At 70.8% G+C, this 109,555-nt stretch carries 119 protein-coding genes and 1 pseudogene (2 of these 120 cut by a window edge); 72 read left to right on the top strand and 48 right to left on the bottom strand.

Going from position 1 to position 109,555, the window contains the following annotated elements; all coding sequences use genetic code 11:
• On the top strand, nt 1–639 hold the 3' portion of the coding sequence (locus tag D7193_RS25275; protein ID WP_120782039.1) for an alpha/beta fold hydrolase. The gene continues 78 nt to the left of window position 1, outside the view; the window shows 639 of its 717 coding nt (coding positions 79–717); the start codon falls outside the window, past its left edge; the stop codon is at nt 637–639.
• 226 nt (nt 640–865) lie between these two features.
• Nucleotides 866–1,459 carry a TetR/AcrR family transcriptional regulator gene (locus D7193_RS25270; protein WP_120782038.1) on the top strand — a complete coding sequence of 198 codons (594 nt, stop codon included), beginning with the start codon at nt 866–868 and terminating at the stop codon, nt 1,457–1,459.
• A 25-nt stretch (nt 1,460–1,484) separates the two neighbouring features.
• Here the strand turns inward: D7193_RS25270 and D7193_RS25265 are convergent, their stop codons facing one another.
• Nucleotides 1,485–2,546 (bottom strand): GlxA family transcriptional regulator, encoded by a 1,062-nt coding sequence (locus tag D7193_RS25265; RefSeq protein ID WP_277749920.1) that lies wholly within the window; start codon nt 2,544–2,546, stop codon nt 1,485–1,487.
• Nucleotides 2,547–3,094: 548 nt separating this feature from the next.
• On the opposite strand from D7193_RS25265, the gene D7193_RS25260 reads away from it, so the two are divergent.
• The 3 genes from D7193_RS25260 (at nt 3,095) to D7193_RS25250 (ending at nt 6,160) form a co-directional block, all read left to right on the top strand.
• Nucleotides 3,095–3,658 carry an HD domain-containing protein gene (locus D7193_RS25260; RefSeq protein WP_241563391.1) on the top strand — a complete coding sequence of 188 codons (564 nt, stop codon included), beginning with the start codon at nt 3,095–3,097 and terminating at the stop codon, nt 3,656–3,658.
• An 83-nt stretch (nt 3,659–3,741) separates the two neighbouring features.
• The gene (locus tag D7193_RS25255; RefSeq protein ID WP_241563389.1) at nt 3,742–4,743 is read left to right on the top strand and encodes an NADP-dependent oxidoreductase; all 1,002 of its coding nucleotides are present in this window, start codon (nt 3,742–3,744) and stop codon (nt 4,741–4,743) included.
• Between the two features lie 118 nt (nt 4,744–4,861).
• Complete coding sequence (locus D7193_RS25250) at nt 4,862–6,160, top strand: glycosyltransferase (protein WP_158674858.1); 1,299 nt, start codon at nt 4,862–4,864, stop codon at nt 6,158–6,160.
• Between the two features lie 35 nt (nt 6,161–6,195).
• Here the strand turns inward: D7193_RS25250 and D7193_RS25245 are convergent, their stop codons facing one another.
• Nucleotides 6,196–7,167, bottom strand: coding sequence for a S66 peptidase family protein (locus D7193_RS25245; protein WP_120782217.1), 972 nt, complete (start codon nt 7,165–7,167; stop codon nt 6,196–6,198).
• A gap of 325 nt (nt 7,168–7,492) precedes the next feature.
• On the opposite strand from D7193_RS25245, the gene D7193_RS25240 reads away from it, so the two are divergent.
• The 3 genes from D7193_RS25240 to D7193_RS25230 all read left to right on the top strand — a co-directional run bounded on the left by D7193_RS25240 (nt 7,493) and on the right by D7193_RS25230 (nt 11,525).
• Entirely contained in the window at nt 7,493–9,322 is a 1,830-nt protein-coding gene (locus D7193_RS25240) for a CocE/NonD family hydrolase (RefSeq protein ID WP_120782033.1), read from the top strand.
• A 527-nt stretch (nt 9,323–9,849) separates the two neighbouring features.
• The gene (locus D7193_RS25235; RefSeq protein ID WP_120782032.1) at nt 9,850–10,365 is read left to right on the top strand and encodes a SigE family RNA polymerase sigma factor; all 516 of its coding nucleotides are present in this window, start codon (nt 9,850–9,852) and stop codon (nt 10,363–10,365) included.
• Nucleotides 10,362–11,525 carry a hypothetical protein gene (locus D7193_RS25230; protein ID WP_120782031.1) on the top strand — a complete coding sequence of 388 codons (1,164 nt, stop codon included), beginning with the start codon at nt 10,362–10,364 and terminating at the stop codon, nt 11,523–11,525. The genes D7193_RS25235 and D7193_RS25230 overlap by 4 nt, the downstream gene beginning before the upstream one ends.
• Before the next feature lie 280 nt (nt 11,526–11,805).
• Here D7193_RS25230 and D7193_RS25225 read toward each other — a convergent pair whose 3' ends face one another.
• A complete protein-coding gene (locus D7193_RS25225; protein ID WP_147434448.1) occupies nt 11,806–12,075 on the bottom strand; it encodes a hypothetical protein in 270 nt (89 codons plus the stop codon).
• A 79-nt stretch (nt 12,076–12,154) separates the two neighbouring features.
• On the opposite strand from D7193_RS25225, the gene D7193_RS25220 reads away from it, so the two are divergent.
• Entirely contained in the window at nt 12,155–12,649 is a 495-nt protein-coding gene (locus tag D7193_RS25220; protein WP_147434447.1) for a L,D-transpeptidase family protein, read from the top strand.
• Nucleotides 12,650–12,689: 40 nt separating this feature from the next.
• On the opposite strand, the gene D7193_RS25215 is transcribed toward D7193_RS25220, so the two are convergent.
• The 3 genes from D7193_RS25215 to D7193_RS25205 all read right to left on the bottom strand — a co-directional run bounded on the left by D7193_RS25215 (nt 12,690) and on the right by D7193_RS25205 (nt 15,342).
• Nucleotides 12,690–13,910, bottom strand: coding sequence for an RNA polymerase sigma factor (locus D7193_RS25215; protein WP_120782028.1), 1,221 nt, complete (start codon nt 13,908–13,910; stop codon nt 12,690–12,692).
• A 212-nt stretch (nt 13,911–14,122) separates the two neighbouring features.
• Nucleotides 14,123–14,557, bottom strand: coding sequence for a nucleoside deaminase (locus tag D7193_RS25210; protein ID WP_120782027.1), 435 nt, complete (start codon nt 14,555–14,557; stop codon nt 14,123–14,125).
• A complete protein-coding gene (locus D7193_RS25205; RefSeq protein WP_120782026.1) occupies nt 14,554–15,342 on the bottom strand; it encodes an LLM class flavin-dependent oxidoreductase in 789 nt (262 codons plus the stop codon). Before D7193_RS25205 ends, D7193_RS25210 begins: the two co-directional genes overlap by 4 nt.
• 93 nt (nt 15,343–15,435) lie before the next feature.
• Here D7193_RS25205 and D7193_RS25200 point away from each other — a divergent pair, with 93 nt between their 5' ends.
• The 3 genes from D7193_RS25200 to coaD all read left to right on the top strand — a co-directional run bounded on the left by D7193_RS25200 (nt 15,436) and on the right by coaD (nt 18,044).
• A complete protein-coding gene (locus tag D7193_RS25200; protein WP_120782025.1) occupies nt 15,436–15,882 on the top strand; it encodes an Lrp/AsnC family transcriptional regulator in 447 nt (148 codons plus the stop codon).
• A 196-nt stretch (nt 15,883–16,078) separates the two neighbouring features.
• Nucleotides 16,079–17,371: an IPT/TIG domain-containing protein gene (locus D7193_RS25195; protein WP_120782024.1), complete on the top strand. Its 1,293-nt coding sequence runs from the start codon at nt 16,079–16,081 to the stop codon at nt 17,369–17,371.
• A 232-nt stretch (nt 17,372–17,603) separates the two neighbouring features.
• On the top strand, nt 17,604–18,044 hold the full coding sequence (gene coaD / locus D7193_RS25190) for a pantetheine-phosphate adenylyltransferase (protein ID WP_120782216.1): 441 nt from the start codon (nt 17,604–17,606) through the stop codon (nt 18,042–18,044).
• 67 nt (nt 18,045–18,111) lie between these two features.
• Here coaD and D7193_RS25185 read toward each other — a convergent pair whose 3' ends face one another.
• Nucleotides 18,112–18,522: an SRPBCC family protein gene (locus D7193_RS25185; RefSeq protein ID WP_120782023.1), complete on the bottom strand. Its 411-nt coding sequence runs from the start codon at nt 18,520–18,522 to the stop codon at nt 18,112–18,114.
• Nucleotides 18,523–18,836: 314 nt separating this feature from the next.
• Between D7193_RS25185 and rph the strand changes: the two genes are divergently transcribed.
• Nucleotides 18,837–21,434, top strand: coding sequence for a rifamycin-inactivating phosphotransferase (gene rph / locus D7193_RS25180; protein WP_120782022.1), 2,598 nt, complete (start codon nt 18,837–18,839; stop codon nt 21,432–21,434).
• Between the two features lie 111 nt (nt 21,435–21,545).
• Here rph and D7193_RS25175 read toward each other — a convergent pair whose 3' ends face one another.
• Nucleotides 21,546–22,184 (bottom strand): dihydrofolate reductase family protein, encoded by a 639-nt coding sequence (locus tag D7193_RS25175; protein ID WP_120782021.1) that lies wholly within the window; start codon nt 22,182–22,184, stop codon nt 21,546–21,548.
• Between the two features lie 156 nt (nt 22,185–22,340).
• On the opposite strand from D7193_RS25175, the gene D7193_RS34930 reads away from it, so the two are divergent.
• Nucleotides 22,341–23,081 (top strand): MerR family transcriptional regulator, encoded by a 741-nt coding sequence (locus tag D7193_RS34930; protein WP_120782020.1) that lies wholly within the window; start codon nt 22,341–22,343, stop codon nt 23,079–23,081.
• On the opposite strand, the gene D7193_RS25165 is transcribed toward D7193_RS34930, so the two are convergent.
• On the bottom strand, nt 23,065–23,862 hold the full coding sequence (locus tag D7193_RS25165; protein ID WP_120782019.1) for an SDR family NAD(P)-dependent oxidoreductase: 798 nt from the start codon (nt 23,860–23,862) through the stop codon (nt 23,065–23,067). The two genes, D7193_RS34930 and D7193_RS25165, sit on opposite strands and share 17 nt — an antisense overlap.
• Nucleotides 23,863–24,018: 156 nt before the next feature.
• Between D7193_RS25165 and D7193_RS25160 the strand changes: the two genes are divergently transcribed.
• Both D7193_RS25160 and gap read left to right on the top strand, forming a co-directional pair.
• Entirely contained in the window at nt 24,019–24,621 is a 603-nt protein-coding gene (locus D7193_RS25160) for a TetR/AcrR family transcriptional regulator (RefSeq protein WP_120782215.1), read from the top strand.
• Nucleotides 24,618–25,628 (top strand): type I glyceraldehyde-3-phosphate dehydrogenase, encoded by a 1,011-nt coding sequence (gap, locus tag D7193_RS25155; RefSeq protein WP_120782018.1) that lies wholly within the window; start codon nt 24,618–24,620, stop codon nt 25,626–25,628. Before D7193_RS25160 ends, gap begins: the two co-directional genes overlap by 4 nt.
• Before the next feature lie 159 nt (nt 25,629–25,787).
• On the opposite strand, the gene D7193_RS25150 is transcribed toward gap, so the two are convergent.
• The gene (locus D7193_RS25150) at nt 25,788–26,162 is read right to left on the bottom strand and encodes a YciI family protein (protein ID WP_120782017.1); all 375 of its coding nucleotides are present in this window, start codon (nt 26,160–26,162) and stop codon (nt 25,788–25,790) included.
• Nucleotides 26,163–26,383: 221 nt separating this feature from the next.
• Here D7193_RS25150 and D7193_RS25145 point away from each other — a divergent pair, with 221 nt between their 5' ends.
• Nucleotides 26,384–26,875, top strand: a complete 492-nt coding sequence (locus D7193_RS25145; RefSeq protein WP_120782214.1) for a tetratricopeptide repeat protein — start codon at nt 26,384–26,386, stop codon at nt 26,873–26,875.
• 95 nt (nt 26,876–26,970) lie between these two features.
• Here the strand turns inward: D7193_RS25145 and D7193_RS25140 are convergent, their stop codons facing one another.
• On the bottom strand, nt 26,971–27,759 hold the full coding sequence (locus D7193_RS25140) for an SDR family NAD(P)-dependent oxidoreductase (protein ID WP_120782016.1): 789 nt from the start codon (nt 27,757–27,759) through the stop codon (nt 26,971–26,973).
• Between the two features lie 51 nt (nt 27,760–27,810).
• The gene (locus D7193_RS25135) at nt 27,811–28,386 is read right to left on the bottom strand and encodes a TetR/AcrR family transcriptional regulator (protein ID WP_120782015.1); all 576 of its coding nucleotides are present in this window, start codon (nt 28,384–28,386) and stop codon (nt 27,811–27,813) included.
• 98 nt (nt 28,387–28,484) lie between these two features.
• Here D7193_RS25135 and D7193_RS25130 point away from each other — a divergent pair, with 98 nt between their 5' ends.
• Nucleotides 28,485–28,862, top strand: coding sequence for a PPOX class F420-dependent oxidoreductase (locus tag D7193_RS25130; protein ID WP_120782014.1), 378 nt, complete (start codon nt 28,485–28,487; stop codon nt 28,860–28,862).
• A gap of 40 nt (nt 28,863–28,902) precedes the next feature.
• Here the strand turns inward: D7193_RS25130 and D7193_RS25125 are convergent, their stop codons facing one another.
• Both D7193_RS25125 and D7193_RS25120 read right to left on the bottom strand, forming a co-directional pair.
• The gene (locus tag D7193_RS25125) at nt 28,903–29,310 is read right to left on the bottom strand and encodes a DUF6069 family protein (protein WP_120782013.1); all 408 of its coding nucleotides are present in this window, start codon (nt 29,308–29,310) and stop codon (nt 28,903–28,905) included.
• An 11-nt stretch (nt 29,311–29,321) separates the two neighbouring features.
• A complete protein-coding gene (locus D7193_RS25120) occupies nt 29,322–30,230 on the bottom strand; it encodes an NADP-dependent oxidoreductase (protein ID WP_174242742.1) in 909 nt (302 codons plus the stop codon).
• Between the two features lie 99 nt (nt 30,231–30,329).
• Here D7193_RS25120 and D7193_RS25115 point away from each other — a divergent pair, with 99 nt between their 5' ends.
• Nucleotides 30,330–31,349 (top strand): AraC family transcriptional regulator, encoded by a 1,020-nt coding sequence (locus D7193_RS25115; protein WP_120782011.1) that lies wholly within the window; start codon nt 30,330–30,332, stop codon nt 31,347–31,349.
• A 73-nt stretch (nt 31,350–31,422) separates the two neighbouring features.
• On the opposite strand, the gene D7193_RS25110 is transcribed toward D7193_RS25115, so the two are convergent.
• Nucleotides 31,423–31,836, bottom strand: coding sequence for a cupin domain-containing protein (locus D7193_RS25110; RefSeq protein WP_120782010.1), 414 nt, complete (start codon nt 31,834–31,836; stop codon nt 31,423–31,425).
• A gap of 191 nt (nt 31,837–32,027) precedes the next feature.
• On the opposite strand from D7193_RS25110, the gene D7193_RS25105 reads away from it, so the two are divergent.
• The 3 genes from D7193_RS25105 (at nt 32,028) to D7193_RS25090 (ending at nt 35,509) form a co-directional block, all read left to right on the top strand.
• On the top strand, nt 32,028–33,215 hold the full coding sequence (locus D7193_RS25105; protein ID WP_120782009.1) for a class I SAM-dependent methyltransferase: 1,188 nt from the start codon (nt 32,028–32,030) through the stop codon (nt 33,213–33,215).
• A 246-nt stretch (nt 33,216–33,461) separates the two neighbouring features.
• The gene (locus D7193_RS25095) at nt 33,462–34,022 is read left to right on the top strand and encodes a QsdR family transcriptional regulator (protein WP_120782008.1); all 561 of its coding nucleotides are present in this window, start codon (nt 33,462–33,464) and stop codon (nt 34,020–34,022) included.
• A gap of 104 nt (nt 34,023–34,126) precedes the next feature.
• A complete protein-coding gene (locus D7193_RS25090) occupies nt 34,127–35,509 on the top strand; it encodes an alpha/beta hydrolase domain-containing protein (protein ID WP_206611970.1) in 1,383 nt (460 codons plus the stop codon).
• A 129-nt stretch (nt 35,510–35,638) separates the two neighbouring features.
• Here D7193_RS25090 and D7193_RS25085 read toward each other — a convergent pair whose 3' ends face one another.
• Nucleotides 35,639–36,640, bottom strand: coding sequence for a HEAT repeat domain-containing protein (locus tag D7193_RS25085; RefSeq protein WP_120782007.1), 1,002 nt, complete (start codon nt 36,638–36,640; stop codon nt 35,639–35,641).
• A gap of 6 nt (nt 36,641–36,646) precedes the next feature.
• Entirely contained in the window at nt 36,647–37,309 is a 663-nt protein-coding gene (locus D7193_RS25080) for a HEAT repeat domain-containing protein (protein ID WP_241563443.1), read from the bottom strand.
• 78 nt (nt 37,310–37,387) lie between these two features.
• On the opposite strand from D7193_RS25080, the gene D7193_RS25075 reads away from it, so the two are divergent.
• Together D7193_RS25075 and D7193_RS25070 are read left to right on the top strand one after the other, a co-directional pair.
• A complete protein-coding gene (locus D7193_RS25075) occupies nt 37,388–38,125 on the top strand; it encodes a class I SAM-dependent methyltransferase (protein ID WP_120782005.1) in 738 nt (245 codons plus the stop codon).
• Between the two features lie 80 nt (nt 38,126–38,205).
• A complete protein-coding gene (locus tag D7193_RS25070) occupies nt 38,206–38,667 on the top strand; it encodes a GNAT family N-acetyltransferase (RefSeq protein WP_174242741.1) in 462 nt (153 codons plus the stop codon).
• 6 nt (nt 38,668–38,673) lie between these two features.
• Here D7193_RS25070 and D7193_RS25065 read toward each other — a convergent pair whose 3' ends face one another.
• Nucleotides 38,674–39,333, bottom strand: coding sequence for a DNA alkylation repair protein (locus D7193_RS25065; RefSeq protein ID WP_206611989.1), 660 nt, complete (start codon nt 39,331–39,333; stop codon nt 38,674–38,676).
• 518 nt (nt 39,334–39,851) lie between these two features.
• Here D7193_RS25065 and D7193_RS25060 point away from each other — a divergent pair.
• Complete coding sequence (locus D7193_RS25060; RefSeq protein ID WP_120782002.1) at nt 39,852–40,085, top strand: hypothetical protein; 234 nt, start codon at nt 39,852–39,854, stop codon at nt 40,083–40,085.
• Nucleotides 40,086–40,229: 144 nt separating this feature from the next.
• Here D7193_RS25060 and D7193_RS25055 read toward each other — a convergent pair whose 3' ends face one another.
• The 3 genes from D7193_RS25055 to D7193_RS25045 all read right to left on the bottom strand — a co-directional run bounded on the left by D7193_RS25055 (nt 40,230) and on the right by D7193_RS25045 (nt 43,097).
• Nucleotides 40,230–40,949 (bottom strand): alpha/beta hydrolase, encoded by a 720-nt coding sequence (locus D7193_RS25055; RefSeq protein ID WP_158674857.1) that lies wholly within the window; start codon nt 40,947–40,949, stop codon nt 40,230–40,232.
• Nucleotides 40,950–41,365: 416 nt separating this feature from the next.
• Nucleotides 41,366–41,791: a DUF6069 family protein gene (locus D7193_RS25050; protein ID WP_120782000.1), complete on the bottom strand. Its 426-nt coding sequence runs from the start codon at nt 41,789–41,791 to the stop codon at nt 41,366–41,368.
• 82 nt (nt 41,792–41,873) lie between these two features.
• On the bottom strand, nt 41,874–43,097 hold the full coding sequence (locus tag D7193_RS25045; RefSeq protein WP_174242719.1) for an MFS transporter: 1,224 nt from the start codon (nt 43,095–43,097) through the stop codon (nt 41,874–41,876).
• A 134-nt stretch (nt 43,098–43,231) separates the two neighbouring features.
• Between D7193_RS25045 and D7193_RS25040 the strand changes: the two genes are divergently transcribed.
• From D7193_RS25040 to D7193_RS25020, 5 genes are all read left to right on the top strand, one after another.
• Nucleotides 43,232–43,987 carry a DeoR/GlpR family DNA-binding transcription regulator gene (locus D7193_RS25040; protein ID WP_120781998.1) on the top strand — a complete coding sequence of 252 codons (756 nt, stop codon included), beginning with the start codon at nt 43,232–43,234 and terminating at the stop codon, nt 43,985–43,987.
• 75 nt (nt 43,988–44,062) lie between these two features.
• Nucleotides 44,063–44,521, top strand: coding sequence for a hypothetical protein (locus D7193_RS25035; protein ID WP_120781997.1), 459 nt, complete (start codon nt 44,063–44,065; stop codon nt 44,519–44,521).
• A gap of 217 nt (nt 44,522–44,738) precedes the next feature.
• Nucleotides 44,739–45,233, top strand: coding sequence for a hypothetical protein (locus D7193_RS25030; RefSeq protein WP_120781996.1), 495 nt, complete (start codon nt 44,739–44,741; stop codon nt 45,231–45,233).
• A 129-nt stretch (nt 45,234–45,362) separates the two neighbouring features.
• The gene (locus tag D7193_RS25025; protein WP_120781994.1) at nt 45,363–45,686 is read left to right on the top strand and encodes a plasmid stabilization protein; all 324 of its coding nucleotides are present in this window, start codon (nt 45,363–45,365) and stop codon (nt 45,684–45,686) included.
• A gap of 99 nt (nt 45,687–45,785) precedes the next feature.
• Nucleotides 45,786–47,000, top strand: coding sequence for a low temperature requirement protein A (locus D7193_RS25020; protein WP_120781993.1), 1,215 nt, complete (start codon nt 45,786–45,788; stop codon nt 46,998–47,000).
• 238 nt (nt 47,001–47,238) lie between these two features.
• Here the strand turns inward: D7193_RS25020 and D7193_RS25010 are convergent, their stop codons facing one another.
• The 4 genes from D7193_RS25010 to D7193_RS25000 all read right to left on the bottom strand — a co-directional run bounded on the left by D7193_RS25010 (nt 47,239) and on the right by D7193_RS25000 (nt 49,931).
• Nucleotides 47,239–47,775, bottom strand: a complete 537-nt coding sequence (locus tag D7193_RS25010; RefSeq protein WP_158674856.1) for a DUF1963 domain-containing protein — start codon at nt 47,773–47,775, stop codon at nt 47,239–47,241.
• 9 nt (nt 47,776–47,784) lie between these two features.
• The gene (locus tag D7193_RS33295) at nt 47,785–47,973 is read right to left on the bottom strand and encodes a hypothetical protein (protein WP_147434446.1); all 189 of its coding nucleotides are present in this window, start codon (nt 47,971–47,973) and stop codon (nt 47,785–47,787) included.
• Between the two features lie 206 nt (nt 47,974–48,179).
• Entirely contained in the window at nt 48,180–48,653 is a 474-nt protein-coding gene (locus D7193_RS25005) for a heme-degrading domain-containing protein (protein WP_120781989.1), read from the bottom strand.
• Between the two features lie 90 nt (nt 48,654–48,743).
• Nucleotides 48,744–49,931 carry a low temperature requirement protein A gene (locus tag D7193_RS25000; RefSeq protein ID WP_120781988.1) on the bottom strand — a complete coding sequence of 396 codons (1,188 nt, stop codon included), beginning with the start codon at nt 49,929–49,931 and terminating at the stop codon, nt 48,744–48,746.
• Nucleotides 49,932–50,084: 153 nt separating this feature from the next.
• Here D7193_RS25000 and D7193_RS24995 point away from each other — a divergent pair, with 153 nt between their 5' ends.
• From D7193_RS24995 to D7193_RS24985, 3 genes are all read left to right on the top strand, one after another.
• Nucleotides 50,085–50,555 (top strand): DUF2690 domain-containing protein, encoded by a 471-nt coding sequence (locus tag D7193_RS24995; protein ID WP_120781986.1) that lies wholly within the window; start codon nt 50,085–50,087, stop codon nt 50,553–50,555.
• Nucleotides 50,556–50,665: 110 nt separating this feature from the next.
• The gene (locus D7193_RS34330) at nt 50,666–50,980 is read left to right on the top strand and encodes an AfsR/SARP family transcriptional regulator (protein WP_158674855.1); all 315 of its coding nucleotides are present in this window, start codon (nt 50,666–50,668) and stop codon (nt 50,978–50,980) included.
• Nucleotides 50,977–53,472, top strand: coding sequence for an ATP-binding protein (locus D7193_RS24985; RefSeq protein ID WP_241563441.1), 2,496 nt, complete (start codon nt 50,977–50,979; stop codon nt 53,470–53,472). Before D7193_RS34330 ends, D7193_RS24985 begins: the two co-directional genes overlap by 4 nt.
• Before the next feature lie 73 nt (nt 53,473–53,545).
• Here D7193_RS24985 and D7193_RS24980 read toward each other — a convergent pair whose 3' ends face one another.
• Nucleotides 53,546–54,112: a nucleotidyltransferase family protein gene (locus D7193_RS24980; RefSeq protein ID WP_120781983.1), complete on the bottom strand. Its 567-nt coding sequence runs from the start codon at nt 54,110–54,112 to the stop codon at nt 53,546–53,548.
• A 142-nt stretch (nt 54,113–54,254) separates the two neighbouring features.
• Here D7193_RS24980 and D7193_RS24975 point away from each other — a divergent pair, with 142 nt between their 5' ends.
• On the top strand, nt 54,255–55,160 hold the full coding sequence (locus tag D7193_RS24975; RefSeq protein WP_120781981.1) for an AraC family transcriptional regulator: 906 nt from the start codon (nt 54,255–54,257) through the stop codon (nt 55,158–55,160).
• A 62-nt stretch (nt 55,161–55,222) separates the two neighbouring features.
• Here the strand turns inward: D7193_RS24975 and D7193_RS24970 are convergent, their stop codons facing one another.
• Both D7193_RS24970 and D7193_RS24965 read right to left on the bottom strand, forming a co-directional pair.
• The gene (locus D7193_RS24970) at nt 55,223–56,185 is read right to left on the bottom strand and encodes an alpha/beta hydrolase (protein ID WP_120781980.1); all 963 of its coding nucleotides are present in this window, start codon (nt 56,183–56,185) and stop codon (nt 55,223–55,225) included.
• Between the two features lie 35 nt (nt 56,186–56,220).
• Nucleotides 56,221–56,526 (bottom strand): putative quinol monooxygenase, encoded by a 306-nt coding sequence (locus D7193_RS24965; protein ID WP_120781978.1) that lies wholly within the window; start codon nt 56,524–56,526, stop codon nt 56,221–56,223.
• Between the two features lie 341 nt (nt 56,527–56,867).
• Between D7193_RS24965 and D7193_RS24960 the strand changes: the two genes are divergently transcribed.
• From D7193_RS24960 to D7193_RS24950, 3 genes are all read left to right on the top strand, one after another.
• On the top strand, nt 56,868–57,287 hold the full coding sequence (locus D7193_RS24960; protein ID WP_120781976.1) for an STAS domain-containing protein: 420 nt from the start codon (nt 56,868–56,870) through the stop codon (nt 57,285–57,287).
• Nucleotides 57,288–57,367: 80 nt separating this feature from the next.
• Nucleotides 57,368–58,366 (top strand): RNA polymerase subunit sigma-70, encoded by a 999-nt coding sequence (locus D7193_RS24955; protein WP_120781975.1) that lies wholly within the window; start codon nt 57,368–57,370, stop codon nt 58,364–58,366.
• A 122-nt stretch (nt 58,367–58,488) separates the two neighbouring features.
• The gene (locus tag D7193_RS24950; protein ID WP_120781973.1) at nt 58,489–58,944 is read left to right on the top strand and encodes a DUF6069 family protein; all 456 of its coding nucleotides are present in this window, start codon (nt 58,489–58,491) and stop codon (nt 58,942–58,944) included.
• Nucleotides 58,945–58,972: 28 nt separating this feature from the next.
• On the opposite strand, the gene D7193_RS24945 is transcribed toward D7193_RS24950, so the two are convergent.
• Together D7193_RS24945 and D7193_RS24940 are read right to left on the bottom strand one after the other, a co-directional pair.
• Nucleotides 58,973–59,404, bottom strand: a complete 432-nt coding sequence (locus D7193_RS24945) for a DUF4260 domain-containing protein (RefSeq protein ID WP_120781971.1) — start codon at nt 59,402–59,404, stop codon at nt 58,973–58,975.
• Between the two features lie 42 nt (nt 59,405–59,446).
• A complete protein-coding gene (locus tag D7193_RS24940) occupies nt 59,447–60,289 on the bottom strand; it encodes an alpha/beta fold hydrolase (protein WP_120781970.1) in 843 nt (280 codons plus the stop codon).
• A 537-nt stretch (nt 60,290–60,826) separates the two neighbouring features.
• Between D7193_RS24940 and D7193_RS24935 the strand changes: the two genes are divergently transcribed.
• Nucleotides 60,827–63,358: a M14 family zinc carboxypeptidase gene (locus tag D7193_RS24935; RefSeq protein WP_158674854.1), complete on the top strand. Its 2,532-nt coding sequence runs from the start codon at nt 60,827–60,829 to the stop codon at nt 63,356–63,358.
• Between the two features lie 102 nt (nt 63,359–63,460).
• On the opposite strand, the gene D7193_RS24930 is transcribed toward D7193_RS24935, so the two are convergent.
• Together D7193_RS24930 and D7193_RS24925 are read right to left on the bottom strand one after the other, a co-directional pair.
• The gene (locus D7193_RS24930; protein ID WP_120781966.1) at nt 63,461–64,663 is read right to left on the bottom strand and encodes an alpha/beta hydrolase family protein; all 1,203 of its coding nucleotides are present in this window, start codon (nt 64,661–64,663) and stop codon (nt 63,461–63,463) included.
• 90 nt (nt 64,664–64,753) lie between these two features.
• Nucleotides 64,754–65,344, bottom strand: coding sequence for a TetR/AcrR family transcriptional regulator (locus tag D7193_RS24925; RefSeq protein ID WP_174242718.1), 591 nt, complete (start codon nt 65,342–65,344; stop codon nt 64,754–64,756).
• Nucleotides 65,345–65,393: 49 nt separating this feature from the next.
• Here D7193_RS24925 and D7193_RS24920 point away from each other — a divergent pair, with 49 nt between their 5' ends.
• Nucleotides 65,394–65,957, top strand: coding sequence for a GNAT family N-acetyltransferase (locus D7193_RS24920; protein ID WP_120781963.1), 564 nt, complete (start codon nt 65,394–65,396; stop codon nt 65,955–65,957).
• Nucleotides 65,958–66,022: 65 nt separating this feature from the next.
• Here the strand turns inward: D7193_RS24920 and D7193_RS24915 are convergent, their stop codons facing one another.
• Nucleotides 66,023–66,907: a helix-turn-helix transcriptional regulator gene (locus D7193_RS24915; RefSeq protein WP_120781961.1), complete on the bottom strand. Its 885-nt coding sequence runs from the start codon at nt 66,905–66,907 to the stop codon at nt 66,023–66,025.
• Nucleotides 66,908–67,086: 179 nt separating this feature from the next.
• On the opposite strand from D7193_RS24915, the gene D7193_RS24910 reads away from it, so the two are divergent.
• The 6 genes from D7193_RS24910 to D7193_RS24885 all read left to right on the top strand — a co-directional run bounded on the left by D7193_RS24910 (nt 67,087) and on the right by D7193_RS24885 (nt 70,661).
• Nucleotides 67,087–68,109: a zinc-dependent alcohol dehydrogenase family protein gene (locus D7193_RS24910; RefSeq protein WP_120781960.1), complete on the top strand. Its 1,023-nt coding sequence runs from the start codon at nt 67,087–67,089 to the stop codon at nt 68,107–68,109.
• A gap of 372 nt (nt 68,110–68,481) precedes the next feature.
• The gene (locus tag D7193_RS24905; RefSeq protein ID WP_120781958.1) at nt 68,482–68,844 is read left to right on the top strand and encodes a DUF2089 domain-containing protein; all 363 of its coding nucleotides are present in this window, start codon (nt 68,482–68,484) and stop codon (nt 68,842–68,844) included.
• Nucleotides 68,841–69,101 (top strand): hypothetical protein, encoded by a 261-nt coding sequence (locus D7193_RS24900; RefSeq protein WP_120781956.1) that lies wholly within the window; start codon nt 68,841–68,843, stop codon nt 69,099–69,101. The genes D7193_RS24905 and D7193_RS24900 overlap by 4 nt, the downstream gene beginning before the upstream one ends.
• Before the next feature lie 21 nt (nt 69,102–69,122).
• Nucleotides 69,123–69,548, top strand: a complete 426-nt coding sequence (locus D7193_RS24895; protein ID WP_120781954.1) for an SHOCT-like domain-containing protein — start codon at nt 69,123–69,125, stop codon at nt 69,546–69,548.
• A gap of 193 nt (nt 69,549–69,741) precedes the next feature.
• The gene (locus D7193_RS24890) at nt 69,742–70,176 is read left to right on the top strand and encodes a hypothetical protein (RefSeq protein WP_206611968.1); all 435 of its coding nucleotides are present in this window, start codon (nt 69,742–69,744) and stop codon (nt 70,174–70,176) included.
• A gap of 92 nt (nt 70,177–70,268) precedes the next feature.
• Nucleotides 70,269–70,661 carry a YybH family protein gene (locus tag D7193_RS24885; RefSeq protein WP_120781951.1) on the top strand — a complete coding sequence of 131 codons (393 nt, stop codon included), beginning with the start codon at nt 70,269–70,271 and terminating at the stop codon, nt 70,659–70,661.
• Between the two features lie 28 nt (nt 70,662–70,689).
• Here D7193_RS24885 and D7193_RS24880 read toward each other — a convergent pair whose 3' ends face one another.
• Entirely contained in the window at nt 70,690–71,307 is a 618-nt protein-coding gene (locus tag D7193_RS24880) for a TetR/AcrR family transcriptional regulator (protein WP_377456336.1), read from the bottom strand.
• Nucleotides 71,308–71,434: 127 nt separating this feature from the next.
• Between D7193_RS24880 and D7193_RS24875 the strand changes: the two genes are divergently transcribed.
• The 3 genes from D7193_RS24875 to D7193_RS24870 all read left to right on the top strand — a co-directional run bounded on the left by D7193_RS24875 (nt 71,435) and on the right by D7193_RS24870 (nt 73,107).
• The gene (locus D7193_RS24875) at nt 71,435–72,469 is read left to right on the top strand and encodes an aldo/keto reductase (protein WP_120781947.1); all 1,035 of its coding nucleotides are present in this window, start codon (nt 71,435–71,437) and stop codon (nt 72,467–72,469) included.
• A gap of 71 nt (nt 72,470–72,540) precedes the next feature.
• On the top strand, nt 72,541–72,705 hold the full coding sequence (locus tag D7193_RS34325) for a hypothetical protein (RefSeq protein ID WP_241563386.1): 165 nt from the start codon (nt 72,541–72,543) through the stop codon (nt 72,703–72,705).
• Nucleotides 72,706–72,726: 21 nt separating this feature from the next.
• Nucleotides 72,727–73,107, top strand: coding sequence for an alpha/beta fold hydrolase (locus D7193_RS24870; protein WP_241563384.1), 381 nt, complete (start codon nt 72,727–72,729; stop codon nt 73,105–73,107).
• Here the strand turns inward: D7193_RS24870 and D7193_RS24865 are convergent.
• The 4 genes from D7193_RS24865 to D7193_RS24850 all read right to left on the bottom strand — a co-directional run bounded on the left by D7193_RS24865 (nt 73,104) and on the right by D7193_RS24850 (nt 76,747).
• Nucleotides 73,104–73,961 carry a patatin-like phospholipase family protein gene (locus D7193_RS24865; protein ID WP_120781945.1) on the bottom strand — a complete coding sequence of 286 codons (858 nt, stop codon included), beginning with the start codon at nt 73,959–73,961 and terminating at the stop codon, nt 73,104–73,106. The genes D7193_RS24870 and D7193_RS24865 overlap by 4 nt on opposite strands.
• 53 nt (nt 73,962–74,014) lie before the next feature.
• Nucleotides 74,015–74,914: an alpha/beta hydrolase gene (locus tag D7193_RS24860; RefSeq protein ID WP_120782212.1), complete on the bottom strand. Its 900-nt coding sequence runs from the start codon at nt 74,912–74,914 to the stop codon at nt 74,015–74,017.
• 240 nt (nt 74,915–75,154) lie between these two features.
• Entirely contained in the window at nt 75,155–75,901 is a 747-nt protein-coding gene (locus tag D7193_RS24855; RefSeq protein WP_120782211.1) for a helix-turn-helix domain-containing protein, read from the bottom strand.
• 129 nt (nt 75,902–76,030) lie between these two features.
• Nucleotides 76,031–76,747 (bottom strand): hypothetical protein, encoded by a 717-nt coding sequence (locus D7193_RS24850; RefSeq protein WP_120781943.1) that lies wholly within the window; start codon nt 76,745–76,747, stop codon nt 76,031–76,033.
• A 173-nt stretch (nt 76,748–76,920) separates the two neighbouring features.
• Between D7193_RS24850 and D7193_RS24845 the strand changes: the two genes are divergently transcribed.
• Nucleotides 76,921–77,499: a dihydrofolate reductase family protein gene (locus D7193_RS24845; RefSeq protein WP_120781942.1), complete on the top strand. Its 579-nt coding sequence runs from the start codon at nt 76,921–76,923 to the stop codon at nt 77,497–77,499.
• Here D7193_RS24845 and D7193_RS24840 read toward each other — a convergent pair.
• Complete coding sequence (locus tag D7193_RS24840; RefSeq protein ID WP_120781940.1) at nt 77,481–78,191, bottom strand: helix-turn-helix domain-containing protein; 711 nt, start codon at nt 78,189–78,191, stop codon at nt 77,481–77,483. The two genes, D7193_RS24845 and D7193_RS24840, sit on opposite strands and share 19 nt — an antisense overlap.
• A gap of 70 nt (nt 78,192–78,261) precedes the next feature.
• Nucleotides 78,262–78,711, bottom strand: coding sequence for an iron chaperone (locus tag D7193_RS24835; protein ID WP_120781938.1), 450 nt, complete (start codon nt 78,709–78,711; stop codon nt 78,262–78,264).
• 281 nt (nt 78,712–78,992) lie between these two features.
• Between D7193_RS24835 and D7193_RS24830 the strand changes: the two genes are divergently transcribed.
• Both D7193_RS24830 and D7193_RS24825 read left to right on the top strand, forming a co-directional pair.
• Nucleotides 78,993–79,388, top strand: a complete 396-nt coding sequence (locus D7193_RS24830; RefSeq protein WP_120781937.1) for an Imm1 family immunity protein — start codon at nt 78,993–78,995, stop codon at nt 79,386–79,388.
• Nucleotides 79,389–79,460: 72 nt separating this feature from the next.
• The gene (locus tag D7193_RS24825) at nt 79,461–79,991 is read left to right on the top strand and encodes a GNAT family N-acetyltransferase (RefSeq protein ID WP_120781936.1); all 531 of its coding nucleotides are present in this window, start codon (nt 79,461–79,463) and stop codon (nt 79,989–79,991) included.
• A 172-nt stretch (nt 79,992–80,163) separates the two neighbouring features.
• Here D7193_RS24825 and D7193_RS24820 read toward each other — a convergent pair whose 3' ends face one another.
• Complete coding sequence (locus tag D7193_RS24820) at nt 80,164–81,555, bottom strand: MFS transporter (protein ID WP_120781934.1); 1,392 nt, start codon at nt 81,553–81,555, stop codon at nt 80,164–80,166.
• A gap of 93 nt (nt 81,556–81,648) precedes the next feature.
• Between D7193_RS24820 and D7193_RS24815 the strand changes: the two genes are divergently transcribed.
• The 13 genes from D7193_RS24815 (at nt 81,649) to D7193_RS24755 (ending at nt 95,563) form a co-directional block, all read left to right on the top strand.
• Nucleotides 81,649–82,236 carry a TetR/AcrR family transcriptional regulator gene (locus D7193_RS24815; RefSeq protein ID WP_120781933.1) on the top strand — a complete coding sequence of 196 codons (588 nt, stop codon included), beginning with the start codon at nt 81,649–81,651 and terminating at the stop codon, nt 82,234–82,236.
• A gap of 183 nt (nt 82,237–82,419) precedes the next feature.
• Entirely contained in the window at nt 82,420–83,595 is a 1,176-nt protein-coding gene (locus D7193_RS24810; protein WP_241563380.1) for a glycoside hydrolase family 3 N-terminal domain-containing protein, read from the top strand.
• A gap of 108 nt (nt 83,596–83,703) precedes the next feature.
• Nucleotides 83,704–84,027, top strand: a complete 324-nt coding sequence (locus tag D7193_RS24805; RefSeq protein WP_206611966.1) for an NADH-quinone oxidoreductase subunit A — start codon at nt 83,704–83,706, stop codon at nt 84,025–84,027.
• Nucleotides 84,018–85,181 carry a hypothetical protein gene (locus D7193_RS24800; RefSeq protein WP_120782210.1) on the top strand — a complete coding sequence of 388 codons (1,164 nt, stop codon included), beginning with the start codon at nt 84,018–84,020 and terminating at the stop codon, nt 85,179–85,181. The genes D7193_RS24805 and D7193_RS24800 overlap by 10 nt, the downstream gene beginning before the upstream one ends.
• Nucleotides 85,174–86,115, top strand: coding sequence for a complex I subunit 1 family protein (locus D7193_RS24795; RefSeq protein ID WP_120781927.1), 942 nt, complete (start codon nt 85,174–85,176; stop codon nt 86,113–86,115). The genes D7193_RS24800 and D7193_RS24795 overlap by 8 nt, the downstream gene beginning before the upstream one ends.
• Nucleotides 86,116–86,117: 2 nt before the next feature.
• Nucleotides 86,118–86,681, top strand: coding sequence for an NADH-quinone oxidoreductase subunit J (locus D7193_RS24790; RefSeq protein WP_120781925.1), 564 nt, complete (start codon nt 86,118–86,120; stop codon nt 86,679–86,681).
• Nucleotides 86,678–86,980, top strand: coding sequence for an NADH-quinone oxidoreductase subunit NuoK (locus D7193_RS24785; protein WP_120781923.1), 303 nt, complete (start codon nt 86,678–86,680; stop codon nt 86,978–86,980). Before D7193_RS24790 ends, D7193_RS24785 begins: the two co-directional genes overlap by 4 nt.
• Complete coding sequence (locus D7193_RS24780; protein ID WP_120781921.1) at nt 86,977–88,818, top strand: proton-conducting transporter transmembrane domain-containing protein; 1,842 nt, start codon at nt 86,977–86,979, stop codon at nt 88,816–88,818. Before D7193_RS24785 ends, D7193_RS24780 begins: the two co-directional genes overlap by 4 nt.
• Nucleotides 88,819–88,821: 3 nt before the next feature.
• Nucleotides 88,822–90,309 carry a complex I subunit 4 family protein gene (locus tag D7193_RS24775; protein WP_120781919.1) on the top strand — a complete coding sequence of 496 codons (1,488 nt, stop codon included), beginning with the start codon at nt 88,822–88,824 and terminating at the stop codon, nt 90,307–90,309.
• A gap of 3 nt (nt 90,310–90,312) precedes the next feature.
• Nucleotides 90,313–91,743, top strand: coding sequence for an NADH-quinone oxidoreductase subunit N (locus tag D7193_RS24770; RefSeq protein ID WP_174242717.1), 1,431 nt, complete (start codon nt 90,313–90,315; stop codon nt 91,741–91,743).
• A gap of 453 nt (nt 91,744–92,196) precedes the next feature.
• Nucleotides 92,197–94,116, top strand: coding sequence for a copper-translocating P-type ATPase (locus tag D7193_RS24765; RefSeq protein ID WP_277749919.1), 1,920 nt, complete (start codon nt 92,197–92,199; stop codon nt 94,114–94,116).
• Between the two features lie 249 nt (nt 94,117–94,365).
• Nucleotides 94,366–94,809, top strand: coding sequence for a DUF6153 family protein (locus D7193_RS24760; protein WP_120781916.1), 444 nt, complete (start codon nt 94,366–94,368; stop codon nt 94,807–94,809).
• An 82-nt stretch (nt 94,810–94,891) separates the two neighbouring features.
• Complete coding sequence (locus tag D7193_RS24755) at nt 94,892–95,563, top strand: DUF305 domain-containing protein (protein WP_120781915.1); 672 nt, start codon at nt 94,892–94,894, stop codon at nt 95,561–95,563.
• A 528-nt stretch (nt 95,564–96,091) separates the two neighbouring features.
• Here the strand turns inward: D7193_RS24755 and D7193_RS34320 are convergent.
• Nucleotides 96,092–96,376 carry a heavy-metal-associated domain-containing protein gene (locus D7193_RS34320; RefSeq protein WP_120781914.1) on the bottom strand — a complete coding sequence of 95 codons (285 nt, stop codon included), beginning with the start codon at nt 96,374–96,376 and terminating at the stop codon, nt 96,092–96,094.
• Nucleotides 96,377–96,622: 246 nt separating this feature from the next.
• On the opposite strand from D7193_RS34320, the gene D7193_RS24745 reads away from it, so the two are divergent.
• Nucleotides 96,623–98,050, top strand: coding sequence for an MFS transporter (locus D7193_RS24745; protein WP_120782208.1), 1,428 nt, complete (start codon nt 96,623–96,625; stop codon nt 98,048–98,050).
• 187 nt (nt 98,051–98,237) lie between these two features.
• On the opposite strand, the gene D7193_RS24740 is transcribed toward D7193_RS24745, so the two are convergent.
• Nucleotides 98,238–98,534: a metal-sensitive transcriptional regulator gene (locus tag D7193_RS24740; protein ID WP_074311710.1), complete on the bottom strand. Its 297-nt coding sequence runs from the start codon at nt 98,532–98,534 to the stop codon at nt 98,238–98,240.
• A gap of 148 nt (nt 98,535–98,682) precedes the next feature.
• Between D7193_RS24740 and D7193_RS24735 the strand changes: the two genes are divergently transcribed.
• Together D7193_RS24735 and D7193_RS24725 are read left to right on the top strand one after the other, a co-directional pair.
• Nucleotides 98,683–98,892, top strand: a complete 210-nt coding sequence (locus D7193_RS24735; RefSeq protein ID WP_120781913.1) for a heavy-metal-associated domain-containing protein — start codon at nt 98,683–98,685, stop codon at nt 98,890–98,892.
• Nucleotides 98,893–99,160: 268 nt separating this feature from the next.
• Nucleotides 99,161–99,565, top strand: a complete 405-nt coding sequence (locus D7193_RS24725) for a GNAT family N-acetyltransferase (RefSeq protein ID WP_120781910.1) — start codon at nt 99,161–99,163, stop codon at nt 99,563–99,565.
• A 90-nt stretch (nt 99,566–99,655) separates the two neighbouring features.
• On the opposite strand, the gene D7193_RS24720 is transcribed toward D7193_RS24725, so the two are convergent.
• Complete coding sequence (locus D7193_RS24720) at nt 99,656–100,876, bottom strand: APC family permease (RefSeq protein WP_241563437.1); 1,221 nt, start codon at nt 100,874–100,876, stop codon at nt 99,656–99,658.
• 310 nt (nt 100,877–101,186) lie between these two features.
• Here D7193_RS24720 and D7193_RS24715 point away from each other — a divergent pair, with 310 nt between their 5' ends.
• Both D7193_RS24715 and D7193_RS24710 read left to right on the top strand, forming a co-directional pair.
• Complete coding sequence (locus D7193_RS24715; RefSeq protein WP_120781907.1) at nt 101,187–101,672, top strand: YkgB family protein; 486 nt, start codon at nt 101,187–101,189, stop codon at nt 101,670–101,672.
• Nucleotides 101,669–102,415 (top strand): DUF4396 domain-containing protein, encoded by a 747-nt coding sequence (locus D7193_RS24710; RefSeq protein ID WP_120781905.1) that lies wholly within the window; start codon nt 101,669–101,671, stop codon nt 102,413–102,415. Before D7193_RS24715 ends, D7193_RS24710 begins: the two co-directional genes overlap by 4 nt.
• 147 nt (nt 102,416–102,562) lie before the next feature.
• Here D7193_RS24710 and D7193_RS24705 read toward each other — a convergent pair.
• Nucleotides 102,563–102,728 (bottom strand): annotated as a pseudogene (locus D7193_RS24705) (response regulator transcription factor); the annotation flags it as partial.
• A 138-nt stretch (nt 102,729–102,866) separates the two neighbouring features.
• Nucleotides 102,867–103,463, bottom strand: coding sequence for a helix-turn-helix domain-containing protein (locus tag D7193_RS24700; RefSeq protein ID WP_120781903.1), 597 nt, complete (start codon nt 103,461–103,463; stop codon nt 102,867–102,869).
• 94 nt (nt 103,464–103,557) lie between these two features.
• Here D7193_RS24700 and D7193_RS24695 point away from each other — a divergent pair, with 94 nt between their 5' ends.
• Together D7193_RS24695 and D7193_RS24685 are read left to right on the top strand one after the other, a co-directional pair.
• A complete protein-coding gene (locus tag D7193_RS24695; protein WP_120781902.1) occupies nt 103,558–104,517 on the top strand; it encodes an NAD(P)/FAD-dependent oxidoreductase in 960 nt (319 codons plus the stop codon).
• Between the two features lie 416 nt (nt 104,518–104,933).
• Complete coding sequence (locus D7193_RS24685; protein WP_120781900.1) at nt 104,934–106,526, top strand: MFS transporter; 1,593 nt, start codon at nt 104,934–104,936, stop codon at nt 106,524–106,526.
• Between the two features lie 288 nt (nt 106,527–106,814).
• Here D7193_RS24685 and D7193_RS24680 read toward each other — a convergent pair whose 3' ends face one another.
• Nucleotides 106,815–107,291 (bottom strand): hypothetical protein, encoded by a 477-nt coding sequence (locus D7193_RS24680; RefSeq protein ID WP_147434444.1) that lies wholly within the window; start codon nt 107,289–107,291, stop codon nt 106,815–106,817.
• A 445-nt stretch (nt 107,292–107,736) separates the two neighbouring features.
• Here D7193_RS24680 and D7193_RS24675 point away from each other — a divergent pair, with 445 nt between their 5' ends.
• Nucleotides 107,737–108,204 carry a hypothetical protein gene (locus D7193_RS24675; RefSeq protein WP_120781898.1) on the top strand — a complete coding sequence of 156 codons (468 nt, stop codon included), beginning with the start codon at nt 107,737–107,739 and terminating at the stop codon, nt 108,202–108,204.
• Between the two features lie 230 nt (nt 108,205–108,434).
• On the opposite strand, the gene D7193_RS24670 is transcribed toward D7193_RS24675, so the two are convergent.
• Nucleotides 108,435–109,555: the 3' portion of a heavy metal translocating P-type ATPase gene (locus D7193_RS24670; RefSeq protein ID WP_120781897.1), read on the bottom strand. It continues 862 nt past the right edge of the window; 1,121 of the gene's 1,983 nt are visible here — the last part of the coding sequence; its start codon lies beyond the right edge, outside the window; it ends in the stop codon at nt 108,435–108,437.

Below are 109,555 nucleotides of genomic sequence, written 5' to 3'. Positions count from 1 at the left end.
TGGATCTGGGACGACGTCCACCAGCGGATGGGCTGGCCTCACGAGGTCCAGGTCGCTGCGCGACCGAGCCGCGGCGTCGAGGGTTCCTTGCGCGACTATGCCGAGGCGGCCATCGGTTCCGCGCCCACGGGCAGGTTCGCGATCGTCGCGCATTCGGCCGGTGGCGTGATCGGCGCCGAGGTCGCCCGGCTCGCGCCCGAACGTGTCAGCGCGTTCCTGGCGGTGACGGCCGTGATCCCCAAGGCCGCAGGGTCGTTCATCTCGGCGATGCCGGTGCCGAACCGGTGGCTGCTGAACGTGGCGATGCGGGTCGCCGGGACTCGCCCACCGGCCTCGGCTATCCGCGGCCGCCTCGCGCACCGTCTCGACGACCAGGCCGCTGGCCGCCTCATCGCAGAGTTCACTCCCGAGTCACCCGGTCTGTATCGCGACAGGACCGGCCATCGCTCGTGGAGCGGCCGGCGGGGATACGTGCTCGCCGCTCAGGACCGCGAGCTGCCGGTCGCGCTACAGCGACGCTGCGCCCAGCGGCTCGGTCACGCCTGGGCGGACACCCTCGACACCGGCCACCTACCCATGCTTGAGGCCCCCCGGGCGCTGGCCAGCTCGATCACGCGATTCCTCGGTGCACGACCCTGACCTTAGATCCTGGTCCAGGTCGATGGCAGTGGCGCCGAGAGTCCGCAGTCTTGCCGCGCGGAGTCGTCCCGAGCCTTCATGTTGATTGAACGAGCCGTGTTGCCATGCCGGCGATGCTAGAGCCTCTGTCGACTCGGGGGTGAAGCCCACCACTCGCGGGCGCTAGCTGTCCTAGCGTTGCTAGTCCTATCCTCGGCAGGATCTCTAGCGTTGCTACGATGAGGTCATGTCCGCCATCTCCGAGCGCCGCGAACGTGAACGCGCTCGACGCCATCAGCTGATCATCACGGCCGCCCGCGAACTGGCCGAGGCGGAAGGATGGGAGGCCGTCACCACCCGGAGGCTGGCCGAGCGCGTCGAATACAGCCAGCCCGTGCTCTACAGCCACTTCAACGGCAAGGACGCGATCATGCGCGCCGTCGCCATCGAGGGCTTCGGTGAACTCGCGGCCCGCCTGCGCCGTGCCCGGCTGGCCACCTCCGAGCCGCCCGAGGCACTGCACGCCGTCTGCCGCGCCTACCTGGAGTTCGCGACCGAGCAGCCCGCCCTCTACCAGGCCATGTTCATCCTGCCTACCGATGTGAAGTTCGCGCACGCCGAGACGCCACCCCCGCTGCGCGCCGCTTTCGACGAGTTCGTGAGCTGCTTTCGCTCGGACAACCCGCGACGCGGACTGTTCGCCGAAGTCACCTGGAGCGCGTTGCACGGCATCGCCGCTCTGACCGAGAGCGGCCGCATCCCCCCGGACGGCCAGGCAGAGCGGCTGGATTTCCTCGTCACCCGGATCGCTGACACATCAGGTGGACCGGCCACGCCGTGAGGGCACGCGCAACGGCCGCGGATCCCTAGCCCGCGGTGGTGCGGCGGGCGGTGCTGAACCGGCGCTGGTAGGCGGCGGGACTGATCGACAGCTTGCTGGCGAAAACCCGTCGCATGCTCTCGTAGCTGGGGAACCCGGCGAGTGCCGCGGCCTGCGTCGCGGTGTGTCCCTGGTCGAGCAGTGCCCTGGCCATGTCGAACCGAATGTTCTCCACGTAGCGGGCCGGTGTCGTGGACAACTCGTCGTGGAAGAGGCGGGTGAGATGCCGGGTACTGACGTTGAGGTGTTTCGCGAGTTCCGCGAGCGAGTGGTCGCCGCGCGGGTTCGCCGTCACCAGATCGGTGATCGTGCGCAGGGCCGGCGAGCGGGGCGGCGGTCCCTGCAGCGGTGCCGAGAACTGAGACTGGCCGCCCGCACGCTGCATGTACACCACCAGGGCGCGGGCGACGTGGCGCGCCAGGTCGGGCCCGTGGTCCTCTTCGACGAGAGCGAGCGCCAGGTCGATGCCGGCCGTCACTCCCGCCGAGGTGTACGTGGTGCCGTCGCGAACGTAGATCGCGTCGGGTTCGACGCGGCACGTCGGGCATCGGGCGGCGAGTTCGTGGGCGACCTTCCAGTGCGTGGTCGCGCGTTTGCCGTCGAGGAGGCCGGCGGCGGCGAGGACGAACGCCCCGGTGCAGACCGACACGACCCGGCCGGCCGTAGCCGCCGGCTTCCGCGCGGCGTCGGCCAGGTCGGCGGGGACAGGGGTACGCGGATAAAGGTCGGACCCGGCCACCAGTAGCGTGTCGGGAGCCGGCTCGGAGGAGATGGCGCCGTCGACAGCGATCCGGATTCCGAGGTTCGACGTGACGTCGGCGCCGGTCGGCGACAGCAGCTCGATCCGGTAGTCGGCGCCGAACCGGTTCGCCTCCTTGAACACCTCCGCGGGTCCGGCGATGTCCAGCAACGTCACTCCGTCGTACGCGAGGACCGCGACGCGGTGGGGGACGGCCTTGCCTGCTCCGGACTCTCCGGAGCCCGATCCACCTGGTGGCCGGCCGGGCCCGGCCGGCCACCGCCCTCGGGTCGGCGACGCAGAAGGCATGGACACGTCCTTTGCTAGCACACCGTCACCGGAGATGACGGGCATCCGCGTGGGCGGGGTCCGGGGAACCGTTTGCTCAGGTGCACTGTAGCGAGGTGCGACGACCGCGGGCGAAAGGGCCTGCCTCCCGTTACCGCCGGCGGGTCGACCGGGCGGCGTTCGCCGGCAAGTCCCTCACGATTCGGTTGTGCTGCCTTACGCTGTGGCAGAGGTGGCTGTTCGAGCAAAGCCGCGGCCGTCCGCGAACGCTGATCGACGAGAACCAGGTGTGACGGGCGGCGCGAAGCCGCAGGCCACGTGCCGGGCCGGCCGCGCGACGTGGTGCCGCGCGTGGCGGGGAACACAATTTTCGCCTGTCCGGATCTCAGTGATTCCTGGCCGGACAAAGGCGGCGGCAGGCACCGACCGGTGGGCAGCATGGAACTCGCACAACGGTCCGCAGCCCACACACCTTGTTCCGAAAGTCAGAGGTTATGTCAGAGGTCATCGCGGGATTGGAAATTCCTGACACGGCGGCGGTCGCCGAAGCGACCAGGATCGTCCAGGAAATGACCAGCCCTCTCATTTACCACCACTCCCGGCGGGTCTTCCTCTTCAGCCAGATCCACGCTCACCAGCTCGGTGTGCAACCGGATCCGGAGCTGCTCTACGTGTCGGCCATGTTCCACGACGCGGGCCTCCTGACCCCCTTCTCCGACGCCGAGCAGCGCTTCGAAGTCGATGGCGCCGACCATGCGCGCAAGTTCCTCCTGGACCGGGGTTTCTCGACGGCCGCCGCCGAGACCGTCTGGACGGCGATCGCGCTGCACACGACCCCGGGCATTCCCCACCTGATGGGCCCGGAGATCGCGACCACCCAGCTCGGTGTCCTGACCGACGTGCTCGGCCTGGGCCTGGACGGGCTGGACGGCGACCAGGTGGCCGAGATCCTGGCCGCCCACCCGCGAGGGGACTTCAAGAACGAGTTTCTGCGCGCCCAGTTCGAGGGGTTCAAGAACCGCCCCGAAACCACGAACGGCACCGTGAACTCCGACATCATCGAGCACTTCATCCCCGGCTTCCCGCGCACGACGACGGTCGAGCGCATCCTCGGCTCGCCCTGGCCGAGCTGAGCGAGGCCGGGGGAGCGCGGCGTGCTGCCCGGTGACGGCTCTCACGGTGATCCTTGCCGAACGCGGGACCACGCGCGTCATGAGTGACCCTGCGTTGCGGGCGCGCGATCGCGCCCGCATCGATGAGCGTTGGAAAGGATTTGCGCATGCGAGCGATCACCGTGCGAGACCGTGACGCGGGTGTCGGGGGCCTCACCCTGACCGACATGCCGTACCCGCACGCTTCGGAGAACGACGTCATCGTGCGCGTGCACGCCGCAGGCTTCACCCCCGGAGAGCTCGACTGGCCGGCGACGTGGACCGATCGCGGCGGCCGCGACCGGACGCCCACCATCCCCGGGCACGAGCTGTCCGGAACCGTGGTCGAGCTCGGCTACGGAACCACCGGCCTCAGCGTGGGCCAGCGGGTGTTCGGCCTGACCGACTGGGCCCGCAACGGATCCCTGGCTGAATACACCGCGGTGGAGGCTCGCAACCTGGCGCCCCTCGCGGCGGACATCGACCATACCGTGGCCGCCGCGTTGCCCATTTCCGGCCTGACCGCGTGGCAGGGACTGTTCGATCACGCCCACCTCACGACCGGGCAGACCGTCCTCATCCACGGCGCCGCGGGCGGCGTCGGCTCGATCGCCGTCCAACTCGCGCGAGAGGTGGGCGCCCGGGTGATCGGCACTGGACGGGCCGCCGACCGTGACGTCGCGCTCGGCCTCGGCGTGCAGGCCTTCCTCGACCTGGAGACCGACGACCTGCAGCAGGTCGGCGAGGTGGATGTGGTGTTCGACGTCATCGGCGGCGACATCCTCGAACGGTCGACCGCACTGGTACGCCCGGGCGGCACCGTCGTCACCATTGCCGAGCCACCGACGGTGCAGCCCAGGGACGGGCGAGCCATCTTCTTCGTGGTGGAGCCTGATCGCGCCCGGCTGGCCGACCTCGCCGAGCGCGTCCGGGCCGGCCGGCTCAAGCCCATCGTCGGCGATGTGCGACCGCTGGCCGAGACGGCCGCCGCGTTCGCCCGCCACCGCCGTACGCACGGCAAGACGATCATCCAGGTCGCGGACGAACACGAAGCCCAGCGCTCCTAGCAGTGCGCGGACCGTCGGCAGCCTGGTGATCGGCTGTCGACGGTCGCCGGGCGTACCCCTGCGACGGAAACATCCACCACCAGGCGTCGGCCCGACACCTCCACATGAAGGAATCCGAATGGCCAAGGTAATTGTCGGAGCCACTCCCTTTCAGGGGCACGTGAACCCGGTCCTCACCGTCGCGGCGGACCTGGTCGACCGTGGTCACGAGGTGGTCGTGTACACCGGGTCCCGGTTCGAGGAGCGCGCTCTGGCGATCGGAGCGCGGTTCCAGGCGCTGCCCCCGGAAGCCGACCTCGACGACCGGAAGTTGGACACGCGCTTTCCGGTGCGGGCCACGCTGCCGCCCGGACCGGCCCAGTTGTCGTTCGACTTCGAGAACTTCTTCCTCGGCCACCTGCCGGCGCAGGCGCGCGGTCTACGGGCGCTGCTGGAGACATTTCCGGCGGACGTGGTGCTCGGTGAGCTGGGGTTCTGGTCGATCCCGCTGCTCGGCCTCTCCGCGGCGCCCGGGGAACGCCCGACGCTCGTGACGCTGGGCTCCGTCCCCCTGCTGATCCAGAGCGATGACACTCCCGCGTTCGGCCCCGGCCTCCTGCCGGCGCCGGGCGAGGAGGCACGCGTCCGCAACCGGGCGATGAACGCCGAGGTGCGGCAGGCGTTCGCCGAACTGCAGAGATTCGGGGAGGCGACCTTCGCGTCGCTGGGCGTGCCGATGCCCGACTACCTCTTCGACGCGCCGTTTCGGCGTACGGACCACTACCTGCAGCTGACCGTGCCCAGCTTCGAGTACCCCCGCAGGGACCTTCCGGCGCACCTGCGGTTCATCGGTACGCTGCCCCCGGCACCCAGCGGCGAATGGGTGGAGCCGGCGTGGTGGCCCGAGCTGTCGACCGGCCGGCCCGTGGTGGTCGTGACCCAGGGCACCGTCGCCAACACCGATTTGCACGAACTGGTCATTCCCACCGTCCGTGCCCTCGCCGACCTCGACGTCCTCGTGGTGGCCGCGACTGTCCGGGAGGACGGGCCGGACCTGGTACGCCAGGCCCTGACCGAGGTGCCGGACAACGTACGGCTGGCCGGCTTCGTACCGTTCGACCGGCTGCTGCCGCACGCCGACGTGCTGGTCACCAACGGCGGTTACGGCGGGGTGCAGATCGCCCTGTACCACGGGGTCCCGCTGGTGGTCGCCGGAGCCAGCGAGGACAAGCCGGAGGTGGCTGCCCGCGTCGAGTGGAGCGGCACCGGCGTCAACCTGCGCACCGGCACGCCCGCGGACGCCGACCTGCGCGCCGCGGTCCAGACGGTGCTGCACGAGCCGGGCTACCGCGCCCAGGCCGGAATCATGGCCAAGGAGATCAGCCAGTACGACCCGTTCGAGGCGATCGCCGAGATCGTCGAGGCCGCCGGCCGCTGAGCCGTACGGTCGAGGAGGGGGCGGTCGACGTCCGGCTACCGGACGCCGGCCTCCACCGTCAGGGTTCCGGCCTCAGCGTCGATCGTGGCCCGGGCACCGAGCGGCACGGTCAACTGGCCGTTGCCGTGCCCGAGGCGGAGCCCGCCGAGCACCGGAACGCCGAGGTCGTAGAGGCGGTCCTTGAGCACGGCGGACGCGTCCCACTCGCCGGGTCCGCCGACGCTGTTGGTGATCTGGCCGATCACCACCCCGGCAACCCGGCCCAGCACGCCGACCCGGCGTAGCTCGGTCAACATCCTGTCGTAGCTGTAGGGCGCCTCGTCCACGTCTTCGAAGAACAGGATGGCGCCGTCGAAGTCGGGGGCGTCCGCGGCGCCCAGCGAGGTGGAGATCAGGGTCAGACAGCCGCCGAGGAGCCGGCCGGTCGCCTTGCCCGGCACCATGACCGGGGCGGCCGTCTCGCCCGGATCCCGGTGGATGGTGATCGGCGCGGTGGTCATCACCGCTCGGCGCAGCGCCTCGGCCGAGTCGGGACCGGTCCGGCTGTCCGTCCAGTTGACCATCGGGCCGTAGAAGCTGACCAGGCGGGCCTCGCGCCACAGCCGACCATGGATGCTCGTGATGTCGCTGAATCCGACCACCACCTTCGGGTCGCGGCGCAGGGCGGACACGTTCATCCGGTCCACGATCCGCTGGGTGCCGTAGCCGCCACGCGCGGCGAAGACGCCCCGGACACCAGGGTCGGCGAACGCCGCGTTCACGTCGGCCAGCCGCTGCGCGTCGGTGCCGGCCAGGTAGCCGTACCGGGCGAAGACGTGCTCGCCCAGCTCCACCTCCAGACCCCAGCCGCGGAGGATCTCGGTACCACGCTCCATGAGGGCAGGATCCGGGGCGCTTCCCGGCGACACCACCCGAACCCGGTCACCGGGCACCAGGGCACGGGCCCGGACCGGTGCCCGTCCGTCGCGCGGCGCCGCCTGAGCCGGCCCGGCGGTGCCGATCAGCATCGCGCCGCCGGCTGCCGCAGCGGCGCCGGCATGCAGCACGCGCCGCCGGGACAGGGCGGCGGCTCGGGGATCCGTCGTGGATGGGGCCTCGTCGAACTCTCGCATCGGCGTCCTCTCCGTGTGCCGGGACCGGCGTTCCGGGCCGGCAGGCCATCAGATGGCGTCGATGCTATGGGTCGTCCACAAGGGATACGTGCCGTCCTGGCCCCGTGCGACGGTCGGAGCCGGTGAAGGTCGAGGGCAGACAAGAACGATGTCAGTCACTACGCTCGCTACGAACGACCAGGCTGGGCCTCGACCGGAACGTGTTTCAGGGGAGCAGGGGATGAACCTTGGCAGAAAGGCGTCAGCCGTTGCGGCGGCCGGTGCACTGGGCATCGTCACGACCCTCACCGCGGGCGGAGTGCCCGCGGCGGCGCAGGCATCCGGGACGGTGGCCGCGGTAGCGGACGAGCCGATCACCCACGAGGAGAATCCGCGCGTTCCCGAGGGGGCGGCGTGGACGGAGGCGTACTTCCCGTCGTCGGACGGCAGTGGGGTCGAGTTGCACGCCGACGTGCTGCGCCCGGCACACCTGTCGGCCGATGCGAAGACGCCCGTGATTCTCTCGGTGGGTCCCTACTTCGCGCACGCCGGGCAGACCGGCCCCGAGGGGTGGGAGAACGTCGGACCGTCGGCGCGCTTCCAGGACTTCGTCGACGGCGCCGACCTGATGGCGCGCGGCTACACCTTCGTGATGGTGGACCTGCGCGGCTTCGGCGGCAGCACCGGGTGCCTGGACTGGGTCGGCCCGGGCGAACAGGCCGACGTCCGGGCGGCCATCGCGTGGTCGGCCAGCCAGCGGTGGTCCAACGGCAAGGTCGGGATGTACGGCAAGTCCTACGACGCCGTCACGGGGCTGGTGGGCAACAACCTCAAGATGGACGCCCTGAAGGCGGTCGTCGCCCAGGAACCCGTCTGGGACATGTACAACTACCTGTTCAGCAACAAGGTGCCGCGTCCCAATGTCACGGGCACGCCGGCGGCGTACAACTCGATCGCGGTGATGCCTCCGATGGCCGGCGACAGTGACCGGTACAGGGCGAACGCGCTCTACGAGGCGAGCCATCCGGAGTGCCTGAGTGACAACATCACCAACAACAACAACCCCGACGCCGATTCGGCGTACTGGCGGGCCAGGAACCTGGCCAGGGACGCTGCCGGGACCCGCACCCCGTTGTTCGTGACCCAGGGCTTCATCGAGTCCAACACCAAGCCTGAGGACATGGACGAGTACCTGGCCAACCACCGTGGCCCCGAGCGCGGTTGGCTCGGCCAGTGGGACCACGTGCGAGGCAACGACACCCACGGCGACGGCCGGTTGGCGATGGGTCGTGCCGGCTGGTTCGACGAGGTGATGCGGTTCTACGACCAGTACCTCCGCGGCACTCAGCCGTCGGTGACCGATCCGGCGTACGCCATCGAGGACAGCCTCGGCCACTGGCGCGCGCAGAAGACCTGGCCCCTGATCTCGACCTCGTACGACGCGCGGCTCTCCACCGGCCGGTACCTCGACGACGGCGGCGCCTCGGCGGCGGCCGCGGAGACCGCCGCGGCGGACAACGGCCGCTGGGACATGGAGCGGGCGCCGCGTGCCGAGGTGCTGTCCCGTGCCGAGAAGAACGCCGCCAAGCAGGGCGACGCCTCAGCCTCCAGCTTCTGGACCTGGTCCACCCCCGCGCCCCGGACGCTGCGGATCACGGGTACACCGCGGATCACGCTCCACGCGAGCACGAGCGGAAACGTGATGGTGCGCCTGTGGGACGTCGCTCCGGATGGCACGGCCACGATGTTCGACGAGAACGTCGCGCTGCTGGAGAGGAGCGGGCCGATCTCGTTCGATCTGAAGTCGACCGACTGGACCATCGAGCGTGGGCACCGGCTGGGAGTCCAGATCGGGACCATCGACTCCAACAGATGGCGGGACGTGCCCTCGGGCCACACGATCAAGGTCTCCGGCGCCCGGCTCGCCTTGGACGTGCAGGGTCCGCGGTCCGACGTGCCGACCCAGGGTGACCGCTCGCCGTACCTGGACTCGTACCTGGCAGCGAACACCACCACGCTCAGCAACGTCGGCCACGGCACCTTCCCGCTGAGGCTTTCCCAGAACGGTTGACCGAACGGCTGCCCGGTGCCCGCCTAGCGGGCACCGGGCAGGCCGTGACGGTCGGCCGCTGGTTCCCGCCCGATCTACCCGCGGGTCTCGAGCGGAACACCGTAGCGTGAGGTCGGGCCCCGCGCGTTCGGCTGCACGCTCAAGCGGCTGCCTCGCCCCCGCACCTCCGTGGATACGCGTCGAGCGGGCCCCGCGCGTCGCTGCATGCGACGGTGACGGCAACGACGCGTCCGGCGCAGCGGGCAGCGTGTCCGAAAGACCGGCGCGCTCGCGCGCCGTGCGGCCCCATCTGCTCGGTCAGTGCGTCGCCGAACCGGGTCGCGCCGGTGGCCCTCATGGCCGGGTGACTCGTACGTGTCGTCGTTCGGCTGGCTCCTCCGCGCCGACCACGATCTGACGACGACAGGACGCCCTCCCGCGGGTTGGCGCTACGGGCACCGGCGCTGATCGGGCATCCGCCGAACTTCGGCGTTGACGCAACCTGACGGTCGTCCGGACCCGTCGAGCTTGCGGAGAAGGGAGCCCCGATGGTGGATGCCGAGCGTGAGTTCGTGGAGTACGTCTCCGCGCGACTGACAAGCCTGCATCGGACCGCGTTCCTGATGTGCGGCGACGCCCACCTGGCCGACGACGTGGTGCAGCGGACGATCACGGCGCTGTACGTGAACTGGCGCCGGGTCAGCCGGGCCGACAACGTCGACGCGTACGTGCACCGGATGCTGGTCCACAAGCTCGTCGACGAGAAGCGGTTGAGCTGGGCGAAGGTGCGGCTGCTGGGGTCGACGCCGGAGCCGGAGCGCACGCCGGCCACACCGCACGACGCGCTGGCCGAGCGGGACAGCCTGCTCGCCGCGCTCGCCCACCTTCCCCGGGGCCAGCGCACCGTACTGGTCCTGCGGTTCCTGTGTGACCTGTCGCTGGCCGACACGGCCGCCGCGATGGGCTGCTCCGAAGGCAACGTGAAGTCGCAGACGGCTCGGGCGCTGGCGGCAATCCGTCAGGTGCTCGACGTTACCGAGATGTCCGGGAGGAATCCGAGATGACCACGTTGGACGACCAGCGGATCGCCGCACTGCTGCAGGCGGCGCCGGTTCCGGAGCCGCGTGTCGACGTCGCCCGGGCGGTCCGCGACGGCCGGCGCCGCCGCCGGCGTCGCCGGCTGGGCGGGATCACCGCGGTGACGGTGACGGTCGGGCTCGGCGTCGCGGGCGCCGTCCAGCTCGGCGGGGCCGGCAGAGGGCCGGCTCCGGCCGCGCCCGCACTCGCGGCGTCACCGACAGCGACCGTGTCAACCGCCCCCGGGGTCACCTGCGACGCGTCGTGGTTGCCGCAGCCGATCGGCGGTCCGGTAGCGGTGGCGAACGGCGTCGACCCGACGGGGCGGTACATCGTCGGTGACATCGGCACCGGGCAGGAGGACGGGCGGGTCGTGCTCTGGACCGACGGCGAGGCAAGCGTCCTGCCGGCCAGCGCGCGGCACGCGGCCGCGGTCAACGCCGGCGGCGACGTGGTCGGTACCAACGGCGACGGCACGGGCTGGGTCTACCGGGATGGGAGACTGCGCTTCCTGGCGACCCCGCCCGGCTATCACGCGGTCCTCGTGCACGCGGTCAACGGCCGGGGCGACATCGCCGGCACCGCCAGCGGCGCCGGCGACTCGCGCCAGGCCGTGGTGTGGTCGGCGGGCCGCCCGCAGGAGTACCGGCTGGTCGGCCGGCCGGGATCCGCCGCGACCGGGATCACCGAGGACGGCACGGTCGTCGGCGCGATGGGCCAGCTGCCCTACCGGTGGACACCGCAGGGCACCGGGGCGGCGCTGGCGGTGCCCGACGGCTACCCGCGTGCCTCGGTCGACTCGGCTCATGGCGAGTGGGCGATCGGCATGGTTCCCGGCGCCCGGCAGGGCGGTTCCGTGCAGATGCTCCCGGTACGGTGGAATCTCACGACCGGGGCGGTGAGCGTGCTGCCGTTCCCGTCGACGTCCGGGATCGCTGGGAACGGCGACCTGCTGGTCGGCGACGGTGCACCGCTGGTCGTCGCCGCAGACGGCACGTCTCGGCGGCTGCCGGGGCGGCCCGACGTCCAGGCGACCGAGGCGGGCACGTACACGGCCAATGGGATCAGCGACGACGGTCTGACCGTGGTCGGTGCCGTCTACGAGAACGAGGTGTATCGCCCGCTAGTGTGGCGCTGCCACCGCTAGAGGTCGTTCCGGGCGAGAGGGCCCGGGCGTGAACGTGCGGTAACTCCCCGGGGAACGTTTGCGTTGAATGCCGCGTGCGATGTAACGGCGCGGAAACGGGCAGCGCCTGTCGATGGTGGAAGGCCGGCTTCAGCCGGACAGCCCACCGCGACGCCGCGGTGGCGGAGATCAAAACCATGGGGGAAGTACGAATGCGTGCGCCGATCAGGCGGGCTGTGGTTGGTGCCATCGCGGTGGCGCTGCTCGGCGGGCTGGGAATGACGTCCTGTGCTGATCCGGATCAGAACGGCGCGGTCGATGCCGGGTCGGCTCCGGTCGACCTCTCGGTGACCGGCGATCCCGGCCCGACCGACTCCGCACGCCTCTCCGCCTCGCCGTCGGCGAGCGGGTCTCCGTCGCCGTCGGCCAGCCGGTCGCCGTCGCCGTCGGCGAGCCGGTCCACGAAGCCGTCCCTCAGCCGGTCGCCGTCGCACGTCACGACCAGCAGAGCTGCGACGGCGGCTGCACCGAGCACCATCGCCTCCCGGCTGCACACCATTCCGTCCGGCACCCGCCAGCTCATCGTCGTCTACAGCAGCGGCTACGGTACGAGCGTCGCGTCCCTCGAGACGTTCGAAAAGGTGAGCGGCGTGTGGCGGCCGAAGTTCGGGGTGATGAGTGCGCGGATCGGCACCAAGGGATTCAGCGACAGTCACGAGGAGGGCGTCCCCACGACGCCCACGGGCGTCTACAGCATCGGTTCCACCATGTACGGCGTGCTCGCCAACCCGGGTGTCAAGTACAGCTACCACCGGCTGGTCACGAACGACTACTGGGACGAGAATCCCAGCTCGCCGACGTACAACAGCTTTGTGCATGGCACGGACCCGGGTGGGTACAGCGAGGCGCTGTGGCAGACCGTGCCGCAGTACAACTACTTCGCGGTCATCAACTACAACATTCCGGTGCGGACAGCCACCCCAGCCCGCGGCAGCGGCATCTTCCTGCACGTCTCGGGGAGCGGCGGTACCGCCGGGTGTGTCTCGTTGGCGCAGTCCAACCTGCTCCGCGTACTGGAGTGGCTGGACCCGGCCGCCTCTCCGCGCATCGTGATGGCGCCCAGCGAGAACCTCGGCCGATACTGACCGCCACACCGCCCGCGCCGCGCGTGCCGGGTGGCGCCGTTCATGGGCCGGCCAGCTGGTCGCGGCGACGGATGAGGTACGCCGTCTCGGCGGTGTTGCCGGCCAGCTCGATGGCCCGGTCGTACTCCGCCCGTGACTGCGCGCTGCGGCCCAGCCGGCGCAGCAGGTCGGCGCGGGTGGCGTGGAAGGCGTGGTAGCCGTCCAACGGCAGGGCGTCCACCTCGGCCAGCGCGACCTGAGGGCCGTCGAGCTCGGCGACCGCGATCGCCCGGTTGAGTCGCACGATCGGCGAGGGGTCGATCCGGGCCAGATGATCGTAGAGCGCGACGATCTGCGACCAGTCGGTGTCGCGGGCGTCGCGCGCGTCGGTGTGGACGGCGTTGATCGCGGCGAGGATCTGGTAGCGGCCCGGCGCCTGGCCGGAGGTGAGGCGGGCGCGGACCAGGGCGTGGCCCTCGGCGATCAGCTCGCGGTCCCACGCGCCGCGGTCCTGCTCGGTGAGGGTGACGAGCTCGCCGCTGGCTGACACCCGCGCGGCCCGGCGGGCCTCCGTCAGGAGCATGAGCGCCAGGAGCCCGACGACCTCGCCGTCGGTCGGCAGCAGGGCACGGACCAGCCGGGTCAGCCGGATCGCCTCCGCGGTCAGGTCGGCGCGGATCGCCCTCTTGGCGGGGTCGGAGGCCAGGTAGCCCTCGTTGAAGATCAGGTAGAGGACGGTGAGGACCCCGGTGACCCGGGCCGGGAGGTCCGCACGGAACGGCACGCCGTAGGGAATCCCCGCTGCCTTGATCTTCGCCTTCGCGCGGGTGATCCGCCGGCCCACCGCGGTCTCCTGGGCCAGGAACGCGTGGGCGATCTCGGGAACGGTGAGCCCTCCGACCATCCGCAGGGTCAGCGCGATCCGCGCCTCCACGGCGAGAGCGGGATGGCAACAGGTGAAGATGAGGCGGAGCCGGTCGTCGTCGATGACGCCGAGCGGCTCGGGGGCGTCGGCCAGCATCAGCGCCTCCCTGTGCTTGTCCTCGCGTCTGGCCTCGCGCCGGAGCCGGTCGATGGCCTTGCGGTGAGCGGTGGTGGTGAGCCACGCGCCGGGCCTCGGAGGGACGCCGTCGACCGGCCAGCGCTCGACCGCGGTCGCGAACGCCTCGGCGGCCATCTCCTCGGCGATGTCGAGGTCGCCGAGGCGTCGGGCCAGGGTCGCGACCACCCGGGCCCACTCCTCGCGGTGGACGCGGGTGATCACCTCGCCGATGTCGGACATCAACCCGGGAACGGCGGTCGCTCGACCGTCCGGTTGCAGTGCGCCGCGATGCCGGGGCCGGCCGCGCCGCCGCGCATGGACGTCAGGTAACGCGCCATCGACATCGTCATCTCCTGTCCTCGGGTGGCCACCGGTCACCCTGCTTCGAACGCCGCTGTCTCGATCCGACATGCTCCGCCGAGATCGCGGCGCCTCGCGCGATCCCTCGTCCCTCAGGAGCGGTAGTAGGCGTCGATGGGGGCCCGTGCCTCGTCGAACAGGGCCGGCCCGTCCTGCGGCACGGCAGGCCACGCGCCGGAGGCCGGGTTGAGTTCGACGAGTTGCTCGGTGGCCAGCGCGTAGACGACCCGGCCGAGCCCGGAGCGGACGATGCCTCCCGTGCACATGCCGCACGGCTGGCAGCTCGTGTACATGGTGGTGCGTGCGGCGGTCTCCGGGTCGAGTTCGCGCGCAGCCCAGCGGGCGAGCTTCAGTTCCGGGTGGGCGCTGATGTCGTTGTCGCGCCGGACGGTGTTGTGGGCTTCGACGAGAACCGTGCCGTTGGGATCGGCCAACAGGGAGCCGTACGGTGCGTCGCCCAGGGTGACGGCGTGCGCCGCGATGGCGATGGCGCGCCGCAGGAGTTCCTCGTCGGCAGTGGTGATCACGATGGCGTCCTCCGGTGTGTGGCCAGGGCGGTCAGCGCCTGCCAGGCTATGTCGGGTCTGCGGGTGTCTTCGGGATCTCCGTGGTACGGGTCGAGCACGACGGCTTCGGCGCCGAGCTGCTCGAGCTGGTCGAGATCGTCGAGGACCTGCTCGATGGTGCCGACGCCCGCGAGCCGCCCCGGGTCGTCGACCGGTGCGGTCAGCCGTAGGGCGATCCGGGGCGTGAGGGCCGGCAGCGCGTGCTTCGCCACGGCCGCCCGCAGCCAGGGAAGGGTGACCCGCAGAGGGTGCCAGGCATCGCCGAACCGGACCGCGCGCCGGATCGCCGCGTCGCTGTTGCCGCCGACCCAGATGGGCACCGATATGGTCTCCCGCAAGGTGGACAGGTAGTCGTCGGTCAGCCTGCCGCGCTCGGTGAACGGCACGCCGAGGGCGTCGAACTCCTGACGTGCCCAGCCGACCCCCACCCCCAGCACGAACCGGCCGTCGCTGAGCTGCTGGAGGTTGGTGGCCATGCGTGCCACCAGCAGCGGGTGCCGGTAGGGCAGCACGAGCACGGTGGTGCCCAGCCGCAGCCTGGTAGTGACACCCGCGAGCCAGGACAGCGTCGTGAACGGCTCGTAGAACGGCTCCGGATACCGCTGCGCCACGTCCGGGGTGACGGCCACGTGGTCGGACAGCATGAGGAGGTCGAAGCCGAGCCCCTCGACGATCCGTCCCCACTCCCGCAGGACGCCCGGATCGGTGCCAGGCCCGAAGTTCGGTACGTTGACGCCCAGTTGCATGTTCCGAGGGTATCCCGGTGATCTACGTCAGAGGAACAAAGTGTTCCCGGTGGCTACGGCCATTCGCCGTGGAAACCCCGGTAGAATCGCGGCATGGCCGGGAATCTTGACGACGTCGATTGGGCGATCCTCGACCAGTTGCAGCAGGACGCTCGCATCTCCCTCAGTGAGTTGGGGCGACGCGTGAGCCTCAGCCCGTCGGCCACGACGGAACGGGTGCGGCAACTGGAGGCGCAGGGCGTCATCTCCGGCTATCGCGCGGTGGTCGACCTGGCCAAGGTCGGCTACCCCGTCCTCGCCGTCGTCCGGTTGAAGTACCCGGGCAACCGTCACGAACCGCTGCACCGCCTGCTCGGCGAGCGCCGGGAGATCCTGGAGTGCCTACGCACGACCGGCGACGACTGCTACACCCTGAAGGTGGCCGCGACCTCCATGGGGCACCTGGAGGCGCTCATCGACGAACTCGCCGGTTTCGGCAGCACCACCACCAATGTCGTCTACAGCCAGACCCTGCCCTACCGCGGACCCGACCGGCCCTGACCGCCCACCCCTGCAGCTGTTACTGAAAGTAGCCGTTCATGCGCCGTCGGTAGTCCGGCCATAGCGTGCCGCTCTCTGCCTCGTTTCGCCCTGTGGATGCGTGGATCCAGGGTCCGCGCACGGCACCTGCCTGAGCCGAACGGGGGAAGCGATGGGATCTGTCCGACGACTGTCGGTGGTATCGGTGGGATTACTGGTGGCTGGAGCGGCCGGTCTGGGGCTGGCGTCGCCGGCGCTCGCGGCCCCGGGCGACGCCGCCGCGCGGGGCGTGGTCCTCGACCTGGTCGGGGACCCCGGCGACGAGTCGGTCCAGGCCCAGGGCACCTTCGGAAGCGTGACCGCACCGTCCGGTGGCGGTACGGACGATGAGACGTCGGTGGACGTCACCCTCGCCGATCCGGAGAACGTGGTCGCCACCGGCACGGTCACGGAGGTCACCGCCACCCGCGGGCCGACCACGTCCGCCGCCTCGTCCCAACTCGCCGACTTCGCGCTGAGCGTCCTCGACGTCGAGGTGCTGGACGTCTCCGAGCTGGGAGTGACCGCCCAGTGCCGCGCCGGCAACACCAGCGCCGGAGCCACCGGCGAGGACATCACGGTCTTCGGCCAGCAGATCACCATCCGTGACACGGCCCAGGAGTTCACCGCGAACGTCACCGTCACCGGTCTCACGGACGCCACCCTGCACGCCGTCGTCGACCGCCAGCTCACCGGCACACCGGACAACGTCATCGCGATCAACGTGCGCGCGGTGCTCTCGGTCTCCGGTTTCGACGGCGCCGACCCGGTGCGGTTCTCGCTCGGGCAGGTGATCCTCGCGGAAGCCTCCTGCCAGAGCCCGTCGGCGGCGCCGCCGACGGCGTCGGTGATCTCGCCGACGTCGGGCCCGCAGTCAGGCGGTCAGCCGGTGACGATCACCGGCACCGGCTTCGTACCGAACGCCACGGTGGTGGCGTTCGACGGCGTGGCGGCCACCGGTGTGGTCGTGGCCGCCGACGGGACCTCGCTGTCAGCCGTGACGCCACCGGGGACGGTGGGCCCGGCGGAGGTGGTGGTCAGCACGGCCGGCGGCTCGGCGCCCGCGTTGGGGTACACCTATCTCGCCGAAGGCACCGGCGCCGAGGTCACCGGATTGACGCCGCGCGAAGGCCCGACCACCGGCGGTACGACCGTGACCATCACGGGTTCCGGGTTCACCGGAGCGACCGGAGTGACCTTCGCCGGGGTGACCGGCACCGGCTTCACCGTCAACGCGGCCGGCACCACGATCACGGTGGTGACCCCGCCGAACCCGGCCGGCGCGGCCACCGTCGAGCTGGTCTTCCCGACCGGCACGGCGAACGCCGGCACGTTCACCTACCAGCCACACCTGCCGGTCACCGGCACCTCACTCCGCCTGCCCATCGCGGCCGGCCTCACCATGCTGCTCACCGGCGCGCTGCTGCTTCTGGTCGCCCGCCATCGCCGGCAGCGCCTCTGGCAGGTCTGACCCCACCGTGCGGTCCGGGTGGCGAGGAAGCCTCGCCACCCGGCTGCCACGGCCACCGCAGGCCCAGGTGGTCACCGACAGAACCCTGACCGGATGGCCGAAGGGTTGCCGTCACCGGGATCAGCGCGTACTCCGGGAGAAGAGGCTCCGCCACCCGGACGACCCCTGCCGCGGCGGCTCTGCCGTGGCATCCGAGTCCAGGGCTCTCGCCGCCGGTACCTACAGTCGGGCCATGAGCAGCGACGAGGGCGTGCGCGATCGCGTACGAGTGCGAGCCGTCTACCCCGGCACCTTCGATCCCTTCACTCCGGGGCATCTGAATGTGGTGAACCGGGCACGCGACCTCTTCGACGAAGTGGTCGTGCTCGTCGCGGTCAACAGCACCAAGCATCCGTCCGTGAGCGAGGAGGAGCGAGCGGCCGCTGTCCGTGCCGTTCTGCCGGTCGAGTGGACCTCCGTCACCGTCGCGGCCTGGAGCGGGTTGACCTCCACCTACTGCCGTCGCCATGGGATAGGAGTGATCGTGCGCGGCGTGCGTAACACCACCGACCTGTGGACCGAGCACCAGCTCGCCGCGATGAACCAGTCGCTGGGCGTCCCCACGGTGTTCCTGCCTGCGCAGCCCGAACTGGCCGCGGTGTCGTCGACCGCGGTGCGCTCGCTGGGGAGGTGACCCCTCGTCGGGCAGCCGTGGGCTTCGTACCGGCCGGGTCCGACGTTCCTCACGGCGGGTCACCCCGTCAGGCTTCGGGTTCAGCGCCCTCGAGGATCTCCTTGAGCAGGGCAAGGTCTCCGTTGACCAACGCAACGTCCCGTTCGAACTCGGCGTCGGTCATCCCGGGGGAGCGGCGCAGCGTGAAGACCACTTCGCAGCCGTCGCCGTCCGCGATCGCCCGCAGCGGCACGTACACCGTCTCGCCGGAGGGCGTCACGACCTCGTGGTCGAGCACGCCGTACTCGTTGTGCGGGGCGAACGTGACCCGAACCGGGCCGTCCGGAGTCTCGACGAACCAGTTCCCGTCCCGCCGCGCCACGGAGCTGCCCAGGCCGGGCGCCCAGCGGGGCAGGTTGGCGGGGTCGGAGGCGAACGCGTAGACCTGCCGCACCGGCCGGTCGATGTGCACGCTGAGGTGCCGGGACTGCCCGTTCATCACGCGATGATGCCACGGCCTCGCTTCAGGCGGCCGGCAAAAGGAAAGGCAAGGAGATCATCTCCTTGCCACTTCTAATGTATATCGCACCCGGGGGCTTGCGGCAAGGCCCGTGTGGTGGCGCAGAATCGTCGGCCCGAGGTCACAACCTGCGGAAATGGGGGGCACGACGTGCGTGTGTTGGTGGCGACGGACGGGGGACGGCGATCAGAGGCGAGGGTTCGCTTGACACGCGGTTCGACAGAACGGGAGGCGCCGGCGATTCGAGCGGCCAGTGCGGTACGACCGAGCCCGGCTGCCTCGGAGGTGTTCCGATGAGCGAGCAGCACGTGCTGGATCTTCACGACGTCGACGAGACGCAGGTCGCTGTCGTCGGCGGCAAGGGCGCGCATCTGGGCGGGCTGTCGCGGATCGACGGCGTACGCGTGCCGCCTGGTTTCTGCGTGACGACGGACGCCTTCCGGCGGATCATCGCGGAAGCGCCGTCGATCGACGATCGGCTCGACCGGCTGTCGCGCCTGACCCCGGACGACCGGGAGACGGTCCGCACGCTCAGCGCGGAGATCCGCCGGACGATCGAAGGGACGGCCATCCCCGACGACCTGGCGGCGGCGATCAGCCGCGCGCTCGCCCGGCTCGGCGAGCGAGCCGCCTACGCCGTGCGGTCCAGCGCGACGGCGGAGGACCTGCCGACGGCCTCGTTCGCCGGCCAGCAGGACACGTACCTGAACGTCGTGGGACCGGCGGCGATCCTCGAGCACGTCAGGCGGTGCTGGGCGTCGCTGTTCACCGAGCGCGCCGTGATCTACCGCCAGCGCAACGGCATCGACCACCGTACGGTGCACATGGCCGTGGTCGTGCAGCAGATGGTGTTCCCGGACGCGTCCGGCATCCTGTTCACGGCCGACCCCGTCACGGGCAACCGGAAGGTCGCCACCGTGGACGCCAGCTTCGGCCTCGGCGAGGCCCTGGTCTCCGGCCTGGTGAATCCGGACGTCTTCACGGTCCGCGACGGCGGGATCGTCGACAGGGCGATCGCCGCCAAGCAGCGTGCCGTTCAGGCGCTGCCGGCTGGCGGTACGCAGGACGTGGCGATCGACCCGCAGCGGCAGGAGCAGCCGGCCCTCACGGACGCGCAGGTGCTACGGCTCGTGCGGCTCGGCCGGCGGATCGAGGCGCACTTCGGCCGCCCGCAGGACATCGAATGGTGCCTCGTCGACGACGACTTCCAGATCGTCCAGAGCCGACCGATCACCACCCTGTTTCCCATCCCTGCGGCTCCCGACGCAGAGCGCCACGTCTACCTCTCCGTCGGCCACCAGCAGATGATGACCGACGCCATGAAGCCCCTGGGCGTCTCCATGTGGCAGCTGACCGCCATGGCGCCGATGCACGAGGCCGGCGGGAGGCTGTTCGTCGACGTCACCCCGCGCCTGGCCTCGCCGGCGAGCCGCGCCGGTCTCCTGGACCTCATGGGAAAATCCGATCCGCTGTTCAGGGACGCGCTGGAGACGGTCCTCGACCGCGGCGACGTCGGCCCGTCCCTCCCGGACGCGGCGCCCGCCGCGCCGCCGGCCGGCGGGCCGCCCGCCCCGATCGAGACCGACCCGGCCATCGTCACCGAGCTGATCGAGCGGAGCCGGGCGTCCATCGCGGCCCTGCAGCGTGACATCCGTACGAAGACCGGACCGGCGCTGTTCGACTTCCTGCGGGAGGCGTTCGTCGAGCACAAGCGAGTCCTCGGTGACCCGCTGAACTTCCAGGCGATCATGGCGGGGATGGACGCCACCTGGTGGCTCAACGACCACCTGCGGGAGTGGCTGGGCGAGAAGAACGCGGCCGACACCCTCACGCTGTCCGCCCCCAACAACGTCACCTCGGAGATGGGCCTCGCGCTGCTCGACGTCGCCGACGTGATCCGCCCGCACCCGGAGGTGGTGGCGTTCCTGCAGGGCGTCGACGAAGACGGCTTCCTCGACGAGCTCCCGAAGCTCGCGGGCGGCAGCGAAGCGCGCGACGCCATCGAGGCATACCTCGACCGGTACGGCATGCGCTGCGTCGGCGAGATCGACATCACGAGGCCGCGCTGGCGCGAACGCCCCAGCACCCTCGTACCCCTGATCCTCGACAACATCAGGAACTTCGAGCCGGGCGCCGCCGGGCGGCGCTTCGAGCAGGGACGGCAGGAGGCGCAGAAGAAGGAACAGGAGGTGCTCTCGCGCTTGCGGGCCCTGCCGGACGGGGAGCAGAAGGCCGACGAGGCCAAGCGGATGATCGACCGGGTCCGGACCTTCATCGGGTACCGGGAGTACCCGAAGTACGACATCATCAGCCGCTACTTCATCTACAAGCAGGCCCTGCTGGACGAGGCCGAGCGCCTCGTGCAGGCCGGCGTGCTCCCGGAGAAGGAGGACATCTTCTACCTCACGTTCCAGGAGCTCCACGACGTCGTACGGACCCACCAGGTGGACGAGCAGCTCGTCCAGCAGCGCAAGGACGCCTTCCGGGCGTACCAGGCGCTCACGCCGCCCCGAGTGCTCACCTCGGACGGCGAGGCCGTCGTCGGGACGTACCGGCGCGACGACGTGCCCGCCGGCGCGCTGAGCGGCCTGCCGGTCTCCTCCGGAACCGTCGAGGGGAGGGCCCGCGTCATCCTCGACATCGCCCAGGCCGATCTCGAGGCGGGTGACATCCTGGTCACCGCCTACACCGATCCCAGCTGGTCGCCCGTGTTCGTGGCGATCGCGGGCCTGGTGACGGAGGTGGGCGGCCTCATGACCCACGGCGCGGTGATCGCCCGGGAGTACGGCCTGCCCGCCGTCGTCGGTGTCACCGATGCCACCCGGCTCATCCGCGACGGGCAACGGATCCGCGTGCACGGCACCGGCGGGTACGTCGAGATCCTCTCCTGATCGACCGCCCTCGACAGGGGCGAGCGGACCCGCCGGCGAGGCGTCGTCACGGCGTCGGCACCCGAGCTGCCGACGCCGTGACGGCCCGCCGAGCTGGCGGACGCACCGGCGTCAGCGCCCGACGCCCCGATCGGGTGCGCTCATGTCGCCCGTCCCGGGTGTGCCATCGGCGAGCCCGTAGCGCAGGTACACGGTGCCCGTCGGGCTGGCCACCGGCGGTTCGAGGAGTCTGACGTTCGTGGGAACGGCGCCACCGTCGAACACCTTCTTCCCGACGCCGAGGACGATCGGGTGCACCCAGAGGTCGAGACGGTCGAAGAGCTTCTCGCGCAGGAGGGTCTGCACCAGGTTCAGGCTTCCGACGACCTTCACGTGCTCGTGCCGGTCACGGATCTCGCGTACGGCGCTGGCCAGATCCGGGCCGAGCTGGCTGGACCCGGCCCACGGAAGGTCGGGCCGGCCGCGGGAGGCCACGTACTTCGGGACGCTGTTGAAGAGCGTGGCGATGTCGTTGTCCTGGCCGCCCTTCTGGTGCGGCCAGTAGGCGGCGAAGATGTCGTACGTGCGCCGGCCGAGCAGGAGGGCGTCCGTGCCCTCGTACGCGGCACCGACCTGCGCCCCGGAGACCTCGTCCAGCAGGGGCGCCTGCCAGCCGCCGAACGGGAACCCCGCGGGGTCCTCCTCGGGGCCGCCGGGCGCCTGCCCGACGAGGTCGAGGGTCGCGAACAGCTCGATGTGGATGAGGCCCATGCCCTGCTCCTGACGCGTTGGTTGTCTCGGTTGGGAGGTAGACCTGCGGGCGTCGGCAGACTCATCGCTGCCACGGCATCCATCTTCGTACTCGTCCGAGGCCCGCTATTGCACCTCACGTGACGTGAGGGATTAGCGTCGGGACGGGGTGATGACATGGGCGAGCGACGCTGGAAGGTCGGCGAGCTGGCTGGTGCGACCGGCTTGACTGTGCGCACGCTGCACCACTTCGACGAGATCGGGCTCCTGTGTCCCTCCGAGCGCTCCCCGGCCGGGCACCGGCTCTACACCGCAGGCGACGTCCGGCGGCTGTACCAGGTGCTCGCCCTGCGTCAGCTCGGCATTCCGCTGGCGCAGATCGGCGGTTCGCTCACCGGCACCTCCGGCGACCTGACCTCAGCGGTACACGGCCAGCTGGCACAGGTGGAGCGACACGTCGCGCGACAGCAGCAGCTCAAACGCCAACTGACCGTCCTGTCGCGGGTCCTGCGGGAGGCACGGGAACCGTCGATCGACCAACTCACCGAGACGATGGAGGCGATGGTGCAGGCCAGGTACTTCACACCCGACCAGCTGGCCGGGCTCAAAGCCAGACATCACGACGTCGGCGGCGACGCGTTCGGCCGATGGCGTGAGCGGTGGACAGACATCGCTGCTCAGGTACGGGCACACGTCCTGGCCGGAGCGGATCCAGCCGATCCCGAGGTGCAGGCGACGGCCCGCCGCTGGACGGATCTCATGGAGGACATGACCGGCGGCGACCGGGCGATCCTGTCCGGCATGTACGCGAAGATGGACGGCAGGGGACCGGAGGCGGCCACCCGCGACGTCGTGAGCGCCGAGGTGTGGGACTACATCAAACGGGCCTTCGCGGTCGGCTTCAACGCCCGGCCCTGAGCTCTCTCCGTGATCCGCCGACGCCGGCGCCTGACCGGTCGGGTCTGGCCTTTCTGTCGAGCAGCCAGCGCTCGAAGTCGACGGCCACGATGCGCTCGTCGTGCACGCCCGCCGCGTCGTCGGACGCCAGCCAGACGATGGGCGGGCCCATCACCGCCGGCTCCAGGAACTCCCGGCCCTCGGGCATGACCTCGCGGGGCAGCATCCCCGTGACGGTGGCGCCCCCGGGCAGCAGCAGATTGACGGTCACGCCGGTGTCCCGCAGGTCGGCTGCCATGATCCGGGACAGCGCCTCGCTGCCGGCACGTGACGGTCCATAGGGGACAAACCCGGCGCGGTGCATCGTCGTGTGGCTCACCGAAACGTTGACGATGCGACCGCCGCCAGCGGCCAGCATCCGCGGTACGACCTCGCGCGCCACCAGGAAGTAGCCGGTCAGGTTGGTCTCGATCACTGCACGGAAGCCGCCGACCGGCACCTCCCAGAAACCCTGCGGATGCGTCATGAATCGCGGGTTGACCGTACGCATGCCGATCCCGGCGTTGTTCACCAGCATGTCGATGCCCCCGAGCCGCGTCCACGCCTCGTCGACCGCCCGGGCCACCGACGACTCGTCCCGCACGTCCAGCTCGATGCCGAGCGCCCCCGGCAGCCCGGCGGCGACCGATTCCGCGCGGTGACCGGATCGGCCGGTCAGCGCGACCCCCGCTCCCGCCGTGGCCAGGGCGGACGCCATGGCCAGTCCGAGTCCGCTCGTCCCGCCGGTCACCAGCACCCTCATCCGGAGCCCCCCGCTTCCCACGAACGGCCCGCGCCCGCCCGCTGGCCGTGATCTCCCTGAATTCACCACGACGCTAGAAGTTCGGGCGTGCTCGAAGTCAAGCGCGGATCCGCGAGGCGACGAGGGGCTGTACCTACCGGTATGTACAATGACGGCATGGACTCGCGACAGCTCCTGGTCGAGACGATGAGCGAGCTTATGTGGGAGCGCGGCTACGCCGACACGAGCCCACGTGACGTGCGCGAACGATCCGGCGTGGGTCAGGGCAGCATGTACCACCACTTCCCGACCAAGCGGGACCTGGCGCTCGCCGCCCTTGAACGCAACGTCGCCGACCTGCTGCCGGCCGCATCCGAGCTCGACGGCCCGGGCAGTCCGATGGCCTGCATCGAGGCCTACCTGATGCGTCCGCGCGACGCCCTCAAGGGCTGCAAGGTCGGCCGGATGACCCAGGACCCGCAGGTCCGGGAGGACCCGGTGCTGCTTGCCCCGGTGGCGCGCGCGTTCGCCCAGGTCCACGTCAGCTGGGTGACGGTGCTACGCGAGGCGGTCGCCGCAGGCGAGCTGCGGGCCGACCTCGACCCCGAGCGTCTCGCCCACACCCTGATGGCCGTCCTGCAGGGCGGCTACGTGCTCGCGATCGCACAGCAGGACCCAGGCCCGTTCGACGACGCCCGCGCCGGCGCCCTCGACCTGCTCCGGGCGGCGGCACCGCCCGCGCCCCACCGCACGAACAACAGGAGGAACGGAAAGCCATGACGGTACGCATCGGCATCAACGGGTTCGGACGGATCGGGCGCAGCTACCTGCGGGCGGCCCTGGCGAACAACGCCGACGTCGAGGTGGTCGCGGTCAACGACCTCACCGACGCCCGCACACTGGCCACCCTGCTCGAGTGGGACTCCATTTCCGGGCACCTCGACGGCGTCGCCTTCGACGGCGACGCGATCGTCGTCCAGGGCACGCGCATGAGGGTCTTCGCGCAGTCGGACCCCGCAACCATCCCCTGGGGTGACGTCGGCGCCGACGTCGTCATCGAGTCCACCGGCCATTTCACGGACGGCGTCGCGGCGGCTGCCCACCTCAAGGGCGGCGCCAGGAAGGTCATCATCTCGGCGCCGGCCAAGGGCGACGTCCCCACGATCGTTCTCGGGGTGAACGACGACAGCCTCGACCCGGACAGCCACGACGTCTTTTCCAACGGCTCGTGCACCACGAACTCGCTGGCGCCGCTGGCGAAGGTGCTCAACGACTCGTTCGGCATCGAGTCGGGACTGATGACGACGGTCCACGCCTACACGGGCGACCAGCGGCTCCACGACGCCCCGCACTCCGACCTGCGCCGGGCCCGCGCGGCGGCCGTCTCGACCATCCCGACGTCGTCGGGCGCGGCGAAGGCGATCGGCAAGGTCATCCCCGAGCTCGACGGGCGTCTCACCGGTGCCGCACTACGCGTCCCCGTCCCGGCGGGCTCGGTCACCGACCTCACCGTGGTCCTCCGGCAGCGCGCCGACGTCGAGGACGTCAACGCGGCGTTCCGTGAGGCGGCCGCGTCCCCGGGGCTGCGGCGCTACCTGCAGTACTCCGAGGCGCCGCTGGTCTCGGCGGACATCGTCGGCAACCCCTACTCGTCGATCTTCGATGCGCCGCTGACCGAGGCCATCGGCAACCAGGTCAAGGTGCTCGGTTGGTACGACAACGAATGGGGATTCTCCAACCGCCTCGTCGAGTTCTCCGAGCGGATCGGAGTGACCACGGCGGCCTGACGGCGAGGACCAGGGCGGCGTCGGATCAGGCCCACAGACAACCCGAGGCGACCGCGGTTCCCCCCTGGGCGCCGTCGCCGCGATGTCGGTGCGGCGATCCGACAAGGCCCGGGGATCGGCCGTCCTCGCACGCCCGATCCCCGGGTTCACCGCCTCGCGTTAGATGGTGCGGCCAGCCTGGCGGAGCATCGCGTCGGTTTCGGGGTCGGGCAGGAGTTCCCGCACCTCCTGCGCGCAGCGGCAACTGGCGGCGATCTTGCCAGCCCACTCCAGCGCCTCCTCGCGTGAGGGCACGTCGACGACCACGAACCCGCCGATGACCTCCTTGGTCTCCGGGTACGGGCCGTCGGTGACCGTCCCGTCCGTGGCCACGACGCTCGCCTGCTGGCGTTCGAGCCCGGCCCCGAACACCCACACGCCGGCGTTCACGGCCTCCTGGACCACCGCGTGCGTGACCTTGCTCACGTCGGCCAACTCCTCCCGGGGAATGTGGTCCATCCCGCCGTCATTGAACGAGATCAAGTACCGCGTCATCCCACGACTCCCTTTCACCCGGCGGCCTCCTCCGGCCGCCTGTCACCGGTTCTACGAACGACTCGCCGCGGATCCGACGCTATGCCAAGAAATTTCTCCGCGGGATCTCCGCCGTCCGGCGCCCGCGGGCGTCATGTCGCGCCGCGTTAGCGCAGAGAGCGGCCGCGTGAGGCACGTACGATCCATGCCATCGCCGCGAGATGAGCCTGCGGGAGCAGCCGATGATCACCGACGACACGCTCGCCCGCATCAACCAGGGCGTACAGCTGCATCACCATCAGGGCCAGCGCGAGGCCGCTCGCGACCTGTTCGCGCAGATCTGGGACGAGATCGGCGGCGAGCGGGGTGATCCCTTGCACGTCTGCGTCCTCGCGCACTCGATGGCCGACGTGCAGGACGACGTCCGCCAGGAGTTGGTCTGGGACCAGCGAGCGCTGGCGGCGGCCGACCTGCTCACCGACGAGCGGGTCGCGCAGGCAGGGGTGCCGATGTCGGTGGCCGGTCTGTATCCGTCGTTGCATCTCAATCTGGGGGAGTGTTACCGCAAGCTCGGCGACCTCGGCCGTGCCCGCGACTGCCTCCAACGCGCGCAGGCGGGGATGGGCGCGCTCGGCGACGACGAGTACGCGCAGCTCATCAGGAGCGGCCTCGACCGGCTGGCGCAGCAGCTGGCCTCCGAGCCGGCGCGTGCTGCCGACGAGACCATCCGGTAGCCGGGCGCGGCGACGTACGCCGATCCAGGGGTGTTCGGGCTGTGGTGGCAGGGAGGCATCCCTGCCACCACATGCACGCATGCTGTCGGGTGTGGTCAGAGGGTCTTGACCTGGCCACCATCGATGGTGAACTCGGCACCGCTGGTGTTGGCCGAGCGGGCGGAGGCGAGGAACAGCACCAGGTCGGCGACCTCGCGGGCCTCGCTGATCCGGCCGGTGCTGATCGCCATGCTCTGCGGCACGACCGTGTCGAGCGCCTGCTCGGCGGTGACACCCGCGCTGGCGGCGACGGCGTGCGCGAAGCCGTCCGGCCCGGTCCAGAACGGGGTTCGCACCGGGCCGGGCGCGACGGCGTTGACCCGTACGCCGCGGGGTGCGAACTCCTCCGACAGCGTCTTGGTCAGGTTGGCCACGGCCGCCTTGGCCGCGGAGTAGTCGACCACCATCGGGAACGGCAGCCGGGCATTGATGCTGCTGATGTTGACGATCGTCCCGCCGTTGTGCAGGAGGGCGGGCAGGGCTGCCCTGCTGGTGCGCACGGCGCCGAAGAACGTCACGTCGAACACTCGCCTCCACTCGGCGTCGTCGACGTCGAGGAACCCTGACCGGGCGCTGCCGGCGCCTGCGTTGTTGACCAGCACGTCCAGACGCCCGTACGTGGACAGCGCGACGTCCACGAGCCGCCGCGGGGTATCCGCGTCGGTGATGTCGGCCAGCACCACGGTGGCACCACGTGCTGCCAGGGCGTCGAGCTCGGGCGTGCTCGTGCGGCTGCTCGCCACCACGTACGCACCCTCGTCGAGCAACGCCGCCACGGTGGCCAGGCCGATGCCCTTGCTCGCGCCGGTGACGACGGCGACCTTGCCCTGCAGTTCGAGATCCACTACAACTCCCCAGTTGTCGACTGATCGGTTCCTAATTCGGGCAGCAAAAAGTCAGTCGAGCGCCCGCAGGGCGACTCCCACGGCGTTGTCGAGGAACGGCCGATCCGCCCGTGCCTTGGCCATCACCCGCAGACCCTGCAGGAACGTGGTCAGAAACTGGGCCAACTCCCGCGGGTTCTTGTCCGCCGCGATCTCCCCGCGGACCCGGGCGCGCTCCAGCGCCCCGGCCAGAGCCGACTCGACCTGACCCATCGTGCGCGAGACCTGCTGCACCGTGTCCGGGTGCGCCGAGCGCTCGGTGGCCGCGTTGACCAGCAGGCACCCCCGCTCCGGATCGGCCAGGTCGGCCTCCACCAACCCGAGGAGCACCGCCCGGATCGCCGGACGCACCTGCTCCGCCCGGTCCAACACCTCGACGAGCCCTGCCGCGTGGCGCTGGCAGTAACGCTGAAGTGCCAGCGCGTAGAGCTGCTCCTTGGATCCGAACGCCTTGTACAGGCTGCCCCGGGCGATGCCGAGGCCCTCCACGAGGTCCTCGGTCGAGGTCGCCTCGAACCCCTGACGCCAGAACAACTCCATCGCGCGCTCCACTGCCGCGTCGATGTCGAACGTCCTTGGCCTGCCCATGCGACAACCGTAGAGGTAAGGAACCAATCAGTCCACAACTGTGGGGGGCGTCATGCGGACGCGGTCAACGGGACGGCGAGGGCACCTCAGCCCCGGGCATGAGCGTGCCCGACGCGATCAGCCGCACCCGCTACGCGACCGTGACCACGTACCGCCGGGACGGACGCCCGGTCCCCACCCCGGTGGGGCTCGTCGCCGACGGCGGGGAGGTGTTCGTGCTGACCCAGCGGGACAGCGGGAAGGTCAAGCGGATCCGCAACAACGCCTCCGTGCAGGTGACACCGTGCGACATGAGCGGCCGGGTCGCCCCGGGCGCGCCGACCGTCGCGGGCCGGGCGCGTTTGCTGGACGCGTCCGGGACGGCCCGCGTACGCCGGCTCATGGCACGCCGGTACCCCATCGCCCGGCTGGTGTTCTGGTTCGACCTGCTTCTCGGACGACGCGACCGCAGGATCGGCATCGCCATCACCCTCTGAATGAGTGCTCAACGCTGGGGCACGTTCGGCTGACGGACGATCAGGACTTCCGGCGGCCGAAGAAGGGGATCAGCGCGGCGGCGACCGCAACGTGCATCAGCGCCAGGATGGCCTTGGCTGGACCGGTCGCCTCGACGGCGAGCAGCGGCAGGAACGACGCCAGTAGCACGAGGACGGCAAGCCCGGTCCAGATGGTCGCTGCCCTGCGGGTCAGCCGGTCGAGCAGCGCTCGCGCGCCCCAGCCGAGCAGAGAGACGACGAGCGTGACGGTGACGGTGAACGGCAGGCTGATGGCACTTGGTGCCTGGCCGTTACGAGGGTCGACGCGTAGCTCGACGCCCAGGACCTGGGCGATCGTCCACAGTAGTGCCGTGGCCAGGACGGTGCCACCGACCGTGAGGGCACCGGCGCGCAGCGGCGTGGTCGGGGAGACGGACGTGCTGGACATCTGGGGCTCCTTCACGGTACGAGGATGATCTTGCCGCGGGTGTGGCCGGACTCCGCGTCGCGGTGCACCGAGGCCAGGTCGGCGAGCGGACGCGATGCCGTGATGTCGACCCGGACGGCACCGGCGTCGACGAGCCTCACCAGCGCGGCGAGGTGACTCTGGTCGTTGCGGGCCACGAAGTGCACCGCGGTGACCGGGGAGCCGGCAGGTGGTGTCACCGGGCCGGTGGCGGACACGACTACGCCACCCGGCCGAACCAACTCGACCAGGGTGGTGGCCTGCCGCGCGTCGACCGCGACGAGGTTGAGGATCGCGTCGACCGGTTCGTCCAGGGCGTCGGCGAAGGGTGTGGTCGTGTAGTCGATGATCTGGTCGGCGCCGAACTGGCGGACCGCCTCGGTGCTGCGCCGGCTGGCCGTGGCGACGACGTGTGCGCCGGCGTGCCTGGCGAGTTGGACGGCGAACCCGCCGACACCACCGCCCGCTCCGTTGACGAGGACCCGCTGCCCGGACGTGATGCGTGCGTGCTCGAACACCGCCTGCCAGGCGGTGAGGCCGGCGATGGGGATGGCGGCGGCATGGGCGAGGGGAATGGCGGTGGGCGCCGCGACGAGCGTGTCGGCGGCCGCGGTGACGTACTCCGCCGCCGTGCCGGCGCCGCGGCCGATGACCCGGTCACCGACGGCCAGGCCGCGCACGCCGTCGCCGACCTCCACGACCGTGCCGGAGACGTCCCCACCGAGCGTGCACGGGAGGTCCAGCGGAAGGAGAGCGCGCAGCAGCCCGCGGCGCAGCCCCAGGTCGGACGGGTTGAACGAGGTCGCGGCGACCCGGACCAACACCTCGCCCCGTGCGGGTGCCGGGCGGGGAACGTCATCCTGGTGGATGACGGACGCGTCGCCGTACCGGTGGATACGCATGGCCTTCACAGAGCGAACCTATGCAGCGCGCCAGAGACGAGCCATGCTTCAGCATCCCGGCTTTATATTCGATCGTCTCTGCCGCGATACCGTAGCCACGTGGACGTACTCAGCGACGCGATCACGCTGATGCGCACCGGGCAACCCCGCTCGGCGCGGCTGGCGTGGCACGCACCGTGGGCGCAACAGTTCGCGTCCGTGCCGGGAGCCGCCGGTTTCCAGATCATCCTGCAGGGACCGTGCTGGCTAATCCCGCCGGGCGCCGACCCCGTGCCCCTGGCCGCCGGTGACGTGGTGTTCCGGCCCCATGGGCGCGGGCACACGCTGAGCGACAACCCGGCGACTCCGCCGGCGGCCACGCAGGTGTGCGACCCGAACGACCCGCGGGCGCTTCAGCGGTACGCCACCGAAACCGTCGGCACGCCGGCCGGTGCTGGTGCCCCAGCCACCGTGACGCTGTGCGGCGCGTACGAACTCGATCCCACCCGGGTCCATCCGCTGCTGCACGACCTACCCGAACTCATCCACCTCCCCGCCCACCTCGGCAGGCACCCCGAACTGCGCGCCACCGTGGACCTGCTCGCCGCCGAACTGGAACGACCCCGCCTCGGCATGGACGCCGTCGTCCCCGCGCTTCTCGACACATTGCTGATCCATATCCTGCGCACCTGGCTCGACCAGCAGCCCACACCACCGACCACCACCGGCTGGGCGGCGGCGCTCAACGACCCGATCACCATCAGCGCACTGCAGGCGATACACCGCGACCCGGCGCGGCCGTGGACCGTCGCGACGCTCGCCGCCGAGGCCGGCCTGTCCCGGGCACCGTTCGCCCGCCGCTTCACCACCCTGCTCGGCCAACCACCATTGACCTACCTGACGTGGTGGCGGATGACCACCGCCGCACGGCTTCTCCAGGAATCCGACGCACCCCTGAGCGCCATCGCAGCCAAGGTCGGCTACGCGTCCGAGTTCGCCTTCGCCAACGCGTTCAAACGCCAGTACGGCACCGCGCCCGGCAGATACCGCGCGTCGAGTAGCCCCGACACCCGGCATCCGGTCTCGGCACCGAGGCCGCCCGGCATGAAGGAAGTACGGCTCACGCCACCCGACCTGTAGGCGGACGACGCGTCCACCAGCACCGTGGGCGTTCGTGGTCACCGCGGTAGGCAGCATCCCTGGCGACGGTCGGTCATCCAGGCTGGGTGAATCGCAGGTGCCGTCGGCTGGCCAGTTCCTCCGCGCTGACGACGGTGAGCACCGGGGTTCCCGGCGGGGCGAACATGGTCACGACGAGCTGCGACTGCGCGTCCGGGAGGTTGCTGGCGCCCTGGTAGTGGATGACGTCGCCGCCGGGCTCGAACAGGGCATCACCCGCCCTGAGCACCCGGGGCGGCTGCCCTTCCAATTCGAAGAGGATCTCGCCCTGGGTCACGTAGCCGAAGAGCGGTCCGGGGTGCCGGTGCGGCGGCGCGCCGGGGTCGCCGGGAGGCAGGGTGACCCGGACGGTCCTGGCTTCGGCGCCAGCCGGGATCTTGGCCGTCGCCTCCGGCAGGGTCGTGATCACCTCGACGCCTGGGGGCAGGTGTGTGTGGTCGCCGCTCATGTGTTCCTCCAAACAGGGGCTGTCGACAGGAACGACAGGAGGGCCTGCCGGTTTGTGACAGCCCTCCGCGCCGCGAACCGGTAGCGCTGTGACCAGGACGGCCGGTCGAGGGGGTTCACCGTCGGCCCCGACCGGGCGTTTTCGTCGAGCGATGACGTCCCAGAGCAGGGGAGCCGTGGGACCATCACCGCATGAGGCGGACCTTGGCCGACACGGTCGGCCGGCGCTACGAGGACTACTTCCGCGACCGCACCCCCGTGCCGTTCGAGATCGTCGTCGGCAACGGCGCGACCCACCGCTTCGGGGTCACCGAGACCGTGCCGCCCCGGTTCAGTCTGGTCGTCCGCGATGGCGTCGGTCACCGGGCGCTGCGCTCCCTCGACCAGCTCCAGGTCGCCATGGCGTACCTCGGCGGGCACCTCGACGTCGAGGGTGACCTTGCCGCCGCGCTGACCATGCGTCGGTTCTTCTCCGACGTGCATCCGGTCGCCTTCCTCGGCCGGTGGCTGCCGGCTGTGGTGCACGGCCGGTACGGCCACGATCAGCGGTCGATCTCCCGGCACTACGACGAGGAGTCCGACTTCTTCCTGACCTTCCTCGACACCCGGCACCGCTGCTACACGCAGGGTGTCTTCGCGCGGGACGACGAGGCGCTGGAGGACGCCGTGACCCGCAAACTCGATCTGGCGCTGGACGCCATCGGTGTCGGTCCCGGAGACCGGGTGCTGGAGGTCGGCGGCGGGTGGGGAGCGTTCGCCGAGCACGCGGCGCGGCGCGGCGTCGTGGTCACCACCGTCACGCTGGCGGCCGAGTCCGAGCGCTTCCTCACCGACCTCTTCGCCCGGGAGAAGCTACCGGTCACCGTGGTGAGGGACCACATCCTGCGGTACCGGGCCGCCGAGCCGTTCGACGCGATCGTGAACATGGGCGTCACCGAGCACCTGCCCGACTACCGGGCCACCCTCCAGGCGTACGCCCGGCTGCTGCGTCCCGGCGGCCGCATCTACCTCGACGCCCTCGCCATGCGTCGCAAACAGCATCTGTCCACGTTCTTCAAGCAGCACATCTACCCGGGAAACTCGGCCCCGCTGGTGCTGCACTCCTACCTGCGGCACGTGGCGCGATCGCCGTTCGAGCTGCTCAGCGTGGACGACGACCGGCACAACTACTTCCTGACCTGCCGGGCCTGGGCACAGCGGCTGGACGCGCGGCGGGAGGACATCATCGCGCGCTGGGGGGAACCGCTCTACCGCCGGTTCCGGATCTTCCTCTGGGGATCGGCCGCCGGCTTCGACACGGGCCTCGTCCAGGCGTACCGGTGGGTCCTCCGCCGCGGCCCGGTCCGCCCGACCGGAACGGTCGCGGCAGGCCCTCGGTAGCCGCCACGGTGACGGGAACGGGTGGTCCCGGCGAGCCGCTGCCCACGGTGGAGATCGCGCGCCGGCTCACCGTGTCGCAACACCTTCGAGTCCTCCACGCGACAGGCCTGGTCACCCGTGCCCGCGACGGCCGGCACGTGCTGTACCGCCGCAGCCCTCGCGGCGACCAGTTGGCGGGGCATCCGGCGGGGCGGTGAGCCGGCGTACGGGTAGAGAGGCCACCGGCCGCGACGCTATCGTCGGGGGGTGCCGTCGCGGCGGGTGGTCAGCGCGGAGCGCGTCGTGCAGGGCGGATGCGCCTACTTCCTCCGGCACGCCACCGTCGACATGGACGCGCTCGCCGGCAGTCTCGCGGTCAGTCGGGCCACGCTCTACCGGGTCGTGCACAGCCGCGACCGGCTGCTCGGCGACGTGCTCTGGCGCCTCGCGGATCGGCTGCTCACCCAGGCTCGGGTCGACACCGTCGCCACCGGCGTCGACGGGGTGCTGGAGACCACCCGCCGGTTCGCGGTCGCCGTTCGGCAGGCCCACCCGTTCCGGGCCTTCCTGCGCGCCGAGCCGGTGACGGCCGCGCGGGTGCTGTTCACCCCGGCCGGCGGCGTGCACGTCCGGGTCGTCGAGGCGCAGAAGGCCATCCTCGCCGCCGCGGCCGCCGATCCCGCCTGGTCGCCCGCTGACCTCGACGGCGCCGCCTTCCTGTACGTGCGGATCGTCGAGTCGATGTTGTACGCGGAGCTGATCAGGGGGCGGCGGGCCGACCCGGTCACCGCAGAACGTGCCGCCCGCGCCGTGCTCGAAGCCTGCTGAACGGCCGCTGCGACAGCCGTCTCAGGTTGCCGCCACACGATTCCCACCCCATCGACGGCCGCTTATGGTACGGCCAGGAAGCCCGTCGTGAAGGAGTCTCCGGCATGACACGTCCACGGCGCGTTGCCGCCCTCGCTGCCGGCCTGGTCACCAGCATGGTCGCCACGCTTCTCGCCGCGACACCCGCGCACGCCTCGGCGACCGGTGACCGCGAGCCGATCGCCCGCGCCGCGGTCCACGGCCCGATCCCGGGAACGGTGCCGGGCGACCCGCGCGCCGAGCGGCTGGCCGACACGTACCCCTTCTTCTCGACGCCGGCGAACCTGGCGGCCAAGGGCTACGTCGAGGAGGAGTTCTACCTCTCCGGCCGGGCCGACGGCTGGGACACCTCCGGCAACCGGGTCGCCACCGATGTGCCGTACGAGACGCGGCTCGTCGTGCGCCGGCCGGCCGAACCGCGCCGGTTCAGCGGCGTCGCGCTGGTCGAGTGGCAGAACGTCACGGCCGGGTACGACCTCGACGCGCTGTGGAACACCGAGTCGATCACCCGCTCCGGCGACGCCTGGATCGGTGTCTCCGCCCAACGGGTCGGCGTCGACCAGCTGCGCGGCTGGAGCCCGACCCGGTACGGCCGGCTCGACGTCACCGGCGGGGGACGGTATGTCACCGACGAACTGTCGTACGACATCTTCGCCCAGGCCGGGAAGTCCATCGCCGACCCGCGGGGTGTGTCGCCGCTGGGCCGGCTGCGCGCCCGTACCGTGCTGGCCATCGGCGCGTCGCAGTCGGCCAGCCGGATGACCGTCTACTACGACAAGGTCCTGCCGCAGGTGCGGCCGGTGTTCGAGGGATACAGCTTCGTCGTGGGCTCCGCGCCGACCCGGGTCGGCGACGAACCGGTGTTCCAGGTGCTGTCCGAGACCGACGTGCGGACGCCCGTCCGACCCGCCGATACCGATCGGTTCCGCCGGTGGGAGGTGGCCGGTGCGGCGCACAGCGGCCACAACGGCCAGGTCTACCGGGCGCCGATGCAGGAGCGCGACCTGGGCGCCGCACCGGTGTACACCTGCGCCCGGCCACCGTTCAGCCGGGTGCCGATGCACCACGTCACCGCCGCCGCGTACGCCCACCTCGTCCGCTGGGTCGAACGCGGAACCCCGCCGCCGACCGCGCCGCCGCTGGTGTTCAACCCGGACGGCACGAAGGCCCGGGACGCTCACGGCCTGGCCCGTGGCGGGATCCGGCTGTCGCAGGTCGCCGTCCCCACCGCGCTGAACACCGGCGACAACGCCGGCGAGTCCTTCTGCGTGCTGTTCGGCACCTACCAGCCGTTCGACGAGGCCACCCTCGACGATCTCTACCCGACTCGCGCCGGCTACGTCGCCCGCGTGGTGGCGACCGATGTCCACAACATCGCCGCCGGCTACCTTCAGCCGGCCGACGCCGCCGAGAACCTCCGCGAGGCAATCCGCTTCCGGCCGGCGTGAGCAACTGACCCGGCCGTGCGCCCGCGCTCACGGCATGATCGCACTCGATCCTGGAAGTAGTGGCCTGCCGGGCAGCGGGAGGCCACTACTTCCGTGTTCGAGCGCGATCTTGCGACGGACGCGGGCCGGTCATGCGTCCCGCAGCGTGAGCACGTACGTCGCCGTGAGCGCAACGGCACGGTCCTCGTCCTCGGACAGGTCGGCGAGGGCACGTGAGGCCGTGTTCCCGGGGATGTCGGCGAGCGCCTGCGTCAGCCGCTGGCGTGCGGACGACCCGGTGGCGCCGTGGCCGAGGCGGTCAACGAGCCGGGTAGCGATCTGATCCGCCACCGTGGGGTCACCCGCCAGCGCGCTCAGCGCATCGGCGGCATCGGCGTCGTTCGCCTCCTCGACGATCATGTCGATGAGCGTCGGGACCGCGTCGGCCACGCCACGGGCCCCGAGCGCCAGCGCCGCGTACCGGCGGACCGTGAGGTCGGGGTGCCGGAGGGCGTCCCGCAGCAGGGCGGTCGCGTCACCGTCCGGGATCTCGGCGACGGCCTGGACGGCACGTTTCCGCACCTCGGCCACGGGCGAGCCGAGGCCCTCCGCCAGCAGCGCCAACGCGTCGGCGCCCGACTGCGCCAGCGCCCACCGAAGCGCTCCGGCGACGTTCGGGTCCGTCTCGCTCAGCGCCGCCTCGACCAGTGCCTCGACGGGCACCGGCGCCTCCCTGACCGAGGACAGGGCCGCACGCTGGCGCTTCCCGGCGCTCTCCGATCCCAACGCCTGCAGGAGCGCGACGATCTGGAGGACGTCCTCCCAGTCGGCCGGTTCCGCGGCGCCGATGCGACGGAGCCGGGTGAGCAGCTCCGTCTCCCGTGCGATGCGCTCCCGTGTCTGGCGGATGAGGTCGTCGACGAGGTCTGCGGGCGTGAAGCCGGGATCGTCCAGGGCGCGCCCGACGTCCCGCAGCGACAGCCCCAACGACCGCAGGCTCTCGATATGGAAGATCCGCCGGATGTCCTCGCCGGAGTACTCGCGGTAGCCGGCCCCGGTACGACCCGTCGGCCGCACCAGGCCGAGCGAGTCGTAATGCCGGAGCATGCGGGCGCTGACCCCGGACCGGCGTGCCACGTCACCGATCAACACTGCCCGTCACCCCTCCTGCCCGGCCGTGCCCAGGGCCACGATCCGCTTCGCCTCCTCGATGGCGAACTCGAATCCGGCGTCCGGGTTGCGCAGCAGCTGTTCCGTGGCGATCGCGTGCCGGCGCACGCGCGGGTCGAGGTCCGTCGTCGCGGCGTGCAGGGTCGGCATGATCACCTCACCGAGCGCGACCAGCGCCCGGCTGAGGCTCAACTGCGTCTCACGCCCGCCGCGCCCGAGCTGCGTCGACAACACCCGGACCAACGTGGGTTCGTCACCATCGGGTACGAGGGCGACCGCCGCCCGCCACGCGCTCCGCGCGACCTCGTCGTCGGCGTCGGTCAGAAGCGCCGGCGTGATCGCCGGCCACGCTCGCCGATCCCCGATCTTGGACAGCGTGTGCAACGCCTGGCTGCGTGCCTGCGTACGCTCCGAGCCCAGTTCGTCGACGAGCTTCGGCACCGTCAGAGCTGGCGGGTGGCGGGTGAGCGCCCAGGTCAGCATCTCTCGCACGGAGAACTCGGGTTCGATCGCGCACCGCTCGACGAGCGCGTCGATGAACCGCGGGTCAGGGGCCGTGCCGACCGCCAGCGCCGCCCGAAGCCGCACCGACGGGTTGCTGTTCTCCAGCCCCCGCAGCGCTCGCACCGTCTCCGTGTCGTCCTTCGGCATGGTCATCGGACACCTCCGCGACCCAGTGAAGACCTTGTCACAGTGTGAAGGTCAAGCGACGCCGGATATCGTCCCCGAATGCCCGATGCGATCTTCGCCCACCCGCTCCTGGCCCGGGTCTACGACGCCTTCGACGGAGGCCGCGACGACCTGGACGCGTACCTCGCGATCGCCGGCGAGTTGCCCACGGAACTCGTGCTCGACGTCGGGTGCGGGACAGGGTCCCTGGCGATCCTGCTCGCCGGACGCGGCTACCGTGTCGTGGGCGTCGACCCGGCCGAAGCGTCACTCCAGGTCGCAAAGGTGAAGGACCAGGCGGAGAGGGTCCGGTGGATCCACGGCGACGCCACGGCGCTGCCGGCCCTCGACGCCGACCTGGCGACGATGACCGGGAACGTGGCCCAGGTCTTCCTCACCGACGACGACTGGGCGCAGACCCTCCGGGGCATCGGCGCCGCCCTTCGCCCGAACGGCCGCCTCGTCTTCGAAACCCGACGACCCGAACGTCGCGCCTGGCTGGAGTGGGCCGCGGACGTCGACCCGGTCACGCGTGACGTCCCGGGCCTCGGACCGGTGGAACGGCGCCTCGAGGTCACCGACGTCAGCCTGCCGTTCGTCTCCTTCCGGTACACGTACCGGTTCCTGACCGACGGTGTGGTCGTCACGTCGGACTCGACCCTCCGGTTCCGCGGCCGCGACGAGGTCGAATCGAGCCTGGCCGCCAACGGGTACCGGGTCCTCGGCGTGCGGGAGGCACCCGACCGCCCGGGCCGGGAGTTCGTGTTCGTCGCCGAGCGTTCGGACGCAAGCAGGTGACGAGCGGGAACATCTCCGGCGCGGGCGTACGCCCGAGTGTCCGGCAGCGCACCGATCGCGACCTCGGTGACTGCGTGCGGATGCTGGCGGAGGTCCACGAGCGCGACGGTTATCCGGTGAACTGGCCCGCTGCCCCGGACGCATGGCTCACGCCGCCATCACTCATCGCCTCCTGGGTGGCAGAGCTGGATGGCCGCGTAGCCGGCCATGTCGGCCTGTCCCGGAGCGAGGCGGGAGACGCGGCACCCGGGCTCTGGGCGGTTCGTGCCGGCGTGAGTGTCGACACGACCGCCGTGGTCAACCGACTGTTCGTCGCTCCGTCGGCCCGCGGGCACGGGATTGGTGCGCTGCTGGTGGCGCAGGCGGTCAGGGAAGCACAGGATCGGGCCTTGCATCCGGTGCTCGACGTGGTGGCTTCCGACACCGCGGCGGTGGCGCTGTACGAGCGACTCGGCTGGCAGATGCTGGCCACCGTCGAACAGCAGTGGAGCCCGGAGCAGACGATCGCCGTCCGGTGTTACGCGGCGGCCACCCGCCGGTAGTACGCACTACACCTGCCGCGCGGGCGTCTCCTGCTGTCGGCGCACGATCTCGTTGATCCAGATGGGCGCGAACGGGGACGTGCATCCTGGCGACGTCGGGTAGTCCTTGAGCACCTCCAGACGCTCGCCGATGTCGATGGCGCGAGCGCGGTGCTCGGCATGCGTGATCCCGATCTGCGCCAGGCAGTGGTTCATCGCCCACTGCAGGCGGTCCGGGGCGTCCTTCATCTCCGCGTCGATGACGTCGAGCAGGCCCGCGAGGTCGAGGCCGGCTGGCTTCTTCGCCACGCGTTCGGTGGTGAGCGCCCAGCCGGCGCTCGCGACCACCGGATCCGGGTCGGCGGACCAGGCCAGGCGCAGCTCCTCGGCGTGTGGGTTCTTCTTCACCACGTAGTTCACGAGCCAGTCGTGCACCTTGGGCGCGCGCGCCTCGCGCAGCATCGCGTCCAGCTCGTCACGCTCGAACGCCTTCGGGCGGCAGATCAGGATCGCCAGCAGTCTCGCCGCGGTCTCACCGGTCTCCCAGAGTTGGCGCGCGAGTTCCTGCTGCGTCTTCAGCCGCTTCGCGAGCGCGCGCAAACTGCCGAGGTTCACGCCGTGATCGTCACCGTGCCTCTCGTTCACCGCACGCGCCTTCGGATCGTCGAGGTCGGCCAGCTCGGCCATCACCTCGGCCACCGTCGCCTTAGTCGGGGTGGTCTGGGTCACATCAGCCTCCTGTCCGCTGACCTGCACACCCAGCCTACGAGGGAAAGGTCCCGCCATCGGGAGACCAACGCACCGTGATCAAGATCGTCGCCGGCGACATGCCGTTCCGGGCTGACGTGGTGACCGCGCTGCCGACCGGTCGCGGACGCCTACGGGTCGACCATTCCCGTGAGCAGGTGCGTCCGAGACGATGAAGCGGGAGTGTGTGCTCGTTCCTGCGCGAACGCCAGCCACTACGGACGAGGACTGGCGCAGGATGCGCCAGCGTCGGTGATGTCCAGTCGGTCCGCCGTCGGCCTGCCTGTCGTACGCACGGGATCGCGGACCAGCGGGGCCCGCGGTCGATCATCATGCCCTGGGCAGAGGGCAAGGCCCTAGCCTTCCCAGGGAGGGCCTGTAACGCCCCGGTTCGGGGGCCGACACCATCAGCGAGCCTCCCGAGCCGTTCGCCCAATGAACGAAAGGACGGCGTCGTCATGACCGTGCTCCCGGCGACACCCCCGTCGCACCCGCCCGCCGCCCCGGGCGCCAGCAAGCTCTTGTCTTTCGCCCTGGTCTTCATGGCTGCGCTGCTGGTGGCGAGCTGGACGGGGTTCATCGTCTGGGCCAGCACCCACCAGCTGGCCGACGCCGTCCTCCGGTCAGGCGTGGCCTTCGCCGGCACCGTCGGCCTCTGCCTCGCGATCTGGGCGGCGTACCGCGACCGGTGACGACGGGACGGCCTCGCACTGCCCCAGGCCTTCCCGGTCCGCGAACGGCGGGAGCGCGGCAAGGAACGGCGATGCCAGCCTCCCGGCCGTAGAGACGCTCGATCCAGGGCCGACCGGAGACGTGGTGCAAGCCCGTATCCGCTGCTACCTGTGGGGCTGGGACTCGCGCAGCCATGTGCCGAACGCGGTGACCGCGTCGATGATGTGGCTGTAGCGCAGGGAGTAGAACAGGTCGAAGGTGTGTTGGGCGCCGGGCAGTTCGGCGTAGACGACGGGTCGGCTGCTGGCCTGGCGGAGCCGGGTGACGAATTCGCGGGTGTCCTCGACGAGGGTCGAGCTGTCCTTGTCGCCGTGCAGGACCAGGAACGGCGGCGCGTCGCGTAGCCGGTCGAGCGGGGACGAGCCGGGGCCGGTGACCCGGCCGTAGTACCCGTAGAAGCCGACCACCGCGGCGACGGAGGTGTCGGCGGACTCGAAGCCGGGCTGGAAGGTCGGGTCGTTCGGGGTCAGCGCGATCATCGAGGCCAGGTGGGCGCCCGCGGAGCTGCCGGACACGATGATCATGCGTGGGTCGCCGCCGTGGTCGGTGGCGTGGGATCGGGTCCAGGCGATGACGCGTTTCGCGTCGACATGGGCGTCGGGGTAGTGGTGGGCGGGGGCGAGCCGGTAGTTGGCGCTGACACATACCCAGCCCCGGCCGGCGAGGTGGTGCAGCAGGGCGCGACCCTCCCTGCGTTTGTGGCCGATGCGGAACCCGCCGCCGTGGAAGTAGACCAGGACGGGTCCGCCGGTGGGGCGGTCCCGGCGGTGGTAGACGTCGAGCAGGTTGCGTCGCCCGGCGTCGCCGTAGGCGATGTTCCCCACGCGGAGGACGTCGCGGCGTGCGACGGCGAACGGGGCCAGCAGGATGTGTGCCCACGGCCGACGCGTCGATGGCAGTGCGATGCCGGCGTCGTCGGCGAGGGCCCGGTGCAGCAACGGCGCCGGTGGCGAGGGCCCGCCGGATGAGGACGGCGAGACCGGCCGCGGTGAGGACTGCGACGGCGAACGCGATGTGGCCGCCGGGTGAGTCGAGGTCGCCCTGCACGAACGCGAGGACGCTGTCGGCGGCCAGCGCGTAGAGGGCGAGGAACGGCAGCTCGTTGATCAGGAAGGTGACCCAGAATCCCCAGTAGCTGGGGGTCGTCTGGGCCGGCCGTGGGCCGATCACGGCGATGGCCGTGCAGAACGCCAGGAGTGCGACGGAGAAGACGTATCCGAACGGCATCGGTGCCGGCCTCTTACCGGCAGGTCCGCCGGGCGGGCAGCCCGAGGATCAGCGCCGCGCCGACGGTCACGTGCATGCCCACGAGCACCAGCCGGCTGCTGGTGCCCACGCCGCTGCCCAGCGGGCCGGCCAGCGACAGCAGCAGCACGATCAACGCGATTATCCGGAACGCCCGCGCGGGACGGCGGACGGTGCGCTCCAGCAGCGCGAGCAGACCCCAGGCCGCCAGACCGGCGAGCAACGCGGCCACCACCACCGTGGCCGGCCCGATGTGCTGCGTGGCGTCACCCTGCCGGACGGCGAGGTCGATACCGGCCCACGGGTCGTTGACGGCCCACAGCAGGAGAGCGCCGGCCGCTCCGGCCGCGACGGTGATCGCACGACCGGTACGCCGCGCGGTGGTCCAGGTCGGTGCGGTGTGTCGCATCTCGTTCGTCATGCCACTGAGCGTCGCGGTCGGGGCCGGGTGGGCGCATCGGACCGCGCGCCCCACCGACGCCCTCCTAGGAGATCCCGACCACCTACTTTGGAAGGGGTGCCTCCGAGCGTGCCGTGGGCAGGGGGCGGACCGTACCGGCGAGCAGCGTGGCCAGACCGAGGAGCACGGCGACGACGGTCAGGGCGCGGAGCACGGTGAGGTGGTCGCCGAGGAAACCGATGACGGGCGGGCCGCTGAGGAAGGCGCAGTAGCCGATCGAGGCGATGACGCTGACCCGGCCGGCGGCCCGGCGCGGGTCGTCGCCGCCGGCGCTCATCCCCACGGGGAACCCGAGGGACGCGCCGAGACCCCAGAGCATGGTTCCGGCGAAGGCGTGGACGGGGGAGGGCCCGAACACGAACAGCGCCACCCCGGCGATGCCGATCACGGCCAGGACGCGGACGACCCGGGTGCGGCCGTGGCGGTCCAGCAGCGCGGGGCCGAACCAGCGGCCGATGGTCATGGCGGAGAGGAACGCCGCGAAGGTGAGCGTGCCGAGCGCGGCCGAGACGTGATGTCCGTCGATCGCGGCGACGCTGATCCAGTCGTTGCCGACGCCTTCGGCGAACGAGAACGCCAGCACGAACACGCCGATGAGCAGGGTGCGGGGCTCCCGCCAGGCGGCCAGCGCGCCACCGCGCGGCGGCTCGACCGCCGGGTCCGGCTCCGCGTCGTCGTGGTCGGCGACGAACCGCCGCGCCTGCCACACCACGCCGGCCACGACCAGCACGGCGACGCCGGTCAGGTGTACGGGGACCGGCACGTGCAGAGCCACCATGGCCGCGCCCAGCAGGGCGCCGGCGACGGTGCCGAGGCTGAACCCCGCGTGGAAGCGGGACATGATCGACCGGCCGAGGTGCCGTTCCACGACGGTGCCCTGCACGTTCATGCCGACATCCCACGCGCCGTTGGCGAAACCGAGCACGAACAGCCCGATCACCACCGGCACGACTCCGGTGAGCGAGCCCAGTGCCGCGGCGGTCAGGCCGACGCCGAGCAGGACCGCCATCACCATGACGGTGCGCGACGATCCGATGCGGGCGACCACCGGCCCGGACAACGGCAGAGCCAGCATTGAGCCGGCGGCGATGGCCAGGAGCACCAGGCCGAGCGCGGAGGCGTCGAGGTCGAGGCGGTCGCGGACCTGTGGGATTCGGGACGCCCAGCTGGCGAACGCGAAGCCTGAGCCGATGAACGCCGCGTAGGTGGCGGTGGTGGCGGCCCGGACCCTCGCCGGCGTGACGGGTGGGGCGATTGTCGAGGTCATGGTGTCCTTCAAGCCGAAAGGAGGAGGGGACCCGGACGCCTGCCGGCCCACTATGAACACGCCTCCGAACATAACAGGCAGCCTCGGTGTTCGAAACGTTGTCTTGGTCTCGGTCGTGGTGTTCAATGGCACCCATGACCATCGGCGAGCGCCACCGGCGGATCCTGGACGCGGTCCAGCAGGCCGGCCAACTCGGCGTCACCCAGCTGGCAGAGCTGACCGGCACCTCCGAGATGACCGTGCGCCGCGACCTGGAGCAGCTGGCCGACCAGGGGATGCTCGAGCGTTACCGGGGCGGCGCACGCAGCCTGACCCTGCGCGGCGAGGAACCGCCCTTCGCGCTGCGGACCCGGGAGGGGCAGGACGCCAAGCGCCGCATCGCCGAGGCGGTCGCCGACCTGATCACCGACGGCGAGGCCGTCGTCCTCGACAGCGGCACCACCTGCCTGGAGGTCGCCCGCCTGCTCACCACGCGCCGGCTTACCGTCATGCCGCTGTCGATGCACGCGGCCAACGCCCTGACCGGCGCCCCCCAGCTACGGCTCCTGCTGCCCGGCGGTGAGCCCCGCCCCGGCGAACTGGCCCTGACCGGGCCGCTCGCCGAGGCGTCGCTGGCCGCGCTGCGGTTCGACACCGCCATCCTCGGCTGCTGCGGGCTGACGGCTGCCGGGCTGACCGCCTACGACCTCGCCGACGCGGCGATCAAACGGGCGATCATCGCCGCCGCCCGCCGCGTCATCGTGGTCGCCGACCCCGCCAAGTTCTCCCGCACCGCCCTGGCGTTCGTGGCGCCCGTCTCCGCGCTCAGCATGGTCGTCACCACCGACGACGCGGCCGACGAGGACACGGCCGCGCTCACCGCGGCCGGCACCGTCGTCCACACGGTGTGACGTCAGGGCGTCCCTCCACTGTGGCATCATGGCGGCTCACGCGATCTTCGCGCCGAGACACCTGGGGGATTCCGTATGCGTGGACTGACGCGCCGACTGGCCATCTCGATGCTCGCCGCCACCGTCGCGGCGCTCACGCTCGCCTCGCCGGCCCAGGCCGCGACGAACCCGTTCACCGCGGCGCAGGCCTGCAACAACGACTTCGGTGGCGCGTGGGCGTACGCCAGCGACGGCCACCGGTCGATCACCGCTCCGGACGGCACCAGGGTGGGCGACGTCTACCTGATGTACAACAGCGCCACCGCGTACAACTGCGTGGTCACCCTCAAGCGGGTGGCTGTCGGCTCGACGACGGGGGTGTCCGCCGGGGTCCGGGTGGAGGGTGGTTCCTGGGCCTACGACTCCGGCAATTACAAGTACTACGCCGCGATCCAGCGCTCCGCCCGGGACAAGTGCGTCATGTACGACGGCGAGGTCCTGTACGCCACCAGCTGGCAGGGCGCCGGCCGGTACAGCTGGGGCAACTGCGGCTGACTCGCCCGTGGCCCGGTCCGAGCGGGCCTGAGCCCCGCCTTCCTGCCGGTCCCGCGCCCTCCCGGGGCGCGGGACCGGGCCGTACCGGCCGAGCTACCCCGCTGCCCATGAACTCCGGCGCAGCCTTCCAGCCCCTGCGCCCAGGACCGCCGGCCGGCCGGGGGCTCCGCCGGTGGCCTAGAATTCGGCGCGACGGCAGGTCTGATCGGGGCGGACGGTGGACGACGACGCGCTCGCCGCATCGCTGGCGGCACACCTGGGCCGGCTCACGTTCGTGGACCGGTCGGCGGCCGAGGCCACGGCGCTGCTCGTCGACGCCGTCGCCGGCTGGGGCGAGGCCCAGGGCTTCCGGGTCTACCGGCGCGCCGCGAGTGTCGTCCCGCTGCCCGCCCCCTACCAGGACCGGCACTCGGTCGTGGACGTCGCCTGCGCGCGTACCGGAGGTCGTCCCGTCGTGATCGAGGTGGACCGCACCGACCGTCGCCGTACGGTCGAGAAGCTACTCGCCGAGTGCGACGCCGGCCGGGTCGCGCTCTGGGTGCGCTGGGGTCCGGGCCCCTTCACCGCGCCGCCCCCGCCGATCCGCCTCGTCGCCTGCGAGGTGGCGGTGCGCCACCACCGGCACTCGCGGCTGCCGGCCCGCCCCGCGCCGCAGCACTCCGCGCCGGCCGGCGCCGCGGCCGAGCCGGTCGAGCTGCCACTTCCCGACTGAGCCGGCGTCCCCGGTCGGTCACCGGTTTCGCCGCGCGGGCTTCGGGGCACCTCCGGTCGCGTCAGCCTGGCGACCCGTCCGGCGGACGGGCGCCGGGAACGCTCCGCACCGACGAGCCGGAGGCAGGCGATGCCAGCAGGATCGAGCCTCAAGAGGGAACGGCAGTACGAGCACATCAAGGCGAGCGCGAAGAAAGGCGGCGAGTCGACCGGCCGAGCCGAGGAGATCGCCGCGCGTACCGTCAACAAGGCGCGGGCGCGCTCCGGCGAGGCCCGCACCGCGAGCCGCTCCTCGGTCAAGGACGTGTCGTTCGGGCACCGGGGCGGTAAGCGCTCGCACAGCGGCGCCCAGGGGCGGACCAAGGAGCAGCTGTACCACGAGGCGAAGAAGCGGGGCATCAGGGGCCGCTCGTCGATGTCCAAGGCGGAGCTGGAGAAGGCCCTGGCCCGCTAGCCGCGGAAGTCCTGGCTGACGCGGGTGGCACCCCGGGGTCCCGCGCAGCCGTTCGGCCAATTCGGCGCGGCAGCGCAGACCTGCCGGGACCATGGGCGGGTGGAACGGAAGGGGTCGGCGCCGGCCGAGGGCATCCTGCGCGGCGGTGAGGACGCCCGGCAGGCAAGCTTCCTCGAGCTGTTCTTCGACCTGGTGCTGGTCTTCGCCCTGGTCGGCGTCGTCAGCCGGATGGTGCCCGACCTCCTCTCCGGCAGCGTGCGGCACTGGATGTCGCTGCTGTACCCCGTCGTCATGGCCCTGCCGCTGCTCTGGTTGTGGACGACCACCACCCACATCACCAGCCGGTTCGACTGCCGGAACCGGTGGATTCAGCTGCTGGTCCTGGTCAGCGCGTTCGGCCTGCTGATCATGTCGACGTCGCTGCCGTACGAGTTCGAGGCGCGCGGCGCCGCCTTCGCCGTCGTGTACGTGGTGCTGCACGTCGGACGCCCCCTGCTGCTGCGGCCGCTGCTGCGCGAACACGCGGCGATACGCGCGCTCTACACCCGCCTGGCCATCTGGGCCGGCGTCTCCGGGGTGATCTGGCTCGCCGGGGCGGCGGTACGTGGACCGCAGCGGATCGCCCTGTGGTCGGTTGCCATCATCGTCGACCTGGTCGTGGCCCGGTTCAACTGGCCGGTACCCGGCATGCCCCCACCACTGATCAGCGGGTGGGGGATGGCCAGCAGCCGCCACCTCCCCGAGCGCTACCAGCAACTGCTCCTGATAGCGCTCGGCGAGACGGTGGTGTCGATCGGCCTCACCTACGCCCACGGCCCCGCCACGGTCACCACGACGGCGGCCCTGGTGGTCACGTTCCTGTCGTCCGTGCTGATGTGGCGGATCTACTTCTACCGTGCGGGCCAGGTGCTGGCCGACGCCGTGGCGATGTCGTCGAACCGGGCGGCAGCCGGCCGGACGATCGGCGTGGCCCATGTGCTCATGGTGCTCGGCATCGTGGCCACCGCGGCGGGCTCGGAGGTCGTCCTGGCGCATCCCGGCAGACCCTCCGAGCCGGCCTGGCTCGTGGTCGTCCTCGGCGGGCCGGCGGTCTTCCTGCTCGGCCGCGCCCGGCTGGAACGCATCATCTTCGACCGGCTCGCCCTGCGCCGGCTCGTCGGCGTCGCCGCCCTGGTCCTGCTGGCGCTGCCGCTGCTGCTCGGCTCGCCACTGTTCGCCGCCATCGCCGCCGCCGTCGTGCTGCTCGGTGTCGCCGTCGCGGACGCGCGACGCGCCGCCGGCCGCCCACCCGAGGCCCCGACCCCGTCGGTCTAGGTGTGCTGTCCAGGGAGGTTGGTCGAGATTGTGTGACGACACGATCTGATGTCGTAGGTAGGTGAAGGCCTCCGGTTGTGGAGTGGAGGATCTGTGCCCAGACACCGTCGCGCTGCCACCGGCGAAACCACCGGTACAAGGTCTGCCACGGCGGATACCCCGTGGCCACGTCGCGCCACGGTGAGCCCGTCCGGACCCACCACCGGATCCCGGGGACCACACCGGAGTCCTGACCGCGTCAGCCGTTGAAGTCATACATCAGCCAGATCCGGTCGAAGGCGCGCTCGGCCAGATCCGCGTGCTTGATCATGAAGTTGACGACGATCAGCGTCTCGCCGAACGCGTCACCCACCTCCTCCTCGTACAGCCGGACGGTGGCCAGCACGGTGTGGTCCTTTGCGTTGATGATGGGGAAGTCCGCGCCGCCGGTGCTGGTGTCGCCGTAACCGCCGAGAGAATAATCGGAGTGGTTGCCCTCGAGGTCCCACATCACCTCATTGATCGCCTCCTCGACCTCGTCGTCCAAGCGAAGGTCGAACGGCACCTCGTGCTCGGTGTTTGGAAGGTTCCAGTTGGCACGGGCGCGCAGCGGAATCGGATCGAAGACCGGCATCCCGGGGCTCGGGTGCTCGGTTACCGGAGTGCCGGCCGGCACATGAACGACCCGGCAGTTGGTGGGCGTGAGGTGCGGCTCGACGAAGAACAGCAGCGACCCGTCGGCCGGCAGGTCAAGGTCGTGCCCGTGCGAGGGGATCGCGGCGAGGTCGAGCGTCAACACGAGACACTAGCCGGGAGGCCACTGCTCGCCCTCCGGCAACGCCGCGAGACCGCCGAAGCGACCGGCCACAGGCAGGCCGTCGCCGTCCGGATCGAGTTCCGTCTGTGGTCGGGCCAGCCGCGCCCAGCGCTCGATCTCGTCCACCGGCACGCCCATTTCCCGAGCTGCGCCCCGAAACTCCTGTCGCACATCCATGGCCGGGCATGGTGCCTGAAGGGTCCGACAAACAGCAAAAGGCCGGTTCGCGGCAGGCGCCGAGGCGCAGGCCACCAGGCGGAACGGTGGAGGTGAGACCGGTCAAGCTGCCGCCGGGGACGTTGCGCAGCTGGTCGACAAGCGGGAACCGCGCGACAAGTCGACGTACTACAAATCTCGGACTAGCGGGGCCGCGTCCGCCGCCGTCAGGCGGTGCCCTTCCCGGAACGCTTGCCGTCCAGGAAGAGTTCGAGGGCCTCCACGACGAGGCGGTGGTCGTCGAGTTGCGGCAGACCCGAGACGGTGATCGTGCCGATCGGACCGGTGCCCCGCAGGATGATCGGGAAACAGCCGCCGTGCGCCGCGTAGCGGGCCGGGTCCAGGTGGGGTTGCGCCTCGAAGGTGGTGCCGCGGTCGCGGTAGCTCTGGCCCACGAGGTAGGAGCTGTGCCCGAAGCGGCGCACGACGCGGATCTTGCGCTCGATCCAGTCGTCGTTGTCGGGTGAGGTGCCGGGCAGCGCGTAGTGGAAGAGCTGGTGGTCGCCGAGGCGGATGTCGACCGTGACGGCGTGTCCGCGCTGCCGGCCCAGCCCGACCAGGAGCGTGCCCAGCTCCCACGCGTCGTCGTGGTCGAACCGGTCGAACTGGAGGCGTTCTTCCTGCTCCTGAAGCTCTGGCATCACGGCGTACCGCTCCCTTCGTCACAGTGATCTAAACAGAGCAGAAACCGGCCGGGCATCGGGATGTGCTGGCGGCAACAGCGGACCGGGTCACCAGCGGGTGCGGAGGCGCCAGCGGGTGCGATACACGGGTTCTCCGAAATGCGGGATGAAGGCGATCAACGCCATCCCGACGGTCATGACGGCGGCGACCCCGATTCGCGGCAGCCCGTCGATCAGCGGGGCCGCGAGCGACAGGACGACCACGCCGATCGGCAGCCGCCACAGCATCGCCCGGAACACCAGCAGCGCGTACAGGCTGCGACCCGCGAGGAACACCACCGGACCGGCGACCAGGATGGCGAGCGTCCGAGGGCCGGTCTCCTCGGTGGGGTCTCGGGTGACGATGTCACCGCCCGCGGCGACCAGCACCACGCCGGACACCATGATCAGATGCGCCCACGCCGCGACCAGGGCGAACCGGCCGGGACTGAACGCCTTGTCGATGCCGGTGGCGAGGTGGTCGGCGACGTAGACGATGTAGATCCGCCACATCGTCACGGTCATGACGAACAGGAGGACCACTCCGGCCGTTCCCAGCGACACGAACGGAGGATCGCCGTAACGCCGCACGCCGACCAGGAGGATCTCGCCCAGCGTGACGATGAACATCTGCCGGTAGCGTTCGGCCAGGTGCTCGCCCGCCACCCGCAGTTCGTCGCTGCTCGAACGACCCAGTCGGGGCAGCGGATAACCGAAGAAGCCGACCGTGACGTCCGTGACGACTGCCACGGCCCAGACCACCAGCTGGATCGAGCTGGGCAGGAACGCGCCGGTCAGCCACAACACCCCGGTCAGGCAGAACCAGATGAGCACCCGCATCGGCCGTACCCGCAGCGCGTGACCGCGGAGGGCGCTGATGAGAATGAGCCCGCGAAACAGGTGCAGTCCGACGTACGCCCCGGCGAACGCGATCCCGTTGGGCCCCTCGAAGGCGCTGCTGATCGCGAGCGACATCAGCAGCCCGCCGAACAGCACGACCAGCACGATCACCTGGACCAGCGGTAGGCCCGGGTCGTACCAGTCGGTGGTGTACGCCGTGACCGTCCAGACCCACCAGATAGCGCCGAGCAGGACCACGGTTTCCAGCGCGTGATCCCAGTTGACGGCACCGCTCAGCCGGCCCGACAGGCGGGTGAGCGCGACGATGAGACCCAGGTCGAAGAGGAGTTCCAGGTAGGAGATCCGGCGGGGAGTGTCCGGCGCGCGCAGGATCCACCCCGATCGCCCCTGCGCCATCGTCTCCTCTTCCGGACAACCCCGTTCAAACTTCGTATCACGTCCGGGCGGGTCGGGTGGCACCTTTGCCCCGCACAGCAATTCTGCAAGAAAACCTCCACCGACGTGCTGGAGCCTGGCGCCACCAGTCACCAACCGGAGGTACGTCCGAAGATGAAATCCAGGATCCTGCGGGTACTCGCGGCGTTCATGCTTGTCACGGGGCTCGCCGTCACCGCCCCACAGCCCGCCCAGGCGGCCTGCGGCTACGCCTGCGACGGCAAGGACGCGGCGGCCTACGGCTGCGGCAGCACGATCACCGCGTTGGAGAAGCCCATCATCGCGACCACCTACGTGACCGGCAAGATCGAGCTGCGCTACAGCCAGACCTGCCGCACCGTGTGGGCCCGGATCCAGATCTGGAAGGCCGACTACGAGAAGGGAGCGATCTCCTGGGCGAAGGCGCAGGTCATCCGGACCTCCGACAACAAGGTCATGGGATGCACGAACCTGGCCTGGAGCAACGTGACCGGCAGCTACACCTGCTACACCCCGATGCTCAACGACGCCGGCCTGACCTCCTTCGCCAACGCCCAGGTGTACTACTACAACGCCCACCTGTACGCCGAGACCGGCCTCTACTGACGCCGCCGACCCGGACCCCGGCTATCACCTGCTGAGAACCGAGCTTGACCACGGGTCGCACCCTCGTCAATATTCCAGCGTCACTGACGCGGAACCATCGGGGGCGCTGGGTGGATCTTCGGTTGCTCGGGCCGGTGGAGATCTGGGGTCCGGGCGGACCGGTCGAGCTCGGGCCGCCCCGCCAACGCAGCGTCCTGGCAGCACTGGCCTGCGACGGCGGGACGGTACTGCACGCCGAGATGCTGATCGACCGGGTGTGGGGCGACCAACCGCCGGACCAGGCGCGCCACACACTGCACTCCTACCTCGCCCGGCTCCGCAGGATCCTCGAAGCCGCCGGCGGTGCGCGGCTCGTCCGCCGCTCCGGCGGCTACCTGCTCGACGGCGCCCCCGACCTCATCGACCTGCACCGTTTCGCACGCTGACGGCCCAGGCCCGGCAGCAACACCGCTCCGACGCCGACAGAGCCGGCCTGCTGCGGGATGCGCTCACCCTGTGGCGCGGCGTCCCCCTGGCCGGCCTGCCCAGTCCCTGGGCCGCCGACGTACGCGCCGCACTGCACCGGCAGTACCAGGACGCGACCCTCGCGTGGGCCGAGGCCGAACTGCGACTGGGCAACGCGGCCGCCACGGCCGACCGGCTCACCGATCTCCTCGCGGCCGACCCGTTCGCCGAACCGGTCGCCGCGATGCTCATGCGCGTCCGCCACGCCCTCGGCCGAGCCGCCGACGCCCTGAATCTCTACGCCACCATCAGGACCCGCCTGGCCGAGGAACTGGGCACCGACCCGACCGCGGAACTGCAGGCCGTACACCAGATGATCCTGCGCGGTACGACCTCCACGCCGCCGGCCGCGCCCACGCCCGCCCACCGGCCCGCGCTACTGCCACCCGACGCCTACGGCTTCGTCGGCCGGGAGGCGCAGCTGACCCGCCTCGACGAGGCCCTCAACCGGCCCGCGCGGCAGCCGACCGCCCTACCCATCTGCATCGTGACCGGCGCGCCCGGCGTGGGCAAGACGGCCCTGGCCGTGCATTGGGCCCACCGGGTTCGCCACCGCTTCCCCGACGGCCAGCTCTACCTCGACCTACGCGGTTTCGGACCCGGTCCGTCGGCCCTGACCACCGCCCAGGCGGTTCGCCGCTTCCTCGACGCACTCGGCATCGCACCCCGACGGGTACCAGCCGACGTGGACGCACAGCTCGACCTGTACCGCAGCGAACTCGCCAGCCGGCGGGTCCTGCTCCTGCTCGACAACGCACGTGACGTCGCCCAGGCGCGGCCGCTGCTCGCCGGCGGCGCCGGCTCCATGGTGCTGCTGACCAGCCGCAGCCGGCTCACCGGACTGGTGGCCACCGGCGGCGCCCAGCCGGTGCACCTCGACGTGTTCAGCCAGGCCGAGAGCCGGCAGTTCCTGCTCCGCCGCATCGACGACGGCCGCGCCGACGCCGACCCCGCCGCGATCGCCCGGATCACCGAGCACTGCGGCCGGCTGCCGCTTGCCCTGGCCATGGTGGCTGCGCAGGCCGTGCAGCGCCCGGCGTTCCCGCTGGCCACGCTGACCGAGGATCTGGCCCGACCCGGAAGCCGACTCGACGCGCTGGGCGGCGACGACGCCGCGACCGACCTGCGGTCGGTGTTCGCCCACTCGTACGCTGCCCTCGACCCCGCCGCCGCCCGACTGTTCACCCTGCTCGGCGTCTGGTCCGAGCCGGAGGTGACCCTGGCGACCGCGGCCAGCCTCGCTGGCACGCCGCTGCCGGACACCCGCCGGACGTTGGCCCGCCTCGCCGACGCGCACCTGGTGGTGGAACGGTCGACCGGTCGCTACGTCGTACACGATCTCCTTCTCGAGTACGCCGGGGAGCGCCATCTCGACGACGCCGCCCGCGAGGCGGCGACCCGCCGCGCCTTGGACCACCTGCTGCACACCGCCCACGCCGCCAACGTCGCGCTGGCCACGCGTCGCGTCCCGAACCCGCTCGCGCCGCCGCGCCGCGGGGTGGTCGTCGAACCTGTCGGCTCGATGGATGACGCGTTCGACTGGTTCAGCCGCGAGCTGACCCACCTGACGGGGGCGGTCGAGCGGGCGGGCCGCACTCGCGCACTCACGACGTACGTGCCGCAGCTCGCCGACGCCATGAGCACCTTCCTCTACCGCCGGGGCTACTGGGCGGAGCAGCTCGCTGTCCAGGAGGCGGCGCTGCGGGCGTCTCGCGAGCTGGGCCACGTGGCCGGCGAGGCGCGGGCGCGTCTGCTCATCGGCCACGCGCTGACCCCGATCGGCCGCCACGACGACGCCGAGGACAACTACCTCTCGGCTCTCACCCTGTTCACGACGGTCGGGGACATCGACTCCCAGGCACAAACCCATCGCCACCTCGCGTGGCTCAACGAATGCCGGGACCGCTACACCGACGCGCTGCGTCACGCGCGGGAAGCGCTGGCACTCACCGCGAAGGCCGGGACCGAGCACGCCCAGGCCGAAGCTCTCAACCAGGCCGGGTGGTACCACACGCTGCTCGACCAGTACACGGAGGCGGTCGACTACTCCCAGCGCGCCCTCCACCTGCACCGGCGGCAGGGCAACCGCGCCGGTGAGGCGAACGCGCTGGACAGCCTCGGCTACGCCTTTCACCGGCAGGGCCGTCACGCGGACGCGATCCGGCACTACGAACGCGCCCTCGGGCTGTTCCGCACGATCGGCGCCCGGCTCGACGAGGCCGAGGTGCTCGACCACCTCGGTGACGCCCACGCCGCGGTCGGTGCGGGGGAAGCCGCGCGGGCCGCCTGGACGGACGCGCTGGCCATCGTCGAACCGCTCGGTTACGCCGGTGCTTCCGCCTTGCGGGCCAAGCTGAACAGCCAGACCGCTCCCGGCACGCAACCGCCCTGGCCCGCACCGAAGGAGGCGTAGGGCCAGGGCGGCCGACTTCCGCGGAATGAGGACGATCGAGCAGATCAGCCGTTGCTGACAGCTCTCTGGACGGTCACCGTTCGTCGACGTCGTGACCGGCGGCCACGTCGCCGCACTCGACGAGGGTCACCTGCGCGGCGTGCTGGCGCAGGTACGCCCGCGCGCCCTGGTCGCCGCGCAGGGTCGGGATGATCGCCGCCCAGTGGTCGCGGCCCACCACGACCGGATGTCCCGGCTCGCCGTCGTAGCAGGCCCGCACCAGGCATCCGGGGTGGGCCCGCGCCAGCAGCCGGGCCACCGCCGCCGGGGAGACCCCGGGCATGTCCACCAGGTGTACGCACACCGCCGAGACCCCGTTCATGCCGGCGGCGGTGGCCAGGCCGAGCCGTAACGACGAGGCCATACCCTCGGCCCAACCCGGATTGTCGACCACCCGTACACCGTCCAGGTCGACGGCCGCCCGGGTTTCGCGGGCGCCGGCACCGAGGACCGCGACGAGCGGGTCGCAGCCGCCGTCGCGAAGCACGCGCAGCGCCGGCCCGAGAAACACCGGTGCCTTGGGGCCGCCGTAGCGGCGACCCGCCCCGGCGGCCAGGATCAGCCCGGCGACGCGGCGCGGAACCCGGGACGGACCGCCCATCCGAGCACCCTTCGGTCGACTCGCGGGAGGACGCGTCGTCCGCGAGACCTTCGCTACCAGCGAAGATGGTACGCCGGCCTCGGCGCGGTGTTGCCTGATCCTATCGTTGGAGCGAGGATCGGTCCTGTGCTTCAATCGGGCCGTGGACCTCGCCGAGCTGCGGGCGCTGCTGGCCCGCCACGCCCGACCCGACATGAGCACGGCCATCGAGGGAGTGCTGATCTCGAAGGTCGAGCAGCGCACTCCGCCGACGACGTCCATGTCCGGCACGGTGATGGCGCTCATCGCCCAGGGCGCGAAGCAGATCGCGTTGGGCGACCGCGTCTACGAGTACCGCGCCGGTCAGTACCTCGTCGCCTCCGTCGACCTGCCGGTCACCGGCCGGTTCACCCGGGCCAGCGTCGACGCGCCCGCCCTGGGCTTCGGGCTGGTGCTGCAGCCGTCCATGATCGCGGAACTGCTGTTGCAGGCCGCCCCGGGCGACCTCCCGCCCGCTCCCGCCGGAACGCCGTCGGGGATGGTGGTCAGCGACGCCCCCGACGAACTCGGCGACGCGGTGATCCGCATGCTGCGGCTGCTGGACCGACCCCGCGACCGCGCGGTGCTCGCCCCGCTGATCAAACGGGAGATCCTCTGGCTGCTGCTCACCGGGGAACAGAGCGGCGCCGTCCGGCAACTCGGCCTGGCCGACAGCAGCCTCAGCCACATCGCCCGGGCCGTGACGTGGATCCGCGAGCACTACGCGGAGTCGTTCCGGGTGGAGGATGTGGCCCGCCGGTGCGGAATGAGCGTGTCCGCGTTCTACCGCAACTTCCAGGCCGTGACCTCGATGAGCCCGATCCAGTTCCAGAAGCAGATCCGGCTGCAGGAGGCTCGGCTCCTGCTCGCCACACACGCCAACGACATCACCGGTGTGGGTGTGCGCGTCGGCTACGAGAGCCTGTCGCAGTTCAGCCGTGAGTATCGTCGCCAGTTCGGCGCCCCGCCCAGCCAGGACGCCGCCCGTTTGCGCGGCATGACCCGCGCCACCGTGCCGGCGGTCGTGTGACCGGCGGCGCTCGCCCGGAGCCCGCCGGGCTGACGGACCCTCCACCGGAGACCCCGCCAGCGCTACGCCGGGACCAGAGCCGCGCCGAGAAGGCGGGCCAGCCAGTCGCTACGGGTCCGACGTGCCGCGGCCGACAGAGGAGCCGTCGGATACAGGGCGTCGAAACCGTGGCAGCCGCCCGCCCACACGTGCAGGTCGGCGTGACCACCGGCGGCCCAGATGCGGGTGGCGTAGTCCACGTCCTCGTCGCGGAAGACCTCGGCTGACCCCGCGTCGATGTAGGTCGGCGGCAGGCCGGAGAGGTCGTCGGCCAGCGCCGCTGAGACGTACGCGGGCACCTCGCCGTCGAGACCCGCGAGCACGCAGCGCCAGCCGAACTCGTTCATCTCGGCCGTCCAGACACCCGGACCGCCGGCGTACTGCCGACTGGAGGTGGTGCCGTTGCGGTGGTCGAGCATCGGCCCGATGAGCACCTGGGCCGCGATCGCCGGGGTACCGCGGTCGCGCGCCATCAGCGTGACCCCGGCGGCGAGGCCACCGCCGGCGCTCGCCCCCGCCACGACGATGCGCCCGGGATCGATGCCCAGCTCGGCCGCGTGCTCGGCGACCCAGGTCAGGCCGTGGTAGCAGTCGTCGACCAGCGTCGTACCGCCGACCTCCGGCGCCAGCCGGTAGTCCACCGAGATCACCACGGCACCCAACAGGTCCAGCCAGTCGAGCGGGATGTCGATCTGCGAGTAGCGGTCTCCCATGACCATCCCGCCGCCGTGGATCCAGTAGACGCACGGCGCCGGGCCGCTGCGGGTGGTCCCGGTGGGGCGCAGGATCGACAGGAGGATCCGCGCGCCGTCCGCAGCGGGGACGGTGATCTCGCGCCGCTCCACCGCGCGGCCGTCGAGCAGCGACTCGACCGGCTGCGTCGCGAACCGGCGGACCTGGGCGAGCACCTCGGCGTTGAGCTGGGGAACGGGCATGCCGGCGAGCAACGCGCGCAGGTCGGGGTCGAAGTCGGGTCGTGCCGTCATCGTGAGGAGTCCTTTCGGAAGGTCTTCAGGGGTGTTCAGAACGCGGCCTTGCCGCCGACCGGCACCTCGTCGACGTACTGCGACTCGCCCAGCAGCAGCGGCGCAAGAGCCGCGACCAGCGCCTGCGCCTGCTCGGTGCCGAAGAACGCGGCGTGGGCCTCCGGGCTGGTCCAGCCCTCGGTGACGTGGACGACGTCGGGATTGCCGGCCGAGCGGCCGACCAGGAAGACGACGCAGTCCGGGTGCGGGAGCGACGGCGCGTCGAGCAGCAGCTCGATCAGCTCGTCCGCCTTGCCCGGCCGCGCGGTCATCGTGGCGTGGAAACCGTGGTTGACGGTCATCAGATCTTCCCATCGTGGGTTGCATGACATTTCCTCTGCGCACCCAATCCTGCTGCTCAACCAGCGCAGACGATAGGCGGATGCTCGCCCGCCCTTGCACGATCCTGCCGATTCAGGAAGCGCTATGGCCGCCACGCAAGATGGAGCGGGAGCGCGAGGCCCGAACTGATCGCCTAGCGGGTAGCGGCCGGGGCGAGTAGCGTTCGACGTGGCACCCGGTGTGCCACGTCGAGGTCGGCTTCGCCGTGCGTTCGCTTTGTCCTCCCCGGCGCCGGATGGATGGTGGCTCCCTCGTCCGGCCCTCTGATCGCCCCTAGCCGGAGCGAGGACCGAGTCCTCCGATGACCCATGCTGCCCATCACGGCCTGCTGCGCTGCGATCACCACGACGTGAGGCCAGGCCTGCGGTACGTCACCTTGACCGGTGAAGCCGACCTCGCCACCGCCGATCAACTCGAGCGCGACCTGGGGCGGCTGCTCGCCCCCGCCTGGGTCGTACACCTCGCTCTGGACCTGACCCTGCTGAGGTACCTCGACTGCGCCGCGCTCGCCGTACTGGTGGCCGTCAGACAGGCCGCCTCTGCCAACAGCCAGAAGGTGACCATCAGCGCCGCGGGCGGGACCCCGCAGCGCGTCCTTGCGCTGACCGGGGTCGGGCAGCTCTTCGGCTATCCGCCGCCTGCCGTCGTCTCCGTACCGTCCACCCGCTACGAGCGGATGCCGCCATCTCTACGCCAGGCATCGCTGAGGTTCGCGTCCTGACCCATGGTCCGAGTGATGAGTTGTCGCGCCCGCGCCCGTCATACCTAGGACGGGACACGACGAGGCGGAAGGATGACGTGATGGGTGCGGACACGCGGCTGGGTGAGCTGGGCGTGGGCGGTCTGGGCGAGGTCGACGAGCCGGCGTTCTCGGGGCTGGCGGAGCGGCACCGGCGGGAGCTGCACGTGCACTGCTACCGGATGCTCGGGTCGTTCGAGGATGCCGAGGACACCGTGCAGGAGACGTTCCTGCGTGCCTGGCGGCGGCGGGAGACCTTCGAGGGGCGGTCGACGTTCCGGGCCTGGCTGTACCGGATCGCCACCAACGCCTGCCTGGACATGCTCGCCAAGTGCCGTCCGGAGCCGGCGACGGGCGGCGAGGTGCCGTGGCTGCAGCCCTATCCGGACCGGCTGCTCGACGAGCTGCCCGCGGGCGACGCGGACGAGCCGGAGACCGTCGCCGTCGCGCGGGAGACGATCGAACTGGCGTACCTGGTCGCGGTCCAGCATCTCGCGCCGCGCCCGCGGGCCGTGCTGATCCTGCGGGACGTGCTCGGCTGGCCGGCGAAGGACGTCGCGGAGCTGCTCGGCGACTCCGTCAACTCGGTGAACAGCGCGCTGCAGCGGGCCCGCGCCGGCATGCGGGAGCACCTGCCCGCCGAGCGGCAGGACTGGACCGGCGGCGGGGAGGACGCCGGGACGCGCGAGCTGGTGCGCCGCTTCACCGACGCCAGCGTGGCCACGGACATCCCGGCGCTGACCGCGATGCTGCGGGACGACGTCCGGTGCTCGATGCCGCCCACCCCGGGCCTGCAGGTCGGCCGCGACGCGGTGGTGAAGGACTGGATCGAGGACGGCTTCGGGGACCTGAAGGGCCTGCGCGGCGTCGCGACCTCCGTGAACCGGCAGCCCGCCGTCGCCTTCTACCTCTGGCGGCAGGAGGAGGGTGCGTACCTGCCGCTGACGATCGACGTCCTGCGCGTCACCGGCGGGGCGATCACCGAGATCGTCATCTTCCACGACGACCAGTTCCCGCGGCTCGGGCTGCCGGAGCGCCTGCCGGCGGACGGCACGGAGTAGTCCCCACGCGGACGCGCGCTACGCGGTGGCGCGCGTCTCGGGGTGGTCGCGGGTGCGGTGTCGCCACCCCCGCGGTCAGGACACACAGCCCGTACGCCAGTACCGAACGACGGAGGAGCGTCATGGACAGCATGGATGACACCGGGATCGTCGCACGCCCGGCGTCGCGTCACACCAGCCACACCCACCGACTGCGCGGGCTCGCCGTCACCGGCGTCATCGCCACGCTCGCGGCGATGGTGGCCACCACCCTCGCCGCCGCGCTCGCCCAGGCGGTCGGCGTCGACTTCGAGGTTCCCGATGGTGGCGAGGCGATCCCCTTGCCCGGGTTCGCCGTGGTGACTGGCTTCTTCTCGGTCGTAGGCATCGTCATTGCCGTCGCTCTTCTCCGGTGGAGCGCGCGCCCCGCCGAGCGATTCCTGTGGACGGCAGTGTCGCTGACCGCGATCTCGCTGGTCCCGCCCCTCATCTCCGGGGCGAACACCGCCACCACCGCCGCCCTCCTCGCGCTACACCTCGTCCCCGCCGCGGTGATGATCCCCACCCTGGCGCGGAGCCTCCGCACCCGGACCGACTGAGGACTCCTCCCGTCGTCGGGCGCGTCGATCATTTGTGGCGGCCGTGCACGCCCAGATGGGTGACTCCGAAGCTGTGGTCGTACTTGACGCCGTACTTCATGAGGCGGTCGAGGCCGAGGTGGAGCAGGCCGACGGCGCCCGCGACGGTGAGCGCGCTGTTGTGCCATCCGGCTCCCGCCGCGAGCAGGGCCAGCGGTAGGGGCGCGGTGTGCGCGAGGTTGTAGACCCAGGCGCCGATCCGCGGCCCGGCGAGGTAGGCGAACCACGACAGGTCGGGGACGAGGAACAGCGCCGGGATCAGCCACCAGGGCTGACCCGTGCCGGCGAAGATGGCGAGCCCGCCGCCGGCGACGGCGAGGCCTTCGATTCGCAGCCAGGCCAGTGGCCGGCCGGTGACCACGCCGGTGACGCCGTCGGTCGCCGGTGCCGTGGTGTTCGTGACGGGATGGGCGGTGGTCATGTCTGTCCTCCGGGGGCTGGAGCGGTGCGAGCTGGTCGGTGATCAGGGCTTCGACGAGGCGCGAGCGTTCGCGTGAAGGAACGGCAGCATCAGCGACACCACCTCGTCGGGGTACTGGACGTGCGGGTAGTGACCCGCGCCCTTGATGACCTCGAGCCGGGCCAGGCCGGCCGGCATCGCGGTCACGATCGCCTCGCCCTCGGCCCGCGGGTCGACCCAGTCCGGGTCCAGCGAGCCCTCGATGATCAGGGCCGGGCAGCGGACGTTGCCCAGCTGGGCTCCGGCGTCGGCCGGCGTCGACTGCATCATCTTCCGCAGCGCCGTCATCCGGCCGGGCTCGCGCAGCATGGCGTCGATCTCCGCAAGACGGACGGTCCAGTCGGCGGGCTTCCGCCCGGGGTAGGCGAGGTCGAGGTAGCCCCGCCAGGACGACAGGCTGCCCATCATGGTGCCCGCCAGCCGCAGCGCCCCCTTGCGGTAGGAGGCGACGCGCAGGTCGCCCAGCTTCATCGCCTGCTCGCGGGTGAACGGCGCCAGCTCGACGATGGCGCTGATCAGGTCGGGTGCCTGGGCGGCCGCGATGGTGGCCGAGCCGCCGGAGATCGAGTGCCCGACCAGCACGGCCGGGCCGCCGAGGTGGCGGATCACGGCAAGCAGGTCGCCGGCGATGTCGGTGCGGGTGAAAGAGGGCCAGTGCGCGCTCGACTCGCCGCAGCCCCGCAGGTCGACCGCGGCCACCCGGTAGCCGGAGGCCGCCAGGAGCGGCGCGACGAACCGGTACGCGTCGCGGCTGTTGCCCATGCCGTGAGCCAGGACGACCAGCGGCCCCTCACCGGTCACCTCGTACGCGATCGTGCCGCCGTCGACGGTCAGGTAGTCGGTCACCCGGACCTCCAGGAACGTTGCTGGTTGGCTAAGTGTGTTAGCTACAGGCTAACTGGATTAGCCAACCTCGTCAACATCGGCCCTGGGGCCGGGCCGGTCGGTCCGCTCGCCCTCCGTCCTGTCGCGGGTCGACGCCGAACCGCCGTCACGGAACCGGGAACGCGTCACGCTAGGCTGCACCGGCCATTGTTCCGGCACCGTGGTCACGACTGGTGATCCGACATCCCGGTGCCGGATCCCACATCGGCGTGGATCAAATGCATAAATTGACGCCACTCGACGGACGAATGGTTCTCCAAACGATCGGCCATGAGAAGATCGTCTTCACTTTGATCTTACCGATTGGTAATCGTTGACCATCTCGTGATCCCGCCGTGACCCTGTCGCCACCGGTTTTCCAGGGTAGGAGGGGCGATGAGGTTACGGCACGTAGCGGCCGTGGCGCTAGCCACGGCCATGGTGGGACTCGTATCGGTACCCGTGCAGGCCCGGGTGCTCGATCGGCCATCAACCCAGGTCGGCGTCAAGGTCAAGGGCGTGCCGACGCCCAAGGAGTTCTTCGGCTTCGAGATGGGCGATGAGGGCAACCTGGCCCACTTCGACAGCATCAAGCGCTATTTCAAGCTCATCGCGGACCGCTCCGACGAGGCCGAGTACCAGGTCGTGGACCGCACGACCCTCGGCAACGACTACCCGATTCTGTTGATGAGCAGCAAACACAACCTCAAACGGGTCAACCAGGTTCTCGACATCAACAAGCGCCTGTCCGACCCGCGGGTGATGAAGGCCGAGGCGAAGCGGGCCGGAGTTCCGGTCGACGAATACGCCAGGAAACTCGTCTCCCAGAGCCTGCCGGTCTACTACATCGAAGCGACGATCCACTCCACGGAAGTCGGTCCCACACAATCTCTGGTCAACGTCGTACACCGGCTCGCGACGGAGAACTCCGACTTCACCCGGCAGGTCCTCGACAACGTGATCCTGCTCATCGTCCCCTCGCAGAACCCGGACGGGCAGAAGCTGGTCGTCGAGCACTTCAACAAGACGGCCGGCACCGCCTACGACCGCGTCTACCCGGACCTGTACCACCACTACACCGGCCACGACGACAACCGCGACTGGTTCATGCTGACCCAGAAGGAGTCGCAGACCCGGGTGCGGCTCGAACAGAAGTACCGGCCGGTCGCGCAGCACTACATGCACCAGGCCGGAGCGACGTCGCCGCGGATCTGGTCGCCGCCGTGGGACGAGCCGATGTCCGAGACGCTGGACCCGATCGTCGTGTCCGCGGCCAACTCCATCGGCATGCAGACGCAACGGGACCTCGTGGCCGAGGGCAAGAAGGGTTCGAAGTGGAACGACGCCTACGGCATCCTGTGGAACGCCGACGTCATCGGCTACAGCCCGTTCCTCGGCACGTCGACCTGGCTGACGGAAATCGCCTCCGTCCGGGACCTCGCCTACACCTACACCTCTGACAAGATCCTCGAGCCGGCGAACAAGACCCTGCGGTCGGTGCTGCCGTACGACAGCAAGACCTGGACGCTCAAGCAGATCGTCGAGTACGGGGCCGCGGCGGCCTACTCCGGCATGAAGACGGTGGCCAGCGACCCCGCGTCGTGGCTGTACAACAACCTCTACCTGTCCAACGCCAACAGCGAGACCTGGACCGGCGGCCCGTACGCGTACGTCGTTCCGGCGGACCAGCGCGACCCCTACGCCGTGTACGACATGCTGAAGATCTTCGACTTCGGCCAGGTGGAGATCGACCGGGCCACGAGGCCGTTCACGGCGGGCGACCAGAGGTACCCGGAGGGCTCCTACATCCTCAGGACGAACCAGCCGATGGGCCGCTGGGTCGACCAGCTGCTCCGGATCGACACCTACCCGGACGCCGCCCGCAAGTGCGCCGAATGCCCGCTGATCATGCCGTACAGCGAGACCACCGACAACCTCGCCCTGTTCATGGGCGTGGACGTCGACGCCGTCACGAAGCCCTTCACGGCGACCACCACCCGGGTTCGGGGCATCGAACCGGCGACGCACCAGATGCCGGGCCACCCCGGCCCGAACGGCGCCTACGTCCTCAGCCCCACCTCCTACGGTCTCGGCCAGGTCATCGCCGACCTGCAGGACGCGAATGTGCCGGCGTACCGGGCCAAGGCCGCCGTCACGGTCGCCGGTCGGACCCTTCCCGCCGGCGCGCTGCTCGTGCCGGCCGGCAACTCCACGGCCCGCCAGGTGCTGAGCAAGGCCAGCCAGGACACGGGCCTGCCGGTGTACGCCACCAACGCGGTTCCCACGGTCGCCGCGGTCAAGCTGAAGGACCACACCCGGGTGGGTCTCATCCGTGGGGCCAACAACATGCCCGGCGGGTGGATGATGTGGATGTTCGACCAGATCGGCGTGAACTACGAGGTCGTCACCGCGGACGACTACGCCAGGCTGGGCAGCAAGTACGACACCATCGTGCTCGCACCCGGTGTCTCGGCGAACACCATCACCCGCGGTCTCGACCCCGCCAAGAACCCGCCGGAGTTCCACTGGGCCCGCGGCGTTCCGGACGGACTGGACAAGCTAAAGCAGTTCGTCGAGGCCGGCGGCAACCTCGTGGCGCTGGGCAGCGCGTCGAGCACCGCGGCCACGTCGCTCGGCCTGCCGGTCCAGAACGTCACGCCCACCAATCGGACCACGTTCAGCGCGCCGGGCGCGCTGCTCAAGCAGAACTACGACCCGGCCGTGCCGGCGGCGTGGGGCATGCCCGAGTCGTGGCCGACGTGGTTCAACAACGACGCGGCGTTCAAGGTGACCGGCGACGCTCAGATCGCGGCCACCTACCCCCAGGAGGACAACCTGCTCGTGAGCGGCTACGCCCACGGCACCTCCGCCATCGGCGGCGCCACCAACATCGCCACCTTCGACGTCGGCAAGGGTGAGGCCACCATCGCCGGCGCCCACATCACCTTCCGTACCTGGCCGCGCGCCTCGTGGACCGTGGTCACGAACGCCATGTACAACGGCGCGGGCCAGGACGTGACCGCGCAGCAACTGGCCAGCCTGTTCCGGTAGGGCGGTGGCCCGTCCACGGGCCTGCCCGCGAGCACATCGGCTGCGGTGCCAACCAGGCACCGCAGCCGATGTGTCACCGCGACGTCGCTCGTACGCCTCGCGTCACGGAATGAACGTCACCTCGGGGAAGGCCGCGCTCGGACCGTCCAGCAGATGCCCCCGTTGCCGCAGGTGCAGATCGAAGAACGCGAGCGGGTACGCCTGCTGGATCCGAACCGCACGGGCGGGATCGAGCGTCCCGATGAAACCTCGCAGCTCGTCGTCGCTCATCCCGATGCCTCTCGCCAGCTGCGGGATCAGCCACTGCACGTCGCAGTACGACGAATGGACCGCACCCTCGGCCTGGACCGTGAGCCGCCACCCACGCAGACGCGACCAGAACTCGGCCACGCTCGGTTCCGCCGCCCGGGTGAACGCCGCCGTCATCAGCATGAACGGCCGGTCCAGCTCCCGGGTCGGCGGTTGTGACTGCATCGGGCCGTCGAAACTCAGCCCGGCCCGCACGCGCCGGTCCTCGGCCATGACGAGAGCGGTCGCCGTCGCGCCCTTCGACCAGCCGAACATGCCGATGCGACGCAGGTCGAGGGCCGCGCCCAGGCCGGCCGGCAGCGGCCGGCGCCCGGCGTCGGGATTGCGCCCGGCGGCGAGGTCGGCGACCCGGTCGAGCACGAACCGGACGTCCTCGGCGAAGTCCCACGGTGTCAGCGCCGGGTCGTTCACCGGGACGATGACCCGGCCGTCGGGGAACTGGCTGAACGCGTCGTGCGTGTGGTCCACCGTGACCACCACGTACCCGTGACTGGCCAGCTCCTGGACGACGATCGTGGTGTCGGAACGGTGGTCGTGCGCGCCGTGCGAGAAGACGACGACGGGCAGGCGTTCACCCCGGCGTCGTCGTACCGGCGCACCCTCGTGCCCGGCCGTGAGTGGCGCCACCGCCGCGTCGGCGCCGAACCCGGCGACCGTGAGGAGTTCGCGGAGCGGGGCCGGCGGCATCCACCGCGCGAGCGGGTACCGCCAGGTGTTCCGGGCCGGGTACCAGACGCTGGTCATCAGCTCGCGGTACCGCCCGGGGCCGGCCGCCGGATCCGGACGCGACCGGTCGACCAGATGCAGCGACACCGTGCCCACCGGAAACGGCCCGGTGGGCGGGGGGAGTGTGGGGCGCACCGGGTCCGGCGTGGCCGCAGCCGTACTCGCCCGGCCTGCGGCGCCGATCGGCGCGGCCACGCCGGCGGCCAGTGCGGCGGCGAGTGCGCGGCGGCGTGTGATGAGCTGCCGCTGGTTGACGCCTGTGGTGGTCATGGCCCTCCCTCGGTCGGTCCAACTACACGCCGAGAGTATACGCCGAGAGTATATCCTCGGATAGTAGGCGCGTGTGGCCGACGTCGTCCGTCAGCGCGCGGCGCTCAGGGTGGCCAGGTAGTCGTCCAGCATCTCCACCTGCCGTTGCGGCGGAAACGCCGCCGGATCGAACAGGGCCTGGACCACCAGCCCGAGGACAAAGGACTGCGCGCCAGCGGCGATGCGGGCGGGGTCGCCGGGAGGCAGTTCCCCGAGTTCCTGGGCTGCGGCCACCCGCTCGGTCAGCCTGGCGCGGCCGTTCGCGTACTTGCGGCCGTAGTCCGTGCTCAGGTCGGGATCGGAGAGTGCGGTGTCCCAGGAGGAGACCCAGATCCGGTTGCTGTCGGTCGCCTCGGGGGTCAGCGGAAGGATGTCCAGCAGCGCGTCCCTGAGGGCGGCCAGGCCGGCACCGGTGTGACGGCGGGGGCGGGAGGCGGTGCGCTGGTCGAGCAGGTCGAGGGCGTACCGCACGAGGGCCTGTTTGGTGGGGAAGTAGTGCGTGAGCAGGCCGGTGGTCGCGTCGAGTTCGGCGGCGACGGCGCGCAGGGTCAGGCCGGCGAAGCCCCGGGCGGCCATGACCTGCCAGACCGCTTCGGAGACATCGCGCCGGCGAGCCTCGTGATCTCCCTTGGTGCGTGGCATGCCGCCACGGTACATTGCCGTAACGCTTGTTATGTGAATGGAGGCTCCCATGTTCTCGCTGCCGCTGCGCGGTGCTCGCCTCGGGCCGCTGGAGGTCTGGCACGCCGGGGAGTTCGCCGACCATCTCGACCGGGCCCGCGAGCACATCCGGCCCTGGGTCGGCGCCGCCTTCGTCACCGACGACGTGGACGGGGCGCGGGCCACGCTCACGCGGTACGCCCACCGCCAGGCCGACGACGGCGCCCGCCTGTACGGAATTTGGCGGGAGGGCGTGCTGGTCGGCGGGGTGATGTTCACCAGCTTCGACGCCACCGTGGGCTCGTGCGAGATCGGTTGCTGGCTCGAACCGTCGGCCGAGGGCCACGGGCTTGTCATGCAGGCGTGTGACGTGTTGTTGGACTGGGCGTTCACGTCCCGGGGGCTGCACCGGGCCGAGTGGCACTGCCGGGCCGACAACGACCGCAGCTCGGCGGTGGCCAAGCGGCTCGGCATGACGCTGGAGGGTGTGCGCCGCGAGGCATGGCCGTACGCGGGTGTGCGCTACGACAAGCAGGTGTGGGCGGTCCTGGCATCCGACTGGCGGTCCCAGCGCCAGTCGCCGGTCAGGCCTTGAAGGTCTGCTTGGCCAATGCGTGATCGCCTCGACGATCTCGGTGGGTGCGGCGGCGGCCCATGGTGTCAGTCGGCGAGGAGCGTTCGCGCTTCGGCGTCCTGGGAGGCGGCCCAGGAGGCGAGCAGGCGTAACGCGTCCTCGGACGTCGAGCCGGGCTCGGCGGTGTAGATGGTGAGGGTGAGGCCCGGCTCGGCGGCCATCTCCAGCCCCTCGTAGGCGAGGGTCAGGTCCCCGACCACGTGATGACGGTATTTCTTGACGCCGGTGCCGTGGTGCCGCACGTCGTGGGCGCCCCAGCGTGCGCGGAACTCGTTGCTGCGAGTGGAGAGCTCGCCGACGAGATCGTGCAGTTCCTTGTCGTGCGGATCGCGGCCGGCCTCGGTGTGCAGGATGGCGACGCAGACGTCGGCCGCCAGGTCCCACTCGGGGTAGAAACGGTGTGCCCTGTCGTCGAGGAACGTGAACCGCGCGATGTTGGCGGGACGCTGCGCGTCGGCGTACGCCTCGGCGTAGAACGCCCGTCCCAGCCGGTTCGCGGCGAGCAGGTCCATGCGGCCGTTGCGCACGAAGGCGGGGCCGTGGGTGACCGCGTCGAGCGTCCACTGGAGGCTGGGACGCACCGACCAGGACCTCGCCGTGCGCCGCCGGGGCCGGATGAGCGCGCTACTGCCGTCCGCGGCGCGCGCCAGGTTGAACAGGTGTGCCCGCTCCGCGTCGTCGAGCTGCAACGCCCGCGCGATCGCCGTCAACACCGACGGCGACACCCCGGCGAGGGCGCCGCGTTCGAGTTTCGCGTAGTACTCGATGCTCACGCCGGCCAGTACGGCGACCTCTGCGCGGCGTAGGCCGGGGACCCGGCGGTTCGTGCCGGCCGGCACCCCCGCCTGCTCGGGGCTGATCTTGGCTCGCCGCGAGACGAGGAACTCGCGGACCTCCCTGCGGTTGTCCACGCCTCGACGGTACGTGGCGCGGCCGCACGGTGGGGTGTACTACCGGTACACCTCACAGCGGGAACTCCCTGCGCGGGCCGTGTCGCGGTTATCTGGGTAGCCGATGAGTCATCGGTCCGCTCCGCTCGGCCTGGGCGAGGGCCGTCGCCTCAGCCGTCACAGTGGGAAGGAAGACCCTGATGCGTGGTGCCGTTCTGCACGCTCCCGGCGACGTCCGCGTCGAGGAGCGCGAGGATCCCCGGATCCTCCTCCCGACCGACGCGATCATCCGCCTGTCCGCCGCCTGCGTCTGCGGCTCCGACCTCTGGCCCTACCGGGGCGTCGATGCGGTCAACGGACCGTCCCCGATGGGCCACGAGTACGTCGGCGTCGTCCAGGAGGTCGGCAGCGAGGTCACGAACATCAAGCCCGGCCAGTTCGTCGTCGGCTCCTTCTTCGCGTCCGACAACACCTGCCCCATCTGCCGTGCGGGCTACCAGAGCTCCTGCATCCACCGGGAACCCATCGGCGGGCTCGGCGCCCAGGCCGAGTACCTGCGCGTCCCCCTGGCCGACGGCACACTCGTCGCCACCCCGGACATGCCCTCGGACGATCTGATCCCGGACCTGCTGGCCGCCTCTGACGTGCTCGGCACCGGCTGGTTCGGGGCGGTCGCCGCCGGCGTGGGTCCCGGCAAGACCGTCGCCGTCGTCGGTGACGGCGCGGTCGGCCTGCACGCCGTGCTCGCGGCCCGGCACTTTGGCGCCGAACGCATCATCGCGATGAGCCGGCACGAGCCCCGCCAGAAACTCGCCGCCCACTACGGCGCGACCCACATCGTCACCGAACGCGGCGACGCCGGCGTGGCACGGATCAAGGACCTCACCGACGGGCTGGGCGCGCACTCGGTCATCGAGGCGGTCGGCACGCAGGAATCGATGATGCAGGCCATCCGCTCCACCCGGGCCGGCGGGCACGTCGGTTACGTCGGGGTCGCCCACGACGTCCAGCTGCCCGGTAGGGAGCTGTTCTTCTCCCATGTCCACCTGCACGGCGGTCCCGCTCCGGTGCGCCGCTTCCTGCCCGAGCTGATCGACCTGATCTGGAACCGGCAGATCGACCCGGGCCGGGTCTTCGACCTCACCCTTCCGCTCGCGCAGGCCGCCGAGGGCTACCAGGCCATGGACGAACGCCGCGCCATCAAGGTCCTCCTCAAGCCCTGACCAACCGCCACCCCGCGCGGCCGTCGCCGACGTGCGGGGCTGCGGCATGCCGGTTGCGCGAGCCCCTCTTCCACGAGCCGGGCGTCACGGCGAGCGCCTGCGCGGCCATGGTCGCTCCGGTCGGCCGCGCCGAGGGCGGGTCCCCTCACGAGCGTGATGCCTCAGAGGCATCACGCTCGCGGTGGGACCAAACCGTGTCGATCAGGGGACGTCGCGGACCCCCGTTGACGCGATGTAGGTGGGCGTCGTCCGCTGGCCCGTATCAATTAGTTCAAGGTCAACTAAGAAAAATTAAGCCTTGACCGTTGACCCCTTAAGAAAGTCAAGATACAAATAAACGGCAGGCGGGACGACGGGAGCAAGGGGGACAGCGTGGACTGGCAGGAGCTGACGGACCTGACGCAGGGGCGGCCGTTCACGGTCGAGCGGGTCCGGCTCGCCGGCAGCGGCGTGGTAATCGAGGGCCAGTTCGAGCCGCCGCAGTTGGCTCAGCTCAGCGCCGACGACCAGGTGTTCGTTGCCGCGTTCGTGCGGTCCCACGGCTCGATCAAGGAGATGGAGCGGATCTTCGGGGTGAGCTACCCGACGATCAAGTCCCGGCTCAACCGGATCGCCGAGCAGCTGGACTTCGTCGACACCGATCCGGCGCCCACCGGAGCCGACGTCGTCGACCGCCTGCGACGGGGAGAGATCAGCGTCCAGGAGGCGCTGGCCGAGTTGGAGGGCTCTCGATGATTCCGCAGCTGGTGACCGTGGGTTATCGCCGTCGCGACGGCCGCAGGCTGCGGCTGTACGTCCCCGTCCTGCCGATCCTGCTGGTGCTCTCGCCGTTGCTGCTGATCGCCGTGCTCGGCGGACTGGTCGCGTGCCTCGCCACGCGGGTGAGCCCGCTGGGCGCACTGCGCGGCACCGGGCACCTGCTGTGGGCGCTGCCCGGCACCCGGATCGAGGTTGAGCAGGGCCGCACGGCCGTGCTGGTAAGCGTCAGGTGAATCGGAGGGGGAGGAACAACAATGAACGAACAGCGCCGCCAGATCCTGCAGATGCTGGTCGAGGGCAAGATCACCGCTGACGAGGCCGAACGGCTCATCAACGCCCTCGAACGGGACCAGCCCGAATCGCCGCCGGGAGCCACCTCCCGCCCGAAGCCCCGACCGAAGTACCTGCGCGTGCTCGTGACCTCGGAGGACGACTTCGACGGGCCGGGCCGGATCAACGTCCGGGTCCCGCTGCAACTGCTGCGCGCCGGGGTCCGGCTCACGAGCCTCATCCCTCCGCAGGCGCTCACCCAGGCCAACGCGGAGCTGCGCAGGTCGGGCGTACCGATCGACCTCACGCAGCTCAAGCCGCAGCACATCGAGGAGCTCATCGAGCACCTCGACGACATCACCATCGACGTCGACCAGCCCGACGCCAAGGTGCAGGTGTTCTGCGAGTGACCCAGCGGCGGCGCCCGCCGGGCCACGGGGCCGGCGGGCGCCGGGTGCACCGGGCGTCGCACCGTCCGTAACCGATCGCCGCGCGGCGCTGCGGGCCCTGACGTCTCGTCGGCCTCGCCGCGCCGGCGTTTGTCCGCCCGGCGGGTGGGTAGCGGGTTGCATGACCCTGGCGACACAAAGCACGGTGACGAACGTGGGGCGAGGCATCGCCGCCGGTGTCGCTGGCACCGCCGTGATGACCGCGTTCCAGAAACTGGTCGAGATGCCGGTGACCGGCCGTGCGGACAGCTACGCGCCCGCGGACTTCGCCGAACGGGTCCTCCCGGTCCGGGCGACCAGCGCCAAGGCGCGCAAGCAACTCAACTACGCCACCCACTTCGCTCTGGGTGGCATGTGGGGCACCGCCTACGGTCTCGCCGCCCGCGCCGGTCTGCGCGGACAGACGGCGGTGAACGTCGTGTTCGCCACCGTCTACACCGGCGACCTCCTCCTCAACACCGCGCTGGGGCTGTACCGACCGACACGGTGGTCCGCGCGGGACTGGATCGTCGACCTCGTCGACAAGTACGTCCAGGCCCAGGCCACGGGGCTGATCTTCGACCGCCTGCTCGACCCACGGACGTCGTAGCGGTCCCCGACGGTGACGCCGGTCCCGCACACGGCCACCGCGCCCGGCCGATCCGCGCCGCCGACCGCCCGGGAATGGCAAGGTGGAGGTCCATGGACAGGACACAGGTCGCCGGCTGGCTCGCCGCCTACGAGCGGGCGTGGCGGACACCGGGCACGGACACGCTGGTCGCGCTCTTCACCGAGGATGCGAGCTACCAGCAGGGGCCGTACTGGACACCCGTCGTCGGGCTGCCGGCCATCGGCCGGATGTGGGAGCAGCAGCGCAAGGGCCCCGACGAGGTGTTCGATCTGACCAGTGAGATCGTCGCGGTCGAGGGGGACACAGCGGTGGCGCGCCTGGAGGTCCGCTACGGCGACCCGGTCGACCAGGAGTACCGCGACCTGTGGATCATGCGATTCGCCGACGACGGGCGCTGCCGCTCGTTCGAGGAGTGGCCGTTCTGGCCGGGACAGCAGCCGGCCAACCCACCGGACGCATCGTGACCCGAGGAACCCCCGCGTCGCCGCCGGCTCAGTCGTGGTCGAGGCGCAGTCCCGCGACGAGGAGCCCGACCATGCGGCGGGCGTCGTAGCGCGGGTCGTTGCCCGCGCCGACACAGAGATTGCCGATGCCGCGCAGCAGGGCGTAGGCGTCGATGTCGGAGCGGATCTCGCCGGCCGTGGCAGCCGCGTCGAGAAGCTGGGCGCACACAGGGACGAGGCGGTCGAGGAAGTAGGCGTGCAGGGTCTCGAAGGCGGCAGCGTCGGACTGCAACGCCTCGGCGAGGCCGTGCTTGGTGACCAGGAAGTCGACGAACAGGCCGATCCAGCCTGCCAGGGCGGCGTGCGGTGTGCCGCTGGTCGCCAGCAGCGCGGGGCCGGCCGCGGCACATGCCTCCACCTGGTGCCGGTAGACGGCGACGATGAGATCGGCCCGCGTCGGGAAGTGGCGGTAGATCGTGCCCACACCGACGCCGGCCCTGGCGGCGATGTCGCGCACGGGCGCGTCGACGCCCGCGGCGACGAACGCCGCGGCGGCCGCGTCCAACAGTCTCTGCTGGTTGCGCAGCGCGTCGGCGCGCTTCCGCGGGGCCGCCTGGGCTGATCCGCTGTCGATGTCGGCCACGGCGCCGTTACCTCCGTCACTCACCTTGCTAACCGGAACGCTGTTCCGTATGTTGGTTAACGGAACGCGGTTCCGCTTGCTCATGATGCCACGAGCCCGCGATCCGCGACCACGTGCACCCCGACCCGCTCCACCTTCGGAGGGAACCCACATGCAGTACCGCACCTTGGGCCGCACCGGCGTCCAGGTCAGCACCCTCGCGCTCGGCGCCATGAACTTCGGCAGGATCGGCAACACCACCCAGGACGAAGCCACGGCCATCGTCGATGCCGCCCTCGACGCCGGGATCAACCTCATCGACACCGCCGACATGTACAGCAACGGCCAGTCCGAGGACATCGTCGGCAAGGCCATCGCCGGCCGCCGCGACGACATCGTGCTGGCGACCAAGGCGACGATGCCCATGGGCGACGAGCGCAACCATCGGGGCAGCTCCCGCCGCTGGCTGGTCACCGCGCTGGACGACAGCCTGCGCCGCCTCGGCGTCGACCACGTCGACCTCTACCAGATCCACCGCTGGGACCCCGACACCAGCGACGAGGAGACGCTGTCGGCGCTCACGGACCTGCAGCGGTCGGGGAAGATCCGGTACTTCGGCTCGTCGACCTTCCCGGCCTACCGCATCGTGCAGGCCCAGTGGGCCGCCCGCGACCACCACCTGAGCCGCTACGTCACCGAGCAGCCCAGCTACTCGATCCTCCAACGCGGCATCGAGGCCCACGTCCTGCCCGTGACCGAGCAGTACGGAATGGGTGTCCTCGCGTGGAGCCCCTTGGCCTCCGGATGGCTGTCCGGCGCGGTACGCGAGGGCCGCCAGATCGCCACCAACCGCTCCACGTTCATGCCGGAGCGCTTCGACACCACCATCCCCTCCAACCGGGCCCGGCTCGACGCCGTGGAGCGACTGGCCACGGTCGCCGACGACGCCGGCCTGACCATGATCCAGCTCGCGCTGGGCTTCGTCACCGCGCACCCCGCCGTCACCAGCGCGATCATCGGCCCCCGCACGCTCGACCACCTGCACTCGCAGCTCGCCGCAGCGGAAACCGTGCTCACCGCCGACGTGCTCGACGCGATCGACGCGATCGTCGCTCCGGGCGTCGACCTCGCCGCACACGAGAAGTTCGACACGCCGCCCGCCCTGCTCGACGCGTCACTGCGGCGCCGCGCCACGGCGATCAGGTAGCCGAGGCCACGGGGACCGTCGGACCCGTCAGGGAGGATGGGGATCGTCGCGAGCGCGCGGGGGAGGGCGTCATGACGGGAACCCGGCAGGTCCTGTTCATCCAGGGCGGCGGCGCGGGTACGCACGACGACTGGGACGACAAGCTTGTCGACAGTCTGAGGCGGAAGCTCGGGAACGGGTACGAGGTCCGCTACCCGCGTATGCCCGACGAGGGCGACCCGAGCTACCCCCGGTGAAGCGCGGCCATCCGGCGGGAGATGGCGGCGCTGGACGACGGCGCGGTCGTCGCGGGCCACTCGGTGGGCGGGACGATCCTCATCAACACACTCGCCGAGCGGTCACCGGAGCGAAAGCTCACGGCGATCGTGCTGATCGCCGCTCCGTTCGTCGGCGCCGGCGGCTGGGCCGGCGACGAGTTCACACTGCCGCACGACCTCGGCGCGAGGCTGCCGCACGGCGTGCCGGTGCATGTGTTCCACGGGCTCCAGGACGAGACGGCCCCACCGTCGCACGCCGACCGGTACGCCCGCGCCATCCCGCAGGCGCGGGTGCACCGGCTACCCGGGCGCGATCACCAGCTGGGCAACGACCTCAGCGAGGTGGCCGCGGCGATCGGTCCGGACGGTCCGGTCAGCTAGGGAAGGCTGGCCGCCGAGAGCGCGGCGGCGACCCGTGACGCCTCGTGCCGGCCCTGGTCGCGCGCGGCGGCCACGAGTGCCGGCACGACCGACCTGTCCATCACGTTTCTTCCCCGCGCTCGTCTGGAGGCCCGGTCCGGCAGCAGCAGCTCCACCCGTCGATCCGACCCCAGCGCGGCGCGCTGCCTCCCGATGCGCGCCCACGGTCCGATGGCGGCGGTGCTCGGTGCGAGCGCGACCACCGGGCCGTTGCCGGGCGCGAGATCGAGGTTGAGGGTCGACCGCATGCCTCCGTCCATGTGGCGGTGGCCATCGATGCTCACCGGAGCGGCGGAGAGCGGCATGGCGCAACTCGCGGCGACGGCATCCACGAGGGGTACGCCGTCGTGCCTCGTGATGATCCGGCTTCTACCGGATTCGGCGTCCACCGTGACGATGCGGAGGTCCGCCTCCTTCCAGGTGTGGTCCGGCAACCGGGCCTCGGCGATGCGGCGGTGCTGCGACGGGTCGTGGATGGTCGCGGCGAGAGCGAGTCGGCCGATGCGGCGGGCCGCGTGCTCCGGGCCGCGGGTGAACAGTTGCGCCCGCGCGAGCCGGAGGAGGTCGGAGAAACCCAGTCCGGTCGCCGTCTCGTGGGCGACGCCCTGGTGCTGGCGTTCGTAGAGCTCCGCCACCGGGGTTCCGCTGGCCACCTGGGCGCCCACGACGGCACCCGCACTGGTGCCGAGGAGTACGGCGTCCGGGGTCACGGTCACCCCCTCGTCCGCGAGCCCGGCGAGGAGCCCCACCTCCCAGGCGATGCCCGCCACCCCACCGCCACCGAGCACCCACACCGGGCACGCATCGTTCGTCATCAGTACCTCACTTCGAGTTCGGTTACTGCGAACAGTGTACGCAGTTTAGTGCATCACGGCTGATCTGCCAGAAGGTGGCCGCGCAGGAAGGCGAGGATCTCCCGGCGCGCCGGGCGGGCGGCCGGTACGAGGCCGGGCGTGCTGAGAAAGGTGTGGGTGGCCTTCGGGTAGCACGCCAGGCGGGCATCGGTGCCGTCCTCGCGGAGACGTTCGACGTACCGGTGCCCGTGGTCGGCCAGAGGGTCCAACCCAGCGGTGACGACCAGCGCCGGCGGCAGGCCGGCGAGGCTGCCGAACGCGATCGGGGACACGCTGCGCGGGTCGAGGGTCGGCGGCACGCTCAGATTGCGGCTGGCACGCAACCTGGACAGCGGAAGCGTGGGGTTGTCGGCGTTCGCCGTGACCGACGGGTAGTCGGTCATGTTCTCGGTCCAGTCCGTGCTCGGATAGTTCAACACCTGGGCGCGCAGCGGCGGGCCGTCCGTACGGGCACGCAACGCGATGAGGGCCGCGATCATGCCGCCGGCGCTCTCGCCCATCACCGCGACGGTCGCCGGGTCGATGCCCCAGCGGGCGGGGTCAGCGACAAGCCGTACGAGCGTGTCGTAGCCGTCCTCGATCGGGCGGGGCAGCGGGTGCTGCGGCGCGAGGCGGTACTCCACCGACACGACCACCGCCGGACAACGGGCCGCGAGGTGGCTGTTGAGCCAGTCGTTCTGCGCGGCGGTGCCCGCGATGAAACCTCCACCATGGAACGAGAGGATCAGCGGCAGCCGTCGAGGCGCCGCCCTCGGGCGGTGCACCCGCAGCATCAGCCGACGACCCGGAAGGTCGATCGCGGCTTCGTCGATGCGGGCGCGCCGGTCCGGCAGGCCGGTGACGATGCGCGCGGCACGGGACGATCCCGCACGGTTCGCCTCGTCGCGAGCGGCGATCACCTGGTCGTCGGTCATGGCCTCCCAGTTCCGGGCGTCCCGGAGCATGCGGGTGCCCAGCGGGGCTCTGCCCCTCATGTCGTCCCCGACCCGGGCGCGTGCTGTGCCATCGGCCGCCTCCTACCGTCCGTCACGTGACTCAGGGCCACCGTGCGTCTGCCGGATGACGGTCAGCATCGCTGGCGGATCAGCGAGTGTCTTGGAGAAATGTTCCGCCCTGCCAGCCAGTGGCGGGAGCACCCGTCACCGTTGCGGTGCTCACGCCCGCGTGGGCCACGCGACGTCGTCGACCGCGAGCCACGGCGCAACCGCCACGGCCCGGGGCGTCATACCTGCGATGGCCATGACATCCCGGCAGAGGTGGGATTGATCGGCGAAACCACTCTCCGCCGCGACCTGAGCGACACCCCGTCCGCCGGCGAGGCGGTGCGCCACGTGGTCGAACCGGACCACCATCGCGGCGCGTTTCGGCGTGAGACCGATCTGGGACCGGAACCGGGACCACAGCCGTTTGCGGCTCCAGCCCACCTCCGCCGCCAGTCGCTCGACCCGTACCCGCCCGCGGCTGCGGACGATCCGCCCCCAACTGACGGCGACCTCCGGATCCACCGCCCGGCCCGCGTCCTGCCGTCGGGCGAGCGCGGCCTCCACGACCGCGAATCGGTCCTGCCACGACCCCGTAGCGCGCAGTTGCTCCCGGACCCGCTCGGCGTCGCGCCCCCAGAGATCATCGAGCGCGATCACGCCGGTGCCCCAATCGTGCGAGTCCCCCAACACCGAATGGGCGAGCACCGGCGAAAGCCGTAGCTGCAGAAGGTCGGCGTCCCGTCCGCACCCTCGTACGCGGCCCGGAGCCAGACCGACGACGACGCTGCCTCGCTTCCGCCCGCCGCTGGCGCCATCCACGACCAGCGCGTCGCCGAGATCGACGAACACCGTGAGCGCCGGGTGCGGAACCATCTGAAGCTCGACGGGTCCCTCCGCCCGACCGCGGAACCCCGCCATGCGGACCCCCGTCACGCGGCTCGGCCGTGCGGGGACCGCGATGTCCACCACGGCCCCCGCGACACGAACCGGCCCGCCAGGTCGCACACGGTCATGGTACGAGCCACCCGCGCGGCGCACGGCCTCGCTTCAAACCAGCAACTGCTCCCGCAGCCTCGCGCCCAGGTTGAACCCACCGACCACCCGAGGGCCGCTCGGATCGTGGACGTCGAGCGTGTTGTTGCGGCGCATCAACTCGCGCATCGCAGGTGGCAGCCGGGGCGGGTCGTCCATGGCGGCGAGAACCTGCCCGGCGGTCGTGATCATCCGGTCGGCCAGGGCCGCGGCATCGGTGTCCACCCGCACCCGTCCGTACTCCCAGCCCGCGGTGGTGAGGTCGAGCACCTCGAACAGGTGGACCAGCAGCGGGTTCGGGTCGGTCACCCGGTCGAGCCGGGACGCCTGGCTGCCGGCCACCGTGACGGCGGCGGCCACCTGCACGTACGGATGAAAGCCGCTCGGCAACGCGAACAGCGGCCACCGCAGCGCGGGCCCGGCCTCCCTCCACAACGGCCGGTAGTTCCGGCGGTGCACCAGGAGTCGCCGGCCCGTCCGGACGTGTATGTCGTGGGCCTGGGCCTGCAGGTCCGCGTGGGCCTCGTCGGCGACCTGACAGAGAATCCGGGCCGCCACCACCAGGCCGTCGTCACCGTCCAACGTGCTGGTGACCGCGTCGACCTGCTCCGGAAACCGGACCCGCGTGGCGGCGCCGTACCGGTGCTGGACGTCCCGTAGCAACGCCTGCTGCCGCTGCGGATCGAGGTGGACCCGCCCGCCGCCGCCCAGCAACCGCCGGAGCCAATCCATCGCGCCTCGTTTCCACCGCACCATCCCGGACCGCGCGGCAATGCTAGTGCGCCGAGCATCGTGTAGCGGTGATGGGGTGGCGGGTCGGGGGCTTGTCGTTTCTGTACAAGACCATCGCTATGGCCGCCTCCTAGCATGGGCGCCGGTGTTCCGACGAAGAGGAGAGAAGGCGCATGCGTCAGCTGGTCTACACGGGGTTCATGTCGCTCGACGGCGTGGTGGACTCGCCCGGCGGTGGGCCGGGGGAGGAGCACCGCAGCGGTGGCTGGGTGTTCAAGGACGTCGACGTCCTGCCCGAGGCCTTCGCTCTCAAGGGGGAGGAGCTCGCCGAGACCAGCGCGCTGCTGTTCGGCCGCCGCAGCTACGAGGTGTTCGCGCCGGTCTGGCGTGACTCGGAGGACCACGCCGCCTACAAGGACCTGCCCAAGTACGTCCTGTCGAGCACGCTGTCCGAGGACGCCCTGGTCGACGGTTGGGGCCCGACGACGATCCTGCGTTCCACCGACGACGTCCTCGATCTGAAGAAGAGCGAGGGCGGCGCGATCTTCATCCACGGCAGCGCCGAGCTGACCCGGCGCCTGTCGGACGCGGGCCTGATCGACCGTTACCACCTGCTTGTGTTCCCCGCCCTGCTCGGCGCCGGGAAGAGCGTGTTCAGCACCTCGGACAAGGAGAAGCAGGTGCTGCGCCTGCGGGACTTCGCCGCCTACCCGAACGGCGTGGTGAAGCTGATCTACGACGTCGCCGGCTGAACCAGATCCAGGGCGATGGCGCCGCCGGCCCCCTCCCGCAGCTGCCGTGCCGTGCGTCCCACGTACCGTTGCAACGACCGGGCCAGGTGCGGCTCGTCGAAGTATGCGAGCCGGCTGACGACGTCGGCGACCGCGAGGCCGCCGGCCAGCAGCGCCGCGGCCTCGCGGGCGCGTTCGATCTGCCGTACGGCGCCCTGGGTCAGCCCGGTCGCGGCGCGGAACCGGCGTTCGACGGTGCGAGCCGACACCGACGGGCAGGCGCCCCGGCGAACCTCGGTGACCAGCGGATCCCGGACCACGGCTCCCCAGCGGACAAGACGGTCGACCAGGGCCTCGGCGTCGTCCGGGCCGGGTGTCTCCCAACGCGCGCCGTCCAACCGGAAGGTCCGAGCCGTGGCGTCGGGCAGTTCCGCGCCCGCGTCGACCAGGGCCGGCGTGGGAACGACCCGCAGTGACGTGCCGAGCGAGAACTCGATGCCGACGAACGTCGCGTCCACCGGCACGGGCGCGACGCCGGCGCCGGTCTCGGGGCCGGAGACCGCCGCGTACGCCCCGCCCTCCTGCGTCCAGAACACGAGGCCCCAGTGCGCCGTCGCGACGGAAGTCATCTGCGTGACCTGCTCGCTCGCGCAGGTCCACACGGTGTCGACCCACGGCGAATCGGACGCTCGCGTCGTGAACCGCAGTCCCACGGCAGCAGAGTAGCGGCTGGACTGCGCCCGGCAGGGTCCCCTCGAGGCGCGCCCGGGGTCGCGGCGACGGTCAGGAGACCGCGGCCTCCATCAACTCCATGATCTTCTTCTCGACCGCCGGGCTCCACGTCTGGATCGCGTACGACACCGGCCACAGGTCGCCGTCGTCGAGGGTGGCCGCGTCCTGGAACTCCAGGGTCGAGTAGCGGGTGTTGAACTTGCCCGAGTTCTTGAAGGCGACCACGATCTTGCCGTCGGCGTTGGCGTAGGCGGGCATCCCGTACCAGGTCTTCGGCGACAGGTCCGGAGCGGCAGTGGTCACCGCCACGTGTACGCGCTCGGCGAGCGCACGATCCTCCGGCGCCATCTTCGCGATGCTGTCGAGTGCCGCTTGCAGATCGTCCGCCTTCTTGGTGCCCTTCTTGCCCTGGGTGCGCAGCTCGGCGGCGCGCGCCTTCATGGCGGCGCGCTCGTCGGCGCTGAAGCCGTGGGATTCTGTCGTGGAGGTCTTCGCGGGCATCGCGGGCTGCCTTTCGATGGTCCAGGCTCGGCGACGTGCCGGCCGTCTGGAAGAAAGGCTAGGCCGGACGGCACTCGGGCTGCTTCTCGATTCCTGATCAGGTCGACGGCCACGGGTACCACGTGTCGCTCCGGCAGCGGCTAGGCTCGTGGCCCCGGAAGCCGAGGCCCACCGCTGGAGCAGGTCGTGATGCTGGAGTCAGCCAAGGCGGGAAGCTGGTCGGCGACCTGCTCTCCGTGCCACCGGAACGGCTGTGCAACCCCACCGCCAGTCGGCAGCCGATGAACGCGCCGCTGCAGGCCTGGATCGGCGACACGTGCACCATCGTGGCCGGCCCCGCCGACCTCGACGCCGTCCTCGACCGCGTACCGAGTAACGGCATGTCGCTGGTCAGCGAAGACGGCGTGCAGACCCTGTTCGTCAACCTTGCCGGCCACCAGTCCGGGCTGACGTGGGAGGACGCGACCGACATCCTGCTCAGTTGGGGGCCGCTGCCGCCCGGCGCCCCACCCGGTCAGACCTTCGACGACGCCGAGGACGCGTTCGCCGACCCGTGGTTCGCCGCCAGGAACGCCGAACCCTTCGAGATCAGCGAAGACGTGGCCCGACAGGCCGCCCACGAATTCCTCCGTACCGGCCTACGGCCCACCATCGTGCAGTGGGTCGAGAAGCCGTAACGGCCCCGGCGTCGGCGGCGGCCCGTCCGGCCTGGCGAGCAGGGGGACCTGCGCTACTGGGACGATGGTTGGGTGAACATCACCCGACTCGTCACGCTGGAGGACGCGCCGGCCCTGGCCGAGTTGCTCCGTGTCAACCGCGAGTTCCTCGCGCCGTGGGAACCGGTCCGGAGCGAGGACTACTTCACGGCGGATGGGCAGCGCGCCGTCATCGAAGCCGACCTTGAACAGTACGAGCGTGGATCGAAGCTGCCGCACGTGATCCTCGACGACTCCGGTGGCGTGAGCGGCCGCATCACGCTCAACGGCATCGTTCGGGGCCCGTTCCAGTCGTGCTCCATGGGCTACTGGGTGAGCGCCAGCCACAACGGCCGAGGGGTCGCGACCAAGGCGGTCTGCGAGATGGTGCGGGTGGCCTTCGAGGACCTGGGGCTGCATCGCGTGCAGGCCGAGACCCTGCTGCACAACGTCAGATCGCAGCGGGTGCTGGAACGCAACGGGTTCGTGCGGTTCGGTATGGCGCCGGAATACCTCAACATCGCCGGCCGGTGGCAGGACCACGTCATGTATCAGCTGGTGAAGCCGCCGTCAGCAGCCGGCTGAACCAGAACCAGCGCATGCCGCGAAGGCGGGCAGCACACCGCTCATGTGGGCGCCGTCAGGTAGGAGCACCGCGGCACGCGAAGGTTGCCCGGTCGGCCGGCCGTACGGCATGTCTGTGAGCTGGTGCCGACGCTCCCGGCAGGCGGGTGACCGCCCGCCGGGACGCCGGGGTTCACTGGCGGGAGCGTGCGCTCGGGATGAGGATGAAGGCGAGGACCGCCGCGGTGGCGGCGATGACGGCGCCGGTCGTGAAGCCGTGTTCGAAGCCGGCGGTGCTGGTGCCGGCGATGCTTGCCGCGGCGACGCTGGACACGACGGCCGCGCCGAGTGAGGCGCCGAACTCGTGGGAGGTGCTGACGATTCCGGACGCGAGACCGGACTCGTGCGGCTGGACCTGGCCGAGCGCGGTCGCGGAGGCGACGACAAAGACGGCGCCGGTGCCGGCGGAGGCGACGCCCACCCCGACCACCATGGCCAGCGTTCCGGCCCAGAGGGCGGGGGTCGCCATACCGACTGCCGCGAGGAGAAGTCCCAGAACAGCGCAGGCCCGGGCGCCCGCACGACCGATGATGCGACCGGTGGCGTTCGCGCCGAGCATGGTCGCGAGCGCCACGGGAAGGAAGAGCAGCCCGGTGTGCAGCGCGCCGTACCCTCGATGGTTCTGGAAGTAGAACGTGCCGAGGAAGAAGACGCTGATCATCAGAGCGGTCGCGACGAGGATGAGCAGCGTTCCGGCGGCCACCGGCCGGCGGAGGAGAAGTCGCACATCCATGAGAGGGCTGGCGGCGAGGCGCTGGCGGACGACGAACGCCGCGTAGAGCACCACTGCCGCGACCAGCAGGATCGCGGTGGCTGGCGCGGCCCAGCCTCGGTCTCCGGCCTGGATCAGGGCGTAGATCAGCGACCCGGTAGCGGCCGTCACCAGCACCGCGCCCGGCACGTCAAGCCGACCGCCGGCGACGGGTCGAGGCTGCGTCGGAAGCTGCGTGCGGAGGGTGAGCAGGAGGACGAGCCCCACGGGGACGTTGATGAAGAACGCCCAGGGCCAGCCGGGCCCGGCGGTCAGCAGGCCGCCGAGAAGGACACCGACGGCGGCGCCCCCGCCACCGAGGGCCGACCAGATTCCGAGGGCCCTGTTGCGTTCTTCGCCGTCGAAGATGGTGACGATCAGCGACAGCGCGGCGGGGGAGAGGATCGCCGCGGCCAGGCCCTGCGCGATGCGACCGCCCAACAGCATGGTGCCGCTGTTCGCGAGTCCGGCGGTGAGGGACGCGGCGGTGAACAGCAGGAGCCCGGCGAGGACCAGGCGACGGGCGCCGAACAGGTCGGCGGCGCGACCGCCGAGCAGCAGCAGGCCCCCGAAGGTGAGGGTGTACCCGCTGACCACCCAGGTGAGGGCCTCCCGCTTCAGCCCAAGGTCCGCGCCCATGTGCGGCAGGGCGATCGCGACAACGGTGACGTCCAGGATCAGCATCAGTTGCGCGACCCCGACGAGGCCCAGGATCTTCCAGCGCTGGGGGTGGGGATGAGGGGGCGCGGTGGTGACGGTCATGGGTTCGGCCATGACGGTCGACCTCCTTCCGTAAGTTGAACAGTAGTGTTCGAGTTGTGGGGAGCTACCATAACCCGAACAGGGCTGTATGAGTTAGGGAGTTACATGTCTCACCCGCCGGCCAGGCCGACCCGCAGAGCCGACGCCGAGCAGAACGTCGCGAAGATCCTGGACGCGGCCGTGGCCTGCCTGAGCCGTGACGCGGGCGCGAGCGTCAGTGACATCGCCAGAGCTGCCGGGGTGGGGCGAGTCACGCTCTACGGGCACTTCCCGTCCCGCGAAGCGCTGGTGGAGGCCGCGCTCACCCGAGCGCTGGCCGAGGGGGAGGCCGTCCTGGGAAACCTCGACCTGACCGGTGATCCCCGTGACGCACTCGAGGCCCTGATCACGTCCAGCTGGTTGCTGGTCGCCCAGTGGACCGCCGTACTGGAGGCGGCGCAGGAGGCGTTGCCGTCGGGGCGGGTGCAGGAACTGCACGCCAAACCGGCGCAGCGCGTTGACGATCTCATCCGCCGCGGCCAGGCGGAAGGAGCGTTCCGGGCGGACCTGCCCGCGGAGTGGCTGACCAGCGTCCTGCACCACGTCATCCACGGCGCGGCCATCGACGTGGCCAAGGGGCGACTAGACGGCGCGGACGCCGCCCGATTCATCGCCAAGACGATCCTGGCCGCCTACGCCGAGCCGGGCAGCTGACGACGCCACAGGCTGACACGGCAGCGTGCGCGGCGCGTCGGCGGCGGCTCCGGCCGAGTCGGGTCGCCGCCTCGGTGCTCCTCGCGGGAAGCACGTGCTGTCGACGGCGCCCTGGGCATCGAACGAGTGAGGGCTACGCGTTCGCACAGCTCCCGGTGCGTGACGGTCCCTAGCGTGCGGGGTGTGAACAGGGTGCGTCTGCCTCGCCGGCTGGTGCTCGCCGGGGCTGGTTCGGCCGCTGTGGCCGCACTCACCGCCTGCACCGGCCAAGCTGCCGTGCCCACGTCGGCGCCGACCAGCCGCGTCGTTCGCCCCCCTAGCGGACGGGCGGATGAGGCGGCGCTGCGGCGGAAGATTGCCAGCCTGCTGGTCGTGGGTTTCCGCGGAGACCGAGTGAGCCGCAACGACTGGATCGTCAGAGCCATCAGAGCGGGCCTCGGTGGAGTGATCCTGTTCGACCGCGACCTGGAAACCAGGTCCGAGCGCAACATCCGCTCCCCGCAGCAGGTTACCGCTCTGATCAATGACCTCAAGTCTGCCTCGTCGGGCCGGCTCATCGTGTCGATCGATCAGGAAGGGGGCCAGACCAGCCGGCTCAATCCGAGCAACGGGTTCCCGGCGACAAAATCGCAGGCGGAGATCGGCGCGGAGAACTCCGCGTCGGCGACGCGGGAGTGGGCACGAGGCCTGGTCGACAGCCTGACGCGCATCGGCGTCAACCTCAATTACACGCCGGTGGTGGACCTGAACGTCAACCCCGAGAGCCGTGCGATCGGACGGCTGGACCGCAGCTTCTCCGCTGATCCCGATGTCGTCGTCAGCAACGCGACCGAAGAGATCCAGATCCACCGGGCTGCCGGTGTGAAGACCGTGCTGAAACACTTTCCGGGTTCCGGCAGCGCCGCCGGTAACACCGACTTCGAGGTCGTCGACGTCAGCGACACGTGGCGGCCGATCGAGCTGGAGCCGTTTCGACGACTGATACGGGCCGGCCTCGCGGACTCGGTGATGGCCGCGCACGTGCTGAACAAACAGCTGGACCCGAACCGGCCGGCGTCCCTGTCGGGGGCGGTGGTGACGAACGTGCTCCGCAACGAGCTTGGCTGGCAGGGACCAGTCGTCACCGACGACATGCAGGCCGTCGCCATCACTCGCCGCTTCGGCTCCGCCGAGGCGGTCCACCTGGCGCTGCAGGCGGGTGTCGACCTCCTCGTCTTTGCCAACCAGCAGGTGTATGACCCGAACGTCGTCGACAAGACGCTGGACACCGTGGTTGATCTGGTCCGCCGAGGCCAGCTGACCGAGGCTCGCATCGACCAGTCCGTCGCCAGGGTCGACGCCCTCCGTCCCAAGCGCTGACCGTCGCGCCGCGGGCCAGCCAGCAACGGTGACACAGAGCAGCAGCATCAGACAGGTACGTGTGTCAGGCGTCAGGACGGGAGCGGAATGTACGCGGGCGCTGTCGGAATGGCTCTGGTGGCGGTGCTGATCGTTGCCGGCCTCTACCTGGCTCACCGTGCGCTGGCGATCGTCGCCGCGCCGCTGACCTGCCTGCCCTTCCAATCCGGGTGGCCCCCTGAGGAACATGCGCTCTCGCGCCACCACGTGCGGTGGTATCTGGCGACCCTGCTGTTTCTCGCGTTCGACGTGGAGATGCTGTTCATGTACCCGTGGGCGGTCGTGGTCGCCCAGATGGGGGCCACGGCGCTCGTCGAGATGTTCATCTTCCTCGGCGGCGTCTTCGTGGCCGTGCTGTGGGCCTGGCGCGAAGGGGCCCTGCGATGGGTCTGACCAGCATGCTGCACCGGCTGGCAGCCCGCCACGCGCACGTCCTGCTGGTGGAGACACCGGGGCACTGGCTCACGAGAGTCGCGGCCGAACATCACCTTCTGGACCGAGGATGGCGGCTGGCTCAGTCCCCGGCGGACGCCGACGTCCTGGCCGTGTGCGGCACGCCGGGCGTCGAGTTGGCCACGGTGGCGGACCGGCTGTGGCAGCAAATGCCCGGACCGCGGGTCCGCATCGGCATCGAATCGCCGGAGCAGGTGCGCCACGCCCTCGACATCGCCGAAGCGGATCTGCGGGACATCACCCGGCAGCAGACCGACAGCCGTGTGCGCCGAGGGGGCCGCGGTGATCAAACGCGCCCGGACGGCCACCCGACCGGTGGTCATGGACCCCACGGGGATCATGCGAAGGGCGGCGACGAGCATGCCGGGCACGCCGGGCACGCCGGTGTGGCGCACGGCGACATGGACATGGCGCCGGCCGGTATCCCGCTCGCCAACCGCGGGGAGGACCGCGACGGCCTCGAACTGGACGTCCTGCACGTACGACTTGGCCCCGTGTTGGCGTACTGGCCTGCCGGCCTGGTCCTGCGCTGCACCCTCTCCGGCGATGTGATCGTCGACGCGCAAGCCAGCCTCACCGACCCCAGCCACAGGACCCCGGAGCACGACAGTGCGAGCCGCAGCGGGCGTCTGTTCGCGGCCCGGCGGTGCGACAACGCGGCCAGCCTGCTGGCGCTGGCCGGCGCCCATGACGCCGCGTCCGGTGCTCGCCAGGTCCGCGACATACTGCTGGACCCGGACGGCGCGGCCGATGCGCCGGCACGGCTGGCTCGGTTGACCCGGACGGTGCGCCGCTCCTGGTTGCTGCGCTGGTCCCTGAGGCGGCTCGGTTCGCTCAGTCGGTCGGATCTGGTGAACCGCGACCTGCCGGACACGCTCGAGGGTGATGCCCATGACCGGCTGCTGGGCATGCTCGATCGCGCGTCGCGGGCAGTGGCAGAGGAGAGCAGTCACCGGGCAACCGGGCAGCCGACGGTGCCGGTGGAGGCGGTGGCGGAGCTGGTGCGGGGCTGGGATCTTGCGACTGCGCGACTGATCGTCGCCAGCCTCGACCTGGATGCCGCGGCCCCGGCCCGCGAGGTGAGCCGTGTCTGACCCCTCCGTGACGGTCGTTCCCGCGTTCTGGGCGCTGGGCGCGGCCGGTCTGCTGGGCCTGCTCGCTTCGGTTGCCGCGATCGTCGATGGGCTCCTGTCCGCGCGAGCAGCCGGCGCCGCCGCCGGCACCGGGTGGAGTCGGCCGGCGGGGGAGGTGGCCCGGCTGATGTGGCAGCGGCGTCGGGCCACCGTCGCGGCGGACACCCTGCTGTGGCGTACCGGCGGTGCGGGGCTGCTGGTGATGGCGCTGATGATCGTCACGGTGGTGCCGCTGGGAGCGTGGACGCTGTTCGACCTGGACGTCGGGGTCGTGTGGTTCAACGCAATGGATGTCCTGGCGTGGGCGTTCGTGTGGCTGACCGGCTGGGGCGCCAACTCGGCGCATGCGCTGGTCGGCGGGTACCGCTTCCTCGCCTATGGGCTCGCCTACGAGCTGCCTCTGATGTTCGCGCTGGTGGCGCCCGCGGTGGCCGCCTCGAGCCTCAACGTCGGCACGATCGCGGCCGCCCAGCAGGGCCTGTGGTTCGTGACGTGGATGCCGCTCGCCTTCCTGGTCTTCTGCATGGGCGTGCTGGCGATCGCGATGTGGGGGCCGTTCTCCGCAGCCGTGGCACCTGACGTGGCGGGCGGGGTGAGTGCGGAGCTGTCCGGCGTCGACCGACTGCTGTTCCTGGGCGGCCGATACGCGCTGCTGGCCGCGGGTGCGGCGTTCGCGGTGCCGATGTTCCTCGGTGGCGGCGCCGGCCCGCTGCTGCCGGCCTGGCTGTGGGTGCTGGTGAAGACCCTCGCCCTGCTGGCCGCGCTCGTGTGGCTGCGCCGCCGCCTGCCCGTGGTGCGCCCGGACCTGTTCATGGAGATCGGCTGGGTGGTGCTGTTGCCCGCCGTGCTGCTGCAGGACCTGCTCGTCGCCGGTATCGCCCTCGCGAGGAGCTGACGATGGTCAGCCACGTGGCGTTCTGGGTCCTGGCGGTCGTAGCGGTCCTCGCCGGTGCGGCCGTGTTCATCGTGAACTCGATGGCCCGCGCCAGTTACGCCCTCGCTGTCTCCTTCATCGGCGTCGGCCTGCAGGTGCTGCTGCTCCAGCAGAACTACGTCGGCGTGGTGACGATCCTGATGATGGTCATGGAGATGGCCGTCATGGCCGTCTACATGATCATGTTCATGGGCATGAACCCGGCGCTGATGCCGATGAGCATGGTCCACGACAAGCGTCATGCCCTGGCCGTGTCGATCGGCGTGTTCGTGCTGCTGGCCGCCGGGACGCTGATCGTGCCCTGGCCCACCCGCCGCGGCACGCCGCCCGCCGACGTGACGATGACGCTGGGGGAGGAGCTGATGGGCCCGAAGATGCTCGTCATGGCCGCCGTCGGCGTGGTCATGGCGGCCACCATCGTCGCCGGCGTCGTGCTGGCCGCGCACCAGACCCGCTACGACCGGTTCGGCGACGACCTGCGCCGCCGCCCCGCTGACGACCCGCAGCCGGGGGGTGTCGGCAGGTGACGCTGCAGATGGTGCTGCTGGTGGCGGCGGCGCTGTTCAGCGTCGGCCTCTACGGCGCGCTTTCCCAGCAGGTGGTGGTCATGGTGATGATGGGGCTCGAGCTGATGCTCAACGGGCTGATCCTCGCCGCCGCCGGCTTCTGGTGGTTCCTCGCCCCGGACCCGTCGGGGCAGGTGCTGCTGCTGGTCATCATCGCCGCGATGACCGTGGAGATGGCAATGGGCTTCGCGGTGGCGACGATGTTGCACCGCGTGCGACGCGTGGACATGACCGACCTGGCCCGGGACCTGTCCCGATGAGTCTCGGGCAGGTGGCGCTGTGGTCGCTGGTCGCCCTGCCGGCGGGAGCGGGAGCTCTGCTGGCCCTGACCTGGCGGGCTGACCGTGTCGCCGTGCCCGTCTCGATGGCGGTCGCCGCGCTGTCGGTGGGGCTGTCGCTGCTGGTCGCGGTGGAGCGGCCCAGCGTGGCCGTCGCGTTCGTGGCGAACGCGCCCTTCGGCCTGGCCGTGGACGCGCTCGCCGCGCTGACACTGCCCACGCTGACCGTGGTCAGTCTGCTGGTGCTGCTCGCCGCCACCGGACAGATCCGCCACGCCCAGGCCCGATTCCATGGCCTGATGCTGCTGTTCGTCGCCTCCGTCGCGGTGACCGTGACCGCGACGACCCTGCCCACTCTGCTGTTCGCCTGGGAGATCATGGGCGCCGCCTCGTACGCGCTGATCGGATTCTGGTGGCGCGACACCGACCGGGTGTCCGCTGGCCTGACCGCGTTCCTCACCACCCGCGCCACCGACCTGGGCCTGTACGTCGCCGCCGCGGCGGCGCTCGCGGGCGGCGCGGGTCTGGCCCTGACTGACCTGCCCGCTGCCGTTACGGGATGGCGGCACGTGATTGCCGCCGGGATCCTCGCGGCGGCGCTGGGCAAGGCGGCGCAGCTGCCGGTGTCGTTCTGGCTGTCCCGCGCGATGGCCGGCCCGAGCCCGGTCAGCGCGCTGCTGCACTCGGCGGCGATGGTGGCCATGGGCGGCTACCTGCTGCTGCGGGTGCAGCCGCTGCTCGCCGCGACCGGCTGGGCCGGCCCGGTGGCCATGTGGGTGGGAGCCCTGACCGCGTTGCTGATCGGCGCCGTCGCGGTCGCGCAGCGCGACGTCAAGCAGCTCCTCGCCGCCTCGACCTGCGCCCAACTCGGGTTCGTCGTCATGGCCGCCGGCGCGGGCACGGTCGCCGGGGGCGCTGCGCACCTGGTCGCGCATGCCGCGACGAAAGCGCTGCTGTTCCTCGGTGCGGGCGCCTGGCTGTCCACGCTGGGCACCCAGCAGCTCGCCGAGTTGCGCGGCGTTGTCGGCCGATGGCGACTGGTCGGCTGGTCGGCCACTGTCGGAGCGCTCGCGCTGGCCGGGATTCCGCCGCTGTCGCTGTGGGCGACCAAGGACGCCGTCCTCACCGGCGTGCTGCGGCACTCACCGGTGCTGTACGTCGTGGGATTGGCGGCGTCGCTGCTGTCGGCCGCGTACGCGGGGAAGCTGCTCATGGTCATCTGGCGGCGGCCGACCGCCGACCGCGACGGCGACCGGGAGCGGGCCCCGCAACGCGCGATAACCCGACTGGAGCAGGCGCCACTGGTGGTGCTCGCGCTGGCCTCCGCATCCGCCGGGGTGCTGGCCCTCCCGCCAGCAGCCGCCATGCTCGCCCGAGCCGTCGATGAGCGCGACGCGGTCTCCGCGTCGCTGCTCGAGCTGGCCGCGTCGGCGGCCCTCGCCGTGGCCGTCGTGCTGCTGGTGGCCCGCCGACCCGTCCCCGAGCCGCGGTGGGCGCTGCGCTGGCTCGGACTGCAGAACGCCGCCCACGCGCTGGTCGCCCGTCCGACCGTGCGGCTCGCCGACCTGCTCGCTCGCTTCGACGACAGGGTGCTCGACCGTGCCGTGGAGCGCGTGGCAGCCGCATCGGCCCATGCCGCGCGTCGGGCGGCGGTGCTCGACGACCGGTGGGTCGACGGCACGGTGGAGCGGTTCGCCGCCGGAATGCGCCGGTTGGGGCAGCTGGCGCGCCGGCCCCAGAGTGGCCAGGTGCACCAGTACTACCGGCAGGCCATCGTGGTGCTCGTGGTCGCTGTGGTCGTCCTCGTGGCGGCGGGCTGATCCGTGCTCAGCGTGATCGTCTTCCTCCCACTGGCCGCAGCGGTGGCGTTGGTCGCCGTGCCACGTGTGGGCGACACAGCCGCCCGCGCACTGTGGGTGGCCGTAGCTGCCGTCGACCTCGCCCTCATCGCGATCCTGTGGGCGCGCTACGACAGCCCGGCGGCGGGGGAGCTGGCCTACGAGGAGCGGGTGGCGTGGATACCGGGGGTGAACAGCAGCTACCACGTCGGAGTGGACGGGTTGTCGCTGCCGCTGGTGGCGATGACCGCGGTGATCTTCCTGGCCTGCGCGATGTACGCGCTGCGCGAGCAGCACCGGCCACGTGCGCAGGCCGCGCTGTTCCTGTTCCTGCAGAGCGTCAGCCTCGGCCTGTTCGTGGCGGCCGACCTGATCCTGTTCTTCGTCTTCTTCGACCTGTCCATCGTCGGCATGTTCTTCGTCATCGCCGGTTGGGGGCACGGCGACCGGCGCCACTCGGCGCTGAAGTTCTTCCTCTACACGTTCCTCGGGTCGCTGGCGTTGCTCGTCGGGTTCATCGGCTTTTACGTCGCCGCTGACCCGCACACCTTCGACATGCTCGACCTCACCGCCGCGCCCCCGCTGGCCGGACGGCCCCTCCTCGGCGGGCTGGTGCTCGCCGCCATCCTGCTCGGTCTGGCGGTCAAGACGCCGACGGTGCCGTTCCACACGTGGCTGCCACCGGCTCACACCGACGCGCCCGCCGTCGGCTCGGCGGTCCTGGCCGGGGTGCTGCTGAAGATGGGCACCTACGGGTTCGTGCGCATCGCCATGCCGATGCTGCCAACGGCGTGGCGTGCCTGGGCCTGGGTGATCATCACCGTCGGGGTCGTCTCGGTCATCTACGGCGCGCTTGTCGCGCTGGCCCAGTCCAACCTCAAACGGATGGTCGCCTACACGTCGGTCAACCACATGGGCTACATCGTCCTCGCCGTCGGCGTCGCCGGCCTGACCGCCGGCACCGCGCAGACCCGGTCGGTGGCGGTCACCGGCGCTGTCACCCAGATGGTCAGCCACGGTCTGATCACCGCCGCGCTGTTCCTCCTCGCCGGTGTGCTGCGCAACCGGGCCGGCACCTACGACATGCGCGAGTACGGCGGCCTCGCCGCCCCCGCACCGGCCTTCGCGACCCTCTTCGCCGTCGGCGCGTTCGCCTCGCTGGGCCTGCCCGCGTTCTCCGGGTTCATCGCCGAGTTCCAGATCTTCACCGGCAGCGTCGCCGCCGCCCCCGTCTCGGCGATCGCGCTGCTGGGCATCCTGGTGACCGCCGCGCTGTTCCTCCGCGCGCTGCAACGCGTGTTCACCGGAGAGACCCGCGGCCAGTCCGTCGGCTTCACGGACCTGCGGGCGAGCGAGCGATGGTCGGTCGGGCCACTGCTGCTGCTGTCCCTGCTGATCGGCATCCTGCCCCGCCCGCTGCTCGCCGTCATCGAACCGGCCGCCCACACCGTCGTCGACCTCGTCGGGCGGTGAGCGGTGGAGACGGAGATGATGCGGCCCGGGCTGCTGCTGCCCGAGATGCTGCTCGCCGGCGGCGCTCTCACCGCGCTGATAGGCGGCTCCTTCACGCCGCGCCGCCGGCAATGGATCATCCGTGGCCTCACCGTTGCCGTGCTCCTCGCCGTGATCGTCACCGCGTCACTCCAACTGGCCCGGCCCGCCACCACCGCCTTCAACGACTCCTTTACGGTCGACACCGCAACCGGCGTCGCCCGGGTCCTCGCCGCGGCAGGCGCCCTGCTCATCCTCGCGATCGCCGCTGACGAGATCGCCGGGACAGCGCGGGAGAGCGAGACGTACGCGCTGCTGCTCTTCGCCACCGCCGGCGCCGTCCTCCTCGCCGGCGCCACCGACCTGCTGGTCCTCGCCGTCGGCTTCCTGCTCGCCAGCATCCCGCTCTACGCGCTGATCGGCCTCGCGATGAGCGCCGCCAGCGCCGAGGCGTCCGTGAAGACGTACCTGCTGGGAGCGTTGTTCGGCATCCTGCTCCTGCTCGGAGTGAGCATCCTGTCCGGGCTCACGGGCACCACCGGCTACACGCAACTCGCCGACCGCATGCCCGAGGCGCCGCAGGCCGCGGTCACCCTCGCCGCGGTCGCGGCCATCGCCGGCCTGCTGTTCAAGGCCGGCGCCGTCCCGGCGCACTTCTGGATCCCGGACGCCGCGCAGGGCTCAACGGCCCTCGCGGCGACCTTCGTCACCACGGTGCCCAAGATCGGCGCGCTGATCGCGGTCTACCGGTTCGTCGTGATGCTGCCCGACCCGACGCCGTGGCCGGTCATGCTCGCCGCGGTCGCCACGGCGAGCATGACGTTGGGCAACCTCGCGGCCTACTGGCAGGCGGACCCGAGGCGTCTGCTCGGCTGGTCCACCGTCAGCCAGGTCGGGTTCCTCCTCGTCCCGGTCGTGGCCGCCGGCCGCAGCGACCTCGCCCTGCCCTCGCTGCTGGTGTATCTCACCGGCTACGTCGTCACGAACATCGCCGCGTTCGCCGCCACCGCGGCGCTGCCCGCGGGCCGGGACCTCGCCCACTGGCGGGGCGTGGCAGGCCAGCGGCCGTGGTTGGCGGCCGCGCTGCTGGTGGCGCTGCTCGGCCTGGTGGGGACCCCACCCACCGCCGTGTTCGTCGGCAAGCTCACGACCGCGACCGCCGCGTGGGACGGAGGTTACGCCTGGCTCGCGGTCGTCGTCTTCATGAACACGCTGGCCAGCCTGTTCTACTACCTGCGCTGGATCATGCCGACCTACCGCGAGCCCGCGCCCACCCCGCCGGGCAGCGATCATCCGCCAGCGGACGACAGGGCGGGGAGACGGTGGTCGGCGAGGCTCGCCGTGACCGCTGCCGCCCTCAGTCTCGCGGCAGGCGTCGTCGCAGGACCGCTGTGGGACGTGGCCGCATCACCGTAGACGCCAGCTGGTGCTCGGGTGAACATGGCGAGTTCCGTCCGCCTCATACCCCTGAGGGGCAGGGGTACTTGCAACATACCCCTAGGGGGTATATGGTGCTACGCGGAGGTGGACGGCATGAGACACGAACACAGCAGGCATGACGACGCGAGGCACGTCGACGTGGCGGCGCGTGAGCGCTTCCACGCGGGCAATGCCCACGCGGTGGATCCCCACCACGGTGCGGCCCCGGTTGCCCCCCATCCCCTGACGGCCCACCACGACAGCGGCTCGGCCCGATCGACCGCCGCGCAGCTACGACAGCCGAACGTGAGCGCCGGCGGACATGACGGGCACCACCACGCAGATGATCACGGCCACGCCGGGCATGGGGGGCATGACAAGCACGCCGGCCACGACCCGGAGCAGTTCCGTCGAAAGTTCTGGCTCAGCCTCGCCCTGACACTGCCGATCGTGGTGACCAGCCACATGGTGATGGACTGGTTCGGCTACTCCCTGGACTTCCCAGGCATGAAGCTGGTCGGCCCGATCCTCGGCTCGGTGGTCTTCTTCTACGGCGGATGGCCGTTCCTGGTCGGCGGCGTCCGTGAGATCCGCGACCGAGCCCCGGGGATGATGCTGCTGATCTCGATGGCCGTCACGGTCGCCTACGCGGCCTCCCTCGCGACCAGCGTGAGTCTGTTCGACCTGGACTTCTGGTGGGAACTCGCCGCGCTGGTAACCATCATGCTGCTGGGGCACTGGCAGGAGATGAAGGCGATCGGCCAGGCGCAGGGCGCGCTTGCCGCTCTGGCGGCGCTGCTGCCCGACGACGCCGAGCGGATCGACGACAACGGTGAGCCGCACCGCGTCCCGGTGAGCGACCTGCGGGTCGGTGACGTCGTTCTGGTCCGCTCCGGCGCCCGGGTGCCGGCAGACGGCCGGATCGTCGAGGGCGCCGCCGAACTGGACGAGTCGATGATCACGGGGGAGTCCCGACCGGTCTCCCGCGGCGTCGGAGACCGGGTGGTAGCCGGCACCGTGGCAACCGACTCGGCTCTGCGGCTGCGCGTGGACGCCGTCGGCGACGACACCGCGCTGGCCGGCATCGGGCGGCTCGTCGCCCAGGCGCAGGCGTCCGCCGGCCGCGCCCAGGTGCTCGCCGACCGGTTCGCGGCGATGCTGTTCTACGTCGCGGCCGCCGCCGCGCTCGTCACCTTCGGCGTCTGGTGGGCGCTGGGCGACCTCGACGAGTCCGTCGTCCGCACGGTCACGGTCCTCGTGATCGCCTGCCCCCACGCCCTCGGGTTGGCCATCCCGCTGGTGATCGCGCTCTCGACCGCGGTCTCGGCAAAGGCGGGCATCCTCGTCAAGGATCGCCTCGCCCTGGAGCGGATGCGCACCGTCGACGCGGTGCTGTTCGACAAGACCGGCACCCTGACCAAGGGCGCACACACCGTAACGGCCACTGCCGCCGCTGCCGGTGTCGTCGAGGACGAGGTGTTGCGCATCGCCGGCGCGGTCGAGGCGGACAGTGAGCACCCCCTCGCCAAGGCGCTGGTGACCGTGGCTCGGGATCGGGGGCTGGGGGCGAGCGCCCATGGTTTCCGGTCGTTGACCGGTCGGGGCGTGCAGGCCGTGGTGGACGGCACCGCCTACGCCGTCGGCGGTCCCGCCCTGCTTCGTGAGGTGGGAGCGAGTGTGCCGGACGAACTGGCGACGGTCGCGAAGGGTTGGTCGGCGCGTGGCGCGGCGGTGCTCCATCTGGTCCGGCTACCCGACGGGGGCCGCGCGGAGGCGATCGGGGCGTTCGCGTTGGAGGACGAGATCCGCCCCGAGGCCCGGGAGGCCATCGCGCAGCTGCGGGAGCAGGGCGTGCGGAAGATCGTCATGATCACCGGTGACGCTCGGCCGGTCGCCGAGGCCGTCGCCGCGGACCTGGGCTTCCGTCCCGAGGTCGACGAGGTCTTCGCCGAGGTGCTGCCCGCCGACAAGGACCAGGCGGTGGCCGACCTGCAGGCCCGAGGGCTGACCGTCGCGATGGTCGGGGACGGCGTCAACGACGCGCCCGCCCTGGCCCGCGCCGACGTCGGACTCGCCATCGGTGCGGGCACGGATGTCGCCATCGAGTCCGCCGGGGTTATCCTCGCCTCGTCGGACCCGCGCGGTGTGACCGGTGTGATCCGTCTGTCCCGGGCGTCGTACCGAAAAATGATCCAGAACCTGATCTGGGCCGCCGGCTACAACGTCGTGGCGATTCCGCTCGCCGCCGGCGTCCTCGCCTGGGCGGGGATCAGCCTCAGCCCCGCGATCGGCGCGGTGCTGATGTCGGTCTCCACCATCGTGGTGGCGCTCAATGCCCAGCTCCTGCGGCGAGTTCGCCTGACCCCGTAGTCCCGATAAGGAGGTGGTGGCGGCCGACAGGGCCGCCACCACGTCGCGGTTCCACCCGATGATCGTGTGGCTTCGGATTCGGTGCCAGGGAAGCGGGCGCGGCTTCCCGACGTGCCATCCGGCGCGGCCGGTCTTGGCCTTTCCCCTACGGGTGAAACGCGCCGACCACCGCTCGCTCGCCCCTCCGGTGGACCTACTATTGGCACCGAGTGGAATCGGGGCGGGTGAACGGAGCCGGGGCTTCGGACAATGAGCGTGCGGCAGGCCATCGTCGAGGCTGTGCGGCATATGGGCCTTCCACGGCTGATGCTGCTTGTCCTGCTCGCGCTGGGTGTAGCCGGCATGCACACACTCGGCCACGTCGGTGACACCAGCCACCACCTGACCCCTGCGGCCACGACCCACATGGACGAGGCGACAGCTTCCCAGACCCACGCGGGCAGTGGTCAACCTGCTGCCACGCCCGGCTCCAAGCAGACGCCGGGCCACGGGCTGAACCTGGACCTGTTCGCGGTCTGCCTTGCCGTGCTCGGCGCGGTGAGCATCCTGTTGTGGGCAGCGCTAACGGGTCGCCTTCTTCGCGACCAAGCCCGGCCTCCGGGCGCGACACCGGCGCCTCAGCGCGCAGGGCGCGGGCCGCCGCCGGCGCCGATCGGTTTGCGGTTAGCTGCGGTTTCGGTGTCCCGGACGTAGGAGTCGTCGCGGGTAGGCCAGACACGGCCTGCCACCGACAGTTCCCACCCGAGCCAGACACCGACCGAAAAGGACCCTCTCAATGAAGCGCACCAATCTGCGGCGCGCGGCCCTGGGCGGCGCGGCGCTGTCCGCCCTCCTGGTGACCGCGGCCTGCAGCGGCAGCGACATGGCGGGCATGGACCGCAGCAACGGCGGCCCGACGGCCAGCTCCTCGGCCTCCGCCGCCGCGACCTTCAACAACGCGGACGTCATGTTCGCGCAGATGATGACCCCGCACCACCGACAGGCGGTCGCGATGGCGGACCTGGCTGCCGCGCGCGCCGGCGACCCGGAGCTGAAGGACCTCGCAGCGAAGATCAAGGTCGCGCAGGACCCTGAGATCACCACGATGACGGGCTGGCTGACGGCTTGGGGTAGGCCCACCGCGGCTCCAACCCACCACAGCATGCCGGGGATGAGCCCTGCTCCCGCCCAGGACATGCATGGCATGGGCTCACCCACGCCCGGCGGATCGGGCATGCCGGGGATGATGTCCGACCAAGAGATGGCGGAGCTAGGGGCCGCCCGGGGCGCCCAGTTCGACAAGAGGTTCGCCCAGATGATGATCGCGCACCACAACGGCGCCATCGACATGGCCAAGACCGAGCGAGAGCGGGGCAGTAACCCGGCTGCCAAAGCCCTGGCAGCGAAAATCGCCTCGGATCAAGAGGCCGAGGTGAAGACCCTCCAGAGGATTCTCGACCGCCTCTAGTCAGTAACCGCGACAGTGCTGCCGGGCCCAACCCAGTCGGGCTCGGCAGCCAGCGGGTAAGCAATGAGTCCTTCGCGACAAGCACGGCAGCGTGCCCGCGTGGGGTGAGCGGCTTGCGCATCATTGCTGGCTGGCCATGAGCAGCCGCCATACCGTGGGTACCGATCACCCGCCGCGCCCCACCTGCAAGCCGCCTGCCGCACTCGCACCGCACCGACGCGTCTGCTGCTTCCACTCGCCGCGACTGGCGCGCCAGCCCTCGTCGGTCTTGCCGCGGTGGTCATCGTCCGCGTCTGGCCGTCGCCGCCCAGGCGCCAACCGGCCGTTCCGCGGGGTTCATCGCGGACTGTCGCCGGAAGCCCGCGAGATCGGCCGTGAAGGACGTCGGTCTGCCTGGGCGAACCGGCCAGCCTGGATGTCCAGCGACACGCTCACGCGCCCGAGGCACCGTTTTCCGGACAAAGGGATTTCTTACCGGCCGACCGCGCCCGCTCCGCCGAGTCGGGCAGGCGCGGCCGGATCCTGCGGTCAGCTCACGAGTTGGTAGCCGGCCTTCTCGACGGCCGCGCGGACGTCGGTAACTGCCAACGGCGCCGCGCTGGTGACCGCCACGGTGCCCGAGGCCACGTCAATCTCGACGCCGATCACGCCCTCAAGACTGCTGACCTGCTTGCTGACGTTGTTGGCGCAGCCGGTGCAGGTCATCCCCGATACGGCGTAGGTGGCGAGGACGCCGCTGGCGGCGTCGACGGTGGTCGGTGCGCTGTCGGCGGCCGCGGTGGCGCAACCGCAGCTGGATCCGCTGGTGCACATGGGCAAGCTCCTATCCGAGGACACGGGACGCCAGCTCGCGGTGCGGGCACGCGTGTGGCTGCTCAGCCGCGAGGGGACACCCCAGATGAACGATGAATATACCCATAGGGGGTAGAGGGATCAACCAGGCGTGCGGATGCGGGAGAGACGCGAGTTGGCGGACGATGTCGCTTGACACGATATACCCCGTGGGGGTACACCTCTAGCGCATACCGATACCCCCTAGGGGCATAAGGAGTGGTGGAGATGTCACACGGATCCAAGCGCTGGTGGGCCCTCGGACTCATCGCGCTCGCCCAGTTCATGGTCATCATGGACACCTCGATCATCGGGGTCGCCTTACCCCGCATGCAGCACGACCTCGGCTTCTCGCCGGAGAACCTCTCGTGGGTGTTCAACGCCTACGTGGTCGCCTTCGGTGGCCTGCTGCTGCTCGGCGGCCGGCTGTCGGACCTGTTCGGCGCGCGTCGCATGTTCACCGCCGGGTGGCTGATCCTGCTGGTCGGGTCGGCCGCCGCCGGGCTGGCCGACAGCGTCGCGGTGGAACTGGCCGCCCGCGCCACCCAGGGCGTCGGCGCCGCGCTCATCGCACCGTCAGCGCTGACGCTGCTGATGATGCTCTTCGGCGCCCAGCCGCGAGAACTCACCCGGGCCCTTGCCCTCTACGGCGCGGCCGCTCCCGCAGGTGGCACCGCCGGCGTCTTCCTCGGCGGCCTCATCACCGAGTACATCAGCTGGCCGTGGGTGTTCTACATCAACATCCCCATCGCCCTGATCGCTGTGCTGGCCACCCCGGCGCTCATGCCCGCCGGCGGCGCCCGCCGAGGTTCCCTCGACGTGGCCGGGACACTCACCGTCACCGCCGGTCTCGGCGCCGCGGTCTACGCGATCGTCCGGGCCCCCGAGATCGGATGGACCTCCGGACAGACCTGGCTCGTCCTCGCCGGGGCGGTCGCCGCGTTGGCGGCGTTCGTAACCATCCAGGCCGCCCGACGGGAGCCGCTGATGCGCCTGTCGATCTTCCGCACCCCGAACCTCGCCGCCGCCAACGTCGCTCAGCTCCTACTCGGCGCGGCCTGGATCCCGATGTGGTTCTACCTCAACCTCTACCTGCAGCAGGTCCTCGGCTACAGCGCCTTCCCCAGCGGAGCCGCGCTGCTTCCCATGACGGTCCTCATCATGGTGGGGATGATCGCGCTCGCGCCGCGGGCGATCGGCCGGTTCGGCCCGAAGCCGATGGTGGTCGCGGGCCTGGCCGTGCTGGCCGCAGGACTCGGCTGGCTGGCTCTCGTCCGTCCGGACGGCAACTACGCCGTGGACGTCCTGCCCGCCTCCCTCGTCGCGGCGTTGGGTATGTCGCTGGCGTTCATCCCGTCGTTGGGCACGGCGATCTCCAGCGCCCGGCCGGAGGAGGGTGGCCTCGCCTCCGGGATCGTCAACACCAGCTACCAGGTGGGCTCGGCGCTCGGGCTGGCCGCGATGACGGCGGTCGCCGCCTCATACGGCGCGGACCGGCTCGGTGACCTGCCGGCTCTCACCACCGGCTACTCCGCCGCCTTCGTCGGCGCCGGTGTCATCGCCGCTGCCGGAGCCGTCATCGCGGCGCTCACTCTGCGGGCCCGCGCGGCTGGTCCGCAGGCTGTCGCGGAGACCGTGGACGTACAGGTCGGCTGACACCCCCGACAAGGGATGAGGACCATTCACCGGGACGTCGGCCTTGTCGGCCGCTTGCGGCCAGGGTGAGACGCGCACGGCAATGCCGGCCGATCATGCATCGGCCGACATTGCGTCGCGCTGGGTGTCGGGGTAGCCGGCGGGGGTTGGACCGTGCCGCGGGGAAGAGTCGCCGACCGCTGCGAGATCAGCCGCGCTTCATGAGGCGGCCGACGGCAGCCATCATCTCGGTGGCCATCTCGTCGGCGCGGCCCTCGGCGGCTCCCTCGTGCATGCAGTGCCGGGCGTGCCCGTCGAGCAGGCCGAGGGCGACCTTGTCCAGCGCGGCCTGGATCGCGGAGATCTGGGTGAGCACGTCGATGCAGTAGCGGTCGTCGTCGACCATCTTCTCGACGCCGCGGACCTGCCCCTCGACGCGGCGGAGCCGCGCGAGCAGCTGGTCCTTGCTGGCGGTGTATCCGCGGATCGGAGTGGGTGTGGTCATGTCGACAAGGATAGCGTACCCCTCGGGGGTATGCTACGGTGCCTGAAGGCATACCCCCTACAGGTATCGCCTGTTCGGCGACCCGCGCCGCTACCCGAGGCCCAGCAGCCCTCGGGTAGCAGGCCAGGGTGTTGAAAGGAGCGTTCTGATGACCACCGCCACCTACCAGGTAAAGGGCATGACCTGCGGGCACTGCGTGAACTCGGTCAGCACCGAGATCAGCGGCATCACCGGCGTCCGTGACGTCCAGGTCGACCTCGCCTCCGGGCAGGTCACCGTCACCAGCGAAGCGCCGCTGGACCCCGCGGCCGTGCGGGCCGCGGTGGACGAGGCCGGCTACGACCTCGTCAACGCCTGACAGCCCCTCACTCCCAGGGCCCCCGAGGTGCCACTCATGAACACGGCGACGAAGCTGAGCGGTTTCGGCCTCGGCCTCGCGGCGGTGTTCGGCGCGGCGTACGGGGTCGGCCAAGTGGTCGACCCCGTACGGCGACGGGATCAACGACGCCGCCGCGCTCGCCCAGGCCGACCTCATCCTGGCTCGCGAACAGCCTCCGCCTGCGCTGCTTCCGCACCACCAACCCATAGCGGTACACGCGTCATATCGGAGAGAGCCCTCAAACGTCATGACATATGAGGTACGAGTAGAAACACCCTCGGTCGAGGTCTACCGCCACCTGCGGGTCGCCGCCGGCCTGAGCCCCAAGTCGGCCGCAGCAGCGGCCGCGGGACTGCACGGCACCTGGCACGCCGTCGTCGCGTATCACGACGAACAGCCGATAGGTATGGGCCGTGTCATCGGCGACGGCGGCACCGCCTTCCAAATCGTCGACATGTGCGTCTTGCCCGAGCACCAGTCGCGTGGGGTCGGCAAGAGGATCATGGCTGCACTGATGCAGCAACTCCTCGACCACGCGCCGAGCACCGCCTACATCTCGCTCATCGCAGACGGCGCCGCGCGCCACCTCTACGCCCAGTACGGGTTCGCGGAGACCGCGCCAGAATCGATCGGCATGGCCCGTCGACTGTGACGCCCGCGGCGTGTCCGGTCGGGGGCGTCTGCACTGCCGCGGTGGTCCCGCGGTATCGGTGGGTCAGCAGCCAGTCGGCCCGGAGTCGGCTTACGTGCCCCGCCGTGCGGTGATCAGACGCCGGATGCCGTACGCGGCAGCGCCGGCGGCGAGCACCGAGGCTCCGGAGATCACCGAGGAGATCGGCAGGGCGAAGGCGAGCGCCAGGCAGCCGGCCAGCCCGACGATCGGGATGATCCGAGGCGGCCGGTTCTCCGCGCGGGTGAGGGTCCAGGCCGAGACGTTCGCGATGGCGTAATAGACGAGGACGGCGAAGGACGAGAAGCCGATCGCCGAACGCAGGTCCGTGGTCGCCACCAACACCGCGACCACAGCTCCCACCAGCAGTTCGGCTCGGTGGGGCACCTTGAACCGGCGGTGCACGGCCGCCAAGGCGTGGGGTAGGTGCCGATCCCGGGCCATGGCCAGGGTGGTGCGTGAGACGCCGAGGACGAGCGCCAGCAGGGAGCCCAGCGCGGCCACGGCCGCACCGGCGCGTACCAGCGGGGCAAGCCAGTGCATGCCTGCAGCATCGACGGCGTCGGACAGTGGTGCCGCCGTGGCCGCCAGCCGCTGTGGCCCGAGCACCAGCAGCACCGCGACGGCCACGATGCCGTAGACGCCCAGCGTGATGCCCAGTGCCAGCGGGATGGCGCGAGGGATGGTGCGGGCGGGTTCACGAACCTCTTCGCCAAGCGTGGCGATGCGCGCGTACCCAGCGAAGGCGAAGAACAGCAGGCCCGCCGCTTGCAGGATCCCGCCGGCGCTCGCATCCGCGCCGATATCCAGGCGGGTGGCCTCGGTCGAACCCCAGCCGAGGGTGGCGACCACCACCATGGCCAGCACAGCCAGCACGGCAGCGACGATCACCCGCGTCACCACGGCGGACTTCTCGATCCCGACGTAGTTCACCGCCGTCAACGCCGCCACGGCAGCCACCGCCACCGCGTGAGCTTGGTCGGGCCAGACGTACAGGCCGACGGTGAGCGCGATCGCCGCACAGGAGGCTATCTTGCCGACCACGAACCCCCAGCCCGCCAGATAACCCCAGAAGTCGCCAAGCCGTTCCCGTCCGTAGACGTAGGTGCCGCCTGACGCCGGGTACCGCGCGGCCAGCCGTGCGGACGACGTGGCGTTGCAGTAGGCGACAACCGCCGCGACTGCGAGGCCGACCAGAAGGCCGGAACCGGCCGCCCGTGCCGCTGGGGCGAGGGCGGAGAAGATCCCTGCGCCGATCATCGCGCCGAGCCCGATCACCACCGCATCGAACATCCCCAGCCGCCGCCGCAGCTGCTCCGGCACCGCAGCTGTTGGCCCCTCCATGCGCACTCCTCAACCGAACGCCGCCCGGCGACGCCAGCTCACCGCGGGCATGATGGGTGGGAAACAGCCTAATCGCCAGCAGGGCACGCGCTCGTCGACCTCGTGAACGCCCGGGTGTCTTCCTCCGGGCGTGTCGAGTGACGCGGAGATCACCTCGGATGTCGTGAGCGCGGAGTCGCGTCCTGGTGCGTGTGGCCGGTCCTAGCGGGTAATGGTCCCCGGCACGCCGGCCGTCGACACCTGCGACTAGGAGCGAGCGATGGGCACACGACAGGCCTCCGCCGACGACCTCGCCTCGGTAGGCTTCTCGGCCCTGCGCTGCGCACTGGCGACGAACATCGTGTGGATCGGTGTGCTCAAGTTCAAGCAGTACGAGGTCGAGAACGACGAGCCTTTGGTCACCTCGAGTCCGCTGTTCTCGCGGCTCCGCGCGAAGCTGGGCGCACAAAGGCTCAACCGACTCATCGGGGTCACGGAGATCGCCCTGGGCTCCCTGATTGCCGCGAAGCCGCTTGCACCCAGAGCGTCGGCGATCGGTAGTTTCGGGGCGATCGGGATGTTCCTGACCACGCTCAGCTTCCTGGCCACGACGCCCGAGGCGCGGCAGGAAGGGCAGGGGCCATTGAGCCTTTCTCAGCTGGGGCAATTTCTGTTGAAAGATACGGTGCTTATCAGTGCTGCTCTCCTGACAGCTGCCGAGTCGCTTCGCGCGGCTCGCCCTGCTGACTGTCCGCGTACGTTGTGAATCAGGAGGCCTCGGCCCTGCTCGACTGGGCTTCGCGCTCCCTGCCCCAACCACCATGGCTCGTGGTGCTCTCGTGGGCTGGGCTCTTCGTGGGCATTGCCAGCACCGCGGCCATCCTTGTTGACCACTTCGTCCTTCGATATCGTCAGCCGGTCAAGCTCATGGAGGTTGTCTGGCCGACAACCGCCCTCTACTTCGGCCCAGTGGCTGTCCTGGCCTACCGACAGTGGGGTAGACCCCAGTCTCCCCGGTGGCTGGAGCGGCACCGCACCCCGCCCAGGAGGTCGCGACATGCTGTCACGATAATCGAAACCCTGCATTGTGCGACGCACTGCGTTCTGGGTGCCATCATTGGTACGGTCTTCGTCTTCGGCTTCAGCTTCGAGATCTTTGACAAGAGATTGTGGCCCGAGTTCATCGGTGATTACGTTTCCGCAGTCTTGGTGGGCCTTGCATTCCGCTACTCCGCCCAGGCTGACACGGGAGGTCGAAGATTGTGGGCCGCAATACGGAGATTTCTCAGGGGAGACCTGCTGAGCGTGTCCGTCTTCGAGTTCGCCCTATTGGGTTGGCTGGCGCTGATGGAGCTCACGGTTTTCCATGAGACCCTGCAGCCTAGTAGTCCGGTGTTCTGGCTCATCGTCCAGATCGGGTTGGTTATCGGCTTCTTTGCCGCGTGGCCGCCAACCCTGTGGTTGGTCCGCCGCGGCGCCAAAGCGGAACTGCTCGGCACGCCGCAGTAGGTGATGCTGCGCCGACGCCCGATCCGGCAACGCGTCTTACGGTCGACGACGCGGGTGGTGACTGCGCGACGAGGAATCCAGGCCGGCCAGCGACGTCGGCGCAGACCCTGAGCCAGGTGATGCCGGAGGCGCAGACCTCGACACCCGTCAGGTCACCATACCCGCGCGGTAGGCGTACACCACGGCCTGAACGCGGTCGCGCAGGTCGAGCTTCGTGAGGATGCGCGACACGTACGTCTTGACGGTCTCCTGACTGATTACCCAGCCGTGCCGTGATCTCGCCGTTGGACAGGCCGTCGGCGATGAGGCGTACCTCGCTGGCCCGCGCCCTGTAAGCCGGGCGCGTCGCGTGAGGCGGCCGCGAGCGGCGGCGGGGTCCGGGGCCCGGATCGGGGCGCAGGTTGGGAGCAACGCTGTGCCCTTGACCAGACGGCAACTGCTGTCTGTTTGGCTAGCGATTCTGATCTTGTCTCGGTGCGGCGCGGACGTGTGCGCGTTCGCCTTGTCTGCCGATGAGGCTGAGGTATTCGACGGGACCGGAGCTGGTGGCCCCGAACCAGTGCGGGGTGCGGGTGTCGAACTCGGCGGCTTCTCCGGGTTCAAGGATGAGGTTGTGCTCGCCGAGGACCAGGCGCAGCGTGCCGTTCAGGACGTAGACCCAGTCGTAGCCCTCGTGGGTGCGCAGGTCGGGTTCGCGGTCGTCGTGGCCGGCCGGGAGGACGAACTTGTAGGCCTGGATGCCTCCGGGCCTGCGGGTCAGGGGCAGGATGGTCGATCCGTCGGTGCAGGCGATGGGGCGCAGGTTGATGCGGGGATCGCCGGTGGGAGGCGCGTCGACGAGCTCGTCGAGGGTGACACCGTAGGCGCGGGCGAGCGGGAGGAGTTGCTCGAGCGTGGGGCGCCGCAGGCCCCCCTCGAGCCGGGACAGCGTACTGGCGGAAATGCCGGTTTCCTCGGCCAGGTCGGTGAGCGTGATGTCGCGGCGGGCTCGAAGCTGCTTCAGCCTCGGCCCGACGGCGTCGAGCCTGCGGTCCAGTTTCTTGTCCATGCCACCACTTTGCCATTTGGCAAATAGCTTTGCCAATCCGTCGAGTAGGAAGTCAGGATCGCGGTGACCTGCGGACACGGATGAGGAGCTGGACATGGCCGAGCAGGCAGAGATCATGAGGGACGTGGTCGTCGTTGGTGGCGGCGCGGCGGGACTGAGCGCGGCGCTGACGCTGGCGCGCTCGCGTCGCCGGGTGACGGTCGTGGACGCCGGCGCACCGAGGAACGCGTCCACCGAGGGTGTGCACGGACTGCTGGCGCTCGACGGGCTGAGCCCGCTGGAGCTGCTCAGGCGTGGCCGCGACGAGGTCACCCGCTACGGCGGCGAGATCATCTCGGCCGAGGTGAGTGACGTGTCGTGCACGTCGCTGGGGTTCGCGGTGATGATGCGTGACGGCGGCGTGTTGCACGGTCGCCGGCTGCTGATCGCCACCGGGCTGGTTGACGAACTGCCGGAGATCCCGGCATTGCGGGAGCGGTGGGGGCGCGACGTGCTCCACTGCCCGTACTGCCACGGGTGGGAGGTTCGCGACCGTCGGATCGGCGTGCTCGCCACCGGACCGATGTCGGTGCACCAGGCGTTGCTGTTCCGGCAGTTGAGCGACGACGTGCGCTTCTTCTCCAACGACCATGATCTCGGCGATCAGAACCGGGCGAAGCTCGATGCGCTCGGCATCCCGGTTATCCCCGGAGGTGTCTCGAGGCTGGAGATCGTCGACGACCGCCTGACCGGCGTTCGTCTGAACGACGACCGCATCGTCGAGGTCGAAGCTCTGGCCGTTGCGCCGCGGATGGTCGCCCGTGCCGAGGTGTTCGCGAACATCGGCATTCGGCCGACCCCGCATCCGGCGGGCTCATTCATCGCCGCCGACTCGACCGGGCGTACGTCTGTGACCGGGGTCTGGGTTGCGGGCAACTCCGTCGATTTGTCCGCCCAGGTTGGCGCGGCCGCCGCGGACGGCGCCCGCGCCGCGGCGCACATCAACGCCGACCTCGTCGCCGAGGACACCGACCGGGCTGTCGCCCGGCGCTCCGGTGCGGAGACAGTCCGATGACGCACGGATTCGACAAGAACTACGGGGAACGGCACTGGCACCGGGCGCACGGCGACCATCCCGGCTCCATGGCCGGCAATCCGCCGAACCCGTGTCTCGCCCGCGAGACCGGGGGCCCGGCGGCACCCTGCTGATCGTCGGCCACCTGCACACCTCAGGAGCTGTCGGGCACCACCCGCCCGCCGAGGCAGCGGTCGCCCTCGCAGACATCACCACTGGCCTGGACAGCACTCGGTGGGAGATCACCACCGCAGAACAGCAGCTCCGTACGGTCCACGGCCCCGGAGACCGGGCGATCCCTCTGCACGACGTCGTCGTGCGTGCCACACGACGCAACTGATCACACCACTTCGCCGACGCCGGAACGTCCCGTTCCGGCGCCATACCCGCCTGCGCCATTCGAAAGGAACCCGCGCATGATCTCCCCGGATCTGTCTCTCCAGGTGAGCGGCGCCGACACGACGACGATCCATGACCCGCGCCGCCGCCGCTCGATCCTGATCGCGGTCTGCATCGCCCTCATGGCAGTCATCGCTTCCGTCTCCGGGCTGAACGTCGCCCAGCAGGAAATCGCCGTCGCGTTCGGCGCCTCGCAGAACACCGTCTTGTGGATCATCAACACCTACACCATCAGCCTCGCCGCGTTGCTCCTGCCGCTCGGCGCCTTGGGCGACCGATGGGGCCGTCGACCGGTACTGCTCGCAGGCCTGATCATCTTCGGAACGGCGAGCGCGGCCGCCGGCCTGGCCACGTCGTCCGCAATCATGATCGCAGCACGCCTCCTCAGCGGCGTCGGTGCAGCGATGATCATGCCCGTCACGCTGGCCGTCATCACCTCGACGTTTCCGCACGAGGAACGCTCCAAAGCGATCGGCGTGTGGACCGGCGTCGCCGGCGGTGGCGGCATCCTGGGGATGTACCTGTCGGCGATCTTGGTCGACCTGGCCAGTTGGCGCTGGCTGTTCGTCCTGCCGGTCGCACTTGTGACCGTGGCCATCACCACGGCACTTCGATCCGTTCCGAACTCACGCGAGAAGTCGGAACACGGATTCGACACCGTCGGTTCGCTGGCGTCCCTGATCGCCGCGGTCGGACTCATCTTCGTCCTCCACGAAGGCCCGGTACAGGGCTGGACCGCCCCCGGGACGCTCCTGAGCCTTCTGATCGGCGTCATCGGCGCCATCGGCTTCGTGGCGTGGGAACTGCGCCGGCCGGCTCCACTGCTTGACGTCCGCCTTTTCCGTGAGCGAAGTCTCGCCAGCGGCTCCGTGGCGCTTCTGGCGGTCTTCGGCGTACAGGCGGGAATCTTCGTCGTCCTCTTCCCGTACTTCCAGGCGGTGCTCGGCTGGTCCGGCCTGCGCTCCACCCTCGCACTCATGCCGATGGCGGTGACGATGATGCTCGCCTCCGGTCTCGCTCCGCGAGTAGCCGCGCGCATCGGCAGCCGCTCGACGATGGCAACAGGAATCTCTCTCGGGGGCGTGGGTCTGGCTCTCATGGCGACCTTCGTCTCCGTGGACGGCGGCTACCTCTCCGTCCTGCCGGGCATGCTCGCCATGGGACTCGGCATGGGGATGACGCAGACCCCGTCCACCGAGGCCATCACCTCCACCCTGCCCCCTGAGCGTCAAGGTGTCGCGTCCGCACTCAACGATGTGACCAGGGAGTTCGGCACCGCGCTCGGCGTCGCGCTGCTCGGAGCCGTCCTGTCCGCCGGATACCGCAACGCCATCGACTCCCGCCTCGACGCAGTCCCCGCCGACACCGCCGACACCGCCCGAGAAGGCGTCGCCAACGCCCTCGCCGCTGCCGGCGGCACCGGCACCCAGGCGCAGGCACTTGTCCGGGCCGCCCAGGAGTCCTTCGTCGACGGCTGGCAACAGGCCATGTGGGCAGGAGTCGGCGTCATGACCATCTTGTTGGTCTACGTTCTTGCGCGAGGTCCCCAGCGCACCCCACCCGCCTCCACGACCGAGGCGCATCCGACGAGCGAAACTACCGTCCAATAGGGCTCTGAATCGGTTCAACCCGCGGCCGGTTCGCATCGACCCTGAGATCGTCACCTACGTTGGATGGACACACCACCGACCGTCCTAGTGCGCGAGATCCTCAGCCAGGAATGCCCTCGGCCTGATCTGCGGATGTCGGGGGAGATGGCGAGGTGGGAGTTGACCTGACGGCAGTCCCTGGCAGGCACCCGAGCTCTCGCTCGGGTGCCTGCCAGCGGCAGATCCAGCCATGGGCGCCGGCAGACCCGGCTCTGCCGGGGCAGCCCCCCTGCGTACGGATGGACCAGCTCAGGTCGCCGGGCAGGTCTGCGCTAGGTCGAATGTTCCGTCGGTGCCGGTGATCAACGCCGTGGCGTTGGTGAGGGCGAACGGGTTCACCAACTCGCCGGTTGACGACAGGCCGGCTGGCGTCCTGATCCACGCCCTGTCGCCGACGATCGCACGGTCGGCGGCGGGCGTGGTCGTGATGGTCTCCGTGACGGGTCCACCCTCCGTGGCGAACTCGATGGTCAGTGAGATGAAGTTGCCCTGCTGTGTCGCAGCCGGCAGGGAGAAGACCCAGACGTCCTCGGCCTGGAAGGGACCACCGCCGAGGTTCGGGTCGCACACGTGAGTGCCGAACGCGGCCGCCGTCGTGCCGGTGTCCGCCGGATCGATGGTGATCGTCGTGCCACCCCCAGCCCACGCTGGTGCGGCGAAGCCCAGGCTGCTCACGGCGGCCAGCATGGTGGCCCCCGCGAGGCGGGTGAACGATGGTTTGGCCAACTGAATCCCCCCCCAGAAAGTGGATTTCTGTTAACAGCTCGTGAAGTGGGGCGCGACCCGATGTCAGGTAACCACGGATGACGGATGCCGATTGCCAGAATCCAGCTCTTCCCTTCGGGGGCCAGATGTCTGTGATAGGCGATCTGCGACCCGCGACTCCCGGGAGAAGACTTCCGACCCGACGGTGTCGGCCAGGGCGGCGAGGCCGGCCGGGCGGGTGGGTGGGAGCGGACTCTCTGCCGCTGAGATCGGACTCGGACGCTGCCTGGACATCCAACTGTGGGGTCGCCGGAAGTTCTACGCCGGGCACGCCGATGGTGCGTGAGGGCCGATGGCGTGCCATGCCCCACCGAGGTTCGGGAGTCCCCTCCGGTCCGCCGGCATCCTCGTCCGGCGCGAGGCAGGTGTCGGTGCGATGTCGTATGCCTATGGTGGAGTGCTTGCCATGGGCGTGCTGTACGACTACTTCCGGGCGAAGGATGATGCCGCGGCGGTTGGCCTGATGGCGGACCTCGACGGCGGGCCGGTCGTCGTCAGCGGCGGTGGCGGCGCAACTGCCGATGCGATTGACCTCAAGGGCATCGAGCCGGCAGTGACCCTCGGCAAGCTCGTGAGTTTCGTTCGAGGCGTCGACTGGGACGCGAACCTGGTCGGTCTCAAGCTGCTGTGGAGCGGGGACGAGCAGGAAGGGCCTTGGCTGATGTCCCTCGACCGCGTCACGCGGGACACACTCGCCTCGATCAACGACGCGCAAGTGCTCGAGTTGTCGGCGCGGTGGGGCCGGGTCGAGGAGTTGGCGTGGGATGGCCCCTTGCCGGAGGACCAGATGGTGCCTGTCATCAAGGAAGTCGCTGCCCTCGCCGAGCGCGCGCGAGACGCGGGTGAGGACCTGTATTGCTGGTGCTGCCTCTGACTGATGCACGTCATCGCCGCTCGCCGCGTCGCCGAAGCGTGTGAGGCCACCGGTCACCGGCCAGGCGTCGACGTCAGCGGACGGGCGCTCCGCCTGCAGGAGACTGCACCCACCTGCGGCTCCTCGTTGTCGCAGGTGAGAGTCGGTGCGGCGTCCTGTTTCACCCCGAATAGATCACTGGTTCACGAGTTGGGCCCGCCTGCCTTGGACGGAGGCGGACGGGAGGCGTGTCATGTCGCTGGTCCCATGCTTGCTGCCCGCACCCAGGCGGCTCGGCGGAGCAGGCGGAGTCCGTTGAGGCCGACGATGATGGTGGAGCCTTCGTGCCCGGCGACTCCGAGTGGTAGGGGCAGGGTGCCGATGAGGTCCCACGCGACGAGTACGGCGATGAACGTGGCGGCGATGGTGAGGTTCGCGATGACGAGCCGGCGGGCGCGGCGGGCCAGTTCGATGACGGCGGGCAGGGTGGCGAGTTCGTCGCGGGTGACGACGGTGTCGGCGGTGTCGAGGGCGAGGTCGGAGCCGGCGCGGCCCATGGCGATGCCGACGTGGGCGGCGGCCAGGGCGGGGGCGTCGTTGACGCCGTCGCCGACCAGGACCACGCGGTCTCCGCGGCTCTCCATCTCGCGTACCGCGGCGACCTTGTCCTGAGGTAGCAGACCGGCGCGGACATCGGCGATTCCGACCTCGCCGGCGAGCCGTCGGGCGGCGCGTTCGTTGTCGCCGGTCAGCAGCACCGGGCGCACTCCGGTCACCGCGGTGAGGTGGGCGACCGTTGCGGCGGCGTCAGGGCGGAGCTTGTCGGCCAGGCCCAGCACGCCGACGGGTTCGCCGTCGACCTGGACCACGACCGCTGTTCGGCCCGTCTGCTCCAGTTCGTCGACGAGAGCGCACAGTGCGCGGTCGTGGCCCGTCTCCCATCCGGCAGGGCTGCCCACGTCGACCCGGTGGCCTTCGACCTGGGCGGTGACGCCGCGCCCGGGAGTCGAGGTGAAGGCGTCCGGTGCGGATAGCGGGAGCTGCGCCTCACGGGCGGCGGTGACCACCGCCCGTGCGAGCGGGTGTTCGGAGGAACGCTCGGCAGCGGCGGCCAACGTGAGGAGTTGGCGCTCGCTGAGGCTGGCGCGGGGGAGGAGCCGGATGTCGGTCAGGTGTGGGGCGCCTTCGGTGAGGGTGCCGGTCTTGTCGAAGGCGACCCGGGTGGCGGTGGCGAGGTGTTCCATCACCACGGCGGACTTGACCAGCACGCCGTGCCGGCCGGCGTTGGCGATAGCGGACAGCAGCGGCGGCATGGTGGCCAGCACCACCGCGCACGGCGACGCGACGATCATGAAAGTCATCGCCCTCAGCA

It is taken from the genome of Micromonospora costi, assembly GCF_003626655.1.
GTDB lineage: Bacteria > Actinomycetota > Actinomycetes > Mycobacteriales > Micromonosporaceae > Micromonospora > Micromonospora costi.
This window is presented reverse-complemented; position numbering and strand designations above follow the sequence as displayed.

Excerpts from the sequence above, each read along its gene's own strand:
- D7193_RS24740 (WP_074311710.1), bottom strand. The coding sequence starts at position 98,534 with ATGACCACACCCACTCCGATCCGCGGATACACCGCCAGCAAGGACCAG.
- D7193_RS25090 (WP_206611970.1), top strand. The coding sequence starts at position 34,127 with ATGACACGTCCACGGCGCGTTGCCGCCCTCGCTGCCGGCCTGGTCACC.
- D7193_RS25250 (WP_158674858.1), top strand. The coding sequence starts at position 4,862 with ATGGCCAAGGTAATTGTCGGAGCCACTCCCTTTCAGGGGCACGTGAAC.
- D7193_RS24980 (WP_120781983.1), bottom strand. The coding sequence starts at position 54,112 with ATGGGCGGTCCGTCCCGGGTTCCGCGCCGCGTCGCCGGGCTGATCCTG.
- D7193_RS25145 (WP_120782214.1), top strand. The coding sequence starts at position 26,384 with ATGATCACCGACGACACGCTCGCCCGCATCAACCAGGGCGTACAGCTG.
- D7193_RS24675 (WP_120781898.1), top strand. The coding sequence starts at position 107,737 with ATGGGCGTGCTGTACGACTACTTCCGGGCGAAGGATGATGCCGCGGCG.
- D7193_RS25080 (WP_241563443.1), bottom strand. The coding sequence starts at position 37,309 with ATGCCGAAGGACGACACGGAGACGGTGCGAGCGCTGCGGGGGCTGGAG.
- D7193_RS25130 (WP_120782014.1), top strand. The coding sequence starts at position 28,485 with ATGAGCGTGCCCGACGCGATCAGCCGCACCCGCTACGCGACCGTGACC.
- D7193_RS25045 (WP_174242719.1), bottom strand. The coding sequence starts at position 43,097 with ATGACCTCGACAATCGCCCCACCCGTCACGCCGGCGAGGGTCCGGGCC.
- D7193_RS25070 (WP_174242741.1), top strand. The coding sequence starts at position 38,206 with ATGCTGGCGGAGGTCCACGAGCGCGACGGTTATCCGGTGAACTGGCCC.
- D7193_RS24870 (WP_241563384.1), top strand. The coding sequence starts at position 72,727 with ATGGCGGCGCTGGACGACGGCGCGGTCGTCGCGGGCCACTCGGTGGGC.
- D7193_RS25135 (WP_120782015.1), bottom strand. The coding sequence starts at position 28,386 with ATGGGCAGGCCAAGGACGTTCGACATCGACGCGGCAGTGGAGCGCGCG.
- D7193_RS24970 (WP_120781980.1), bottom strand. The coding sequence starts at position 56,185 with ATGACGGCACGACCCGACTTCGACCCCGACCTGCGCGCGTTGCTCGCC.
- D7193_RS24900 (WP_120781956.1), top strand. The coding sequence starts at position 68,841 with ATGATTCCGCAGCTGGTGACCGTGGGTTATCGCCGTCGCGACGGCCGC.
- coaD (WP_120782216.1), top strand. The coding sequence starts at position 17,604 with ATGAGCAGCGACGAGGGCGTGCGCGATCGCGTACGAGTGCGAGCCGTC.
- D7193_RS34320 (WP_120781914.1), bottom strand. The coding sequence starts at position 96,376 with ATGTGCACCAGCGGATCCAGCTGCGGTTGCGCCACCGCGGCCGCCGAC.
- D7193_RS25125 (WP_120782013.1), bottom strand. The coding sequence starts at position 29,310 with ATGTCCAGCACGTCCGTCTCCCCGACCACGCCGCTGCGCGCCGGTGCC.
- D7193_RS25175 (WP_120782021.1), bottom strand. The coding sequence starts at position 22,184 with ATGGGCCTCATCCACATCGAGCTGTTCGCGACCCTCGACCTCGTCGGG.
- D7193_RS24685 (WP_120781900.1), top strand. The coding sequence starts at position 104,934 with ATGATCTCCCCGGATCTGTCTCTCCAGGTGAGCGGCGCCGACACGACG.
- D7193_RS34930 (WP_120782020.1), top strand. The coding sequence starts at position 22,341 with ATGGGCGAGCGACGCTGGAAGGTCGGCGAGCTGGCTGGTGCGACCGGC.
- D7193_RS24815 (WP_120781933.1), top strand. The coding sequence starts at position 81,649 with ATGTCTCACCCGCCGGCCAGGCCGACCCGCAGAGCCGACGCCGAGCAG.
- D7193_RS25050 (WP_120782000.1), bottom strand. The coding sequence starts at position 41,791 with ATGACGAACGAGATGCGACACACCGCACCGACCTGGACCACCGCGCGG.
- D7193_RS24820 (WP_120781934.1), bottom strand. The coding sequence starts at position 81,555 with ATGGCCGAACCCATGACCGTCACCACCGCGCCCCCTCATCCCCACCCC.
- D7193_RS25105 (WP_120782009.1), top strand. The coding sequence starts at position 32,028 with ATGAGGCGGACCTTGGCCGACACGGTCGGCCGGCGCTACGAGGACTAC.
- D7193_RS24830 (WP_120781937.1), top strand. The coding sequence starts at position 78,993 with ATGAACGCGCCGCTGCAGGCCTGGATCGGCGACACGTGCACCATCGTG.
- D7193_RS24860 (WP_120782212.1), bottom strand. The coding sequence starts at position 74,914 with ATGACCGACGACCAGGTGATCGCCGCTCGCGACGAGGCGAACCGTGCG.
- D7193_RS25075 (WP_120782005.1), top strand. The coding sequence starts at position 37,388 with ATGCCCGATGCGATCTTCGCCCACCCGCTCCTGGCCCGGGTCTACGAC.
- D7193_RS24995 (WP_120781986.1), top strand. The coding sequence starts at position 50,085 with ATGAAATCCAGGATCCTGCGGGTACTCGCGGCGTTCATGCTTGTCACG.
- D7193_RS25165 (WP_120782019.1), bottom strand. The coding sequence starts at position 23,862 with ATGAGGGTGCTGGTGACCGGCGGGACGAGCGGACTCGGACTGGCCATG.
- D7193_RS24700 (WP_120781903.1), bottom strand. The coding sequence starts at position 103,463 with ATGGACAAGAAACTGGACCGCAGGCTCGACGCCGTCGGGCCGAGGCTG.
- gap (WP_120782018.1), top strand. The coding sequence starts at position 24,618 with ATGACGGTACGCATCGGCATCAACGGGTTCGGACGGATCGGGCGCAGC.
- D7193_RS24745 (WP_120782208.1), top strand. The coding sequence starts at position 96,623 with ATGTCACACGGATCCAAGCGCTGGTGGGCCCTCGGACTCATCGCGCTC.
- D7193_RS25235 (WP_120782032.1), top strand. The coding sequence starts at position 9,850 with ATGGTGGATGCCGAGCGTGAGTTCGTGGAGTACGTCTCCGCGCGACTG.
- D7193_RS24735 (WP_120781913.1), top strand. The coding sequence starts at position 98,683 with ATGACCACCGCCACCTACCAGGTAAAGGGCATGACCTGCGGGCACTGC.
- D7193_RS24760 (WP_120781916.1), top strand. The coding sequence starts at position 94,366 with ATGAGCGTGCGGCAGGCCATCGTCGAGGCTGTGCGGCATATGGGCCTT.
- D7193_RS25160 (WP_120782215.1), top strand. The coding sequence starts at position 24,019 with ATGGACTCGCGACAGCTCCTGGTCGAGACGATGAGCGAGCTTATGTGG.
- D7193_RS25025 (WP_120781994.1), top strand. The coding sequence starts at position 45,363 with ATGCCAGCAGGATCGAGCCTCAAGAGGGAACGGCAGTACGAGCACATC.
- D7193_RS25265 (WP_277749920.1), bottom strand. The coding sequence starts at position 2,546 with ATGCCTTCTGCGTCGCCGACCCGAGGGCGGTGGCCGGCCGGGCCCGGC.
- D7193_RS25120 (WP_174242742.1), bottom strand. The coding sequence starts at position 30,230 with ATGCGTATCCACCGGTACGGCGACGCGTCCGTCATCCACCAGGATGAC.
- D7193_RS24920 (WP_120781963.1), top strand. The coding sequence starts at position 65,394 with ATGTTCTCGCTGCCGCTGCGCGGTGCTCGCCTCGGGCCGCTGGAGGTC.
- D7193_RS25065 (WP_206611989.1), bottom strand. The coding sequence starts at position 39,333 with ATGGCCGAGCTGGCCGACCTCGACGATCCGAAGGCGCGTGCGGTGAAC.
- D7193_RS24930 (WP_120781966.1), bottom strand. The coding sequence starts at position 64,663 with ATGACCACCACAGGCGTCAACCAGCGGCAGCTCATCACACGCCGCCGC.
- D7193_RS24865 (WP_120781945.1), bottom strand. The coding sequence starts at position 73,961 with ATGACGAACGATGCGTGCCCGGTGTGGGTGCTCGGTGGCGGTGGGGTG.
- D7193_RS24925 (WP_174242718.1), bottom strand. The coding sequence starts at position 65,344 with ATGCCACGCACCAAGGGAGATCACGAGGCTCGCCGGCGCGATGTCTCC.
- D7193_RS24790 (WP_120781925.1), top strand. The coding sequence starts at position 86,118 with ATGGTCAGCCACGTGGCGTTCTGGGTCCTGGCGGTCGTAGCGGTCCTC.
- D7193_RS24855 (WP_120782211.1), bottom strand. The coding sequence starts at position 75,901 with ATGGCGGGGTTCCGCGGTCGGGCGGAGGGACCCGTCGAGCTTCAGATG.
- D7193_RS34325 (WP_241563386.1), top strand. The coding sequence starts at position 72,541 with ATGACGGGAACCCGGCAGGTCCTGTTCATCCAGGGCGGCGGCGCGGGT.
- D7193_RS24755 (WP_120781915.1), top strand. The coding sequence starts at position 94,892 with ATGAAGCGCACCAATCTGCGGCGCGCGGCCCTGGGCGGCGCGGCGCTG.
- D7193_RS24965 (WP_120781978.1), bottom strand. The coding sequence starts at position 56,526 with ATGACCGTCAACCACGGTTTCCACGCCACGATGACCGCGCGGCCGGGC.
- D7193_RS24835 (WP_120781938.1), bottom strand. The coding sequence starts at position 78,711 with ATGCCCGCGAAGACCTCCACGACAGAATCCCACGGCTTCAGCGCCGAC.
- D7193_RS24780 (WP_120781921.1), top strand. The coding sequence starts at position 86,977 with ATGAGTCTCGGGCAGGTGGCGCTGTGGTCGCTGGTCGCCCTGCCGGCG.
- D7193_RS24850 (WP_120781943.1), bottom strand. The coding sequence starts at position 76,747 with ATGGATTGGCTCCGGCGGTTGCTGGGCGGCGGCGGGCGGGTCCACCTC.
- D7193_RS33295 (WP_147434446.1), bottom strand. The coding sequence starts at position 47,973 with ATGGATGTGCGACAGGAGTTTCGGGGCGCAGCTCGGGAAATGGGCGTG.
- D7193_RS25240 (WP_120782033.1), top strand. The coding sequence starts at position 7,493 with ATGAACCTTGGCAGAAAGGCGTCAGCCGTTGCGGCGGCCGGTGCACTG.
- D7193_RS24945 (WP_120781971.1), bottom strand. The coding sequence starts at position 59,404 with ATGACCACCGCCCATCCCGTCACGAACACCACGGCACCGGCGACCGAC.
- D7193_RS24725 (WP_120781910.1), top strand. The coding sequence starts at position 99,161 with ATGACATATGAGGTACGAGTAGAAACACCCTCGGTCGAGGTCTACCGC.
- D7193_RS24955 (WP_120781975.1), top strand. The coding sequence starts at position 57,368 with ATGGGTGCGGACACGCGGCTGGGTGAGCTGGGCGTGGGCGGTCTGGGC.
- D7193_RS25205 (WP_120782026.1), bottom strand. The coding sequence starts at position 15,342 with ATGCAACTGGGCGTCAACGTACCGAACTTCGGGCCTGGCACCGATCCG.
- D7193_RS25060 (WP_120782002.1), top strand. The coding sequence starts at position 39,852 with ATGACCGTGCTCCCGGCGACACCCCCGTCGCACCCGCCCGCCGCCCCG.
- D7193_RS25270 (WP_120782038.1), top strand. The coding sequence starts at position 866 with ATGTCCGCCATCTCCGAGCGCCGCGAACGTGAACGCGCTCGACGCCAT.
- D7193_RS25150 (WP_120782017.1), bottom strand. The coding sequence starts at position 26,162 with ATGACGCGGTACTTGATCTCGTTCAATGACGGCGGGATGGACCACATT.
- D7193_RS25035 (WP_120781997.1), top strand. The coding sequence starts at position 44,063 with ATGCGTGGACTGACGCGCCGACTGGCCATCTCGATGCTCGCCGCCACC.
- D7193_RS24910 (WP_120781960.1), top strand. The coding sequence starts at position 67,087 with ATGCGTGGTGCCGTTCTGCACGCTCCCGGCGACGTCCGCGTCGAGGAG.
- D7193_RS24720 (WP_241563437.1), bottom strand. The coding sequence starts at position 100,876 with ATGTTCGATGCGGTGGTGATCGGGCTCGGCGCGATGATCGGCGCAGGG.
- D7193_RS24895 (WP_120781954.1), top strand. The coding sequence starts at position 69,123 with ATGAACGAACAGCGCCGCCAGATCCTGCAGATGCTGGTCGAGGGCAAG.
- D7193_RS24715 (WP_120781907.1), top strand. The coding sequence starts at position 101,187 with ATGGGCACACGACAGGCCTCCGCCGACGACCTCGCCTCGGTAGGCTTC.
- D7193_RS25185 (WP_120782023.1), bottom strand. The coding sequence starts at position 18,522 with ATGAACGGGCAGTCCCGGCACCTCAGCGTGCACATCGACCGGCCGGTG.
- D7193_RS24885 (WP_120781951.1), top strand. The coding sequence starts at position 70,269 with ATGGACAGGACACAGGTCGCCGGCTGGCTCGCCGCCTACGAGCGGGCG.
- D7193_RS24845 (WP_120781942.1), top strand. The coding sequence starts at position 76,921 with ATGCGTCAGCTGGTCTACACGGGGTTCATGTCGCTCGACGGCGTGGTG.
- D7193_RS25200 (WP_120782025.1), top strand. The coding sequence starts at position 15,436 with ATGGCCGGGAATCTTGACGACGTCGATTGGGCGATCCTCGACCAGTTG.
- D7193_RS24960 (WP_120781976.1), top strand. The coding sequence starts at position 56,868 with ATGACCCATGCTGCCCATCACGGCCTGCTGCGCTGCGATCACCACGAC.
- D7193_RS25005 (WP_120781989.1), bottom strand. The coding sequence starts at position 48,653 with ATGCCAGAGCTTCAGGAGCAGGAAGAACGCCTCCAGTTCGACCGGTTC.
- D7193_RS25000 (WP_120781988.1), bottom strand. The coding sequence starts at position 49,931 with ATGGCGCAGGGGCGATCGGGGTGGATCCTGCGCGCGCCGGACACTCCC.
- D7193_RS24950 (WP_120781973.1), top strand. The coding sequence starts at position 58,489 with ATGGACAGCATGGATGACACCGGGATCGTCGCACGCCCGGCGTCGCGT.
- D7193_RS25230 (WP_120782031.1), top strand. The coding sequence starts at position 10,362 with ATGACCACGTTGGACGACCAGCGGATCGCCGCACTGCTGCAGGCGGCG.
- D7193_RS25040 (WP_120781998.1), top strand. The coding sequence starts at position 43,232 with ATGACCATCGGCGAGCGCCACCGGCGGATCCTGGACGCGGTCCAGCAG.
- rph (WP_120782022.1), top strand. The coding sequence starts at position 18,837 with ATGAGCGAGCAGCACGTGCTGGATCTTCACGACGTCGACGAGACGCAG.
- D7193_RS25215 (WP_120782028.1), bottom strand. The coding sequence starts at position 13,910 with ATGTCCGACATCGGCGAGGTGATCACCCGCGTCCACCGCGAGGAGTGG.
- D7193_RS24805 (WP_206611966.1), top strand. The coding sequence starts at position 83,704 with ATGGCTCTGGTGGCGGTGCTGATCGTTGCCGGCCTCTACCTGGCTCAC.
- D7193_RS25110 (WP_120782010.1), bottom strand. The coding sequence starts at position 31,836 with ATGAGCGGCGACCACACACACCTGCCCCCAGGCGTCGAGGTGATCACG.
- D7193_RS24800 (WP_120782210.1), top strand. The coding sequence starts at position 84,018 with ATGGGTCTGACCAGCATGCTGCACCGGCTGGCAGCCCGCCACGCGCAC.
- D7193_RS24695 (WP_120781902.1), top strand. The coding sequence starts at position 103,558 with ATGGCCGAGCAGGCAGAGATCATGAGGGACGTGGTCGTCGTTGGTGGC.
- D7193_RS24875 (WP_120781947.1), top strand. The coding sequence starts at position 71,435 with ATGCAGTACCGCACCTTGGGCCGCACCGGCGTCCAGGTCAGCACCCTC.
- D7193_RS25260 (WP_241563391.1), top strand. The coding sequence starts at position 3,095 with ATGACCAGCCCTCTCATTTACCACCACTCCCGGCGGGTCTTCCTCTTC.
- D7193_RS25245 (WP_120782217.1), bottom strand. The coding sequence starts at position 7,167 with ATGCTGATCGGCACCGCCGGGCCGGCTCAGGCGGCGCCGCGCGACGGA.